This window comes from Microbacterium sp. BH-3-3-3, from assembly GCF_007679045.1.
In the GTDB taxonomy this organism is placed as follows: domain Bacteria; phylum Actinomycetota; class Actinomycetes; order Actinomycetales; family Microbacteriaceae; genus Microbacterium; species Microbacterium algihabitans.
Genome location: NZ_VEFS01000007.1, coordinates 1 through 115,343 on the forward strand (window position 1 = coordinate 1; position 115,343 = coordinate 115,343).

Here is a 115,343-nt window from a genome sequence, read left to right on the forward strand (position 1 = left end):
CTGTCGAAGCCACCGGGGCCACCGCGGGTACCGGGCCCTTCGACAAGCTCAGGGACCTGGGCTGCGCCAGGGACCTGCGGGTACCGGGCCCTTCGACAAGCTCAGGGACCTGGGCTGCGCGAGGTGGCTGAGCCTGTCGAAGCCACCGGGGCCACCGCGGGTACCGGGCCCTTCGACAAGCTCAGGGACCTGGGCTGCGCCAGGGACCTGGGGGTATCGGGCCCTTCGACAAGCTCAGGGACCTGGGCTGCGCCAGGGACCTGCGGGTACCGGGCCCTTCGACACGCTCAGGGACCTGTGTGGTGCCAGGTGTCCCAGCGCTGCATCAGCTCCGCGATCGCGGACTCGAAACGCTCCGTCGCAGCGCCCGGCGCCGTGTCGCCGAAGTAGTGCTGCACCCAGTGCTCGAGGCGGCCGACGGCGTCGGGGTCGCCCAGCACGCGGTCGGCCTCGGCGACGATGGTTCCGGATGCCGCGGCATCCAGCCACTCGCACGCCGAGAGGTATCCGCTGTCGTCGACGAGGGCCTCGGGGTCGGTCGGCCGCGTGATCATCAGCGGCTTGCCGACGGCGAGCCGGTCGTAGACCATCGCCGAGATGTCGACGATCGCGAGGTCGGCCGCGGCGAGCTGCCAGCCGAGCTCCGCGCCGGTGTCGTGCACGTGGTGGGCGGCCGGGTCGGCGGCGTTGGCCGCCTTCAGCGCGGCGACGATGCGGGCGTTGGCGGCTCCGTAGGCGGCATCCACCACTCCCGAACGCGGGTGCGGTCGGTAGATCACGCGGTGACGCCCGGTGGCGAGCAGCGCCGTCACGAGGGCCTCACCGTGCGAGGCGATCGAGCCGTAGTGGGCCGAGGGGCGGTCGCCCTCCCAGGTCGGCGCGTACAGCACGACCGTGCGGTCGTCGGGCGCGTACGGCAACTCGCCCGAGTAGTGGTCGGCCTGCGGGCGGCCGATCGAGAACGTGCGGCGGTCGAGGTCGTAATCCCACAGCACGCGCGAAAGGCGATTTCGAGCGGCGTCACCGGCGACGAAGGCGTAGTCGTACGCCTTGTATTGGTTCGTCGACATGTACATCTTGTCGGACTCGCCGTGATTGATGAACACGTGCCAGCGCTGCCCGTAACGGAACATCTGGAAGTTGCGCGTGTTCTGATTCACGTACAGAACAATGCGGATGTCTTGCTCGGCCAACACCTCTTCGACGGCATTGACGGTGGGCGCGTAGGCGATCGGCAGGGCACCGTCTTTGAGCAACGCGTCGGCTCCGCGAATGGCGCGGCTGATGACGACGACCGGCCATTTCTCGGCCAGCTTCTGCAGCGGCGCGTACCACTGGCGCATTTGGTACATGTTGACCGCGCCGTCGGCGAAATACACCGCGATCTGGAACGTGCCGGTCGGCAACGGGCCACGCGCCTCGAGCGCACGGCGCAGGTCGCGGCGCGCATTGCGGGTGGCGAGGGCCTTTCGCAGCAGCCCCATGGCGAGTCGGGTATCGCGGACGAGGGGCATCGTTCCAGGGTACCGGCCAGGTGCCCCGTGAAAGGATCGACGGATGCCCCTCCCGACCCCCGGCGGAAGAGACGCGCCCGTACCTGCCGATGACGCCGGCGTGAGCTTCATCATGCCCGTGCTGAATGAGGCCCGATATCTGCGGCGTTCGGTGGCATCCACCCTGTCGCAGGAGGTTCCCGGGCCGGTCGAGATCGTGCTCGCTCTCGGACCGTCGACGGATGCCACGAACGTCATCGCACGCGAGCTCGCGGCATCCGATGATCGCATCGTGCTGATCGAGAATGCGGCAGCCGACATTCCGGTGGGACTGAATCTCGCCATTCGTGCGAGCAGGTATCCGACGATCGTGCGCGTGGATGCGCATTCCGAACTCGCACCCGGATACACGCGCCGCGCCCTGGACACCCTGCGCCGCACGCGCGCCGCGAACGTGGGCGGGGTCATGAGCGCCGACGGGCGCTCGCCCTTCCAGCGCGCTGTCGCGCGCGCCTACAACTCCCGCGTGGGCCTCGGCGGCGGCGCGTATCACGGCGGGTCGCATGAAGGTCCGGCCGAGTCGGCGTACCTCGGCGTGATGCGCCGTGCCGTGCTCGATGAGGTCGGCCTGTTCGACGAGAGCATCCGCCGCGGGGAGGACTGGGAGCTCAACCTGCGCATTCGCCGCGCCGGCTACCGCGTCTGGTTCGACCCGACCCTGTCGGTCGTCTACTGGCCGCGCGAGAGCTGGACGCGGCTCGTGCGGCAGTTCCGTGCCACGGGCGCGTGGCGGGGCGAGCTCGTGCGCCGGTACGGCCGCGGCAATTCGTTGCGTTACTTCGCGCCGCCGGCGTTGCTCGCGGCATCCGGGATCTCGGCCGTCACCGCCGTGGCCCAGGTCGCGCGCCGCCGGGGCGGGCCCGCATCGCTGCTGCACCTGCCCGTCGCCGCGTACGCCGCGCTGATCGCCGTCGTCGCGCTCGGCCGGGGCGGAGGCCGCGGGTGGCGGGACAAGGCGTGGACCGCCGCCGTGCTGCCCTCGATGCACGTGTCGTGGGGCGCGGGCTTCGTGTGGGCGCTGTTCCGCGGCGCGCGCGACACGGTCGACACCTCGCGCTTGCGCGGGCGGAATACCCCGCTGCCGTAAACCCCGGTCCCTGAGCCTGTCGAAGGGACCGGGATTCGCGGTGGCAGAGGTCCCTGAGCCTGTCGAAGGGACCGGGACCCCGCGCAACGTAGGTCCCTGAGCTTGTCGAAGGGCCCGGGACCCGCGGGGGCCCCGGTGGCTTCGACAAGCTCAGCCACCTCACGCAGCACAGGTCCCTGAGCTTGTCGAAGGGCCCGGGAGCCGCAGAATGCCCGGTGGCTTCGACAAGCTCAGCCACCTCTCGTTGCGCAACCCGCAGTGACCCCGGTGGCCTCGACAAGCTCAGCCACCTCGCGTTGCGCAACCCGCGGTGACCCCGGTGGCTTCGACAGGCTCAGCCACCTCGCGTTGCGCAACCCGCTGTCCCGGTGGCTTCGACAGGCTCAGCCACCTTGCGTTATCCACAGGCTCCCCCGCGCGAGAGGGCAGCCGTGACAGCATCGGCGGATGCCTTGGACCTACATCCTCGAGTGCCGCGGAGGCGCGTTCTACGTCGGAAGCACGGGCCGCGAACTCGAGAGCCGCGTCTGGGAGCACAACCACGACGATCAAATGGCCGCGAACTTCACGCGAAAGCGCAGGCCTGTGCGACTCGTGTATGCCGAGTGGTTCGACGCGGTCGAGCTGGCATTCGAGCGAGAGAAGCAGCTGCAGGGCTGGCGGCGTGAGAAGAAGCTCGCGCTCATCGCCTCGCAGTGGGAAGACCTTCCGAGGCTCGCGCAATCTGGCGAGGGACCGGTGGCTTCGACAAGCTCAGCCACCTTACGTGACGAAGGTCCCTGAGCCTGTCGAAGGGACCGGGACCCCGCAGTGACCCCGGTGGCTTCGACAGGCTCAGCCACCTCGCCTTACGCACCCTCCCGGCGGCTTCGACGGCTCAGCCACCTCGCGTTGCGACGGGCTCAGCCGACGGGCACCACCGACACCGCGTAGATCGTCGGCGCTCCCTCCAGCGACAGCGAGACCTCGAGACCCGTCTGCGCGGTCTGCACGCCGAACGCGACGGTCGAGTTGTCGCACTCGAGAGGCCCTGCGGCGGGAGCGGCGTCGATCTCGCCGGCCGTCACGGTGATGGTTCCCTCACCGCGGCACGCGATCTGCGCCTGGTAGTCGCCCGGCGGCAGCGAGGTGAATGACGTGAGCATGTTCGGGGAGGTGTTCTGGCTCATCCAGCCCGAGAGCGTCCCAGCCCCCTCACCGGGCTCCGGCGCGGGCACGGCGGTGTTCGCCCAGTCGCTGATGCCCTCAGCGGGTATCGGCAGCGCCGCTTCGTCGCGCTCGATGTCGGCGTCGGCGGTCGAGGTCGGCGAGGCCGAGGGCAGGGCCGTCATCTCGACGGGAGTCGGAGTCGCGGCATCCGGCTCCCCCGCGGTGCATCCCGCGAGCGATACCGCCGCAACGACGATGACGGCGATGCGTGCTTTTCTCGTCGTATCCATCGCTCCAGCCAATCAGACAGGGCAGCGAGGTCTCGGAACACTGCGCGGATACCCAGGGCGGGAGGTGCGGCCCCGGCGTCCATGGTGGAGGGGCGGATGCCGTGCGGCAGAGGTCCCTGAGCTTGTCGGTGGCAAGGTCCCTGAGCCTGTCGAAGGGCCCGGGACCCGCAGTGACAGAGGTCCCTGAGCCTGTCGAAGGGCCCGGGACCCGCAGTGACAGAGGTCCCTGAGCCTGTCGAAGGGCCCGGGAGCCACGGTGACAGAGGTCCCTGAGCCTGTCGAAGGGCCCGGGACCCGCAGTGACAGAGGTCCCTGAGCCTGTCGAAGGGACCGGGAGCCGCTGTGGCCCCGGTGGCTTCGACAAGCTCAGCCACCTCACGTCCTGCACTCCCCCGGTGGCTTCGACAAGCTCAGCCACCTCGCGTCGCAGCCACCTCGCCTTGCGCAAACCCCCGGTGGCTTCGACAAGCTCAGCCACCTCACGTCCCGCACTCCCCCGGTGGCTTCGACAAGCTCAGCCACCTCGCGTCGCGGCCACCTCGCGTCACCCGCGCGACACGAACCCCTGGTCCAGCAACCGCGCAACCACCCGCTCCGCCGCCCGCCCGTCGTCCCGCGGAGCGAACAACGAGCGAAAACGCGAGTACCGCTCGGCGAAGATCGCCGGGTCGACCTCGGCGAGCGCGCGCTCGAGGTCGGCCTGCGAGCGCACGACCGGTCCGGGGGCGAGGTCGAGCAGGTCGAAGTAGAAGCCGCGCAGTTCTCCGCGGTAGTGCTCGAGGTCGGGCACGAGGAAGTACATCGGCTTGCCGGTGATGGCGAAGTCGAACATGACCGACGAGTAGTCGGTGACGAGCGCGTCGGCCGCGGCGAGCAGGGCCGAGGTGTCGGGGAACCCGGTGACGTCGATGACGCGGGGGCCGGCGGCGTCGGTTCCGGGTAGCAGCGTGCGGGTGTGTCCGCGCACGAGCACGACGGCGTCGGCGGAGCGGGCGAGGGCTGCGGCGTCGACGAAGTCGACCATGCGTTCGCGGTCGTCGCGCCAGGTGGGGGCGTACAGCAGCACGCGCTCCCCGTCACCGATGCCGAGCCGGCGCCGGGTCTCCCGGCCCAAGGCCGAAGACGAAACCGAATCATCGCGCGGATACCCCTCGACCCAGATCGGCCGCCGCACGAACGCGTATGCCTTCGACAGCACGCGCGCGGCGTAGGGGCTCTGCGCGAGCAGCACGTCCCACCGGCGGCTCTCGCGCACCACGGCGAGCGCGCGTCGCGGGTCGAAACCGGGGCGGTGCAGGGCGAGGCGCTTGAGCGGGGTGCCGTGCCAGGTCTGCAGCACGCGCTGTCCGCGGCGGCGCACGAACCGGCGGCGCAGCCAGTCGTTGACGACGAGCAGGCGCGAGACTCCGCGGGCGCGCCACCACTCGGGGCTGCCCTCGACGACGGCGATGGCGCCCTCGGGCACCTCGACCGAGAGGTCGACGACACTCCAGTACCGGGTGACGGCGGGGGCGATGCGGGCGAGCTCGCGGTCGATGGCGAGCGGGTTGCAGCCGGCGGTGCGGCCGTAGAAGCTCTCGAAGAACACGGCGTTCTCGAGCGGTTCGCGCTTTCCTCCGACGTAGCGGCGCTCGATGGCGGCGCGACCCTCCCCCGTCACGTAAACGGGATCGATCGGGGCGGCGATGCTCACGACACCGTGGCTCAGCGCGGCACGCAAGCCGGGCAGGGCGGTCTCGGCGAGCGTGAGGCCAGAGATGTCGGCATCCGGGACCTCCAGGCGGTACTCCCCCGACGGCAGGGGCAGCGGTGCGCCACCCCACCGCGCGGCCTGCAGCGGAACCACGGCGCGCCAGGTGCGACCGCGTCCGTGCAGGCGGGCGCTGACGCGGGCGCGGGCTCCGACGAGGTCGACGGATGCCGGGCGGGCACCCGTTCCGCTCAGCTCGAGGGCGGGTGTGCCGGCGTCGTCGAACAGGCGCGCGTCGGTCATCGGGAATCAGTCCTTCCGGGGGAAGCGAGCCGCGACCGGATCACCCGATACACGCGCTCGGCGTTCCGCCCATCTCGGTGGGCGTGCACGGCGGCACTGCGGCGTCCGGAGGCCTCGATGGCATCCGTGGGCTCGGTCAGCACCTCGGCGAGCAGCGACAGCGTCTCGTCCCACGTGCGCCCGAACCGCTCCCCCGCGACATCCGCGTAGGTGCCGTACAGGCCACGTCGGGCCTTGTAGGCCTCGAGGTCGGGGGCGAAGAACACGACCGGCAGCGGCACGAGCGCCGCATCGAACGCGAGCGAGGAGTAGTCGGTCACGAGCACGTCGAGTCCGGGCAGCAGCGGGGTGACGTCGGCGACCAGGTCGCTGCCGAGCAGGCGGATGCGGTCGCTCTCCCCCGGCGCGCGGTACTCCCCCGCCCCCAGCGGGTGCGAGCGCACGAGCAGCATCGCGTCGTGGGCGTCGAGAAGATCCCGGATGCCGTTCCACTCGGCGATCGTCGGCACGGCGGGGTCGGCTGCTCCGTCTCTCCAGGTGGGGGCGTACAGCACGATGCGGCGGTGGCCGAGCGGCATCCGGAGCACTGTCGACAAGGCGGTGCGCGCACGCTCGCGACGTTCGGCGGGCGTTCCGGTCGAGAGCACGTCGACGCGCGGCTCCCCCGTGACGGGAACGCTGGCGTCGCTCAGGCCGAAGGCGCTCTCGAGGCGTCCGCGCACGAGGTGCGAGGCGGCGGGCAGCACGGCAATGCGGCGGGTGGCCCGGCGGTACAGGTGCGCGAGCACGGGCTGCAGCAACCGCGGGAGCACGGGAGCGCGCGTGGTCTCGGGTGAGTCGAGGCCGATGCGCTTGAGGGGAATGCCGTGCCACAGCTGCACGAGCAGCGCTCCGTGCTCGGCGTAACGCTGGGCGTCGCCGAAGCCGTGGGTCACGACGATCACGCGGGCCCGTGCCGTGCGCCAGAACCCGCGCAGCGAGTCACGGAAGACGTACCGGATGCCGAGCCTCTCGGCCTCGCGCGCCTGAGCCTCATCGGCGACGAGCCAGGTCGTCTTCTCGCCGTGCGCGTCGGCGACACGGTGCAGGGCGAGGGCTCCGTCGGCGATGCCCACCGCGCAGCCGAACACCCATTCGTCGCGCGAGCGCGGCACGATCGCGGTCACGAGGCGACCGGCGAGGTAGAGCGGGATGCGGCGGAGTTTTCTCGCGTTTCCCGCACCGAACGAGAAAGACGCCACCCCGCGAGCCTATCGCGGGGTGGCGTCCGGCCCCGAAGGGGGTTGCCTGAAGAAGGGTCGGATCAGCTGGTGGGCATGGAGCCCAGGGTGACCTCGACGGTCTTCTCCTGACCGTTGCGGTTGTAGGTGACCTCGGCCTTGGAGCCCGCGGCCAGCGCGCGAACCTGGGCGGTGAGGTCGATCGAGTTGGTGATCGGCACACCGTTGAACTTGGTGATCACGTCGCCCTTAGCAAGACCGGCGGATGCCGCGGCTCCACCGCTCTGCGCCTCGGCGACGTAGGCACCGGTCGTGGTCGCGCCCTGGATCGACGCGGCATCCTGAACCGACGCGCCCAGCAGACCGTGGGTGGCGGAGCCGTTGTCGATGATCTCGGTCGAGATGCGCTTGGCGATGTCGGACGGGATCGAGAAGCCCACGCCGATGTTGCCCGACTGTCCGCCCGACGACGAGCCGCCGGCGCTGGCAATGGCGACGTTGATGCCGATGAGCTTGCCGTCGCTGTCGACGAGGGCGCCACCGGAGTTTCCGGGGTTGATGGCGGCGTCGGTCTGGATGACGGCGATCTTGATCGTCTGGCTCGCCGACTGCTGCTGCTGACCCTGACCGAAGTCGAAGCGGAACGGGCTCTCGCCCTCGCCCTGACCCTGATCCTGCTGCGAGTCGCTGCCATCGCTGGGAGCCGCCGACGAGGCGACCTGGATCGAGCGGTTGAGCGCGCTGACGATACCGGTGGTCACCGTGTTCGGCAGATCGAGCGGAGCGCCGACGGCGATGGTGTTGTCGCCGACGTTGAGCTTCGACGAATCGGCCCACTCGATCGGGGTGAGGCCCGAGGCGCCCTCGAGCTTGATCACGGCGAGGTCGTAGGTGGGGTCGGTGCCGACCACGGTGGCCTTGTAGACCTTGCCGTCGGAGGTCGTGACCGAGATGGTCGCGTTGCCGGTCTGACCGTCGAGGGTGACCACGTGCGTGTTCGTGAGCACGTAGCCGTCGCTGCTCAGCACGACACCCGAACCGGTGCCGCCCGACGAGCCGCCCGTCGCGCTGATCGTGACGACGCTCGGGACGACCTTGGCGGCGACCGCCGAGGTGTTGTTGACGTCGTCGGGGTTGTTGACGGTGATCGCCGAGGGGCCGGCGGCCGCCGTGGTGCTCGAGCCGCCCCAGAGGTTGAGGCCGGCGTAGGTTCCGCCGAGTCCGGCCGCTCCGCCGACGAGGGCGGCGGCGACGAGCAGGGCGGCGACGCGGGGGGCCGCGCTCTTCTTGCGGGGAGCCGCGGGGGCTCCGTCGTGCAGCGGCATGGTGGGGTGCGCGGCGGTCGCACCGGGGCCGAAGGCCTGACCGGTGGGGCTCGTCGCACCCGACGGGGCCGAGGCGTATGCGCCCTGCTGCTGCGGTGCGCCGGTGTTGGCGCCGTGCTGCGGGGCCGCGGTGTTGGGCGCCGGCGGGGGCCAGGCGGCGGCCGCGGCGGCGGGCGATCGGGTCGGCATCGGGGGGATGCCGGCGTTCTGGGCACCGGGCGTCTGCGCGCCGGTGTTCTGCGGGTCGGTGTAGCGGCTGTTGTCGTTACCCTCGGGACGGTTGTCCGTGGTGTCGCTCATGGTGATGCTCCTTCTTCCAGGCGCTTCTACGATGACCACCGATCCTGTGGGCCACCTATGACGGGTGTGAGCCGCCTCTATGGGTCTAGCAGGAAGGAGGTGGGTGGCATTCCCGGGTTGCGCTGGGGGGTTGCCCTGATCTTGCACCCGGCGCAACGACTCCCCACGTCACACCGCCTCCCCCTGTGTGCACCGTGCGGCATCCTTGAATCCATGCAGCACATTTCCGGCGCCTGGCAGCGCACCGCTCGCGGCGCGGGTCTTCTCTCGGCCGACGGCACGGCCGTCCCCACGATCTTCGCCGAGATGAGCGCACTGGCAGTCTCGACCGGCGCCATCAACCTGGGTCAAGGCTTCCCCGACGAAGACGGCCCGGCGCCGGTGCTCGACGCGGCGCGCAAAGCCATCGCCGACGGCGTCAATCAGTACGCCCCCGGGCGGGGGTTCCCCGACCTGCTCGCGGCGGTCGCCGAGCACCAGAAACGCTTCTACGGCATCGAGCTCGACCCCACCCGCGAGGTACTCATCACCGTCGGGGCGACCGAAGCGCTCGCCTCCACCCTCCTCGCGCTCATCGACGGCCCCGACGACGAAGTCGTCGTCTTCGAGCCGTACTACGACTCCTACGCGGCCTGCGTCGCACTCGCCGGAGCCACCCTCGTGCCGGTGCCGCTGCGCTGGCCAGACTTCCAGCCCGACCTCGAACAGCTGGCAGAGGCAGTCACCGACCGCACACGCGTGATCCTCGTCAACGACCCGCACAACCCCACGGGCACCGTGTTCTCTCGTGACGTGCTCGACGAGGTCGTTCGCCTCGCCCATCAGCACGACGCGATCATCGTCACCGACGAGGTCTACGAGCACCTCGTCTTCGACGGACCGCACGTGCCGATCGCGACGCTCCCGGGTGCCGCGGAGCGCACACTGACCATCTCGTCGGCAGGGAAGACGTTCTCGCTCACGGGCTGGAAGACCGGATGGGTCACCGGCCCCGCCGACCTCGTCACCGCCGTGCTCGCCGTCAAGCAGTACCTGACCTATGTCGGCGGCTCGCCGTTCCAGCCGGCCATCGCCACCGGCCTGCGACTGCCCGACGAGTTCTTCGCCTCAGTCGCGTCTGAGATGGCAGCGAAGGCGGCATTGCTCGGCACGGGGCTCCGAGCGGCCGGCTTCGACGTGTCGACTCCGGCCGGGTCGTACTTCACGGTGGTGGATGCCGCTCCCCTCGGCGCCACCGACGCTGACGCGTTCTGCCGCGAGCTGCCCGCGCGCGCCGAGGTGGTGGGCATCCCCCTCACCGCGTTCGTCACCCCCGCGCACCGCGACGACTACGCCACGCTCGTGCGCTTCGCCGCCTGCAAACGTGTCGAGGTGCTGGCGGAGGCCGCCGAGCGTCTCGCGGGAATGTCCCGCGCCTGAATTCCAGCGGGTGAACGGGCGGGTGAACGAAAAAACCCGCATACGTGTTCGCAACGTCACAGACACCTGGGGCGCAACATCCGAGTGGTACTTTCAGCGCAAAACCGCCGGAAACTCGCCGGGCGGTTCGCCGAATAGCCGACGAATGTAGAACATGCCTCGTAAACGAAACGATCTCGCCGCTCGTTCTGTCCGCATCACCGAGCTGTATGGCAAAGACCTTCGCTGGACCAACGCAGAGCGTGGGCTCCGGCTCACTCCTGAAGCCGTCGCGCGGCTCACCGCCGAGGGCTACACCATGGCCACCGTGCGCACCGGAATGTGGCGCACGCGCCGCATCTCGTTGTTGCGACTCGAGCAGAAGCAGCACTGACAGCAGCGGGCCACTCCCCCGTCCCGCGGCGCCGCTCAGCGCGGCGTGACGCGGTACCGACGCAGCTCGAGAGCGGGGTTCACGCGCCGCACACGCGCGATGACATCCGGATCCACGTGCGCGACCGCCACATCGGTGGCCGTGCCGACCTGAGCCAGCACGACACCCTGCGGGTCGATGACCATCGAGTGCCCCACGCCGAGGGGCGGCGGGTGGTCGGCTGCAGCAACGAAGAAGGTGTTCTCGATCGCGCGGGCCTGCAGCAGCGTTCGCCAGTGGTGTTCCTTCAGCGGCCCGCGCACCCACTCCGCTGGCACCAGCGCGACGTCAACGCCGGCATCGGCGAGCGTTCTCGCTACCTCGGGGAACCTCAGGTCGTAACAGGTCATGAGCCCGAATCGCAGTCCGTCGAGCTCGAACGTCTGCGGCGGCGAGATTTCACCCGGCTCCACCCAGTCCGACTCGCGTTGCCCGAACGCGTCGTAAAGGTGCAATTTGCGGTACACGCTCCGGAGTCCGTCAGCACTCACCGCCACGACCGCGTTGCGCACCCGCTTTCCGTCGTCGGCCTTCTCCAACAACCCGGCCACCACGACGACATCGAGCTCTGCCGCCAAGGCGGTGAGGTGACGAACGAAGGGCCCATCGAGGTCCTCGGCGTTGGCCGCGAGCGAGTCGTCGAAGGGGTCGACGAAGTAGCTCGAGTACTCGGGGAACACGATCACTCGAGCACCGCGTGCAGCGGCGGTGCGCGTCGCTTCGTCGATGTCGGCAAGATTCGCCTCGCGCGATGCGGCGGGGGCGAACTGCGCGACAGCGATGCCCACTGAGTCGCGACTCATCGGATGCTCTCCCTCCCCCGGCGACGGACGAAGACCGGCACCACGATCCACAGTACGAGGATCACCACTCCCAGCACGACTCCGGCGATCGCCCCCGCGACGAGACCGATCACCACATCGAAAACGAACGCCACGACGCCGACGAGCAGCAGAGACACCAGCGCCAACGCTGCGCGGAGCGCGTTATGCCCCACGCGGACGAGAGCGGGCTTCACCTGCAGGTGGAAGACCGCACGGTGCAAAGCGACCGGAGCGAGCGCCACGACGGCGCTCAGGGCTGCCAGGCACACCAGCACGAGGTAGAACGACCGCTGCGCGGCATCGAGCTCAGTGAAAGCGGCCTGGAACGCCAGCGCCAAGAGGAAGCCCGTGAGGATCTGCGTACCCGTCTGCAGCACTCGAAGTTCCTGCAGAATCTCGCTCCAGTTGCGATCGGCGCGCTGCGCAGGCGTTTCAGGCCGTCCGTCGTCGAGATCGTCGAAACTGTTGCTCACCTGCCTATTCTCTCGCGACACTCCCGGGCGGTGCGCCCGGATTTGCCATGCCGTTCATCGGTGGGTAATGTTTTCTCTTGTGCCGCGGGGTGGAGCAGCTCGGTAGCTCGCTGGGCTCATAACCCAGAGGTCGTAGGTTCAAATCCTGCCCCCGCAACAAGACGAAGGCCCCGGATCGAACGATCCGGGGCCTTCTGCATTAGACCGATCCGGGTCGGAGCTCTACCCGCGATTTCAAGGATGGGTTGCGGCCGCGTGAATAGACATCACCCAGCGACCGCGGCTTCGAAGCGGGCAGATTATTAACCCGGGCCAACTCGACTGCAGCCTCAGACGCCTCACCACGGGGCTGAACCGATGCGTGTTCACGAGCCAGACAGAAAGCGTCCTGCTTCACCTCAACGGACCTTGCCCTCGTCACTGCCAATGACGAGCACAGCCTGGTGAGGCCTCCAGCCGGGCGAACGCGTTATATGTGACCCAGCAAGAAGCCCTCCTCCCGCGCATTACGGATTTAGCGGACGGAACCTGTCCATGCGGTCATCGCGCGAGCATCTGGAGCCACTATTGGGTCAGACATAGGGTGAAGGAGCCTCTCCGCCCGACGAGCGAGTTAAAAGCAGCCGGACTACGATCCACACGAAGGACTACAGCCCTTCAGCTCAGCCCTCTTGTCGAGTAGCGGCTAGCTGATCTGAAGTTCTCCCGCTCGAGTGCTTCGGCATCGCGCACTGTAGCCACTCCGCTGCGTTCGAGTAAACCTGCGATCTGCAGTTGATGATCGTCAACGTGTTCACCGCGGCGCTTCAGCCTCGGGACCACAACAGGGTGGATTCCCGCTTCCAACAGCGTTATGACCGAACCAACTCCAGCGTGCGTCACCACGACATCCGAACTCTGCGCTGCTGCCATGAACTCACCGGCCGACATCTGGTCATGGACGACTCCGGGCAGATCCTTACGTCCGGTCACGCCGACCTGCCAAACGGTACTCGAATCAGCTAAGCCTGAGCGCAAGACGCCATCGATTATTGAATCGAACCGGTACGGCTTGATCGTTCCGAGGGTGACGAACAGCCGTGGACGGTCAACGAGCGTGTCTCGCTCAACCCTGAGGAATTGATCTAGAACACTGGGGTGCTCCACCCAGCGCCGAGACGACCAGTGTGAGTGCTGCGTATACGTTCGTATTCCCGGGACGCGTGCCAGGATACGACCGGAGAGAGACGGCCCGTGCACGCGAGAAACACTTTCGATGTAGAAAGAAGGCACCCCCGACTTGGCGGCGTCGGGCAGGCCGCTCACGGCTATAGCCGCCCCAGTGCTTATCGCCGCGTCGAATTTCTCGGTCCGCAGAATGTTCTTGATCGCTCGGCGAGCATCGAAAGCTTCCTTCAGTCCACGTGGGGGAACGTAAGGAACGTATTGAACCCTCTTTCCTGCGAGCAGCGACAAGCTTTGAGGCGACTCGAACGTTACCCACAAGGATTCGTCGCTGAGATTCCAGTTGGCAGAGAAACGAAACAGCTGGGCGAGATGCCCTCCGGTCGATGCTATAAGCAGCGCTTTGACCGGCTGGCCTCCGAGCAACTCTGCAATTCCGTTCATAGTGTTTGACATCCGTCCTTTGGATTGATCGTGCCACCTGTTCGAACAAGACGGCATCGGCGTATGTGCGTAGACCACCGCTTGGTCACTGTGCGCCGCACCACGACGTATGCGGACACGTCCTGCGAGAGCATCACAGGCTCCCAGCGCGGCGGGAAGCCAGAAAGTTTGTGAAGGCTCCTGCGGCGAAAGCCGTTGCCAGACCAAGTGCGAAAACCACGGACGATCCGGAAGCTGCAACAAAGGGCAAAACGCTCCCGAGAACAAGAAGACTGACTATTTGGCCGAGCACGGCGATGAAATATCGCCCCCGCACGATCAGGACGGCGCCCGTCAAATCGCGCGCGAGTTGCAATCCAAAGGCGATCATCAAGGCGACTAGCTCAGGTTCCGCGGCGGCGAAGGGAGAGCCAAAGAGAGTCGAGAGGATCCAAGAGCCCAGCAAGAGAGCGGTGAGGGCCGCTAAGACAAAGTACGCCGAAGCTGCTGCCGCAAACTTGCGGACCAGACGGCGTGGGTCTTCCGACCGCGCCATCCGCCCGATTAGAACAGGCACCACTGTGGACCACGGAAGCGACACAGCTTGAGCTAGCTTTTTTGCGGTCTGATACAGACCGACCTGCGATGGCCCCACAAAGAGCCCCAACACCAACACATCACCAGCGCCCATCGCGTAGGTGATGGCATTCGTCGCGAGCAGCGGGAGAGACTCTTTGCGCGCCGTTCCATACCCCGGCGCTGTCAAGGGATCAGCCCCCGGTCCGAGCTGGCGCAGGAGCCCGCCGAGGCCGACTGCGGCAGCGATCAGGTACCCGAGCGCACCCGCCCACAGATATAGAGATGCCGACGGAGCAAAAAACGCGGCGACCAGTACGCCACCGAGCGTGGCCACACTATTCACCACGATGACCGTCGAACGCAGCGATGTCTGCCCCGTGCCTTGCGATAGCGAAATTACGCCTTGAAATAAGGTAAAGGTGATCAGAAGCACCCACCACTGAGGGGCGTAGCGAAAAAGCGACGGGACGGAATTAACCGCCCCGTAGCTGAAAAGAAGCATAGAGACAACAACCCCACCGGCAATCCACGCAGGGAAACTCGCCCTGAGCAGGAAAACGCTGGCCGTGCGCGGAGAAACGACTGCGGAAGCCACATTCCGCGTTACCCACGTACCAAAACCACGGTCGGCGAAGACAGCTGAAAATAGCGCTGCGGCGGTTACGAGCGCGATCTCCCCGACCTCAGATAAGGAGAGAGTCCGCGCGTAGACCACATTTGTGAAGAAGCCGATCAGGGCGGCCATCGCCTGGGCACCAGCTGAGGAGAAGAACCAACCTCCGCCGCGCACACGACCCAGAATCATTGATTCACGTGAGTTGGTCCGAGACGCGAGCTTGGATGATTCCACGCTTGACCGTTTCGCTCGTCAACCTGAGCCCGTTGCCCATAGGCAACCCCATTAGCTGGCACATCGCGCGTAACGAGCGCACCCGGACCGATGACTGCGCCATCCCCAACGACGACCTTGCCGATGATCAGAGCGTTGGGCCCGATGAAGACATTGTCGCCGAGGACAGGAGCTCCGTGCGCGTCGCCGCCAATAGTCACGCCAGGATGAACCCGGCAACATGAACCCACACGAGAATGCCCGTTCACAATGAGCGTGCCTGGATGTGCAATCGATAGTCCTGGCCCAAAAACGAACAGAGGCACATCCATACCGATACGCCGACTCACCTGAGCATATCGGAAGCGGAGCAGTGCGTACCTCGCCTTACTGAGAGGACCTTTTCCTGAACGAGCGGCCTCTGCGCGACGAAGTGCGCGCACCGCTCCTAGCTGAGGGTGCATGAAGCGTTGGACTAGCGAAGGGCGACGCTGATATCCCATCGCTAGTAGGTCGGCCTCGTAGACATCACGCCAGTTCAAGTTCTGTTTCCAATCGCGTCCGTGTACAGCCTTGCCCACCGCTGACTGACAATTGCTGTTGAAAGATTCGCCGAAGCGAAACGATAGCCATCCACGCCCAACTTGTGGTCCAGGGAGCGCACGAGACCGTCCGCAATACTCTGCGCCTCTGGCCTGACCACAATTTGATTCGCTTCACGCAGAAGCTCTCCCATCGCGCCCACGTCAGTTCCGACGACGGCGCAGCCCCGGCCTAGGGCCTCACAGACCGCGACAGGAAAGGCTTCGGCGCGCGACGGCTGAACAAGCGTATGCGCAGACTCCATTAACAACAGAGCTTCCGAGTTGGAGATGGCGCCGATATAAGTTGCGTCAGGAAGTGCTTCAATCCGCTTGGGCAATACTCCGTGTGACGCATCGGGACCCGCCACTATCAGGCGAGCGTTCGGAAATTGCTGATGTGCGATTCTCCACGCCTCAACAAGTAGGTCGACGCCCTTACGGTCACCCACCGCGCCTACGAATGAGAAAACGGGCGCACCATCTTTCGGGACAATAAACCCCGGCACGAAAACGTCATTCGGCAACCTACGCCATTTTCCATTTGGCACGTTGAAGGCGACACGATAATTTTCACCAAATCCGTGCACTATATTAGCTCGCCGCAGAAGCCAAGAGTAGATTGCTTTTGAGGGACCCTTCAGGTGCAGTGATCGGCTTCCATGAATTGTGACGACGATTGGCACTTGGAAACACTTCGCCAGCAGCACAAACAGCCCCTCCCTCACGAGAGACATTCCTTGAGACATATGGACATGGACGACACTCACTTGGCGCTTTATGAGCAACTTCAGAGAACTGCGGAATGCGCCAATGAAAGACCGTGACCGGCCCACAAGCCCGGCGTGCGAGGGGTTGTGAGGAGATACCGCCTCGCTTCGGAATCCATCGATCTCGCGAACCAGGTGTCCGCGAATGACCGATGATATCCCTCCCTGGGCATTCGGTTCGTCACCGACATGGAGCACAAGTCTGCGCTTCGATCGAAGCTGCAAGTCAGGACTCATTGCTGGCCCTTCGCGCTCCACTGCGGCGCACGGGCCGTTCGACGAGCCTGAAATCGTCAAGCGATCCGAGCACCTCGTCGCCCGAGGACCGACGAGACCCAACAATCCCGGCTAATACGAAGAATGCCGCGTAGAGGGGCGGGGCGGTGAAAACCGCCGACCCGGTGGACTGGAAAACAGTCAGAATCAGCCAGGCGAGCCCCGTCACCCCCAGGAAAAGACTCACTGGTCGCTGTTGCTGGGCCGCGCCTCGGAAGGCGCGCCCGATGCAGATCAGTCCAATGACGAAGCACGCCGCGCCAATCCACCCAGCTTCCCCGATTACGGCCGGCCAGGAGGTGTCAGTCAAGAAGGCGCCCTGATTTGGACCCGGGCCTAACCCGTAGACCGTGTTCATCCCCAAGCGGAAGTACTCCGGGCTGTAGTCGACCGCGGCTGTGCGGGATGCAAAGCGACCAAACCCAGCCCCAAGAGGGAAGTACTCTGATGCGAGCCGGACGGCACCAGCCATAAGCACCGTCCGAGCTTCACGACTATCCGGCGCGAAGTAGGCGTCGATCAAGCTATGAAACTCTGCAGCGATCTCGTCGAAGGCCAAGATGATGACGACGGGAAGGAAGATCACGAAGAAGGACAACAGCAGCCAGCGTTTACGAACCATAGCGATGATCGCCAGCGCCACCACCAGCCCAAGAAGGTCCTTGCGACGGAACGAGAGGAATGTTCCCAGAGCCCCTCCAACAACCGCGGGCACTATCCACTTGGATGCCCCCCAGATGGTCAGCCAAGTAATACCTGCCACGGCCGCCATAGCCGAGAAGTAGGCGAGATCGAAAGGATGAATGAATGGACCGAGCGCGGAGGGGCGGCCATAACGATCTATAGTCCCACCGTTGACAGAAAAAACCTTGGCCCAAGCCGTTGGCACAGCAAAGCTCACGATAGCGAGCACAGAAACAAGAACTACCACCGGCGCCGCCTTGCTAACGAACTTGCGGATGGCAAAATCCGGCCAGCAGAACTGCGCTGTCGCCCAGCCTAGTGCCACGCCTTTCATTGCAAGGAATGTCCCTGCAGCAATCGTTGACTGCTGAGTTTCGGTCTGAATTACCCCGCCGAGCATTCCGAGGACGGCGAAAGCAACAAACCAGATCATTCCCGGAAATTTGCGGCGACCGCCGACCGGCGCTGGGTCGAAGAAGCGCGCCTGAACGGCCCGGACGATTACGCCGACAGTTAAAAAGTCGTCGACGTTGTCGATGGACTGTATGCCCGAAAGATGTTGCGCTGTCCGCACGAACAAGACCGTAGTTAGAGCCAAAACCACCATCACCCGCGGTCGAGACCACGTGACCACGATCGCAAAGAAAGTGGCGACTAACACCAAGATTGTCATCGGCCACCTCGACTGCTGAACGTTCGCGCCAACGCATTCAGCATCGATCGGAGCGAAATGACCCTTCCGGACCGTTTCGGTCTCGCGGCGAGAATGGCAGCGTAGGCCGCTCCCATCTCTGCCAGAGAGTCGCTTATCGATTCGTCGGGACGCTGCCAACCGGCCGTCAAAGCCTCGTGGATGCCCCGCTTCACCGAAGAAATGTCGTCTGCATCTACGACGAACTTGTCGCTCTCCTCCGCTAGTTCTCGAGACAAGACCACGGGGACCCCGACCCAGCGACTCTCAAGCAACACCAAGGGTTGAGCTTCCCATCTCGACAGGACCGCAATAGCAGCGCACTGCGAGTAAAACGGGTAGGGCTCCACGCCGCCGAGGAACGTCACGCGATCGGCCGCCCCTAGTTCCTCGACCAGTCGCGAAAGTGCGCCCTTGTCTGGCCCCTCGCCAGCCACAAGAAGATGAACGTCGTTCGTCGCTGCGACAGCTTGCAGAAGCCTGTCCAGCCCTTTGTGCTTGAGGCTCAATCGACCGATGTACCCCAGACGACCGGAGCCCATCGGTTCCGGCCTCACCGAGGGCACAGAAATCCCGTTAGACACAATGTGAGTCGGCGCTATACCCCAGTGCTCACGCACCTGCGCGGCATGTCGCGGCGTCAGCGCGATGACGTCATGGGCGAAGGTCAATGCGAGGAAAGGAAGAGGCGACAGCATGGGCGCAGCTGATGACACGGGGTTATGAACCGCGATCGACCAGCGTTTAGCCTTCTTGAGAACGAGGCACAGTAATGCAAACGCCACCTCAGTATTGGTGGTACCAGTTATTACCCAATCGGTCGGTCCGGGCTTTTCCCAACCGTCAACCAAAGGTACAGCCCTGTCTACAATGCTTTCAAGCCGCCCCCGCTTCTGAAGGAGCCGGAGCTCGACCGAGTGATCATTGCGCGAGAGCCAATTAGCCAAGTAGACACGCTGCCGCTCGGCCCCACCGGCCTCGAGTGTGTTTGACGTAATCACAATTTTAGCCAAGAGAGATCTCCCGGAGGGCGGCTTGCGCATACTCGCTCCAGTCGCGCAAACCCGAATGCTCGGCCGCGCGCGTGTTCTTAGATCTCTCCGCAAATGACAACTTGGGCACGCTAGCCAAACGAAGGCGAATTTCTGAAACGGAACCGGAACCGAGTGAGAGTCGCTCCTGCTTCGGGAGGATCTCCGTCGCGCCGTTATGAATGGTGCTATACACCGGGAGACCCGCCGCGGCGGCCTCAAGCGCGACCAGCGAGCATGCGTCCTCAGCTGTGGGAATCGCGAATGCGTCAGCCGAATTGTACAGTCGCGCTAAGTCCGCATGACCGAGAGGCTCGATAACGCGGATGTTCGACGGAGGCGAAATACTTCGCAGCGATGGGGTGAATGGATTCCCCACGAGCCAAAGCTCTACGGGTGAATCGGCCGCCGCCTCAATCAACGAGGCGACACCTTTCCTGCTACTGAACTGCCCCACGTAAAGGACCACCGGACGGTCCGCCACGTTGGGCAACTCCTGGGGACGGAAGAGACCTGTCTCAGCACCGTAAGGAAGCACCCGCACTCGGCTAGCATCTACGCCGTTCGCGATCATCTGGGTTGCGGTGCGCATCGATGGAACTAATATGACGTCTGCCAATTGCAGTTCTTTAGCGATCCTGCGCTCCAACCAGCGAGGATAGAACTCAGCCTTATCGGCGTTGGCTGCCGCGAGACTTGCGTTGTGCGCGGCCGGATGAGCGTCGACAGCATGAAATACCTTGAGCCCACCGGTTTTATCGAAGAGTTCGAGCGCGGCGCCTGGAAATGCGAACACAGAATCGCGCTCTCCTACATACCGGGCTGCTTCACGCGACCAAAGAACCTTCGAAGCATTCATACCGACGAGGCTGTGTCGGTGCGGTAGCGCACGCTCCAGAGTGCGTCTCAGAAACTGGGGATACTGTCCGAGTGGCACCGCGGACGACACACGCCCGTCGAGCCGACCAAGGACCTGTTTCGGAGCTATAACATCGAACCTTTGCGGGTCCGCCGATATGATGGCTCGCGCGGCTCGCTCTGGGTACGGCAGAAACAGCTTCATCTGCGCCCGCCGTCCGCGCGCAGGTCCCGAATGATCTTCGCAGGGACTCCGCCAACTATAACTCGCGGCGGCACGTCTTTCGTCACTACGCTGTTGGCGCCTACTACTGCAAACGCACCTATTGTCACTCCGGGGCTGATTACTGCATTCTGCCCGATCCAGACGCCCTCGTGTATCTCGACGGGTCGAATCTCCGAGATGCCTTGGTCCCGTATGGGCCGTTCAGCGGAGAACTCGTGCGAATGATCGCTGATGTGAACACCTCGACCGATTAAAACGTTGTCGCCGATCAACACCCTCCGCGCTCCCGAGATCGTGGTTTGTCCGGTGATCGAGACTCGGTCCCCTATCAATACGGTCGGCGCGTCTGCGACCGAACCAAGCTTCTCGCTCCCGCCCTGAAGCCAACACCCCGGACCGACGAACGTCCCCCTGCCAATTTTAATCGCGCCGGCGTCTACCAATCGAATTGGGGGCTGCAATACGGATTTTGGTCCAAAGTCCCGAAAGGATTTCTTCAGAATCAACGTGACTGCATGGGCATATATTTTCTGAGCAAGCTGATAAAGCTTTAGTCCACCCAAATCTAGAACCCCCCGTTTGCGCTCTTGTGGCAGATTGTGACGCTCACCACGAAATCTCTCCGGGAATCAGCTCGACTTTCTTGACGAGCAAGCGTCTACTCGTCCGCCGTCGTCTGGCACCGCCCCGTTCGTTCACCCGGCGCCAACGCGGCGGGGAGCCTGCGAACTGGCCTAAAGACGGTAGATGAGTCTGTCGCTCCGCGGGTGCGCCGGGTCGCGTCTTCGTCGATCCGACCTCTCGCTCCGGCGACACGGCGATCCCCTTCTCCAGCTTCCGATCCTGCATCAATCCCGAACCTGCCGACGCCTGCGGGCGACGCGGCGGCAAGTCAGCACGTGAGTGCCCGCCTACCCCAGATGTCAACGCTCCTGTAGCGAGCAGAGCAAGCGTTTGAGCAGCACACCACGAATCGCAGCCACCTTTTTACATATCGCATCGACTGAAGCGAAGCTTTTACCCATCCGTAACTTTTCGCGCAGCGACTCGCCGCCAGTGGCACCACGCTGCTTGCAGCAACGACGCTCGGTTCACGCGTCACCCCCACACGAGTCAGCGCCGCGCGAAAGGCTGTTCGCCGATGCGGAGCGCGCAGACGCTCATGCCATTAGGCAAGCAAGAACCCAACCGCTGCAAGCGCTACGTAGCTTACGTTGTAGAAAATGTGCGTGAGGACAGCACCCCAAATTCGCCCAGTCATCAAAACTAGGGACGAACAGGTCACGCTCAGTGTGAGAAGCATCACAGCATCGGCGGCGGGCAGCGGAGCAAAGGCACAGTGGAGCAACACGAAACATCCGGCGGAAGCGAACACCGCGGACAGGCCGGCGAGAAGCGGTCTGCCGAGGGGACGAAGCAGTCGGTAGACGACGACCGTCAGCACGGCCCGAAAGTAGATTTCCTCGACGACGGGACCGAGGAAACCCTGAGGGAGAACGACCATCGTCACCCAGTCGAGCATGCCTTCTAGGGGAATGGTTGGAAACGGAAGAGTATTCGCCCCCGCGAGCAATCCGCCTCCTAGCCGCAGTAATACCGCAAGTCCGACCCCCCAGAGAAGATCGGACGAGCGGAAGGCGAATAGCGAGCGCGCGGGCGCGCTCACAAGGGCGTAGATGGAAGCGGAGAGCAGGACGAACCAGAGTGCGCCGACCGACAGCTGAGGCGCCCATTCGACGCCGGTCTGGGCACCGAGCACTGAGACGACGACGCCAACGAACCCGGCCAGCAAGACGACTATCAACGCACGTCTCAGGCGCTGACTGCTGGCGCTGTTGCTTTGGCGCCAGTCAACTCGGCGCCGCGAACCGCTGCCCATGTGGGTGGAACCGCGCTTGTGGCCCGGGACAGGATCTACGACGTCTGCTTGTCCGCGCCTGCTGGCGGAAGACTCGTTTCGCACGCGCCAAACCTAGCCCCTAGGGCAATGTGAGGCATCTCGATCCGGCCGTCGTGGGGCTAGAGCGAGTGCGAATCAGTTGCCTACCCAAAACCGAACGGAAACATTACTTATGACAGACTGGGGACGATTTCCGCGCAGCAGTCTCGCGCCTGCGCACATTCGAGAGGTACCATGGAGCTCAACGATTACATCCGGATGCTTCGGAAAAACTGGCTCGTTGTAGTCGCGCTGACGCTCTTAGGACTCGCCGCCTCGGCCGCTTACACGGTGAGCCGGACGCCGATCTACGAGGCATCAAGCACTGTCTTCGTTTCAACGCAGGCTGGTGGCACCACCGCCGAGCTCCAGCAGGGCTCAAGTTTCGCGCAGGCACGCATCAACACCTACGTCGGACTGGTGAACACGCCCGTCGTGCTTGAGCCAGTAATCTCTGAACTCGGTCTAAACCGGGACAGCGACAGCCTGTCGAGCGATGTGAAGGCGTCCGCTGCGCTGAACTCGACTCTCATCACGATTGTTGTGTCGGACTCGAGCCCCGATACTGCTGCTGCCATAGCGAACGCGGTTGCTGAAAGCCTTGCAACCGTCGTCCCCAAGCTCGAACCGGAAGGAGAGGACGGGTCCAGCCCCGTTCGTCTCAGCCGAGTTCGGGATGCGCAAACGCCCGCCGCCCCGTCCAGCCCAAGTGTCCCTCTGAATCTTTTGCTCGGCACACTGATAGGCCTCGCAGCTGGCATTGGCACCGCAGCGCTGCGCACTGCACTGGACAACCGGGTTCGCACCCCTCGCGATGCTGAGAACGCCACTGGGGCTCCCAGCATCGGTGCGATCGCGTTCGACACGAAGGCCCGGGAGCGCCCGCTCATCGTTCACGCAGATCCTCTCAGCCCCCGAGCCGAGTCATTCAGGGCGCTGCGCACCAATCTGCAGTTCCTCGACATGGGCGGCCGCGCGAGCTTCGTCATCACAAGTTCGATCCCCAGTGAGGGCAAGTCGACCACAACGATCAACCTTGCGATAGCACTTGCCGATGCCGGCAAACGAGTAGCGTTGATCGACACGGATCTCCGCAAGCCAAAAGTTGCCGAGTATCTAGGAATCGAAGGCGGCGCAGGTCTGACAGATGTCCTGATCGGTCGAGCCCAGGTCAATGAGGTCATGCTCCCTTGGGGCAACCGAAGCCTCTATGTGTTGCCTGCCGGAAAGATCCCGCCCAACCCCAGCGAACTGCTCGGGTCGTCGCACATGAGTCTTCTTCTCGAGATGCTCGAGCGCGAGTTCGACGTGGTGCTCTGTGACGCTCCCCCGCTGCTTCCCGTCACGGACGCCGCCATCTTGGCGCGCGCGACCAGCGGCGCCCTGATGGTAGTCGCCGCGGGCAAGACTACGAAGCACCAGCTGACCGGTGCCACCGAGGCACTCAACACTGTCGGCGCGAAGCTCGCCGGCTTTGTCATGTCGATGGTTCCCACCAGAGGACCCGACTCGTATTACACGGGCTACGGCTACGGATACGGCTACGGCTACCGCGAAACTCCGGAAAAGGAAGGCCGCGGAGCTAAGCGGCCGGCCGGCCCGAAGAAGTCGGACTCGCGCCCCACTCGCGCCGACGGGTCGCTCGAGGAACTGGGATTCGGCCCCCGTCGCGCGTCGCGCGAGACCCTCCGTGACAACTGAGTCCAGCACGGCAGCGGGAACGGACCGCACTCATGCTGCGCGAGGGGGAGGGTAGAAGACGCATGACAGACGCCAACTGGGGTCGTCGCACACGCACCATCGGGCGCGTCGCTGTGTGGGCGCTCGGCGGCTTCCTGATCTTGTGCGTATTCGCCCTCGGATGGGTCGGAGTTCGCGGTGTTCTTGCCGCTGTTCATCTCGACCAAATCCGCACAAAAGCACCCGAGCTTGTCTCGTCGTTCACCGCCGATCCGAGCCAAGCCGTCGACGGCCTGCGTGCCCTCAGCGATCACACGCAGGCAGCGCACGACCTGACGTCTGACCCGATTTGGGCTGTCGTCGCTCACACGCCATGGATTGGACCTCAACTCCAGGCCGTGAGCACGGTCACCTCGTCCGCCGACGAGCTCCTACGGCTCGGTGTGCTGCCCCTGGCGGAGTCAACGCAGGCGGGCGTGCTCGACGCGCTCAAGCCCGTGAACGGTCGCATCGACACGAGTTCCCTCAGCTCGATGAAGGAGCCCGCTGGACAAGCCGCGGCCCATGCAGATAACGCGCTGACTGCGATCAAGCACGTCGACCGCACTCCGCTTGTCGGGAAGCTCGGCGACGCGGTCGACCAATCAGAAGGATTGTTCTCTCGCGCGGCGGGCGCTCTCGACGCGCTATCGACCGCCACGCAACTTCTTCCGGGCATGCTCGGCGAATCAGGTCCGCGGTCGTACCTCGTGCTCGTTCAGAACAACGCCGAGATGCGATCACTCGGAGGAATCGCGGGAACCTCGCTTCTGCTGCGCACAGACGCCGGCGGCATCACCCTGGTCGGCACGGAGTCGGGCACAGCACTCTCCGCCGGCATACGCGGGCCGGTGACCACTTTGCCCGAGGACGTGCAGGCTGTGTACGGCACGCGACCTGCGCGATACTTCCAGAACCTCACGCAGGTGCCCGACTTCACCTTCGACGGACCGCTCGCCCGTGACATGTATCAACAGCTGACGGGAAACGAGGTGGATGGTGTCCTCGCTATCGACCCGGTCGTGCTGTCGTACCTGTTGAAGGCGACCGGACCCATCGTGCTCCCCGACGGATCGACGATCAACGCAGACAATGCGGCCTCGCTGTTCTTGAGCGAGGTGTACAAACGCTATCCCGACCCGACCACACAGGATGCCTTCTTCGCGGCCTCATCCGCGTCCATCTTCACCGCGTTCATCGAAGGCCGCGGCTCGAGCACCGGGCTGCTGACCGCCCTGGCGCGAGGCGCCGACGAGCGACGCGTTCTGCTGTGGAGCGCGTACGAGGACGAGCAGGCGCTTCTCGACGGTTCGTCGATGGCCGGCAAGTTGCCGGTCACCGATGACGACACGGCGCGCTTCGGCGTGTACTTCAACGACGCCGCTGGCTCGAAGATGAGTTACTACCTCAAGCCTGATGTATCGCTCGCCTGGAGCGGTTGCGGCATCCCGGGCCAACCAGCCACCCGTCAACTCACGCTCACCGTCAATCTGATGAGCAGCGCCCCTGCCGACGCGGCGAGGTCGCTCCCGCTCTACGTCACAGCCAACGGCCTGTTCGGCGTCGCGCCCGGAATCGTGGCCCTCACGGGGAACGTCTACCTGCCGCAGGGCTACACGCTGGTGTCGGCGCAGGCCTCCAGCGGCGCCAGCTTTACTTCAGCCGGCCTCCAGGGGCGCGAGGTACTCAGCTACGGAGTGAACCTTCAACCCGGACAGACGGACTCCATCTCCGTAGTCGTAGAGACGACCTCGGCAGCCACCGACGCGGAAGCGATCGTGACGCCGACGGCCGACCAATCGATCAGTCCAGTGGTCGCCGCCATGTGCGAGTCCGTCGCGACGGCGACGCTCAAATGACGGCGACGACCCGCGAAATGCAGGCCTCATTCCATTTGCGAAATGTTTACATTGCCGAAACGCTCTCAGTTTGCTTCCAGTGGACGCCTAAGCAATACTCAGAATGATCTTTCACTCACTCGTCGCTTCATCGTTGTCCACCCCTTGCGCACTACAGGGGCAGCGCATACGGAGCGGTCCATCTCAGCACCGGCACGCCGGTAACGAAAGCAGGCACTCATGAAGCTCAACATCACGAAGGCGGGCGCGTCTCTGGCCCTCGCCGGCGCGCTGCTCTTCGCAGCCCCGGCTGTCGCTCAGGCATACGTGCCGACCGGCCCCGGCACGGTCACCCTGACCATCACGTCCGACGGGCCCGTTCCCGTTAGCGGCTTTGAGCCCGGCACCCCCGTTCAATTCACGCTCGTCGGCGTTGGAGTGACGGGCGCCAACATCGCCACCGCGAACCTGCCCGTCTCGGCAGCCTCGGTCACCAAGACTGCTGACGCCTCGGGTAGCGCGACCGCGGTTGTCACCCTGCCGGCCAACCCCGTGGGCACCTACACCCTCGCAGCCTCCGGCGCTCGCGCCGACGGCCAGCCCGGAACCGGCGCAGGCACCGGTGGCGGCTCGACCGGCGGCGGCACCAACGCGGGCGGCAGCAACGCCCTCCCCGCGACCGGCATGAACACCGACTCGATGCTCGGCATCTGGGTCGGCGGCGGAGCCCTCGTGCTCGCCGGTGCGGCCGTCACGGTCGTCGCCAAGACGCGTCGTCGCAACGAAAGCGCGTAAGACACACCTCTACGAAGGGGCCGTCATCGACTCAGGTCGGTGACGGCCCCTTCGTCGTTCCCATGGACACTCCACACGTCCGAGAACCGCCCCGACTTCACCCGCTCCCGGCACCCCCGCGGCAGCCAGACGCCCAAGCTAGCGTGATCCACGTGAACGACTGGATGTCATCTCCCAAGTGCGGCGAATGCCTCGTGTCACTCGAACCCTTCGGCTCCCTCATCGAGGCGTGCTGGCGGTGCCCCGAGTGCCTTGAGGTCACCGCACCGGAAGACATCGGCATCCGGTGGCAAGACGCCATCGATAACCGCGGACGAGAGACCGGCCTGCCCGAAGACCCCTTCGAGCCCGGCTGGGAGCCCATGTTCGAAGACGACTGACCCCACACCCACGAACTGCGTTGCGGCCCCCCGGCTCGCTCCCCCAGCACACAGCACCACCCACCCCACAGACTGCGTTGCGGCCCCCCGGCTTCCACCCCCTCCCCCCACCGCGCACCTCGCGCCCCACAGATTGCGTTGCGGCCCCCCGGCTCGCCACACGCGGCGTCACGCCTCGCGCGTCAACCCACCTCGGTGCGGCCCCCCGGCCCGCTTCACTGGGCACATGCTCTTCTCCCCCCGCCTCGATCGCGCGCGTCGCGACCGCCGCTCCCCCGCCCTCCCGGCGCCGTCCGCGGTGTGCGCGTGACCGACGTCGAGATGGCGCGCATCGCCGCCGGCAGCGTGCTGCGCGGCGACCTGCGCGGCGTCGAGCGGCGCGAGATCGTCGTCGAGGCCTTCGAGATCGGCGTCTACCCGGTGACCGAAGAGCAAGTGGCCGACCTCATCGGCATCCCGGCGCGCAATCCGCGGCATCCGGCGACCGAGATCAGCTGGCTACGCGCCATCCGCCTCTGCAACGCCCTGAGCGAGTGGGAGGGCCTCGACCCGGTCTACTCGTTCGACGGCGAGGTGGTGCGCCCCGACCCCGACTCCGACGGCTTCCGCCTGCCCACCGAAGACGAGTGGGAGTACGCCTGCCGCGCCGGCGCCACCGGGCCCGCCTACGGCCCCGTGCGCGACATCGCGTGGACGGCCGCAGACGGCCTGCGGGGCCCCGTCGACGTCGGGGGACGGATGCCGAACCTGCACGGCCTGTTCGACACGCTCGGCAACGTGTGGGAGTGGTGCAGCGACCTCTACGACCCCGAGGGCGAGAGCGACGCGCGCGTGTTCCGGGGCGGCGGCTGGTCGGATGCCCCGGCCGAGGTGCGGGCGGCAGCACGACGCGGAGGGCGGCCGCGCGATGCCTTCGACGACGTCGGCGTGCGGGTCGCGCGGGGGCCGATCCCCGGTCTCGGGTGAGGTTGCGCCTCAGCGCGGGCGAAACCGAGTGCCCGCGAACGGGGTGCGGAGAGGGCCTCAGTCGTCCGTCGAAATGGCGGTGGTGAGTTCGTCCATGAAGCGGGTGATGGTCTCGAGCTGCTCGTCGTCGAACGCCGCCGCGGTCTCGCTCATGGCCATCAGATGACCACCGAAGTGCCGGAAGAACTCGCGCCGCGACTTCTCGGTGAGCACCACCACGCGGGCACGGCCGTCGGAGGGGTGCGGCCGCCGCTCGAGATGACCCGCCGCAACGAGACGATCGATGAGCTTCGTGGTCGACGCGGTCGAAATGCGCAGATGCGTCGCCACGTCGTGGGGGCTGACCATCTGTCCGCGTCTTTCGCGAATGGTCAGCATGCGCAGCGTCGCGAGGTCGCTGGCATTCATATCCATATCGCCCTTCATCCCGCTGTGCATGCGGTCGAGAGCGTCACTGAGCGATTGCACTGCGGTGAGCGTGTGCATCACCGCAGGCCTTGTACCAGAGGTCGACACGGCATCCGTCACAGTGGACACCCCCTTTCACCCTAGGTATAGTCAGGCTCACATCGCTAGCTAAACTAGCAAACGGGAGACACGATGAGCGAGACCGAATATGTCGTCCTCCTGGACGACTTCGGCAACGAGATTGGCACGGCGCCCAAGGCTAGCGTGCACGGCACCGACACCCAGCTTCACCTCGCATTCTCATGTCACGTTGTGAATGCAGCCGGAGAGGTTCTCGTCACGCGTCGCGCATTGCACAAGAAGACCTGGCCGGGTGTCTGGACCAATTCATTCTGCGGCCACCCCGGTCCCGCCGAGCCCGTGCTGTCGGCGGTCCACCGTCGCGCCGAGTTCGAAGTGGGTCTCGCCGTGCGCGACCTCGAGCTCGCACTCCCCCTGTTCCGTTACCGCGCGGTCGACGCCAGCGGCATCGTCGAGCACGAGATCTGCCCCGTCTACGTCGCGCGCACCGACGCCGAGCCCCAGCCCAACCCCGACGAGGTCGCCGAGTACCGCTGGGTCGACCCGTTCGCGCTCGCCGCCTCGCTCGAGGCCACGCCCTGGGCGTTCAGCCCGTGGCTCGTTCTGCAGGCGCAGCAGCTTCACCTCTTCGAGACACCCCAAGCGGTGAGGCGCGCGTCATGATCGCCCTCGCCTCGACCTCCGTGGCCCGTCACGGCATCGACGCCGAGATCGACGCGGCGCTGTCTCGCCTCGAGGCGCGCTCGCAGCGACTCGGTGACGGCGCCCAGGCCCTGGCATCCGCCATCCGCCGCGCGACGGACGGTGGCAAGCGCTTCCGTCCGCTGCTGGTGGTGGCCGCGTTCGAGACACTCGACGGCCCCGACATCGCGCTGCCCGCGCTGTACCAGGTGGCCGCTGCGTTCGAACTGCTGCACACCGCCTTCGTCGTGCACGACGACGTGATCGACCACGACACCGAACGCCGTGGCGTGCCCAACGTCGGCGGGGAGTTCCGCCTACGCGCCAGCGACAAGGGAGCGGATGCCGCGGGCGCGGCGCTGCTCGGAGACGCCGCCGCGATCCTCGCCGGCGACCTTCTGCTGCACGAGGCCGGACGCCTGATCGCCCTGGCCGAGATCCCCTCGACGCTGCGCGCCGAGCTGCTGGCCCTGTTCGACGAGGCCGTGCTCGTGTCGGCGGCCGGAGAGCTCGCCGACGTCGAGAACGCCGTGTCGCCGGGCGAAGCCGACCCCGACACCGTGCTGCGCACCACGCACGACAAGACCGCCGTGTACTCGTTCTCGGCCCCGCTCGAAGCCGGTGCCGTCATGGCCGAGGCCGACGCCCCCACGCGCCACGCGCTGCAGCGCTTCGGCCAGCGCCTGGGTCTCGGCTACCAGCTGATCGACGACCTCATCGGTGCGTTCGGCACGGCCGCAGCATCCGGCAAGGACGAGGGCTGCGACCTGCGCGAAGCGAAGAAGACACACCTCATCTCGCTCGCGCGCGAGACCGAGAGCTGGCCCGAGGTCAGCGAAGCGCTCGCCCAGGCCCACACGGGTCCGGTGGCCATCCGGGCCGCACAGGTCGCCCTGTCGGCGTCAGGAGCCCGCGCACGCCTCGAAGACCTCGTGTGCGAGACGCTCGACGAAGCGCGGGCGATCGTCACGGCATCCACTCTTCCGGCCGCGTGCCGCGCGATGCTGCTCGAACTCGTCGACGCCGTGCAGGAGCGCGTTCCGTGAGCACCGCGCCCACGGGCCTCGAACTGTATTCGCAAACCGCCGACGCGGCCGCAGCCGCCGTCATCCAGCGCTACTCCACCTCGTTCGGCATCGCCGCACGCCTGCTCGGGCCCCGCCCGCGCCCGCACGTGCGCAACATCTACGCTCTCGTGCGGGTGGCCGACGAGATCGTCGACGGCCCCGCGCGCGACGCCGGCCTCTCGCCCGAGCGCGAGCGCCAGGTGCTCGACGGCCTCGAGCAGGAGGTGCGGGATGCCATCGCGACCGGGTTCAGCGCGAACCTCGTCGTGCACGCCTTCGCCCGCACCGCGCGAGAGTGCGGCATCGGCGACGACCTGATCGCGCCGTTCTTCACCTCGATGCGCACCGACATCGACACCGCCGAGCACGACGACCTCTCGCACGACGCCTACGTCTACGGCTCGGCCGAGGTCGTCGGACTCATGTGCCTGCAGGTGTTCCTGAACGCCGGCATGTCGGCCCCCGCGCAGCCCGCGGCCGACCTCGTCGACGGTGCGCGACGGCTGGGAGCGGCGTTCCAAGACGTCAACTTCCTGCGCGACCTCGCCGACGACGCCGACCGCCTCGGCCGCGACTACCTCGACGGCGCGGCCGACGACGAACGCCGTGTCGCCGTGCTCGACCGCATCGACGCCGACCTCGCCGCCGCGGCATCCGTCATCCCCCACCTGCCGCCCGACTGCCGCGCCGCGGTCACGACGGCCCACGACCTGTTCGCCGAGCTGTCTCGGCGGCTCCGCTCCTCCCCCGCCGGCGCACCCCGCGTCCGCGTTCCCGACGGTGTCAAAGCCACCCTCGCCGCCCGCGCCCTGCTTGGTCGCCCCCCGAAAGGTTCACGCTCATGAGCGCCCAGCGCATCGTCGTCGTCGGAGGCGGAATCGCCGGTCTCGGAACCGCCGCCCTGCTCGCCGACCGCGGATACGACGTCCAGCTCTTCGAGGGCCGTGACGCCCTCGGCGGGCGCGCCGGCTCGTGGGAGAGCGACGGCTTCCGCTTCGACACCGGCCCCAGCTGGTACCTCATGCCCGAGGTGTTCGACCACTACTTCCGCCTGCTCGGCACGAGCGCCGCGGAAGAGCTCGACCTCGTGCGCCTCGACCCCGCGTACCGCGTGTACGGGCCTCCCGGGCAGGGCGAGCCGATCGACATCGTGTCGGGCCGCGAAGCCGTGCGCGAACTGTTCGAGAAGCACGAGCCGGGCTCGGGTGACAACATCGACGCCTACCTCGACTCCGCGAAAGACGCCTACGAGCTGTCGACGTCGAAGTTCCTCTACGACCCGTACTCGTCGACCAAGGGCCTGCGCGACCCCGCGTTGGTGAAGCGCCTCCCCACGCTCATCCCCCTGCTCACCCGCACCCTGTGGAAGCGTGTCACCACCGACTTCAAGAACACCCGGTTGCAGCAGATCCTGGCCTACCCCGCGGTGTTCCTCGGCGGATCGCCCTTCGAGGTGCCGAGCCTGTACCACCTGATGAGTCACCTCGACCTGGGCGACGGCGTGCTGTACCCCAAGGGCGGCATGACCGAGATCATCAAGGCCATCGAGAAGCTCGCGCGCGAACGCGGAGTGCGCATCGAGACCTCGTCGCCGGTCGAAGCGATCATCACCGAGTCGGGCCTCGCTCGCGGCGTGCGCCTCGCCGACGGTCGAGTGATCGCCGCGGATGCCGTGGTCTCGGGCGCCGACCTGCACCACACCGAGAACGAGCTGCTCGAAGAGAAGGACCGCCAGTACCCCGAGCGCTGGTGGAAGGACAAGGTACCCAGCCCCGGCGCCCTGCTGCTGCTGCTCGGCGTGGTGGGCGAGCTGCCGCAGCTCACCCACCACACGCTGCTGTTCACGGACGACTGGCACACGAACTTCGACGCCATCTTCGGCGAGAACAAGATGATCCCCGACCCCGCGTCGATCTACATCTGCCGCCCCAGCGCCTCCGACGATTCCGTCGCGCCGGAAGGACACGAGAACCTGTTCGTGCTCGTCCCCGTGCCCGCCGACCCCGACAGCGGCCGCGGAGGCGTCTCGGGCGCCGGCGACGAGCGGATCGAGAAGGCCGCCGACCGCGTGATCGCGCAGATCGCCGAATGGACCGGCATCCCGGATCTCGCCGACCGCATCGTGGTGCGAAAGACCATCGCTCCCGAGGACTTCAAGGAAGACCTGCACGCCTGGCACGGCAACTCGCTGGGACTTGCGCATACGCTCAACCAGAGCGCGATCTTCCGCCCGAAGAACCGCTCGCGCAAGGTCGAGAACCTCTTCTACGCCGGCACCTCGGTGCTGCCGGGCATCGGCCTGCCGATGTGCCTCATCTCGGCCGAGCTCGTGGTCAAGCGCATGACCGGCGACACCACCGCCGGCCCCCTGGCGGAACCCGCGCACGCGGCGGTCTGAGGTGCCGGGGATCTACCTGGGCGCGATCCTCTTCTCGCTGATCGGCATGATGCTGATCGACTGGAAGTACTCGCTTGCGCTGCGGGTCGCTCCTCTCCGCACCGCGCTCGCGGTGCTGGGCGGCACGGTGTTCTTCCTCGCGTGGGACCTCGTCGGCATCGCCACCGGCGTGTTCGTCAAGGGTGAGAGCCCGCTGTTCGTCGGCGTGATGCTCGCCCCGCACCTGCCACTGGAGGAACTGTTCTTCCTGCTGTTCCTGAGCTACCTGGCGATCGTGATGTTCGCGGTGTTCGAGCGGCGGGCTGCTGCTCGTTCTGCTGCGTCGGCTTCGGACGTGCGGGGGGCGTCGTGACCTACCCGCTCATCGTCGTGCCGTTCGTGGTGATCACGCTGATCGTGACGCTGGCGACGGCGCGGCGTCCGCGGTTCCGCGAGCGCATGGCATCCGCCGCCCTCACCGCCCTCGTGCTGGTGGGCCTCACCCTCGTGTTCGACAACCTCATGATCGCCGTCGACCTGTTCTCGTACCCTCGAGAGCACCTCAGCGGACTCAAGCTCGGACTCGCGCCGATCGAGGACTTCGCCTACCCGCTGTGCGCGGCGTTCCTCGTGCCGTCGCTGTTCACCCTGCTCTCGCCTCGCCACGCCCCGAAGGACGCCGCATGACCACCCCCGCCCTCACCCCCGGACGCGTGGTGCGCGAACTCTTCGTGTCGTCACGGCCCGTCAGCTGGATCAACACGGCCTTCCCCTTCGCCGCGGCCTACCTGCTGACCACGCGACAGATCGACGTGCCGCTGATCGTCGGGATCATCTTCTTCCTCGTGCCGTACAACCTCGCGATGTACGGGGTGAACGACGTGTTCGACTACGAGTCGGACCTGCGCAATCCCCGCAAGGGCGGAACCCACGGCGCCGTGCTCGCCAAGCGCATGCACCCCATCACGCTGTGGGCCTCGGCGCTGTCGTGCCTGCCGTTCGTGGTGTACCTCGTGATCATCGGGTCGCCGCTGTCGTGGCTCGTGCTCGCACTGAGCCTGTTCTTCGTCGTGTTCTACTCCGCGCCGCCGCTGCGGTTGAAGGAACGCCCGTTCCTCGACTCGATGACCAGCAGCATCCACTTCTTCTCGCCCGCGATCTACGGCCTCGTGCTCGCCGGAGCGGTGTGGACCTGGCAGCTCGTGTTCGTCTTCATCGCGTTCGCGCTGTGGGGCATCGCCTCGCACGCCTTCGGCGCCGTGCAAGACGTCGAGGCCGACCGCGCCGCCGACATCTCGTCGATCGCCACCGCCCGCGGGGCGCGCTGGACCGTGCGCTTCGCGCTGGTCTGCTACGGGCTCGCGGGGGTGGCGATGCTGTTCACCGCGTGGCCGGGGCCGCTGGCCGCGCTGCTGGTGATTCCGTACCTCGTCGTGTGCTGGCCGTACCGGAACGTGACGGATGCCGAGAGCGACCGCGCCACCGCCGGCTGGAACCGCTTCTTGTGGCTCAATCAGATCGCCGGCTTCGGCACGACGATGCTGTTGATCTGGTGGTGGTTCATCAGCGCGTGACCCAGGTCCCTGAGCTTGTCGAAGGGACCGGGACCCGCTGTGGGCAGCCAGGTCCCTGAGCTTGTCGAAGGGACCGGGACCCGCGGTGGCCCAGGTCCCTGAGCTTGTCGAAGGGACCGGGACCCGCGGTGACCCAGGTCCCTGAGCTTGTCGAAGGGACCGGGACCCGCTGTGCACCGGCGCGCGACACAGGTCCCTGAGCTTGTCGAAGGGACCGGGACCCGTTGTCCACCGGCGCGCGACACAGGTCCCTGAGCTTGTCGAAGGGACCGGGACCCGCGGTGGCCCGGTGGCTTCGACAGGCTCAGCCACCTTGATTCGACAGGCTCAGCCACCTTGCTAGTCCCTGAGCTTGTCGAAGGGACCGGGACCCGCTGTCCACCGGGGGCTTCGACAGGCTCAGCCACCTTGATTCGACAGGCTCAGCCAACTTGCCAGGTCCCTGAGCTTGTCGAAGGGACCGGGACCCGCGGTGCCCCGGTGGCTTCGACAAGCTCAGCCACCTTGCTAGGTCCCTGAGCTTGTCGAAGGGACCGGGACCCGCGGTGCCCCGGTGGCTTCGACAGGCTCAGCCACCTTGCCGCCGCGCGACTTGGGGGCTTCGACAGGCTCAGCCACCTCTACCGCCGCGCGACTTGCTGGCTTCGACAAGCTCAGCCACCTTGATTCGACAGGCTCAGCCACCTTTGCCGCGGGAACGACGACGCCGGCGCCCCGCTGGAGCGGGACGCCGGCGATCGGTCGAGCGGGGGTCAGCCCGCGGGGGTCTCCGACGGAGCCGGGGTGGGCGACGTGGTCGCCGTGCCGCCCTGGCCGTTCGTCTCGAGGTCGAGCAGGCGCTGGACGGCCGCGGTCAGGCGGGCATCCTGTGTGGCGAACGCCGCGAGGTCACCGCTGGTCAGCGCCGCCTGGCGAGCGTTCAGCGCGTCACGCGCCTCCTGCAGGGCCGCGGCGTAGTCGCCCGTCGGAACGGTCGTGCCGCCACCCGTGCCACCCGTCGTGCCTGAACCCTGGTCGGTCGGGGTGACGGTCTCGTCGCCCGTATTCGCTCCGGAGTCACCGCCGAACAGCGAGTCGAGCGCTTCGCTCAGCGTGTTCTCGAACGCGATCTTGTTGCCGAACGCGACGAGCACGCGCCGCAGCTGCGGCAGCTTGGTGTCACCCGACGACTGGACGAAGACCGGCTGCACGTACAGCAGACCGCCACCCACCGGCAGGGTCAGCAGGTTGCCGTTGAGCACCTGCGACTGTCCCTGTTTCAGGATGTTGATCTGCGACGACACGTTGGTATCGGAGTCGAAGGTGTTCTGCACCTGGCCGGGTCCGGGCACCGTGGTCGACGAATCGATCACGAGCATTCGGAGCTTGCCGTAGTCGTCGCGTTTGGTGCCCTGCTGGTCGCCCGCGTTGGAGTCGACGGCCATGTAGCCCGTCAGCACGTTTCGCGCCTGACCGCCCTGCGACGCCGGGATGAAGCTGGTGAACATCGAGTACGACGGGTCGTCCTGGTTCGGCATCTTCATCGTCAGGTAGTACGGCGGCTGGAAGGTCGCCGGGTCCTGCGGGTCGTTCGGAGTGGTCCACCGGTTGTCCTGGCGGTAGAAGGAGAGCGCGTCGTCGACGTGGTAGACGCCGAGCATCGAGCGCTGCACCTTCATCAGGTCGGTCGGGTACCGCACGTGGCTCATCAGGTCGGCCGACATGTCGGTCCACGGCTTGAGGGTCGTGGGGTAGATGTTCTGCCACGCCTTGAGCAGCGGGTCTTGGTCGTCCCACGCGTACAGGCTCACCGAGCCGTCGTAGGCGTCGACCGTGGCCTTGACCGAGTTGCGGATGTAGTTGATGTCATCGAGCGCGTAAGTCGGAGCCGGGTTGTTCGAGTCGGCGATCGCCCGCGAGAGCGACACGCTCGACGAGTACGGGTAGTTCGCGCTCGTCGTGTAGCCGTCGATGACCCACTTGATGCGACCGTCGACGACCGTGGGGTACGGGTCGCTATCGAGCGTCAGGTAGGGCGCGAGCTTCTGCACGCGCTCCTTCGGGTTGCGGTCGTAGAGGATCTGCGAGTCGGGGTTCACGTTGTCGGAGAACAGGATCTGCTCCGACTGGAACTTCAGCGCGTAGATGAGGCGGTTGAAGACGTTGCCGACACTGGGTCCACCGTTGCCGGTGAAGGTCGTGCGCGTCTCGGTGCCGCCGTCGGCGCCCAGCGGGTAGTCGAGCTCGATCGGCTCGCCGCCCTCGGGGCCGCCCACGATCGAGTACGGCGGCGACTGCTCGCCGAAGTAGATGCGCGGCTCGTACTTGCGGTCGGTGAGGAAGCCGGTGCCCGGGATCGCCTGCTCGAGGAAGACGGGGTCGCCGTCGGCGGTGCGCTCGTTACCGGCGGCCGCGACCATGCCGTAGCCGTGCGTGTAGACGAGGGTCGTGTTCTGCCACGAGGCCGCGTCGCCGAGCTGACCGATGTTGAGCTCGCGCAGCGACACCACGGTGTCTTGCGTCTGTCCGTTGATCGTGTAGCGGTCGACGTCGAGCGGGGTGTTGAACTGGTAGTACGCGCGGTACTGCTCGAGCTGACGGACGGTCGGGCCGATGATGGCCGGGTCCATGATGCGCAGCTGCGCGGTGGAGTCGGCGTCGTTGCGCAGCTGGCCCGCCTGGGCCTGCGTCTCGGCTTGGAAGTTCTCTTTCTCGATGTTGTCGATGCCGTAGGCGGCCTTCGTGCCATCGAGGTTGCGCTGGTAGTACTGGCTTTCGAGCGTGAGCTCGTTGGGGCGCACCTGGAAGGTGGTGACGGCCCACGGGATGGCCGCACCCACGACGATCGCCGAGACGACGAGCAGCGCGGTACCGATCAGCGGGTAGCGCCAGCGGCCGATGAAGGCCGTGACGAAGAACGCCAGCGCCACGATGACGGCGGCGATCGCGAGGATCGTCTGGCCGGGGATCACGGCGTTGGTGCCGACGTAGCCGGGACCGGTGATGCGCTCGGACGGCTCGACGAGCGTGCGGAAGCGGTCGAGCCACAGGCTCGCACCCTGCAGCAGCAGGTAGACGCCGGCGAGGATCGCGAGCTGGATGCGCGCGGCCTTGGAGATGCGCAGCTCGCGTTGTCCGACGCGGACCGAGCCGTAGAGGTACGACACGACGGCCGTCAGCAGCAGGCACACCAGCACCACGGCCGAGGCGAAACCGAGCGCTGCCGCGTAGAACGGCATCCCGAACAGATAGAAGCCCGTGTCGAGCCCGAACTGGGGGTCGGTCACCGAGGTGCTGACGCCGTTGAACCACAGCCAGGTGGTCTCCCACTGCGCGGAGGCGGCGAAGCCGGCGAAGAAGCCGAAGAAGATCGGGATTCCCCACATCGCGAGGCGCCGCAGCGGCTCGACGACCTCTTGGTAGCGGTCGAGCTGCGAGCTCAGACGCGCGTACACGGGACGCAGGCGGTAGGCGAGCTGGATGACGCCCCAGACCGGCACGGCCATCGCGAGGAAGCCGACGACGAACATCACCGTGCGACCGATCCACTGGGTGGTCAGAACGGTGGTGAAGCCCAGCTGCGAGAACCACAGCCAGTCGGAATAGAGGTTCGCGAAGACGAAGAACGCGACGACGAGCGCTGCGATCACCGCCAAAGTGATCGAGATGATCCGTCGGGAGCGGTTCGGCGGCGTGGCCTGGTTCGGCGCTGAGGTCGTGGTCACCCCTTCATCCTAGGCGCGGGGTTCTCGGGGTTCGCCGTGAAAGCTACGATCCCGAACCACACGTCGCAAGCGCGTCGAGATCGCCGTTGTCGCGGATCGTCTCGAGCACCGTCATCGACTGGTCGAGCGTCGAGGTCGAGAAGACGCGGATGCCGTCGGGCACGTGCCCCACGACCTCGTTGCAGTTCGACTCCGGGGCCAGGAAGTAGGTGGCTCCGGCATCGAGCGCGCCGTAGAGCTTCTGACGGATGCCGCCGATCGGGCCCACGTTGCCGTCGGCGTCGATCGTGCCGGTGCCGGCGATGTGCTGGCCTCCGGTGAGGTCGCCGGGCGACATCTTGTCGATGATGCCGAGCGCGAACATCATGCCGGCGCTCGGACCGCCGACGTCGTTCAGCTGGATCTTGACGTCGACGGGGAGGTCGAACGACTGCATGAGTCCGACGCCCAGCAGGTACTGCTGCTGGCCGTTGACCGTCGTCTGCTGCGGCGTGATCTGCACCGTGGCGTCGGCGCCGTCGCGCTGGTAGGCCACGGTGACCGGTGCGCCCGCGGCCTTCTGGACGGCCGAGCGCACGGCATCCACGTTCGAAGCCGGAGCGCCGTCGACCGACAGCAGCACGTCGCCCTGCTGCAGCAGACCCGCCGCCGCGCCCTGGTCGTCGATCGTGCCGACAGCGATCTCGGCGGGCACGTCGTAGCCGAGCTGTCGCAGGGCGGCCGCGCTCGCCTCGAGCTGCGAGTCGCTCATGAGGGCGGCGTTCTCGCTGGTGCGCTGCTCGGTGGTCTGACCCGCGGGGAAGATGCGGTCGATCGGCACTACGGCGCGCGAGCGGTCGAACCACGCCATCGCGAGCTCGATCCACGACGGGGTGCGCTCGCGGTTGCCGCTGACCTGCACTGTGAGCAGGTCGAGCTGGCCGGTGGTGGTGTCGTCCTGCTCGTTCGGAACGGTGATGAGCGGCACCTGCTCGCCGTCGGCGTTCGGCGAGGTGCCGAGGGTGTTGTACACCGGGCCGGGCTGCTGGATGACGTAGGCCGAGGGCACGAAGGTGAGCACGAACAGCACGATCACGGCCACCGTCAGCGACCACACGCCGATGACGGTGCCGCGACGCCACGGCTGTCGGGGCGCGGGCTCGAGGCGGACGTTCTCGTCGAAAAGGGACACGAAGCTCAATCCTTGACCGGGGTCGTTCGCGCGGGGCGTAAGCGCCGCGGGGCCCGGCCGGTAGATGCGGGGAAACCTGCGACTAGCGTAGAGAACCATTCCCCAGACCTGGCTGAAAGGCGGCTGAAGTGGCAGACGACGACCGTGGCGGCGAGCAGAGCCCCGAGGAAGAGTTCCAGGAGCTCATGCGCCGCCTGATGTCGGGCGACACCAGCGGCATCGACCCCGAGATGCTCTCGCGCCTGTCGGGCATGCAGATCGACCCCGCCATGCTGCAGGCCGTCATGAACCAGCTGCAGGGCGCCTTCGCCGGCACGCAGGAAGGCGTCGACTGGGGCCTCACCGAGCGTCAGGCGCTGCACATCGCCAACCAGGACGGCCTGGGCGTCACGACCGGCCAGAAAACCGACCTCGACCAGGCGTTCACGCTCGCCGCCCTCTGGCTGGGCGCGGCGACCACCATCTCGGACCTGCCTCGCCCTCCCCGCGCCGTCACGCGCGGTGCGTGGGTCACCGCCACGCTGCCCGTCTGGCAGGAGCTCGCCGAGCCCGTCGCCACGAGCATCGCCGACGCGCTCACCGCAGCCCTCGGCCAGCAGGCCCCCGAAGACATGCAGGAGATGATCGCCGGCGCCGGACGCCTCATGCGCACCGTCGGCGGCTCGCTCTTCGCCACGCAGCTCGGCCACGTCGTCGGCCGCCTGTCGACCGAGGTCGTGGGTGGCGGAGACGTCGGCATCCCGATCATGCCCGAGGGCGACGCCGCGATCCTGCCGCAGAACTTCGCCGACTTCGGCCGCGACCTCGAGATCCCCGACGACCAGCTCGCGCTCTACCTCGCGACGCGCGAGCTCGCGCACGCACGCCTGTTCCGCCACGCGCGGTGGCTGCGCCTGCACGTCATCTCGCAGGTGCGCGACTTCGCCCACGGCATCCGCGTCGACACCGACGCCCTCGAGGAACTCGCCTCGCGCTTCGACCCCTCGCAGCCCGACGAACTGCGCGGGGCGCTCGAGAGCGGAGCTCTGCTGCCCGAGCGCAGCCCCGAGCAGACCGCGGCCCTGACGCGGCTGGAGAACCTGCTGGCCACGATCGAGGGCTGGGTCGACGTCGTCACCGAAGACGCCACCTCGCGGCTTCCGTTGGCGGGGCGCATCGCCGAGGCCGTGCGCCGACGCCGCGCCGTCGGTGGACCCGCCGAGCAGGCGCTGGGCGCGCTGGTCGGCCTCGAACTGCGCCCGCGCCGTATGCGCGAAGCCGCCGCGATGTGGCGCGCCGTCACCGACGCCGTGGGCGTCGAGGGCCGCGACGCACTGTGGGACTACCCCGACCTCATGCCGTCGTCGGAAGACATCGACGACCCCGCGGCGCTCATCGCGCGGGTGACGGCCGCGTCGCGCGGTGAAGCGGCGCCCTCGGACGAGATGGACGACGCGCTCGCGCAGCTGTTGGCGGAAGAGGCCGAAGGCGGGCGGGATTCGGGTGCGGATGCCGAGGAGTCGGGCGAGACGCCTGGTTCGGGCGATGCTTCGGGTGAGGGCCTCCTGCGGCGAGACCTGCGAGAAGGTCGCTCCGACGACGCGTCCGGCGACGGCGCAGGTGAGGGCGACGAGGACGGCGCTCCGGGAGACCAGCGGCCCGTGTGATCGCGGCGGCGGGGTCCGCGGCGCTGGGGTCGCGCGGCGGGGTGCTGTTCGCGCCGAGACTGCAACTCGCTGACAACGTCGTTGCAGCCTGACGCGGGTTTGTCAGCGAGGTGCAGTCTCGCGGACCTTTTGCCGTCGATCGACCCGAGCGCAGGCGTGGCGGCCCGCCGTTCACGCCGAGGCTGCAACTCGCTGACAACGTCGTTGCAGCCTGACGCGGATTTGTCAGCGAGGTGCAGTCTCGCGGGTCGCTCGCCGGTCGACGGGCGGTCGCACGCCCGTGTGAGGGTCGCGCGCGCGGCGGAGTGCACTTCTCCCCAGGGGCGTGATCGACGTCGGTTGCTGTGGACAACGGCATCCGGAGTCTTCCCGCCCGTCAGGATCGGGGCATGCTTCGACTCGACCCCGCCTCTCCCCCGCTCTGGCGTGACGACGGCAGCGTGCAGTTCGGCCCGCGCGCGATCGCGACCCTGCCGATCTCGGATCGGTGGACGGATGCCGCTGTCGCCGCCCTCGTGAACGGCACGACTCGCGAGGAGTTGCGGGCGCTCGCGCGGGTGCACGGGGTGTCGGATGCCGCGACCGATGCGGTGCTCGACGCTGTCACGCCGGCGCTCGTGCCGCACCGCGACGAGCCTCCGCTCGTGCTGCAGATCGCCGACGACCTTCACCCGCGCGTCGGCCGCGCCGTGCTCGCGGGACTGCCGCCGCTCACCCGCATCGTCGCGTGGGCGGGGGCATCCAGCGAGCGAGCGTCACCGGGGTCGTGCGTGATCCTGCTCGCGGCGCATCGCGTGGATCCGCGGCGGGCCGCGGCGTACACGCGTGACGGCGTGACCCACCTGCCGCTGGTGCTCGACGGAGCCTCGGCGACGGTCGGGCCAGTCGTCGCGCCCGGGCGCACGGCCTGCCTGTCGTGCCTCGATGCCGAGAGCCAGCGCGGCGATCCGCACTGGCCGGCGGTGTCGTCGCAACTGCTCGGCCGGCCGCGGCCCGCGATCGACCCGGCGCTGGCCGCCGAAGCGGCGCGAGCGGCGCGCTTCTTGCTCAGCGCGCCGATCGAGCAGACGACGAGGTCGCTGCACCTGCGCGTCGATTCGTTCCGGCGGGCCTGGGGGCTGCATCGGCCGAGCGCAGACTGCCGCTGCCGATCTCTCGAAGAAAGCGCGACGGCGAGCGTTCCATCCGGCCCCGACCGCGCGCCCAGCTCAGCGACAGCGTCCGCGCCGCACGTGTGACCCCGACGTACGCAAGACGCCGCTCTTCGTCGACCGCCTCGAAGGTGGTCGCGTACGAGATCGGCAGCAGACCCTCACTGACCCCGACGAGGTAGACGTGATCCCACTCCAGACCCTTCGCCGCGTGCAGCGTGGCCAGCGTCACCGTGCGCGTCGTCGGTTCGTGCTGGTCGCGCGCTCGCGCCTGCAGGTCGTCGGTGAACGAGCGCAGGTCGGTTCCGGCCGGAGCCTCTTCGGCCAGGCGCAGCAGGGCGGCGCGAGCCTCCCACGCTTCGCGCAGGGCTCCGCCCGCGGCGGGCGGGTCGTCGGTCAGACCGACGCTGCGCAGCACGTCGCGGACGGTGGCGAGAAAGCCGGTCTCCATCGGCGCGACCGAGGCGGCCCGCAGCGCCATCAGCGCCTGCCGCACCTCGGGCATGTCGAAGAACTTGCGCCCACCCAGCACGGATGCCGCGACCCCGACCGCCGACAGCGCGTTCAGCAGGGCGGCCGACTGGGCATGCGAGCGGTACAGCACCGCGACGTCGTGCGGATCGACGCCGCGCGACAGAGAGTCGGCGATCGATCGCGCGACCGCCGTTGCTTCGGCCTCGTCGTCGTCGAAGCCGCGCACCGTCGGCACCGGCGTGTCGGCGTCGGTCGCGGCCACGAGCTCGAGCGCGCCGGCCCGCCCGCGCATGAGGTCGTTGGCCACCGCCAGAACGGGTGCCGTCGAGCGGTAGTTGCGCTCGAGCCGCACGACGCGGGCGTCTTCGTGCGTGCGCTCGAAGTCGAGCAGGTAGCGCGCATCGGCGCCGGTGAACGAGTACACGGTCTGACTGGCGTCGCCGACCACGCACAGGTCGCGACGATCGCCCAGCCACAGCTCGAGCACGCGGTTCTGCAACGGCGAGACGTCCTGGTACTCGTCGACCGTGAAGTGCCGGTACTGCTCGCGCACGGCGGCGGCCACGCGCGGCTCGGCCTCGATCATGCCGGCGCAGGTGAGGAGCACGTCTTCGAAGTCCATCTGCCGACGCTCGTCTTTGAGCTTCTCGTACGCCCGCTGCAGGGCGACGACCTGGTCGACGTTGAGACGCCCCACGCCGTCGGGGCGGTCGGCGGCGTACTGCTCGATCGAGCGCAGCGTGACCTTGCGCCACTCGATCGACGACGCGATATCGCGCAGTGTCGCCGTGTCGGGACTCAGTCCGACGCCGTCGGCCGCGTGCGCGAGCATGCGCACCTTGTTGTCGATGATCGACGGCGCCTGATCGCCCGCGAGCGTGGGCCAGAAGAAGTTCACCTGGGCGAGGGCCGCGGCGTGAAACGTGCGCGCCGACACCCCCGACACGCCGAGCGCGCGCAGGCGTCCCCGCATCTCGCCCGCGGCCTTCGCGGTGAAGGTCACCGCCATCACGCGCTGCGGCGAGTACGCGCCCGTGTCGACGCCGTGGGCGATGCGCCGCGTGATCACGCGCGTCTTGCCGGTGCCGGCACCCGCGAGTACGCACACCGGACCCCGCAGCGCCCGCGCCGCCTCGAGCTGATGCTCGTCGAGTCCGTCGAGAGGTCCGGTCACGCGGTCTCTCCGTACCAGTCCTCGACCAACCGGCGGGCGATCGACGCGGCCCCCGGCAGGTGCACCGCGCTCTCACCCCGGAGCGCCGACCCGATCTCCTCCCGGGTGAACCAGCGCACCTCGACGATCTCCTCGCCGTCGGCCAGGGCCTCGACCTCGTCGACCACGACCGCGCGGAACCCGAGCATGAGCGACCGCGGATACGGCCACGCCTGCGACCCGCGGTACACGATCTCGCGCAGACGCACGCCCGACTCCTCGTTCACCTCGCGCGCGACGGCGTCTTCGAGCGACTCCCCCGCCTCGGCGAACCCGGCGAAGCACGAGTACCGGTCGCCGCCCCACGCGGCGTTGGCGCCCAGAAGCACGCGGTCGCCCTCGGCAGAGGTCAGCAGCACGATGACCGCGGGGTCGGTGCGCGGGAAGTGCTCGCGCCCGCACACCGGGCAGTGCCGCGACCAGCCGGCCTGGCGCAGTTCGGTGAGCGCGCCGCACGCGGGGCAGAACGCGGCATCGCGCAGCCACCCCGACAGGGCGACCGCGGTGGTCAGCAGTTCGGCCTCGCCGGCCGGCAGGTCGCCGCCCGCGGCGCGGAGGGGCGCCCAGTCGGCATCCGGAACCAGTTCATCACCCGCGCCGTCGGCCACGACCGCGAGCAGGACCGCGCGGTGGTCGGGCGTGCGGCCGAGGAACGCCCAGTGGGTGATGCCGGGGATGTCGTGGGGGGCTGCTGCGTCGGGTGCGGCGGGGCGCGCCGAGGGGGCGGGGGCGGATGCCGTGGGCTCGGCGGGGTGCGCTGACTCGGCGGATGCCGTGGACTCGGCGGGGCGCGCTGATTCGGCCGGGGCGGAGGAACCGGCGAGGGCGGATGCCATGGGCTCGGCGGGGCGCGCTAATTTGGCCGAAGCGGAGGGCTCGGCGAACTGCGGCGACGGCGCGGATGCCGCGTGCTCGGTGGGATGCTGCGGTCCGGCCGAGGCAGATGCCTCGGGCCCGGCAGTCTTCTGCGACCCGGCCGCCGACGAGGCGAGGTCGGCGAACGAGGCGAACGCGAGACGGCCGTCGATCAGTGGAGCAGCATCGCGGCGCACGGCGAGCACGAGCGTGCGGGGATCCGCGGCGAGGTTCCCGAGCAGGCCGGGCTGGTCACGCTCGGCGCCGGCGCGGTCGACGGCGAGGTCAGCGGCATCCGCGGACCTGTCCTGCGGCCCGCTGTCAGCCGCACTCGACGAGGGCGGGTTCTGCGACGACGAAGACGCGGGAAGCGACATCGAACACTTCTTTCCGGTGCGAGCACGAGCAGAAGCCCGAACGGTTGGGGCGAGCGGAGGGTCGAGGGCTCGACCTCCCCCCATCAAGGGCGTGGCGCGGGCCGGTGAGCACGGGCCCGACCTACCCTGGGGGCATGGCACGCTCGCCCCTCATTTTAGCCGCGTCGGCGACGGCGGCCCTTCCCGGCACCGCCTTCACGAGCGTCAGTGCGCTGACCGAGAACACGGCCGGTCGCTTCGACGCCGCGCTCGCTCGGACGGCCGACGGGCGCGAGCTCATCGTGCGCATGCCCACCGACGACGACACCGCCGGCGAGCTCGCCGCCGAGGCGCGAGCCCTGCACGCCCTGACCGCCGGAGTGCGCGCCCTGCTGCCGTTCGCCGTGCCCGAGGTCGTCGGCGAAAGCGGCTCGGGGGCCCAGCGCGTGCTGGTCGTCGACCGGATTCGCGGTTACCGCATCGACCCGGCTCACCTGCCCAAGGGACCGGGCTACGCGCCCGCGATCGGTGGCGCCCTCGCCGCCGTGCACGCGCTGCCCGTCTCGATCGTGCGGACCGACGGACTGCCGGTGCGCTCGCCGGAGCAGGTGCGCGACGACGTCAAGCGCCTGCTCGACCGTGCCGACTCGACCGGACGCGTCAGCGACGACCTCATGATGCGCTGGCGCCGTGCGCTCGACGTCGACGACCTGTGGCGCTTCGAATCCGCCGTCGTGCTCGGCGGCGCCACGAGCACCTCGATCGTGCTCGCCGACGACGCCGACGAGATTCCGCACGTGGTCGGCATTCTCGACTGGGCCGGCCTCAGCGTCGGCGACCCCGCCGTCGACCTGCGCTGGTTGGCATCCGCTCCGCTCGCCGCCGACGACGTGCACGCTGGATACGCCGCCGCGGGCGACCGCTCCCCCGACCCCCTGTTGCGCGAACGCGCCCGCCTCTACGCCGAGCTCGAGTTCGCACGCTGGCTCGTGCACGGACACGACGCCGGCGAGACCGACGTCATCGACGACGCCGTGGCACTGCTGACTGCGTTGGCCGACGGTGTACGCGGCGACCAGATCGTGCCCGACACCCGCAGCGACATCGACGACGCGATGGCCCTCGTCGAGAGTTCGCCCGCGGTCGCTCCCGCCGACGGCGTCGACACGTCGATGCAGACCGACGCCTACGACCCGGAGGCGCTGTCGCTGTACCTGTCTGCCGAGCGCGACCGCGCGGCCGCCGCAGACGCCCTGGCGAACGCCGAAGAATCGGATGACGATTCCGGCCCGATCCGCATCGACGACCTCCCCGCACGCGAGGACGACCCCGAAGCCACGGCCCCGCTCGAACTGAACGGGTGGGACGGCCGCTACGACCCCGTCCACGGACCGGCACTCCGCGGCGATACCGCCGCGACGTCGCTCTGGGGCAAGCCCGAAGAAGCTCGACCGGCCGTATCGGACGCCACCTCGTTCGCCGCGCGCGATGACGAGAACGCCGCCTCCGTCGATGCGCACGACGAGTCGTCGACCGACCGTCTCGACGGCCTGCCGCTCGATGGCGCCACCAACGGGCGGAACGAGCGGGCGGATGCCGCGCACGACGACTCCCACGTGGACGACGAGGCCGATGCCGCCCGCGCGAGCCGCGCCGCGCTGCGCCGCTGGGGTGTGTCGGGCGACAACGCCTGACAGCGGCGTGCTCGTCCGCACCACGAACGCACCGCTTCATCCGCTCCGCGGGGCCGAGGAGTGGTCGCGGCGACGTCACCCGGTGAGCGCTGAACCGTCGGGCGTCTCGTGCGCGCGCGTTTGAGCGTCGTGCCTCGTCGCCCTTCGCGCGACACCGTTCCAGGCTGATGATTCACCCGGTCACCGGGCACCACGGCCCGAAGCGACGTCGTGATAGTGCACCGACCATCGCCGGAGCACCTCAGCCGCGCAGCACCAACTCGTCGCCGACGTAGAACAGCGCGACGTCGATCAGGTCGATGTCGATCCCGTGCTTCGCGTGGTACGCGTCGCGGTACAGCTCGAGCTGCAGCATGCGCGACCGACGCTCAGCCTCGGACGACGGCGGTCGACCGGTCTTCCAGTCGACGATCTCGTAGCGATCGCCGCGTCGGTAGACGGCGTCGAGCTTGCAGATGACGACATGCTCGCGTCCGTCGAGACGCGTGGTGACGAAGTCGATCTCGGTCTCGACCTCGAGCGGCCGGAGGCCGGCCCATTCCGACCGTTCGAAGCACTCGCGCAGTCGCTGGAGTTCCACGGCATCCGCCGCCGATGCCTCCACGACGTCGTCGTCATCCCACAGGCCGTCGTCGTCGAGCCCGACGCCAGCCCCCACTAGGCCCGAGCGCTGCTCGACCCACGCGTGGAAGAGGGTGCCGAGGCGCGTCTGCCGGTAGGGGCGCTCGGGCATGGGGCGTCGCAGGTCTTCGACCGTGCCGCTGTAGTCGGCGACGAAGTCTTTGAACCGCGACGCCGGGATGCGCGTCGGGGCGGGCGCGTGCGTCGGACGCAGCCGATCGGCCCGCTCGGCGAGCAGCAGTTCGAGGTCATCATCGGGTGCCGCCGCCGGTTCGTCCCGCGCGGCGGCGACGGCGGACGCCGCGGCCGACACCGCGGTGCGTCGCGCCCCCAGCGGATCGAGCGGCCAGTGCAGCAGCCGACGTTCGCCGTCGTAGGGGTCGTCTCCGGGCTCGGACACCTCGAGATCGATCGCGAGCGCCTCGGCCGCTTCGTCGAGGAACACGCTGGGGCGTCGAGGCTTCTTGGTCCCCGACCAGCTGGACCCCGACAGCATCAGCAGATCGCGCGCGCGGGTGAAGGCGACGTAGGCGAGACGGCGGTCTTCGTCGAGCTGGCGGGCGCGGTTGTCGGCGACGAAGGCGTCGATCGCCGCCTTCAGGTCTTGCTGCGTCTCGGCTCCGCGCCAGCCGAAGACCGGCAGCCACGCGGAATCGCCGCGGAACTCCGAGGGCAGGATGCCGAAGCCCAACCACCCCTTGGTGTCACGCGGGAGCGACGGCAACTCGTCGGTGACGAGGCGGACCACGGCCACCGCGTCCCACTCGAGGCCCTTAGACCCGTGGATCGTCAGCAGCTGAACGACGTCGTCTTCGGGCGGCTCGGTGCGCGGGGCGAACTCGTCGGCCTGTTCGGCGTGGTCGAGCCAGGCGAGCAGGCTTGCGACCGACCCCGACTCATCGGCGGCGAGGAACCCGCGGATCTCGTCGACGAACGCGCGCAACTGGGCCGACGCGATGCGCGCGGGGCCGCGCGACTCGTTCGCCGCGAGCTCGATATCGAGACGCAGCTCAGCCTCGATCAGGCGGATCAACTCGGGGATCGGCGCCCCCACGCTGCGCCGCAGCGACGCGAACACCGCACCGGCCTCGCGCAACCGCGCGCGCCCCTCGGGGGTGAAGTCGGTGAGCCAGCCGTGGCCGTCGGTCTGCCGGGCGATGAAGTCGAGGGCGTCGACGAGCGAGGCACGGTCGGCCCCGGGTGTCGAGCGGAGGCGGTCGATGACCTCGGCCCCCAGCGGCTGCAGCGCCACGTCGTGGGTGGCGAGCCGACGGGCGAGCTGCGCGAGGGCCCGCAGGTCGGCGAGTCCGACGGCCCAGCGTGGCCCGGACAGCAGGCGGATCAGGGCTGACCCGGCCTCGGGATCGCTGATCACCCGCAGGGTCGACACCACGTCGACGACCTCGGGGGTGGTGAGCAGACCGCCGAGTCCGAGGATGCGGTGCGGGATGCCGCGGCGTCCGAGCGCATCGCCGAAGCGGACCATGTGCTTCTTGCTGCGGAACAGCACGGCTCCGGTGGTCGCCTTGCCCTGGGCGGCGCGCGCGGCGCGGACTCCGGCGAACCACGACGCCACGCGATCGGCCTCGGCATCGAGGTCGTTCTCGAACACGATCTCGACCACGCCCTGGGGCGCACCGGGACGAGAGCGCAGCTCCTCGACCGCGACGGCCGCCCGATCGGCGAGCGGGGCGAGCACCGCGTTGGCGGCGTCGAGCACCCGGTCGCTGTTGCGCCAGCTGGTCAGCAGGGCGAACTGGCGGCATCCGCCCTCGGGAGCGAACGCGGCGGGGAAGCCGCCGAGGTTGCCGGCGCTCGCCCCGCGCCAGGCGTAGATGGCCTGGTGGGGGTCGCCCACCGCCATGACGCCCGTGCCGCCGAACAGCGTGGAGAGCAGGTCGGTCTGCACGACCGAGGTGTCTTGGTATTCGTCGAGCAGCACCACGCGGTACCGCGCGCGCAGCTCGGCGACGACGGCCGGGTGCTCGGTCGCAATCTGCAGGGCTCCCGCGACCTGGTCGGCGAAGTCCATGACGCCCAAGCGCGCCTTCTCGCGGTTGTAGTCGGCCGCGAGGGCCGAGAGCAGCGACAGCGCCGAGACCTTCGCCGCGGCGTCGCCGACCTCTTTGTAGACGCTCACCCGCGCGGTGGTCGAGGGGCGTTCGGTGATGCGCGCGAACTCCTCGGGGAAGGCGGCGAGTCGATCGAGGTCGACGAGGTTGTCGACACCGTCGCGTGCGATCCGCAGCGCGGCGTCGATGAGCGTCCGCGGGGACTCCTGGCGTTCTTCGAGACGCGGGTCGTCGGAGGCAAACACCACGCGCCGCATCAACAGCCACGCTGCCGATTCGGACAGCACCGCCGATTCGGCGTCGCGCCCGATGCGCAGGCCGTGCTCGCGCACGATGGCGTCGGCGAAGCTGTTGTAAGTCGACACCGTCGGGCGGTGCAACAACTGGTCGCCGTCGTCGGGCGTGCTCTCTCCTGCGCCGACCTCGGCGGTCAGCATGTCGAGGGCTTCGCGACGCGCGGCGTCGGCGCTCGCGCCCTCGAGCTGCGCGAGCTCGGCGAACACCGCGAGGCGTCCCGCCTCGTGCAGGGCGGGAAGTGCGGGCAGGAGCCCCCGGGCTTCGAATTCCGACAGACGCTGCAGACGCCGATGGATGCGCTCGGCCAGTTCACCGGCGGCCTTGCGCGTGAAGGTCAGGCCCAGCACCTCGTCGCGGCGGACCAGCCCGTTGGCGACCAGCCACACCACGCGTCCGGCCATGGTCTCGGTCTTGCCGCTGCCGGCACCGGCGACGACGAGGGCAGGCTCCAGCGGCGCCTCGATGACGGCCGTCTGCTCGAGGGTCGGGGGGAACTGGCCGAGGGCGGCCGCGATCGTCGCGGCGGACAACGTGGTCACGACGCGCTCACCGCCGAGACCGTGTGGATGCGGCAGAGCCCGTACGAGAACTCGTCGCGGCAGTGCACCTCATACGGTGCCGCGAAGCTCGTGCCGCGCATGACGTCGACCGCGCGCTGCACGCGCCCGACGAACTCCTCGCGCTGGGTGTCGTCGAACGGCGGCTGCGTCGGCTCGGCGTAGTCCTTCTTCGCCGCGCTCGGGCGCAGCACGAGGAGCTTGGCCCCGCCGGAGGGAAGCCCCTCGACCTGCTCGATCGCCCCCGACGAGAACGCCAATTGGTAGGCGGCTAGCTGCGGATTGTCGGCGACCTTGAGGTCGGTCTGCGGCTCGTTCTTGCCCGTCTTGAGGTCGACGATCACGACCTCTCCGGCCGGGGTCACCTCGACGCGGTCGATGTCACCGCTGAGCACGGCGCCGTGCACGGTGGCGCCGTCGGGCACGGCCGCGCCGTCGTCGACGCCGTCGGCGTGCTGCCCGCCGGCATCCGGGATCGGGATCGGCACCTCGAAGTGCCGCTCGGCGCCCACGAGTCGACCGCCGGCGTCGTCGAAGCGCCGCAGGTAGGTCGCGAGGCGTCGCACGAGGTCGCGGGCACGCGTGCGCTCGGCCTTCTCGCGCCACGCGGCGTCGAACACCAGCTCGCCCCAGCGCTCGTCGACGACGGCCCACAGGTCTTCTTCGGACGACGAGGCCGCGGTCTCGAGTGCCGCGTGGATGATCGTGCCGATGCCGGCGGTCGTGCCACCGCGGTCGCCGCCGAGGTCGGCGATCACCCAGTCGAGCTGGCACTCTTCGAGCGCGTGGAGGCGCGAAGGCGAAACGCGGACGTCTTCGCGCGTGAGGTCGCGCAGCGGGGCCGACGAGCTCGGTGCCACGACGCCGTACCACTGCTCGGGGGCGGCACCGGCGACTCCGGCGGCGGCCAGCAGCGCCAGCTGACCGGCGGCGTGCGTGCGCTCGGGCGCGGGAACGCGCGCGGTAGTCAGCGAGCGGCGGTGGCGCGCGACGAGTCCGCGCAGCGACAGCGGGTGCTCGGGGATGGATGCCGCGGGCTCGGGCGCCGGCAACATCTCGAACAACACGCTGGGGCCGGTGTCGTCGTCGTCGACCGCGGTGACGATGAGCCGAGCGTCGGCGCGACTGATCGCGCGGACGAACAGCCGCAGCTCGTCGTGCATCGCGGCGCGGCGCCGATCGAGCATGCCGGCGGCCGGCAGATCGGGGTGCTGCACGGCGTCGGCCAGACGCCAGGTCTCGAGCAGCCCGCCGCGCAGGCGCGTGTTGGGCCACACACCCTCTTGGACACCGGCGACCACGACGGTGTCGAAGTCGGTTCCCGCGGCAGCGGCCGGCGTCAGCACGCGCACGGTGTCGACGACCGCGGGCTGTTCGATGCGGTCTTCGGCCACGTCGCTGTCGAGCACCCCGCGAAGGAACACCGACGCCTCGCCGTCGGGCTCGCGCTCGGTGAAGCGCTTGGCCGCCTGGAACAGCGCCACGATCGCATCGAGGTCGCGGTCGGCCTGCTCGGCCACGGGCCCGTGACCGCGGGCTGCCTCGCGCCAGGTGCGGGCGAGCGCGCTGCGCTCCCAGGCCGTCCAGAGCAGTTCGTGCGCCGTCGCGCGCTGCAGGGCCTGGGCCCGGAGCGCGGTCAGCGTCTCGCCCAGCCGCATCGCCCGCCGCGCCTCGCGCGAGTCGATGGTCTCGAGCTCGAGCGGGAATCGCACTCCCGAGACCAGCAGTTCGGTGGCGGAGCGGACTCCCCCGGCCCCGACCTCGTCGTGACGCAGCGCCGTGCGCAGGCGCCGGAGCTCGATGGGGTCGAGCCCGCCGAACGTGCCGAGGAGTGCGTCGACCACCTGCTCGGGAGCCCACTCGTCGGGGTCGCGCATGCCGAGCTCGACCAGAGCGACCAAATCGCGCACGGGACGCTGCACGCCGAGTGCGAGACCCGGACCGCTGGCCCGAGCCGGCACCTCGCGCGCCGAAAGCTCGGCCTCGAGCGTGGCGACCTGTCGCGAATCGTGGGCGATCACGGCGCAGCGACCCCACGGCACGCCGTCGAGCACGTGACGCTCGCGCAGCAGACGGGCGATGGCGTCGGCCTCTTCGGCGGGCGAACGCAACAGGTAGGTGCGCACCGAGCCCTCGACCGGCGCGCCGAGCGGCGCCCGGCGATGCGCGACGACCCCGGCCGCGCCGATCCGCGACGCGACCTGGCGCACGAGGTCGACCTGTTCGGCGGTACCGCGATGCGGAGTGCCGAGCGCCGCCGTGGTGCCGAGTTCGCGCGCCAGCCGGGCGAAGTTCTCGGGGGTCGCGCCCCGGAATGCCCCCGACCCCACGTCAGGGTCGCCGAAGGCCACGACTCCGATGCCGAGGGCCCGACAGGCCCGCAGCAGGTCGATTCCGCCCGAGGTGAGCTCTTGCGCGTCGTCGACCAGCACGCACTTCAGCGAGGCGAAACGGCCGAGCAGGTCGCGATCGACGAGCGCTTCGTCGAGCACCGCGACGGCCTCGCGCGCCAGGTCGGCCGCGTCGCGATGCGCACCGCGCATGGCCGCGCGCACCGCGCGGTACTCGTCGGCGAACGACGCGAGCGAGGCCCAGACGGGGAGCTCGTGCTGCCTGGCGAGCTCGGCGAGGTCGGCCGAGGTGACGCCGAGATCGGTGCACTCCGCGAGGAACGCGCGCAGGTCGCCGCGGAAGCCGCGAGTCGCGCGGATCGCCGACCAGAGCCAGGCGGGCCAGCGCGAGTGCCCCTCGGCCTCGTCGAGGGCGTCGCCGTCGAGCAGGTCGCGGATGATCTGGTCTTCGTCGCCGCCGGTGAGCAACTGCGGCGGCTCGCCCCCGCGGCGCACCTCGGCTCCGCGCACGAGCTGGAAGGCGAACGACGCCAGCGACCGCGCGAGCGCACCGGCGGTGGCCTGGCCGACCGCGAGCGCGAGCCGGTCGCGCAGGGCCGTCGCCGCCGGTCGCGTGGGCGTGAGCACGAGCAGGTGGTCGGGGTCGATTCCGGATGCCACGAGCTTGCGCGCCCGCGCCAGCAGAGCCGTCGTCTTGCCCGACCCCGGCGCCCCCACCACGACGCCGCTCGTCTCGGGGGCCCACCCCGCGACTGCCCGCTGATCGTCGTCGAGCGCGTGCCCGTCGACGGCGGAGGCGTCGAGCTCAGCGGCATCCGGGATCTGCATGTCTCCACGCTAAACGCGACCTCCGACATCGGGTCGCGCGACGCCCGGAGGCCGCCGGGAACGGCCCCGAGCATCCGCGCGTTCGCCGTCCGCGAAGCGGGGCCCGCTCCGGGACGCGGTGTCGGAACCCTGCCCTAGAGTCGAATCACGCGCCGGGCCGACCGCGGCCCGCGGGGAAAGGACGCATCGTGGAGATCCGCATCGGCATCACCAACACCGGCCGCGAGCTCAACTTCGAGACGAACGAGAGCTCCGATGCCGTCAAGTCGGCCGTGGCCGCCGCTCTCGACAACTCGGCCAGCCACGTCTCCTTCACCGACGTGAAGGGCAACTCCTACCTCGTCCCCACCGCCAACCTGGCCTTCGTCGAGCTCGGCACCGAAGAGTCGCGCCGCGTCGGCTTCGTCGCCTGATCCCACGACCGTGCAGATCCTGCTCGGTGTGATCCTCGGAGCGGTCGTCGGCCTCGCGGCGCACGTCGCGTTGCCGCACCGCTCCTTGCGTGGAGTTGCGCTCGCGCCCCTCGCCGGGGCCGCCGCCGCGGCCGTCGTCTGGACGGCGCTCACCTGGGCGGGTCTGGGCGTCGACTCCCCGATCTTGTGGATCGTTGCCGTGCTCGCGCCGGCGCTCACGAGCTTCGTGCTCGTCACCCTCGTCAGCCGCGCTCGCCTGACCCGCGACGAAGCCGACCGCGTGCGCCTGGGCGCCTGACCTGACGCAAGCCCCCGCCGCGGGGCCTGAGCGACCGGCTACGAGACCGGCGCCCGAACGGCGCCGAACCTGCTGCGGAGTTGGCGCCCTGCCGTCACGGGAAGTGTTCCCGAGCCGCTATACGGGTTCACACCCCCGCCCAACAGAGCCACCCAGATCTCAGGCCGCGAGCCCCATGGCATCCATTCGCCGTGCGTGTGCACCCATCAGTTCGCTGAAGACGGGCTCGACCTTGGCTTCTTCGGCGCTGTCGAGGTGGCCGTGGCGCAGCGCGGCGCGGGCGACGAGCAGCGTGTCTCCGACGAGTCGACGGCCCCACAGCGCGAGCAGCCAACGCCACTCCTCGTCGCTCTCGATCGTCTGGCCGAGGATGTCGACGATCGCCTGACGGTCGTCGTCGGCCTGCAGGATGCGCGCGACGCGACGGCCGGTGTCTCCGTAGCTCGACGACAGTGCGAGGTAGAAGTCGTCGAGCATGCCCGCCGTGATGTGCACGGTGAGCATGGTCTCCTGCGGGCGGATGCCGTGCGTGTTGCGGCGGAACGCGTCGAGCGACTCGCGGAAGGGCAGCATCAGCTGCGTCGGGTCGGCCCCGCGCTCGCGGATCACCGCGACGAGCTCCTGATGCTTGATCAGCGCCGCGCCGGCCGCGCGCGACAGCGACTCCTTCTCGGCGAGCTCGGGCGTCAGCGCGATCAGCTCGCTCAGCGTCTCGAAGAAACCGAGCTGCAGATAGGCCGCCTGTCCGAGGAAGGTCTCGACCTCGGGAGCGAGCTCCGCGAAGTCGACCCGCATGGCCTCGCCGAGGTCTCCGCGCGAGCGCAACTGCAGCGTGCGGCCCACCGGGCGCTGACGACGACGGAACCACTCGAACACAGACCACAGCCTAGGCGTCGGGGGCCCGCGAGACACGCCGGGTAGAGTGGAGGAGTCCCGGCGATGGATCGGGACCCCGCGCCTGTGGACGAGTGACGGCGTGGATACGACTCCCCCAGGCGGTCTCTCGCCGCCGGAACAGGCACGCACTATGACGACTTTCGCCGATCTCGGCGTCGACCAGGACATCGTCGACGCCCTCGCGACCAAGGGCATCATCGATGCCTTCCCCATCCAGGAGCAGACGATCCCCCTCGGCCTTCCCGGCCAGGACATCATCGGCCAGGCCAAGACGGGTACCGGAAAGACCTTCGGCTTCGGCATCCCCGTCGTGCAGCGCCTCGGACCGAACCCCGAGCCCGGCGTGAAGGCTCTCATCGTGGTCCCCACCCGCGAGCTCGCGGTGCAGGTGTACGAAGACATGGACATGCTGACCTCGAACCGCCCCACCAGCGTCGTCGCCATCTACGGCGGCAAGGCGTACGAGGGTCAGATCGACCAGCTCAAGGCCGGCGCGCAGATCGTCGTCGGAACCCCCGGTCGCCTCATCGACCTCGCCAACCAGCGCCTGCTCGACCTGTCGCACGCGACCGAGGTCGTGCTCGACGAGGCCGACAAGATGCTCGACCTCGGCTTCCTCGCCGACATCGAGAAGATCTTCTCCAAGGTCCCGCCGGTGCGTCACACGCAGCTTTTCTCGGCGACGATGCCCGGACCGATCGTCGCGCTCGCCCGCCGCTTCATGTCGAACCCCATCCACATGCGCGCCAACGACCCCGACGAGGGCCTCACCCAGGCGAACATCAAGCACCTCGTCTACCGCGCGCACTCGCTCGACAAAGACGAGGTCATCGCCCGCATCCTCCAGTCGGAGGGCCGCGAGAAGGCCGTCATCTTCACGCGCACCAAGCGCGCCGCCCAGAAGCTCGTGGATGAGCTCGGCGACCGCGGCTTCAACGCCGCCGCCGTGCACGGCGACATGAGCCAGGAAGCGCGCGAGCGCTCGATGGCCGCGTTCAAGGCCGGCAAGAAGGACGTGCTGATCGCGACCGACGTCGCCGCCCGCGGTATCGACGTGAACGACGTCACCCACGTGATCAACCACACGATCCCCGACGATGAGAAGACGTACCTGCACCGCGCGGGTCGCACCGGCCGTGCCGGCAAGACCGGTATCGCGGTCACGTTCGTCGACTGGGACGACCTGCACAAGTGGGCGCTCATCAACCGCGCCCTCGAGTTCGGCCAGCCCGAGCCCACCGAGACCTACTCGTCGAGCCCGCACCTCTACACCGACCTCGACATCCCCGAGGGCACCAAGGGTCGCCTCGTGACCGCGCCGAAGGCCGTCGCGCCCAAGCAGGTCGAGAGAAAGAACGAGACTCCGGATGCCGAGGGCTCCCGCGGTCCGCGTCGTCGCCGCCGTGGCGACTCGGCGACGGGCGGCGCGACCTCGACCGACGCCGGTGCAGCCGACCGCTCCGAGGGCGGCGGCGGCACGCACGACGGTGCGGGCAAGGAGCACCACGACGGCAACGCGGCTCCGCGTCGTCGCCGTCGCCGCCGCAGCGGCGGTTCGTCGGGCGCCCCGACGGCCCCCGTCTCCTGAGCGACGCACGCTGACACGGCGCCGATCCCCACCGCGGGGTCGGCGCCGTTTCGCGTGGCGCCGGGGTCCCGGCATCCGGGATCTCGATCACGCCGGGATCGCCGCCGCCTAGGGGAAGACCGGCGCCGTGCCGCGGCCGAGGGCGAAGATGCGCGCGACCATGTCGTCGGCCGTGGTGTTCTCGCCCGGCATGTTGGGCTTGCCGAGACCGTGGTAGTCGCTCGACCCCGTCACGATGAGGTCGCGCTCGGCGGCGAGGTCGGCGAGCAGCGCCGTGGGCTCGGAAAGGTTCTCGCGGTGGTGCAGCTCGAAGCCGGCGAGGCCCGCATCGAGCATCGCCGTCAGCACGCTGTCGGGGAGCAGGGCGCGGCCGGCCGGGTGGGCGATGATCGGCACCCCGCCCGCGCCGACGACGAGCTCCACTGCCGTGACGGGATCGGGTGCGTACAACGCAACGTAGTAGTCGCCCGACGGGTGGAGGATGCTCGCGAACGCCTCGGTCCGATCCACCACGATGCCCCGGGCGACGAGCGCGTCGGCGATGTGCGGGCGGCCGACCGTCGCGCCGTCTGTGGTCTGGGCGACGATGTCGTCCCACGCGATGTCGTAGTCGTGCGAGATGCGCTCGGCCATGATCTGCGCGCGGTCCAGGCGCGACGAACGGATGCGATCGGTCATCGCCCGCAGGTCGGCGTCGTCGGGATCGACGAGGTACGCGAGCAGGTGCACGCTGCGCCAGCGGTGTCGGGCCGACAGTTCCATGCCCGGCACGAACGTCATACCGAGAGAGGTGGCGGCCTCGGCCGCCTCGGCCCAGCCCGACGTCGTGTCGTGGTCGGTGAGCGCCGCGGTGTGAAGACCGTGCCGGTGCGCCGCGGCCATGACCTCGGCCGGGGGCTCGGTGCCGTCGGAGTGCGACGAGTGCAGGTGCAGGTCGGTCGGTCCTTCGAATCGACGATGCTGCGGCACCCGTCGAGCGTATCGCGCCGGCCCTCCGTGCGCGGGACAAGCGAGCGGCGCGGGACGGGCGAGCGGCGCGGTTCGGGGCAGGTTCTGCAGGTCGGGGCGGATATGTCGCGCCCCAACCCTGCGGAATTCGCCCCAAACCCCCCGGCGCACACCGCACGGCGCCCCGCGCGCAGGTGCCACCCGGGCGGCATCCGCCGATCTCTCAGACGGCTCACCTATGGTCGGGTGCGTGCGTCGATTGCTCGGTCTCCTGGTCGCGCTCGCCTTCGCGGCGGGCGCCGCTGTGCTGACGTGGCCCTCCGCGTTCGGGCTCGAGCGCACTTTCCCGCTCGCGCAGATCATCTCGTTCCGCGCCCCGATCGCCGCCGCACTGCTGGCCGCGACCCTGCTGATGCTGCTGTTCGCGCTCATCCGGCCGATCCGCGCCCTCGCGCTCGTGCTGGCGCTGATCTTCGGCATCTCGGGCGGCGTCAACGTCGCCCTGCTGAGTCAGCGCGGTCTCGGCACCGAGACGCTGCCGGCCAAGACCGACACGAGCCTGCGCGTCATGACCTGGAACACCGCGGGCTCGGCGACCTCGGCCGAGTCGATCGCGCAGTTCGCCGTCGGCATGCAGGCCGACGTGGTGACCCTGCCCGAGACGACCATCGACACCGGCGCCGAAGTCGCGAAGCTGATGCGCGACATGGGGCAGCCGATGTGGGCGCACCACGCCGAGTACGGCGAGTACGGCATCACCGGGTGGGATGCCACCTCCACCACCGTGCTCATCAAGCCCGAGCTGGGCGACTATTCGGTGATCCAGTCGTCGCTCGACGGCTCGAGCAACACCTCGACCGTGCCGAGCGCCGTCGCCATGCCCGTCTCGGGCGACGGACCGATCATCGTCGCCGCCCACGCCGTCGCTCCCCGCGAGGAGTACATGACGCAGTGGCGCAGCGACCTGCAGTGGCTGGCGGATCAGTGCGCGAGCGACAACGTCATCCTCGCCGGTGACTTCAACGCCACGCTCGACCACATGACCGGAATGGGCGTCGACGGCGGCACCCTCGGTCGCTGCCACGACACGGCATCCGACAGCGGAAACGGCGGCGTCGGCACCTGGCCCACGAACGCCCCGGCCCTGCTGGGCGCGCCCATCGACCACGTGATGGCCACCCCCGATTGGACCGTGTCGGGCTCCGTCGTCATGCGGACTCTCGACGGCTCGGGCAGCGATCACCGGCCGATCGTCGTGCAGCTCGAGCGCACCGGCGGCTGAAGCGACCCGCCCTCGCACGAGGCTCCGGATGCCACCCGCCCGGCGCCGCGTTCTCACCACGGCCGCGCATCCGTGCACAACGCGCGCGGCGGTGCGAGACTGGAACGATGGACGCCCCCTCCTCCACCGACACCGCCACGCAGACCGCCGACGCCACGACCGCCGAGCCCCAGGCCGAAGAGCAGAAGCTCGACGCCCCCAGCAATCGCAAGGCGCCGTTCCCCCGCGGCTTCCTCGACACGATCTCGACCGGCTGGGCCGAGCACCCCGCCGCCTTCCCGGAGCCGCGCGAGCAGGCGTCGTGGACGGCGCGCCGACGCGCGAAGGTCTCGGCGGCTTTCCCCGGCCAGCGTCTCGTGATCCCCGCGGGCGGCCTGAAGCAGCGCAGCAACGACTGCGACTACCCCTTCCGCGCCCACTCGGCCTTCTCGCACCTCACCGGCTGGGGCAGTGACGCCGAGCCCGACGCCCTGCTCGTCTTCGAGCCGCGCGACGAGGGACACGAGGCCGTGCTGTACTTCCGCGAGCGTGCCGACCGCACGACGTCGGAGTTCTACTCGGATGCCTCGATCGGCGAGTTCTGGATCGGTCCGCGCCCCGCGCTCGACGGCGTGGCCGCCGACCTGGGCCTGGCCACCGCACACCTGTCGGACTTCACCGCCGGCGACGACGACCGCACCGTCGGCGAAGACGACCAGCTGACGCGCTTCGTCTCGGAGCTGCGCCTGGTGAAGGACGAGTACGAGCTGGCTCAGATGGCCCTCGCCGTCGAGGTCACCGGCCGTGGATTCGACGACGTGATCGCCGAGCTCCCCCGCATCATCGAACACCCGCGCGGTGAGCGCATCGTCGAGGGCGTGTTCCACCAGCGCGCGCGCAGCGACGGCAACAGCGTCGGCTACGACACCATCGCCGCCTCGGGCCCGCACGCCTGCTACCTGCACTGGACGCGCAACGACGGACCCGTCAAGCCGGGCGATCTGATCCTGCTCGACGCGGGCGTCGAGGTCGACAGCCTCTACACCGCCGACATCACCCGCACGCTGCCGGTGTCGGGCACCTTCACCGACATCCAGCGCCGCATCTACGAGACCGTGCGCGAGGCGGCCGACGCCTCGTTCGCCGCGGCCAAGGTGGGCGTGCCGTTCCGCCGCCTGCACGAGGCCGCGATGGAGGTCATCGCCGCGCGCGTCGCCGAGTGGGGTCTGCTGCCCGTCACCGCCGAAGAGGCGCTCGATGCCGACAACGGCGGCCAGCACCGCCGCTACATGGTGCACGGCACGAGCCACCACCTCGGCATCGACGTGCACGACTGCGCACAGGCGCGGCGCGACATGTACTACGACGGGCTGCTCGAGCCCGGCATGGTCTTCACGATCGAGCCCGGCCTGTACTTCCAGATCGACGACCTCACGGTTCCCGAGGAGTACCGCGGTATCGGCGCGCGCATCGAGGACGACATCGTGATGACCGGCGACGGACCCGTCAACCTCTCGGCCGGCATTCCGCGCACGGCCGACGAGGTCGAGGAGTGGATCGCCCGGCTCAAGCGATGACGTTCGCGCCGGCGGCATCGTTCACCACCCGGCCGACCCTGCGGGGCACGTTCGGCATGTCGGCCTCGACGCACTGGACGGCGACCGCCACGGCGCAGTCCGTGCTCGAGCGCGGCGGCAACGCGTTCGACGCGGCGGTCGCCGCGGCCTTCGTGCTGCACGTCGTCGAGCCGCACCTGAACGGCCCCGGGGGCGACCTCGTCGCCCTCATCCGGCCCGCGGGCGCGGCGGAACCCGTCGTGCTCATGGGCCAGGGCCCGGCGCCGGCGCGCGCGACGATCGAGCACTTCCGCAGCCGTGGCCTCGACCTCGTGCCCGGAGCGGGAGGTCTCGCCGCCGCCGTGCCGGGAGCCGTCGACGCGTGGCTCCTGCTGCTGCGCGATCACGGCACCTGGGAGCTCGCCGACGTGCTCGCCTACGCGACCGGATACGCCCGCGACGGGCACCCGCTCGTAGCGGGGGCGGCGGCGACGATCGCCCGGGTCGCCGAGCTGTTCCGCGACCACTGGCCGACCTCGGCAGAGCGATGGATGCCGGAGGGTGAGCCTCCCGCTGCCGACTCGCTGGTGCGTAACCCGGCGTACGCCGACGTGCTCGACGGACTCGTCGCGGCGGGGGCGCGGGGCGAGTGGGCGCGGGCGGATCACGCGCAGGCGGATGATTCGCCGGCGGGCCGGGCACGGGGCGGCGACGCGCAGGCGGACTGGGCGCGGGGCGGCGACGCGCAGGCGGAACGAGCGCAATGGGACCGGGAGCAGGCGGAGCGAGCGCGGGGCGACGACCGAGCGCAGACGGATCACGCGCCGACGGACCGGGTGCTGGGCAGCGACGCGCAGGCGGACCGGGGGCAGGCGGACCGGGCGCTGGCGGATCGCGCGCAGACGGAACCCGCGCAGCGCGAGCGCGCGCTACGCGACGACCGTGCCGCGCGGATCGACGCGGCACGCGAGCACTGGATGACCACGGTGCTGCCCGAGGCCGCGGCCTTCATCGCGCAGCCCCACCGGCACGCCGACGGCGCCGATCATCCCGGCATCCTGGATGCCGACGATCTGACGACCTGGCGCGCGTCGTTCGAGCCCGCCGTGTCGACGAGTTTCCGCGGATGGGACGTCTTCAAGGCCGGAACCTGGACCCAGGGACCCGCTCTGCTGCACACTCTTCGGCTGATCGAGGACGCCGACGACCTCGACCCGTCGTCGGTCGAGGGAGCGCACCTGCTGCTCGAGGCGCAGAAGCTCGCCTACGCCGATCGCGACGCGTGGTTCGGCGACGCGGGCGGAGCCGTCGACATCGACGCGCTGCTCGCCGACGACTACATCGCCGCCCGGCGGACCTTGATCGGGCGCGAGGCTTCGGCCGAGTGGCATCCGGGATCCCCCGAAGGCCGCGACCCGGTGCTCCCGCCGCTGCGCACCGACCACGCCAGCACCGACGGCTCGACCGGAGAGCCCACGGTCGACCGATCAGGGCAGACCCGCGGCGACACGTGCCACCTCGACGTGATCGACCGCTGGGGCAACGTCGTGTCGGCGACCCCGTCGGGCGGCTGGCTGCAGTCGTCGCCGACCGTGCCGTCACTGGGCTTCTGCCTGGGAACGCGCCTGCAGGCCACGTGGCTCGTGCCGGGGCACCCGGCATCGCTCACTCCCGGGCGCCGCCCGCGCACCACGCTGACCCCGACGCTGGTGTCGCGCGGCGACGAGGTGATCGCGATCGGCTCCCCCGGCGGCGACCAGCAGGACCAGTGGCAGCTGACGGTGCTGCTGCGCATGCTCGTCGGCGAATACAGCGCGCAGCAGGCGATCGACGCGCCGAACCTCAACATCACCGCGCTCATCGACTCGTTCTGGCCGCGCACGTGGGTGCCCGCCGGGGTGGCCGTCGAGGACCGGCTGGGCGAGCAGGTCATCGAGGCTCTCGAGGAGCGCGGGCATCGCGTGCGCCGGGCGGGCGACTGGGCCCTCGGCCGTGTCACCGCCGTCGGGCGCGGAGCCGACGGCGCGCTGTGGGCCGCGGCGAACCCCCGCGGGGCGCAGGGCTACGCGGCCGGCCGCTGACGCGGAGGGGCGCTGACGCGGCGGGGGGACCCTGCGGCGGAGGGGCGCGACGCGACGCGGCGCCGGACGGGCGCGACGCGGCGCGGCGCCGGACGGCGTCAGGGGCAGAGCCGGGCGGACGGGGCGACGCGGCCCACAGGGGCGACGCTCCCCGGACACAACTCCGGAGATTCCGGCGCACCCGAGGCGTCCGCGCCTTCTCCGCCACGGAATTGCAGGAGTTGTGCACCGCGCCGGCGCCGAATCTCCTGCGTTGCGTTCACGCCGGCGAGACTTCCGCGGGGCGCTCGGCTACGCGGCGGGGCACTGACGCCTGCAGCTGCGATCCTCCCCGGCACCCGGCAGGGACGCCGCGACCCGGACACAACTCCGGAGATTTCGACGCACCAGCGGCCCCCGCAGCCGTCCCGGCGCGAAACTGCAGGAGCTGTGCACTGCGCCGACGCCGGAACTCCTGCGTTACGCCCGCCGCGGCGGATCCCCGACGCCCACAGCGTCAGAGCGAGCGCGCGAACTCCGCGACCACCGGAGCGAGCGCCGCGCCGATCTCGTCGGCGGGCCGCCGCGCGCCCTTCACCTCGAACGAGTGGTTGCCGCCGACGATCCAGTGCACCGTCGCGTTCTGGCACGAGGTCACGACCTCATCGAACTGCGCGCGCGGATCGATGAACGGGTCGTTCTCGCCCTCGACGAACAGCTGCGGAACGGCGATGGCGGGCAGATGCTCGCGGCGCGGCTTGTCGGGCCGCCCTGGCGGGTGAAGCGGGTACCCGAGGTAGGCGAGACCGGCGGGGGCGATCACGCCCTCCGCCGTGGCGACGGATGCCATGCGCCCGCCGTACGACTTGCCCACGGCCGCGTACGGCCCCGGGGCGGTCGAGGCGAGCCAGGCCTCGACGCCGGCCCACGTCGCCACCGCGTGCGGCGCGGGGCCGGGCATGCGTCTCCCCGCCTCGACATAGGGGAAGACGAAGCGCAGCACCGAGACTCCCGAGGCGGCCAGCGCATCGGCGAGACCCGCGAGGAACGGGTGGTTCATACCCGCACCGGCACCGTGGGCGAGGGCGACCACGGCATCGGTTCCGGATGCCACCGACCACAGGCCCGACACCTCCGTCGCCCCGGCGGGCAGGGCGACGGGGATGCGGACAGGCTCGGCGACCGGAGCGGCCTCGGAACTCACCGCTCGGTCGGGTGGGAGCCGCCGGGTGCGGCCTCACGGAGCTGCTCGCCGTGCGACTCATCGGCCCGCGGCTCGTCAGCCCCCGGCTCGTCAGCCCGGGGAGCATCGGCCCGCGGCTCATCAGCCCGCGGCTCGTTCGGGCGCGGCTGCGTCACCGGGGGCTTGGGCGAGATCCGCTCGCCGTAGCGCGGGGGCTCGTCGTCGTGCGTGGGAGTCGACGAGGGCACGGGCGGACGCGGAGGAGCCGACGGGGCATGCGAGCCGGGGGTTACGCGCTCGCCGTACTGGGGCGGAGCGGCATCCGTCGACGTCGGACGCGAGACCACGGTGCGCTGACCCGCGCCGGTCGGCCCGACGATCCCGCGGGCCTTCTGCGCGCTGCTGGACGCGACGCACACGTCGTAGTGGTCGGCGGCGACCTGCATGACCGAAGCGAAGTCGCGGCGGCGGCGCACGATCGAGTACGTACCGAGGCTCAGCAGCATGCCGAGCGCCATGCCGACGAGCAGCACGCCGATGAAGGCCGAGATCTGCACCGTGGGCGTGCCCAGCACGAAGATGAAGGCGAAGAGCAGACCGAGCATGAGGCCGTTGAGCGCACCCGAGCGGGCGGCGGTGGCGTAGCCGAGCTTGCCGGTGATGCGTTCGATCGAGCGCAGGCCCGATCCGACGATCACGATGTCGCGCGCGGGCACCTCGCCGGCGATCAGCGACGAGACCGCCTTCTGCGCCTGCTCGTAGGTGGGGAACGAGGCGATCTTGTCGCCGACCTCGTCGCGTCCGGCCCCCGGACGCTGCGCGAACATACTCATTTCACCATCCTGTCACGCGCGCCTGACCGTTCCCGAGGTGTTGCGGACGAGGCGCGGACTACGCTGTACCGGTGAGCACGCAGAGGGTTTTCGTCGCCCGCTTGGCGGGCTGCACGGTGTTCGACCCAGCGGGAGACCGTCTGGGCAAGGTGCGCGACGTCGTGGTGATCTACCGCGCGTCGGCGGCGCCGCGCGTCGTGGGCCTCGTCGTCGAGATCCCCGGCCGTCGACATGTGTTCGTGTCCATCGGACGCGTCACCTCGATCCAGTCGGGCCAGGTCATCACGACGGGCCTCATCAACGTGCGCCGCTTCCAGCAGCGCGGCGGTGAGGTGCGGGTGATGGCCGAGATGCTCGGTCGCCGCGTGCGCCTCGTCGACGGCTCGGGCACCGCGGTCATCGAAGACGTCGCGATCGAGCGCAACCGCCTCGGCGAGTGGGACGTGGGGCAGCTGTTCCTGCGCCGCCCCCGCACGAGCGCGTCGCCCTTCGCCAAGGGCGCGACGACCTTCGCCGCGTGGACCGAGGTGCGCGAGAACCAGGCCCCCGGTGAGGCCCAGTCGGCCGAGCAGCTGGTGGCGACCTACTCCGAGCTCAAGCCGGCCGACCTCGCGAACACCCTGCTCGACCTGCCCGAAGAGCGCCTCATCGAGGTCGCCGAAGAGCTCAGCGACGACCGCCTCGCCGACGCCCTCGAAGAGATGCCCGAAGACGAGCAGGTGCACATCCTCGAGCAGCTCGGCGACGAGCGCGCCGCCGACATCCTCGACGCCATGGAGCCCGACGACGCGGCCGACCTTCTCGGTCAGCTGCCCGAGTCGCGTTCCGAGCAACTGCTCGAGCTCATGGAGCCCGAAGAGGCCGACGACGTGCGCGCCCTGCTGCAGTACGGCCCCGACACCGCCGGTGGCCTCATGACGCCGGAGCCCATCGTGCTGTCGGCCGATGCCACGGTGGCCGAGGCCCTCGCGCTGATCCGCCGGCACGAGCTGCACCCCGCGCTCGCGGCATCCGTGTTCATCACCCTCCCGCCGTACGAGACGCCCACCGGGCGCCTGCTGGGCACCGTGCACTTCCAGCGGATGCTGCGCTATCCCCCGCACGAGCGCCTCGGCGCGATCATCGACGACACCCTCGAGCCGGTGCCCGCCGACGCCACGGCCGCCGAGGTCGCGCGCCTGCTCGCGAGCTACAACCTCGTGTCGCTCCCGGTCGTCGATCAGGCGCACCGCCTCGTCGGCTGCGTGAGCGTTGACGACGTGCTCGACTACCTGCTGCCCGATGACTGGCGCACGCACGACGGCGATGATCCGAAACCCAAGACGACGATCCGGCCCTCGCATACGCAGAGCATTCCGACCCAGATTCCCCAGACCCCGAGGAGGCGCTGATGGCACGCAACAACCGCACCCCCGCCCTCGATGCGCCCCGCGGCCGCACCGGCGTTCTCGCCCCGCGGGCGCCGCAGCCCTCTCGTGACCGCTTCGGCCGCTTCACCGAGTGGGTCGCCCGCGCGATGGGCACGCCCACCTTCCTGCTGTCGCTGACGCTGTTCTGCGTGGTGTGGATGGGGTGGAACTCACTGGCCCCCGACGAGTTGCGCTTCGACTCCGCCGCGATCGGCTTCACCGCCCTGACCCTCGTGCTCTCTCTGCAGGCGTCGTACGCCGCTCCCCTGATCCTGCTCGCGCAGAACCGTCAGGACGACCGCGACCGCGTGCAGATCGAGCAGGACCGTCAGCGCGCCGAGCGCAACCTCGCCGACACCGAGTATCTGGCCCGCGAGATCGTGGCGCTGCGCATGGCCGTGCGCGATCTGACCGACGAGGTCATCACGAAAGACTCGCTGCGCGCCGAACTCCGGGCGGCGCTCGAGCGTCTCGACGCCGACGACGACGCACCGCGGGCGGACTCCGGACGTGCGGATGCCGGGCGCGCAGACCTGCGCCGGGGCACGCACTCCGAGCCCGCGCGGCCCGGCTCGTGAGCGTCGATCTCTCCGAGCGGGTCCGTTCCGCCGTCGCCGCGGTCACCGATCCGGAGCTGCGGCGTCCGCTCGGCGAGCTCGATATGCTGCGCGAGATCACCGTCTCGGGCACCACGGCCGAGGTGGGCATCGCCCTGACGATCGTCGGATGCCCGGCCGCCGACCGCATCGAAAGAGACGTGGCGGATGCCGCGGCGTCGGTCGACGGCATCGACGCGGTCGACGTACGGGTCGGTGTGATGTCACCCGACGAGCGCAAGGCGCTGACCGAGAAGCTCCGCGGCGGACGGGCGAAGCGCGAGATGCCCTTCGGCCCCGACTCGCTCACCCGCGTGATCGCCGTGACCAGCGGCAAGGGCGGGGTCGGCAAGTCGACCGTCACCGCGAACCTCGCCGTCGCCCTCGCCGCCCGCGGGTTGCGCGTGGGTCTGATCGACGCCGACGTGCACGGGTTCTCGATCCCGGGTCTGCTCGGCCTCGTCGACGCCGACGGGCTGCCGCCCGCGCCGACCAAGCTCGACGACCTGATCCTCCCGCCGGTCGCCTACGGCGTGAAGGTCATCTCGATCGGGATGTTCCTGCGCCGACCCGGTGAAGAAGCGGCCGGAGCGGTCGCGTGGCGCGGACCCATGCTGCACCGCACCGTGCAGCAGTTCCTCACCGACGTGTTCTTCGGCGACCTCGACGTGCTGCTGCTCGACATGCCGCCCGGCACTGGCGACGTCGCGATCTCGGTGGGCCAGCTGCTCCCCCACGCCGACGTGCTCGTCGTCACCACGCCCCAGGCCGCGGCGGCCGAGGTCGCCGTGCGCTCGGGACTCGTCGCCCGTCAGACCGGGCAGCGCCCCATCGGCGTCATCGAGAACATGGCCGCGCTGACCCTCCCCGACGGCACCGTGCTCGACCTGTTCGGCTCCGGCGGCGGAGCAGAGGTGGCCCGCGCGCTCTCGAGCGAGGGCGTCGAGGTGCCGCTGCTGGCATCCGTTCCCCTCAGCACCGCGCTGCGCACCGGTGGCGACGACGGCCGCCCGGTCGTGCTCGCCGATCCCGACGACCCGGCCGCTCGCGCGATCGACGCTGCCGCGGCCGCGCTGGCCGTGCGTCCCCGCGGTCTTTCGGGCAAGCCGCTTCGTCTGAACGTCTGACGCGGCGCCCGAGGGGCTGGGGCGGCACGTGGCTGAGCCTGGCGAAGCCACCGGAGCTCCGCGCAGCCCCGGCATAAGGTGGCTGAGCCTGTCGAAGCCACCGCAACCCGCGCGCAGGCCCGGCACAAGGCGGCTGAGCTTGTCGAAGCCACCGCAACCCGCGCAGACCCGGCACAAGGTGGCTGAGCCTGTCGAAGCCACCGACGCCCCGCGCACGCCCGGTCCCTTCGACAAGCTCAGGGACCTCCGCAACCCAGGTGGCTGAGCCTGTCGAAGCCACCGCAACCCGCGCAGGCCCGGTCCCTTCGACAGGCTCAGGGACCTCCGCCACCGGAGCCCCACGCAGGCCCGGTCCCTTCGACAAGCTCAGGGACCTCCGCAACCCCCCGCGTCAGGTGGCTTCGTCGTCGAACGGGGGCCGCTCGCCGGCCACGAACGGCGTCGTGTCGGGCTTCTCGCGGGCCGCGAGGGCGGCGGCACCGGCCGCGCGCATGGTCGCGGTGGGGGTGTCGTCGAGCAGCGCCTCGCGGATGATGCGGCGCGGGTCGTACTGGCGCGGGTCGAGCTTCTTCCAGTCGACGTCGTCGAACTCGGGGCCCATCTCGTCGCGCATGCGCGTGCGGGCACCCTGCAGGGTCTCTTTCGCGCGCTTGGTGAACTTCGCGAGCGCCTCGGCGTACCGCGGAAGTCGCTCGGGGCCGACGAGCAGGGCGGCGATCACGCCGATCAGCATCAGCTTCTCGATCGTGAGGCCGAAGAACATGCGTCCAGATTACCGGCCGCGCCTGGAGGTCGAGGCACCCCCGGCCGTCTAGCCTGAGAGAAGGAGGTCCACGTGAGCGGTCATGAGGCGAACGAGCGGTTCGTGCAAGAGTCGACGGTCGAGCCCGAGCACATCGCTCGCGCCCGGGCCCACGCACTCGAGCTCGGCGCTGCGCCCATCAGCCCCGCGATCGGCGCGCAGACGGCCGTGCTGTCGGCGGCATCGCGTGCCCTCAACATCGTCGAGGTCGGCACCGGCGGCGGTGTCTCGGGCCTGTGGCTCATGCACGGCTCGCCGCGCGCCACGATCACGACGATCGACAGCGAGCCCGAGCACCTCGGCGCCGCCCGTCAGGCTTTCGCCGATGCGCGCATCGCCCCCGCTCGCGCACGATTCATCACCGGCCGGGCATCCGATGTCCTCCCTCGCATGAACGAGGCGTCGTACGACATCGTCTTCATCGACGCCGACCCCGAGGGCGTCATCGAGTACGTCGAGCACGGCCTGCGTCTCGTGCGCGCCGGCGGAACCGTGCTCATCCCGGGCGTCATGTCGCACGGCGCGGTCGCCGACCCGGTGCGTCGCGACGCGATCACCACGGCCTACCGCTCGCTCATCCAAGAGGTGCAGTCCTCCCCCGCGGTCATCGGCGCCCTGTCGACCACCGGCGAAGGCCTCTTGCAGCTCACCACGCGACCCAGCGAGGTGTGATGGGTCCGGATGCCATGGCATCCGGATTCTGAGTCTTCCGAGCCCCGGCCCGGCCGAGGCGTCCCGTCGGGTACCGGGCCCTTCGACAGGCTCAGGGACCTGGGTTGCGTCGGGTACCGGGCCCTTCGACAGGCTCAGGGACCTGGGTTGCGCCGGGCCCTTCGACAAGCTCAGGGACCTGGGTTGCGCCGGGCCCTTCGACAGGCTCAGGGACCTGGGTTGCGCCGGGCCCTTCGACAAGCTCAGGGATCTGGGTTGCGCCGGGAACGACGAAGGCCGGCCCCCGAGGGGACCGGCCTTCGCGAACGGATGATCGTCAGGCGGAGACGACACCACCGAGCACGTCGTAGAGCTCTTTCGCTTCGGCGTCATTCACCGAGACGACGAGTCGCCCACCGCCCTCGAGCGGCACGCGCACGATGATCAACCGGCCCTCCTTCACGGCCTCCATCGGTCCGTCGCCGGTACGCGGCTTCATGGCTGCCATCGCGGCCCCCTTTTCCTCGTTGGTCTTGCACTCAGTTTATCGGGTAACGCACAGGGCGATGCGCGTCAGGGGATCTGCCAGTACGTGTTGCCCAAGGCGTACATGTTGTAGATCCACCACCACTGCCCCAGCAGCGCCGCCGCGAGCACGCCGACGCGCCACGCGCGGGAGCGCGGAACGGCGAGGGCCCCGACCAGCGGAGACACCGGCAGCAGCAGGCGGAAGATGCTCGACTGCGGGAAGAACACCAGCAAGAGGTAGACGAGGTAGCTCGCCGACCACAGCCGCACCTCGATGCCGAGGGCCTTCACCTGCGGCAGCGTAACCAGGGCGAGAACGACCGCGGTCACCAGCAGCGCGAGGAAGACGCAGCCCGCCACGGGGCCGAGTCCCCACTGCGTGAACCAGAAGCCGGCCGCCTGCACCCAGCCCTCGACGGGGACGAAGGTGCCGCTGTCACCGGGGATCCAGTTGCGGCGCCACGCCAGCTCGGTCGAGAGGTACGCCCCCGGCTGTCCGGTAACGACCGCCGCGATCGTCTGCCACGCGAAACCGACGACCGTCGCGACGGCGCCCAGAGCCACGATGTGCGCGATCTCGCGCGTCGGCAGGACATCAGTACGGCGGCGGAGGAAGCGGTGGATGCCGTAGAGCCCGAGGAACAGCGCGAACGCGAGGATCCCGGGGCGGGTGAACCCCATCGCGGGAACGAGAAGGTACAGCCAGCCCCAGCGGCGCCGCTGGACGCACCACAGAGCCGCGAAGAGAAGGAAGAGGAACAGCGCCTCGGCGTAGCCCACCTGGAACATCGCCGCCAGCGGCCCGCAGGCGAAGAACACCACCGCCCACATCGCCGCCGCCCCGCCGATGCGATCACGCAGCAGCGCGTGCAGCACGACGCACGCGCCGTAGCCCGAGGCGAGCGAGATGGCGACGGCGCCCGCGCCCCACGACCCGAGCAGGGTTCCGAGGCCCGCCGCGAGGTAGGCGTACAGCGGCATGAACGCCCACGCGTTCTCGGCGACGTGGCCGGTCGTGGTGATCGGCAGGTCGGACGGATACCCCGACACCGCAGCCAGCCAGTACCACTGCGCGTCCCAGCCGAGCGAGAGCTCACCGAGAGAAGGCGCGATGCCGTACCGCGAGCCCGGACCCGACAGCGCCGAGGCGAGCAGGAAGAAGCCCGTGGTCACCAGGCGCGCGGCGATGTAGACGATCGCGATGCGCGCCGCCACGGGGAGTCGCTCCCATCGACGGACGGGAGCGGATGCCGTGGCCTCGGCGGTCACGACCCGCTCAGCCAGGCGCGGAGGCCGCTCTCGACGGCGTCGATCTGGGCGAGCGGAACGCGCTCCTCGTCGTGGTGGGCGAGGTGCGGGTCGCCGGGGCCGTAATTGACGGCCGGGATGCCGAGGGCTGAGAACCGGGCCACGTCCGTCCAGCCGTATTTCGGTTTGGGCGTGGCGCCCACGGCATCCACGAACTCCTTCGCCAGAGCCGCGTCGAGCCCTGGACGCGCGCCCTCGGCCACATCGACGATCTCGACCTCGAAGCCGGTGAACACATCGCGCACGACCCGTTCGGCGCCCGCGGCGTCGCGGCTGGGCGCGAAGCGGTAGTTGACCTCGACCTCGCACGCGTCGGGGATGACGTTGCCCGCGACCCCGCCCGAGATGCGCACGGCATTGAGTCCCTCGCGGTACACCAGGCCCTCGACCTCGATCTCGCGCGCGCGGTACTCGGCCAGGCGGGCGAGAATGGGCGCCGCCTTGTGGATGGCGTTCTCGCCGATCCACGAACGGGCGCTGTGCGCGCGCACGCCGTCGGTGCGCACGAGCGCGCGCAGGGTGCCGTTGCAGCCGCCCTCGACCTCGCCGTTGCTCGGCTCGCCGAGGATCGCGAAGTCTCCGACGAACAGGTCGGGACGGTTGCGCGAGAGGCGACCGAGGCCGTTGAGCGAGGAGTCGACCTCCTCGTGGTCGTACCACATCCACGTGATGTCGACCGGGGGCGCCGAAAGCTCGGCCGCCAGCTTGAGCTGCACGGCCACACCCGCCTTCATGTCGACCGTGCCGCGACCCCAGAGGAACGCCTCGCCGTCGATCTCGCGGTCTTGCACGGGCAGGTTGGCGTTGATCGGAACGGTGTCGATGTGCCCGGCGATCACGACGCGGCGCTCGCGCCCGAGGTTCGTGCGGGCGACGATCGTGTCGCCGTCGCGGATGACCTCGAGGTGGGGATACGCCGACACCGCGGCCTCGATCGCGTCGGCCAGGGTCGTCTCGTCGCCCGACTCGCTGTGGACGTCGCAGATGGCCCGCGTGAGGGCGACGGAGGAGGAGGTCAGATCGAGCGCGGCCATGCCCCGATCCTTTCACACGCGATGCCGCCGGTAGCCTGGAGCGGTGAGCAACGAACGACGCATCAGTGCTGCCGGACTCTCGACGCGGACCAACGCCGGAACAGTGCTCGACGCCTGGTTCCCGAGCCCCCGCCTGGGCGCCGCGGGCGACCTCGCCGCCGAGGCTGCGGCGCTGGAGTCGTCGGCCGGTCCGGACGAGCGTCGCGGCGTGGTGGTCGAGACCGTCACCCTCGAGATCGACGCGGATGCCGCGCCCACCTCGACCGTCGACGCCTACCTGCGCCTGCACGCGCTGTCGCACCTGCTCGTGCGTCCCAACGAGATCAACCTCGACGGCATCTTCGGTCACCTCCCCAACGTCGCGTGGACCAACGCCGGCCCCGTGCACCCCGACGACGCCGCGCGCCTGCTGCCGCAGCTGAAGCGCCACGGCATCCAGCTGCAAGGTCTCGACAAGTTCCCGCGCCTCACCGACTACGTGCTGCCCGCGGGCGTGCGCATCGCCGACGCCTCGCGCGTGCGCCTGGGCGCGCACCTCTCCCCCGGCACGACCGTCATGCACGAGGGCTTCGTCAACTTCAACGCCGGCACCCTCGGCTCGTCGATGATCGAGGGCCGCGTGTCGCAGGGCGTCGTGATCGGCGACGGCACCGACATCGGCGGTGGCGCCTCGATCATGGGCACGCTTTCGGGCGGTGGCACGCACCGCGTCTCGATCGGAGCCCGCACCCTGCTCGGCGCGAACGCCGGCATCGGCATCTCGCTCGGCGACGACTGCGTCGTCGAGGCCGGCCTCTACGTCACCGCCGGCACGAAGGTGCGCGTCGGCGACGAGACGGTCAAGGCGGGCGAGCTGTCGGGCCGCGACGGCATCCTGTTCCGTCGCAACTCGCTCACCGGCGCCGTCGAGGCCTCGGCTCGCGTCGGCGTCGGCGTGACGCTGAACGAGGCGCTGCACGCCTGAGGCCGGGCTCCGATTCACGCATAAACGCTTTTCGCGCGGATCGCGTTTATGCGCGCGGATCGCGCGTGGGGGTGGGCGGTCTCCGCGAGCCTCAGTCGCGCACCCGCACCGACAGGCAGGTCACGCAGCCCTCGAGCTTCTCGAACTCGCTGACGTCGACCGTCACCACGTCGAGGCCGCGGAACCGGTGCTCCTCGGCCGTCGCCGGGGCGTCCGCCGACATCAGCACCGTGTCGTCGTCGAGCACCACCACGGCGGTGCCGTGCTCTTCGGGGACGCCCGCGAACGCCGGGAACAGCGACGGATCGTCGACGAGCGGCTCGAATCCGACCACCGTGCCGTCGGGAAGCGCCGTCACCCCCGACTTCAGGTGCAGCACCTTGGTGACCGGGATCTCGCGCACCTCCCACCCGCGCGGCTCGAGCAGAGCCCGCAGCTGGGCGATGCCCTCGGCGTTCGTCCGCGACGACGCGCCCACGTAGACGGTCCGGCCCACCTTGAGCACGTCGCCCCCGTCGAGGGTTCCGGGCTCCGCGATCTCTTCGAGGGCGATCCCGGATGCCGAGACCCCGGCCCGCACGCTCTCCGCCTCGCCCCGCCGCGAGACCGCGCCGGCCCGACACAGCACGGCGAGGTCGCCGAACATCACCACCGCATCCTCGACGAACACGCCGTCGGGTTGATCGTCGGCCGGATCGATCTCGACGATCTCCCATCCGCGCGTGCGGAACGCCTCGACGTACCCGCGCCACTGCGCGAGGGCCAGATCGGCATCGACCGGCACGCGGTCGAGGTGGGTGAGCTCGCCCTCGGCGAGGCGGGGCGACGGACGACGGACCAACAGACGCGGCATGCCCCGACCCTACTGGTCGCGTCATCGGCGTCGGCGGGGCCACGTGGCATCCGTTCTCTTCGGCGCTCCCCCTGTCCCCATCTGCGCAGACCATGTCCCACAAACGGCTGCCTGGCAGCGCCCCGGGCAGCACGAAGTGGGACATGGGTGCAGGTCCAACCGCCCTCGCCCACCATGTCCCCATATGCGCAGACCATGTCCCACAAACGGCTACCTGGCAGCGCCCCAGGCAGCACAAAGTGGGACATGGATGCAGGGCGAACCGCCCTCGCCGACCATGTCCCGATGTGCGCAGACCATGTCCCAAAAACGGCTCCCTGGCGGCACCCCAGACAGCACAAAGTGGGACATGGGGAGAATCAGCGACACATCCCCGCCGCACACGGCGAAACGCCCCGCCCCTCGCAAGAGGGACGGGGCGTTTCCGGCCGGATCAGACTCCGGGGTAGTTGCGCTCGGCGGCACCCGTGTACAGCTGCTGCGGGCGGCCGATCTTCGTCTGGGGGTCGTTGATCGCCTCGCGCCACTGGGCGAGCCAGCCGGGCAGGCGGCCGATCGCGAACAGCACCGTGAACATGCGCGTGGGGAAGCCCATCGCCTTGTAGATCACGCCGGTGTAGAAGTCGACGTTCGGATAGAGGCGACGCTCCTTGAAGTAGTCGTCCTCGAGGGCGATCTGCTCGAGCTCCTTGGCGAGGTCGAGAAGCGGGTCGCTGACTCCGAGCGCGGTGAGCACCTCGTCGGCCGACTCCTTGACGAGCTTCGCGCGCGGGTCGTAGTTCTTGTAGACGCGGTGACCGAAGCCCATGAGCTTGACGCCCTGCTCCTTGTTCTTCACCCGCTCGACGAACCGTTCGACGCTCTCGCCCGAGTCGCGGATGCGCGCGAGCATCTGCAGCACGGCTTCGTTCGCGCCACCGTGCAGGGGGCCGGACAGCGCCTGGATGCCGGCGGAGATCGACGCGAACTGGTTCGCTCCGGTCGAGCCGACCAGGCGCACGGTCGAGGTCGAGGCGTTCTGCTCGTGGTCCTCGTGCAGCATCAGCAGCAGGTCGAGGGCCTTCGTCATGACCGGGTTGGCCTCGAAGGGCTCGCTGTGCACGCCGAAGTTGAGCTTGAGGAAGTTGTCGACGAACGACAGCGAGTTGTCGGGGTACAGGAACGCCTGACCGATGCTCTTCTTGTGCGCGTACGCCGCGATCACGGGGAGCTTGGCGAGCATGCGGACGGTGTTGAGCTCGACGTGCTCGGGGTTGTGCGGGTCGGACTCCGACTCGTAATACGTCGAGAGGGCGGCGGTCGCGGCCGAGAGCACCGACATGGGGTGAGCCGTCGGCGGCAGTGCCGAGAAGAGGCTCTTGAGGTCTTCGTGCAGCAGCGTGTGACGGCGGATGCGCTCGTCGAACGACGCCAGCTCGGATGCCGAGGGAAGCTCGCCGTAGATGAGCAGCCAGGCGACCTCGAGGTAGGTGCTGTTCTTCGCCAGCTGCTCGATGGGGTACCCGCGGTAGCGGAGGATGCCCTGGTCGCCGTCGATGTAGGTGATGTCGGACTTCGTCGACGCCGTGTTGACGAAGCCGTAGTCGAGCGTGGTGTGCCCGGTCTGCTTGGTCAGCGACGCGATGTCGATGCTCGGGACGCCGTCGGTGCCTCGCAGGACCGGGAATTCGGCGGTGGAGCCCCCTACCGTCAGAGTGGCCTTGTCCTGCTGCGTGCCCGCGTCGCTCACCGCGCCTCCTTGCGATTTCTGGTCGCCCGTGTGGTCGAACGCGGGGGGTTGCGGCACCCCGCGATCTTCTCGCCCTCTGGATGCCACGGGAATGGCATCCGGGTCGGCGGGGCGCGCGGAGGATGACCCCGAACGACCTGCCTTTACAGCCTAGTAGGCACTCCGGCGTACAGATGACACCGCCAAAGGTCGCCCCCATCGAATGGAGGGAACCTCCTGGTCAGGCCCGCAGACGCTCCGCCGCGGCGGCGATGCGCTCGTCGGTCGCGGTGAGCGAGAAGCGCACATGCTGCGGGAAGTGCGTGCCGTAGAAGTGCCCCGGCCCCACCAGGATGCCGAGATCGGCCAGACGGTCGAGGCTCTCCCAGGCGTCGCGCCCCTCGGTGGCCCAGAGGTACAGGCCGCCCTCGCTGCGGTCGATCGTGAAGCCGGCGGCCTCGATCGCGGGCTTGAGCACCGCACGACGGCGGGCGTAGCGCTCGCGCTGCGCAGCCACGTGCTCGTCATCGCCGAGCGCGACGGTCATCGCTCGCTGCACGGGGGCGGGAGGCATGAGGCCGAGGTGCTTGCGCCCGGTCAGCAGGCGCTCGACGATCGCGGGGTCGCCGGCCAGAAAAGCTGCGCGGTACCCGGCGAGGTTCGACTGCTTGCTGAGCGAGTACACCGACAGCACGCCGGTGAGGTCGTCGCCGACGACGGCGGGATCCAGCACGCTCGGCACGGGCTGCTGGTCCCACGGGGCGTCCCACCCGAGCTCCGCGTAGCACTCGTCGGAAGCCAGGACCGCGCCGATCTCGCGGGCTCGCGCCACGGCATCCGCCAACTCGTCCGTCGAGAGCACGCGTCCGTCGGGGTTGCCCGGGGAGTTGATCCAGATGAGCCGAGCGTGCGCGGGCCACGAGGAAGGGTCGTCGGATGCCACCGGCTCGGCGCCGACGAGACGCGCGCCGACCTCGTAGGTCGGGTACGCGGCCCGCGGGTGCACAACGGCGTCACCCGGTCCGAGGCCGAGCAGCAGCGGGAGCAGGGCCACCAGCTCTTTCGAGCCGACAGTCGGCAGCACGTTCGCCGCGCTCAGGCCGGGAACCCCGCGACGGCGGTGGTACCACTCGGCGATCGCCTCGCGGAGCGCCGGGGTGCCGGCGGTCTGCGGGTAGGCGTGCGCATCGGTCGCGTCGGCCAGAGCCTCGGCGATGACCTGCGGCGTGGGATCGACGGGCGATCCGATCGACAGGTCGACGATGCCGTCAGGGTGGCGTCGGGCGCGCTCCGCGTAGGGGGCGACCGCGTCCCACGGGTAGTCGGCGAGGTCGGCGACGCCCACGGGTCAGTGCGCCTGCGGAGGCAGAGCGGTGATGACCGGGTGGTCCTTGGCGATCACGCCGACCTTGGCGGCACCACCGGGCGAGCCGATGTCGTCGAAGAACTCGACGTTGGCCTTGTAGTAGTCGGACCACTCTTCGGGAAGGTCGTCTTCGTAGTAGATGGCCTCGACGGGGCAGACCGGCTCGCACGCACCGCAGTCGACGCACTCGTCGGGGTGGATGTAGAGCGATCGTTCACCCTCGTAGATGCAGTCGACAGGACACTCATCGATGCAGGCGCGGTCTTTGACATCGACACACGGGAGGGCGATCACGTAAGTCACCCGCTCAGTCTAATCGCGCCCGGGCACCCGGCCTCGCCGCCGAGCCGCTGACCTATGATCCGCGGCCCAGGTCCCTGAGCTTGTCGAAGGGACCGGAACCCCACAGACGCCCGCCCACCTAGGTCCCTGAGCCTGTCGAAGGGACCGGAACCCCGCGCACGCCCGCCCACCCAGGTCCCTGAGCCCGTCGAAGGGACCGGACCCCCGCGCACGCCCGCCCACCCAGGTCCCTGAGCCCGTCGAAGGGACCGGACCCCCACGCACGCCCGCCCACCCAGGTCCCTGAGCCCGTCGAAGGGACCGGACCCCCGCGCACGCCCGGGGGCTTCGACAGGCTCAGCCACCTCCCCGGCCGAAGGGACGCCCGCCCGCCCAGGTCCCTGAGCCTGTCGAAGGGACCGGAACCCCCGCGCACGCCCGGGGGCTTCGACAGGCTCAGCCACCTCCCCGACCGAAGGGACGCACGCCCGCCCAGGTCCCTGAGCCTGTCGAAGGGACCGGACCCCCGCGCACGCCCGGGGGCTTCGACTGGCTCAGCCACCTCCCCGGCCGGAACCCCACGCACACGCGCCCGGTGGCTTCGACAGGCTCAGCCACCTCCCCGGCCGGAACCCCACGCACACGCGCCCGGGGGCTTCGACAGGCTCAGCCACCTCCCCGACCGGAACCGCGCGCACGCCCGCCCGGTGGCTTCGACAAGCTCAGCCACCTCCCGGCCGTCAGGACTGGGCGGATGCCGCCGGCGCACGCAGGTGCGAGAGGTCGGGCCAGAACGCCACCAGCGCCATCAGCGCGGGGCCGACGATCGTCCACAGCAGCGGCACCCACTCGGTACCCGGGGTCGGTGCGGCCACGATCGCGGAGCCTCCGGGTCCCACCTGCGAGAACAGGAAGGTCGCCGCCGTGATGCCGAGGCCCCCGAACAGCGCGTTGACGCGGTCGCCCGTGAGCGTGCGCAGAGCGATCAGCAACGCGGCACTGCCGATCGTGGCGAGCACCAGGCCGACCGGCACGGGGCCGAGCATGAACGCCTGCCCGACGGTTCCGGCCGCGCCGTAGAAGGCGCCGACGAGGAGAGCGACCGCCCAGCCGACGATCCGAAGCACAGTGGAACCCATCGGATCAGTCTAGGAGCGCGGGCTATGCGCCACCCGAGGCTCAGGTCGCCCAGCCCCACAGGCGCAGCAGCGCCGCCGTCACCGCCGCACCGACGACGACCACGAGGAACGGGGCGCGCAGCCACAGCAGCAGCGCCGCGACGCCGACCGCGGGCAGCCGCGCGTCGACGACGATCGCTTGACCCGCGCCGAGGGTCTGCACCACGACGAGGGCCGAGAGGAGGGCCACGGTCAGCAGATCGGCGATGCGGGCGGGGCGGGGCTTGTCGAGCCAGTGCGCGGGCAGCAGATAGCCGGTGGCCTTGAGGGCGACGCAGATGACGGATGCCGCGAGCACGGCGGTCCAGAGGGTCATGGCATCCGCCCCTCTGACGACACCGCTGCGGGGCGCCGGTCGAACAGTCCGACCGCGATCGCGACGCCGGCTGCGGCGATGACCGGGATGCCGGGCATGAGCCACGGCGTGAGCAGCGCCGCCACGGCAGCGGCGCCCGCGGCGACGGCGAGGGGCTGACGTCCGCGCAGCCGAGGCCAGAGCAACGCGAGGAAGGCCGCGGCGGCTGCGGCGTCGAGGCCGTACGTGCGCGGATCGCCCAACACGTCCCCCAGTAGCGCGCCGAGGAGAGTCGAGAGGTTCCAGCCGACCCAGATCGCGATGCCGGTGACCCAGAACCCGGTCTGACGCGCACGCGGCTCGGTCTGGGCGAGCGCGACCGCCGTCGACTCGTCGATCGTGAACTGCGTCGCGGCGGCCTTGCGCCACCCTCCCCCACCGACGATCGGCGCCATGCGCATCGCGTACGCGGCGTTTCGCACACCGAGCAGCACCGACGACGCGATAGCCGCGGGGGCGGCTGCGAGTCCTCCCGCCGCGATCACCCCGACGAACGCGAACTGCGAGCCGCCGGTGAACATGAGCAGGCTGAGCACGCACGTCTGCCACACGTCGAGTCCGGATGCCACCGACACGGCGCCGAACGAGACACCGTAGGCGCTCGTGGCGAGGGCGACGGCGAGACCTTGCCGGGCGGCCACCCCCTCGGGTGTTCGGTGGATCGAACGCATGGACATCATCGTGAACGATCGGGCGGTCGTTCGTCAAGTCGAACGAACGGCGAGCATAATGAACGCATGACCGAGCTCGGCGACCGCATCGCGACGACCCTCCGGCGCGAGCGCGAGAGGCGCGACCTCAGCGTCAGCGAGCTCGCGCGGCGCGCGGGCGTGGCGAAGGCGACCGTGTCGCAGCTGGAGAACGGCGGCGGCAATCCCAGTGTCGAGACGCTGTGGGCTCTCGCGTCGACCCTTGAGATCCCGTTCGCCGACTTCGTCGACGAGGGGGTGCACTCCCCCACCCTGATCCGCGCGGGCGAAGCCGGAACGGCCGTGGCGTCGTCGGCATCCGACTACATCGCCGTCCTGCTCTCGGCAAGCCCGCCGCACGCCCGCCGCGACATCTACCTGCTGTCGGCCGAGCCCGGCACGCCGCGACGGTCCGACCCGCACCCGCGCGGCACGATCGAGCACCTCGTCATGGTGTCGGGGCGCGGAATGGTCGGCCCGGTCGACGACCCCTTCGAGCTCTCGCCCGGCGATTACCTGTCGTATCCGGGCGATGCCCCGCACGTGTTCGAGGCGCTCACGCCCGGCATGAGCGCGGTGTGCGTGGTCGAGTCGCGCTGACGCCCCGGGCTGGCGCCTCGCCCCCTCGTTGAGTGTCCAGAACACGCCGCACCCTTTTTGTGGTCAGCGGCGTGTCCTAGACGCTCAACAGGTCTGCGCCGCGCGACACCCGGTCGAGTGTCCACGACACGCCGCATCGGTCGACGGCCAGCGGAGTGTTGTGGACACTCGAGAGGTCTCGAACCCGCCGCCAGCGAGCGAGGGCGCGCGTCGACAGCTGCCGGCGGCGAAGCTATCGTGCAGGCATGTCCCGCGTCTTCGACATGCCCTTCTCGTCGGTCTACCCGTTGTACGTCGCGAAGGTCGAGCGCAAAGGGCGCACCGTCGACGAGCTCGACGCCGTGATCCGCTGGCTCACCGGGTTCAGTGAGGCGGAGCTCGCCCGCCATGCCCGGGGGACGACCACGTTCCGCGAGTTCTTCGACGACGCGCGACTCACCCCGCAGGCGTCGGAGATCACCGGCGTGGTGTGTGGAGTGCGGGTCGAGCAGATCGACGACCCGCTGATGTACCGGATCCGCCTGCTCGACAAGGTCGTCGACGAACTGGCGAAGGGCAAGGCGCTCGCGAAGGTCATGCGCACGTCTGCCCCTGCCGCCGCCCAGGGGTGAGGTCGCGGCGCGCGACCGGCGAAGGTCCCTGAGCCTGTCGAAGGGACCGGGGGCTGCGACAGGATCGGCCACCTACGCGGGGAACCGGAGGCTTCGACAGGCTCAGCCACCTGCGCCGAGACCGGGGGCTTCGACGGGCTCAGCCACCTGCGGCGAAACCGGGGGCTTCGACGGGCTCAGCCACCTGCGCCGGGACGGGCGGCTTCGACAGGCTCAGCCACCTCCGCGGCGAAACCGGGGGCTTCGACAGGCTCAGCCACCTGGCCACGCATCCCGGAACGCGAACGGCCCCGCCGAGCACGAGGCTGGGCGGGGCCGTTCAGGACGGGGATGCTTACGCGTTGGCGTCCTGACGCTTCAGGCGCGAAGCGGAGCGACCGCGCGCGGTCGCGTCGAGCTCGACCTTGCGGATGCGCACCTTCTCGGGCGTGACCTCGACGCATTCGTCGTCGCGAGCGAACTCCAGCGACTCCTCGAGCGTGAGGATGCGCGGGGGCGTCATCGACTCGAAGGAGTCGGAGGTCGACGAACGCATGTTCGTGAGCTTCTTCTCCTTGGTGATGTTGACGTCCATGTCGTCGGCGCGCGAGTTCTCGCCGATGACCATGCCCTCGTAGACCTCTTCGGTGGGCTGCACGAAGAAGCTCATGCGCTCCTGCAGGGCGATCATGGCGAACGGGGTGACGACACCCATGCGGTCGGCGACGATCGAGCCGTTCTGACGGGTCGTGATCGAGCCGGCCCAGTCGTCGTAGCCGTGCGAGATCGCGTTCGCGATGCCGGTGCCGCGCGTGATCGTGAGGAACTCGCTGCGGAAACCGATCAGACCGCGCGAGGGCACGACGAACTCCATGCGCACCCAGCCGGTGCCGTGGTTCGTCATGTTGTCCATGCGGCCCTTGCGGGCGGCCATCAGCTGCGTGATCGCACCGAGGTGCTCTTCGGGCGCGTCGATGGTGAGGTGCTCGAAGGGCTCCTTGAGCTTGCCGTCTTCGCCGCGCTTGGTGACCACCTGAGGCTTGCCGACGGTGAGCTCGAAGCCCTCGCGACGCATGTTCTCGACCAGGATGGCCAGCGCCAGCTCGCCGCGGCCCTGGACCTCCCACGCGTCGGGGCGTCCGATGTCGACGACCTTGAGCGAGACGTTACCGATGAGCTCGCGGTCGAGGCGGTCCTTCACCATGCGGGCGGTGAGCTTGTGACCCTTGACCTTGCCCATGAGGGGCGAGGTGTTGGTGCCGATGGTCATCGAGATGGCCGGGTCGTCGACGGTGATCGCCTTGAGCGGGCGCACGTCGTCGGGGTCGGCAATGGTCTCGCCGATGGTGATGTCGGGGAAACCGGCGATGGCGACGATGTCACCGGGGCCGGCGTCTTCGGCGGGGTAGCGCTCGAGGGCACGGGTCTTCAGCAGCTCGGTGATGCGGGCGTTGCTGGTGGTGCCGTCGGCGCGCACCCAGGCCACGGTCTGGCCCTTCTTCAGCGTGCCGTTGAACACGCGCAGCAGCGCGAGGCGACCGAGGAACGGCGAGGAGTCGAGGTTGGTGACCCAGGCCTGCAGCGGAGCCTCGTCGTCGTAGGCGGGAGCCGGGACGTGCTCGAGGATCGCACCGAAGAGCGGCTCGAGGTCTTCGTTGTCGGGCAGCGAGCCGTTGTCGGGACGGTTGAGCGACGCGGCACCCGCGCGGCCCGAGGCGTACACGACGGGGACGTCGAGCAGCGCGTCGACGTCGAGGTCGGGCACGTCGTCGACGAGGTCGGACGCGAGGCCCAGCAGCAGGTCGTGCGCCTCTTCTTCGACCTCGGCGATGCGCGCGTCGGGGCGGTCGGTCTTGTTGACCAGCAGGATGACGGGGAGCTTGGCCTCGAGGGCCTTGCGCAGCACGAAGCGCGTCTGGGGCAGCGGGCCCTCGGACGCGTCGACGAGCAGCACGACGCCGTCGACCATCGACAGGCCGCGCTCGACCTCTCCACCGAAGTCAGCGTGGCCGGGGGTGTCGATCACGTTGATCGTGACCGGAACCTCGGTGTGCACACCGTTGTAGGTGATCGCCGTGTTCTTGGCGAGGATCGTGATGCCCTTTTCGCGCTCGAGGTCGTTCGAGTCCATCGCGCGCTCTTCGACGTGCGCGTGGTCGCCGAACGAGCCGGTCTGGCGGAGCATGGCGTCGACGAGAGTCGTCTTGCCGTGGTCGACGTGCGCGACGATCGCGACGTTACGGAGGTCAGGACGAAGGGCGTGCGCCATGGAGGGTCTCCAGGAAAATTCGGGGTGGTGCCCGGAATCGGGCGTCTCTAGTCTACCGGCCCGCGCCGATACTCCCGGCAGCGGACGTTCAGGAACGGTCCGGACGCACGAAAGGGGCGGGATCCCGCAGGACCCCGCCCCCCTTTTCACGAGGTGCGTCAGCTGTTCTGGAAGCCCACGATCGTCCAGTCGACGGTCTCGAACTGGGTGGCGCCCCAGTTCACGAGACCCTGCTTGACGGCGTAGACGTTGGGCAGCGGCGCGATCGGGATGATCGGCACGTACGACCACAGCACCTTGTCGATCTCCTCGGCCGTCTTCAGGCGCGAGTCGGGGTCGAGGTCGGTGTTGGCCTTCTGCCACAGGTCCGCGAGCTGCGGGTCGGCGATGCCGGTGTAGTTCTGCGCCGAGTCGACGGGCGAGAACAGCGACTCGCTCGACGAGATCGGGTACGCGGTACCGCGCCACGAGAACGTCACCATCTCGAAGTCACCGGGGATGATGTAGTCGCTGAAGTAGCCGCCCACGGGCACGGTGTTCAGATCGACCGGGATGCCGAACTCGCTGAGGTCGGCCTGGATCTGCTCGGCACGCTGGATGTTCGTGGCGGTGTCGGCGGGGACGGTGACCGAGAACTTCAGCGGGGTGCCGTCCTTGACCCAGGAGTCGCCGTCCTTGGTGTAACCGGCGTCTTCGAGGTACTTGGCACCGGCGTCGGTGTCGTAGGGCAGCGCCTCGTCGGTGTAGCCGTCCTGACCGGGCATGAACACGTAGCTGCCCTGCGTGATGGCGGGGACGCCGACGGGCGAGTTCGCCGTGTTGGCGATCTGCTCGCGGTTGACGATGGATGCCACGGCCTTGCGGACGTTGACGTCGGCCAGCGGACCGTCGGAGGCGCGCATGGTGATGTGCGTCCAGGTCAGACCGTTGGAGGCCTGGATCTCGGCGCCCTGCACGTTCTGAGCGGTCTGGTAGAGGTCGGCGTTGGCGCTGATGTTCAGCGCGTCGATCTCACCGTTGCTGAACGAGGTGCCCTGCTGGTCCTGGCTCACCGCGCGGTAGACGATCGTCTCAAGCTTGGGCGCCTGGCCCCACCACTTGGGGTTGCGCTCGAGGGTCGCGATACCGGCCGTCGAGTCGAACGAACCCAGGAGGAAGGGACCCGAAGAGGGAAGGGCCGTGGTGAGGTAGCCCGTGTTGAAGGTGTTCGGGTCGCTCGCGGCCGAGGCGGGGAGGATCTGACCGAGCAGACCCTGCCAGTCGGCGTACACCGACGAGAACGTGATGATGACGTCGAACTCGTCCGTGCCCTGCTCGACCGATTCGATCTGGTCCCAGCCGGTGGTGGAGATGACGACGTACTCGGGGTTCGAGCCGTTGTTGGCCTTCCAGGTGGCCTGGTAGTCGGCGACGGTGATGGGCGTCCCGTCCTCCCACACGGCATCCGGGTTCAGCTTGATCTCGACCGTCTGGGGGCTCTCGTTGGTCAGCTCGACCGACGAGGCGTAGTCCTCGTTGACGACCGGCTTGCCCGACTCGTCGATCTTGATGGGGCCACCCTGCATCGCCGAGATGATGTCGTTGGTGTTGGCCTCATTGCCGTCGATCTGGAAGTTGTTCCAGTTGACGGGCATCGAGTCGACGGCCAGCGTGAGGGTTCCGCCGTCCTGCACGTCGGCGGCGTCGGCGCGGACCCACGCGGTCGAGGGCAGCGAGTTCTGGTCCTCGGGGTTGGCGGACGGAGCCGCCGTGTTGCCCGGCGCGCAGCCGGCGATCGCCAGGGCGGCGACGCTCAGCAGCGTGAGGGCGCCGAGCCCCTTCGCTTTGCGGATCTTCATGTGATCAGTCCTCTCGTTGGTGATCGGGGAGGGTCTCCGACGCCGTGGTGCCGTCGATCGAAGACGTTCGGGGGGACGCGACCGACGCCGTCTCGAGGACGAGGTCGGAGCGTTCGGCGTAGTGGCACGCCACCTCGGAGCGCGCCGAAGAGCGCAGACCGGGGTCGTCGGAGTCGCACCGGCGCCGGTCGGCGTCGGGCAGCAGGCGGTACAGCGGGCAGCGCGTGCGGAAGCGGCATCCGGAGATCTCCTGCGTCGGGCTCGGCAGGTCGCCGTCGAGCAGGATGCGGGTGCGCGCGCGCTCGATGCGCGGATCCGGGATGGGCGCGGCCGAGATGAGGGCCTTGGTGTAGGGATGCCGGGGGTCGTCGAACACCGCGTCGACGGGACCCTGCTCGACGATGCGCCCGAGGTACATGACCGAGACGTCGTCGGCGATCTGACGGACCACGGCGAGGTCGTGCGCGACGAAGAGGAACGACAGGCCGAGGCGTTCCTTGAGGTCTTCGAGCAGGTTGATGACACCGGCCTGGATCGAGACGTCGAGGGCCGAGACCGGCTCGTCGAGCACGACGACGGCGGGGTCGGTCGCGAGGGCGCGGGCGATGCCGATGCGCTGACGCTGACCGCCCGAGAACTCGTGCGGGTAGCGGTCCGACATGTTGGGGTCGAGGCCGACGAGCTCGAGCAGCTCGGTCATCTTGCGGTCGCGTTCGGCACGGGGCACGCCCTGCACCAGCAGCGGCTCGGTGATGACCTCGCCGACCGGCAGGCGCGGGTCGATCGCGCCCATCGGGTCTTGGAAGACGATCTGGATGCCCTTGCGCAGCGTCGCCTTGTCTGTGCGGCTCACGGTGGCCACGTCGGTGCCGTTGATGCGGATGCTGCCGCTCTGGGGCGCGACCATCTCCATGATCTCGAGGATCGTCGTCGTCTTCCCGCACCCCGACTCCCCCACCAGGCCCATGGTGCGACCGGGCTGGATCGAGAACGAGATGCCGTCGACGGCGCGCACCGTGCCGATGCGGCGCGGGAAGACCGAGCCCTTCATCAGCGGGAAGTGCTTGGTCAGATCGGTGACCTCGACGGCCGGGGTGACGTCGGGACGCAGCGGCGGGATCTCGCCCAGCGCCTCGGGGCGGGGGAAGATGTCGGGGCGGGCGAGGGCACCGGAGGCGATCTCGTCGGCGCGAATGCAGGCCGAGACGTGATCGGGGTCGGTGCCGTGCATCGCGAGCTCGGGCTCGATGTCGTGGCACGCGTCGATCGCGATCGGGCAGCGCGCCGCGAAGGGGCACCCCTTGGGCAGGCTCGCGAGGGACGGCGGGCGTCCCTCCAACGGCACCAGACGCTGCGAGCCGGCGGTCTGCATGTTCGGCACCGAGCGCAGCAGACCCACCGTGTAGGGCATGTGCGGGTCGTGGAAGATCTCGTCGACCGAGCCGCGCTCGACGAGCTTGCCCGCGTACATCACCGCGACGCGGTCGGCGTGACCGGCCACGACGCCGAGGTCGTGCGTGATGAGCACGACGGCGGCGCCCGTGACCTCGCGGGCCTTCTGCAGCACCTCGAGGATCTGCGCCTGGATCGTCACGTCGAGCGCCGTGGTGGGCTCGTCGGCGATGATGACCCGCGGGTCGTTGGCGATGGCCATGGCGATCATCGCGCGCTGACGCATGCCGCCCGAGAACTCGTGCGGGTACGCGCGGGCCCGACGCTCGGCATCCGGGATGCCGACGAGCTTGAGCAGCTCGACCGAGCGGGCGTGCGCGGCCTGGGCCGACAGTGCCTTGTCGTGCAGGCGCAGGCCCTCGGAGATCTGGTCGCCCACCGTGTAGACCGGGGTGAGCGCCGACAGCGGGTCTTGGAAGACCATCGCGAGCTCGGCGCCGCGGATCTTCGACAGCTGGGCATCGTTCATCGCCAGCAGCGACCGACCGTCGTAGACGATGTCGCCCTCGACGCGGGCGTTCGAGGGCAGCAGCCCCATCACCGCGAGCGACGACACGCTCTTACCGGAACCGGACTCTCCGACGATGCCGAGGAACTCGCCCTCGTGCACGTCGTAGGAGATGCCGCGGACGGCGCGGACGGCGTTGCCCTCGCGCTGGGGGAAGGTCACGCTGAGGTCGCGGACCGACAGCAGCGGCTGGCGTCCGGTCGATGACAGCAGGGTGGCGGAACGGGGGTCAGTCACGGTTCGCTCCCGAAGTGGGGTCGATGGCGTCGCGCAGCGCGTCGCCGATGAGGCTGATGGCCAGGAGCAGCACGATCAGCACGCCGGCGGGGTACACGAACAGCCACGGGCGGGTCACGGCGGCCGAGGTGCCCGCCGACAGCAGGGTGCCGAGCGAGACGTCGGGCGCCTGCACGCCGAAGCCGAAGTAGCTGAGCGAGGTCTCGGCCATGATGGCCGCGACGATGCCGAGGGTCGCGTCGATGATCAGCAGCGACGCGATGTTGGGGATGATGTGGCGGCCGAGGATCTGCCGGGTCGGCATGCCCATGTAGCGCGCCGCCCGCACGAAGTCGCGGTTGCGCAGCGACCGGGTCTGGTTGCGCACCACCTGGGCGAGGATCATCCAGCTGAACACCGCCAGGAAGAAGGTCAGCGCCAGCCACGACAGGCCGCGCGTCAGCGGGCTCAGCAGCACGAGGATGAAGAACGAGGGCACCACCAGCAGCAGGTGGATGATCCAGCCGATGACGGCGTCGATCTTGCCGCCGAGGTAGCCGGCGACCGAGCCCACCGCCGCGGCGATCAGGGTCGCGCCGACACCCGCGAGGGCGCCGATGATGAGCGACTTCTGCAGGCCGACGAGCGTCTGGGCGTAGATGTCCTGCCCGATGCCGTTGGTGCCGAACCAGTGCAACTGCGTCGGGCCGAGGCCGACGTTGAGAAAGTCGCGCTGAGTGGCGTCCCACGGCGAGAGCAGGGGTCCGATGAAGGCCCAGAGCACGATGAACACGAGCACGCTCGCGCCGACCCAGAACCGGGGCATCTTGCGCAGGCGTGCGCGCACCAGTGCACCGCGCGAGAGCGGCTTGCGGGCGCGGGTGACCGGGCTGGTGGCGACGAGGGTGCCGTCGAGGGCGTCTTCCTGCATTGTCATGTCAGCTCCTCACTCTCGGGTCGAGGGCTGCGTAGAGCACTTCGGACAGGGTCGAAGAAAGCAGGACGAGCACGGCGACGAAAAGCGTCGAGCCCGCCACCGCATTGATGTCCTGCTGCGTCACGGCGTTGAGCTGGAATTGCCCCATCCCGCGCCACGAAAAGACGATCTCGAGCATCGCCGAACCGGCGATCAAGGTGCCGAAGCTGTAGGCGAAGAACGTCGACATCGGAATGAGGGCGATGCGCACGCCGTGACGGAACAATGCCTGCGTGCGCGGCAGGCCCTTCGCGCGGGCGGTGCGGATGTAGTCCGCCCCCAGCACGTCGAGCATCATGCTGCGCTGGTAGCGCGAGAACGACGCGGCGCTGATGAGCACGAGCGCGATCGTCGGCAGCAGCAGGTGCACGGCACGGTCGGCCAGCATCGGGCCGAAGCCCTCGACCCCCGCGGTGTACTCGCCGGTGAAGCGGATCACCTGGTTGCCCAGGGCGTTGTTGAAGGCGGTGGCCGCGATCATCAGCAGCACGCCGATCACGAAGGTCGGGGTCGCGAACACGAGGTACGACGCGTAGGTCGTGACCTGGTCGCTCGCGCGGTACTGGCGCACCGCGCCCCACACGCCGATGAGTACGCCGACGATGGCGCCGAGGATCGAGCCGATGAGCAGCAGGCGCAGGCTCGTGCCGGCGCGCGTGGCGATCTCGGTCATGACGTCCTGGCCACCGATCGTGGTGCCGAGGGAGAAGTTGGTGAACAGGTTCACCAACCAGTTCCACAGGCGCACGATGATCGGCACGTCGGGGTTGGCACCGAGAGCGTCGAGGCTCGCGATGATCGACTCCTGGGGCGGCCGCGGGTTCATGCCGTAGAAGCGGTCCTGAGGCCGCAGCAGCGCACTTCCCAGCACGTACGCGAGGCACGTGGCGAGCAGGCTGAGAACGGCGTAGTTCAGGAACCGGCGCAGAACGTAGAACGTCATGACGCGCGAATGCCCGTCCGGAACGTCTCGGGGGTCTGCATCATGGGGGGTCCTCTCGCCTTCGAGATCCCCGCCGATTGTTTCGCCTGGCTAAGGATCTTCAGCGACCCTACGTCGGCTTTTCGCGGAATGTGCGCGGGGGGAACACACTTTTCACGAATGTAACAAAGCGCTTACATGGCGCTTTGTCACGAACGGTCAGCTCGAGCGCAGCACTGCGCTCAGCGGAGACCGCCGGAAATGAACAAAGCGATAATAACCCAGACGATCAGAACCAGGAGGGAAATCGCCGAGGGAATGTCCCAGAAACGACGGACGGAGCCGTTCTTCGGGGCCGTCGGTCGAGCCGACTCCCACGCGTCCTGGATGACCTGGAGGTCGCGGATGGCGGGCGGCTCGCGCCGCGCACGGTCGTCGTCGCCACGGCGCAGGGGCGGTCGACCGGGGCGGCCGGCGACGGGCCCGCCGAAGGCCTTGTAGACCCGCGGTTCGTCGGTCTTCACCTCTAGCTGCCAGCGCATGTCGATGTCGCTGACACGCGCCCAGGCGATGTCGCTGACGCGCAGCGGGTTGTGGATCCGGATGCCGTTCGCGTCGATCCGCACGTGCGGGGCGAACAGCAGGGCGTACACGCCCCAGAGCGCCAACAGCACCCACGGGGCGATGAGCAGCATCTCGCCGATCCCCGCCCGGATCGCGGCGTCGCCGAGGAGGACGACTGCCAGCGCGGCCCCGAGCACGAGCCCGACGACCGCGGACGGGGCACGGAACACCCGCGGGTGTTCCGTGCCCCGGAATCGATCGTCGCGCGTCACGCGCCACCCAGCGACAGCGAAGCGCCGGGGATCGCGTCGAGCAGACGCTGCGTGTACTCCTGCGAGGGCTGCGCGAAGATCTCGTCGACCGTGCCCTGTTCGACGAGCTTGCCGCGCTCCATGACGCACACCAGGTCGGCGGCGACACGGACGACGGCGAGGTCGTGCGTGATGAACAGGTAGGTCAGACCGAGCTCGGACTGCAGCTCCGCCAGCAGCTGGAGGACCTGCGCCTGCACCAGCACGTCGAGGGCCGACACGGCCTCGTCGAGCACGAGGATGTCGGGCTTGAGCGCCAGTGCGCGCGCGATGGCGACACGCTGACGCTGTCCGCCGGACAGCTCGTTGGGGTAGCGCGAGGCGAGCTCCTGCGGCAGGGCGACCTGCTCGAGCAGCTCCTCCACGCGGGCGCGCCGCGAGGCGTTGTCGCCCACCTTGTGGATGTTGAGCGGCTCGGCGATCAGGTTGCCGATGCTGCGCAGAGGGTCGAGCGAACCGTACGGGTCCTGGAACACCGGCTGCATGCGGCGGCGGAGGTTGAAGGTGTCCTTCGCGTTCAGCTTGCCGGTGTTGACCCCGTCGACCTCGATCGAGCCCGACGTGGGCTCCTCGAGCTTGAGCACCATCTTGGCGATCGTCGACTTGCCCGAGCCCGACTCCCCCACCAGCGCCAGCGTCTTGCCGCGCGGGATCTCGAACGAGACCCCGTCGACGGCGCGGAACTGCTCGCTGCGGAACCCGCCCTGGCGGATCTTGTACTCCTTGACCAGGTCGGTGACCTTGACGGTCGCCGGGGCGTCGATGTCGGATTCGCGCAGGATGCCGCGGTCTTCGACCTTCGCCTGGATGCGCTGCGAGGCGATGCTGGGCGCAGCGGCGACGAGGCGCTGGGTGTACGGGTGCTGCGGGTTCTCGAGGATCTCGCGGCTGGGACCCGACTCGACGATCTCGCCCTGGTTCATCACGACGATGGTGTCGGCGCGCTCGGCGGCGAGTCCCAGGTCGTGCGTGATGAGCAGCACCGAGGTGCCGCGCTCACGCGTCAACGAGGCCATGTGATCGAGGATCACGCGCTGCACGGTCACGTCGAGGGCCGAGGTCGGCTCGTCGGCGATCAGGAGCTTCGGGTCGGCCGCGAGGCCGATGCCGATGAGCGCGCGCTGGCGCATACCGCCCGAGAACTGGTGCGGGTACTGGTGCAGGCGACGCTCGGCGTCGGCGAGGCCGGCCTGCTTCAGCACCTCGATCGCGCGCTTCTCGACCTCCTTGCGACCGGTGGCGATGCCGTTCGCACGGATCGCCTCCTTCACCTGGAAGCCGATGCTCCACACCGGGTTGAGGTTCGACATCGGGTCCTGAGGAACGTAGCCGATGTCCTTGCCGCGCACCGACTCGAACTGCGTCGCGCTCAGGTCGGTCAGCTCGCGCCCGTCGAGCGTGATGCTGCCGCCGGTGACGTGACCGGTGCCGGGGAGCAAACCGATCACCGCGGAAGCGGTGGTCGACTTTCCCGAGCCCGACTCGCCGACGATGGCGACGGTCTGGCCGGGGAAGACGTCGAGGCTCACGCCGTGGAGCACCTGGCGGGATCCGCCCTCGCCCTCGAAGGCGACCTTGAGGTCGCGAATGGACAGCAGAGGCGTCATGGTGGCGTCGCTCATCGGCGGGCCCTCGCTCTCGGGTCGATGGCGTCTCGAATGAGCTCGCCCAGCAGGATGAACGCCAGCACCGTGACCGTCAGGGCGACCGAGGGCCAGATGAGCGCCGCGGGCGCGACGCGCAGCGACTGCTGCGCCTGGCTGATGTCATTGCCCCACGACATGGTGCTGCCGCCGAGGCCGACACCGAGGAACGACAGGGTCGCCTCGGCGACGATCGCCGCGGCGAGGCTGATCGTGGTGACCACGAGCAGCGGCGCGATGGCGTTCGGGATGACGTGGGTGAGCAGCGTCTTGAACTTCGTCTGCCCCAGCGCCTGCGAGGCCGCGACGTAGTCGGCCTGTCGCACGCGCAGCACCTCGGCGCGCACCACGCGAGCCGTGGAGGCCCACGCGAACCCGCCGATGGCGAAGGCGAGGGTCAGCACGTTGCGGTACTGCGAGAACACGCTCATCACGACGATGGCCGCGAGGATGTAGGGGATCGAGAAGAAGATGTCGCCGACGCGCGAGATCACCGCGTCGAGCCATCCGCCGTAGAAGCCCGACAGCGCGCCCATGATGAGGCCGATGATCGTGCCGATCGCGGTGGCCAGCAGACCCACCGACAGCGAGGTGCGGGCACCCCAGACGATGCGCGAGAACGTGTCGCAGCCCTGGAACGTGAAGCCCAGGATGTGGCCCGCCTGCGGTCCGCCGTTGCTGTTGGACAGCTGGCAGTCGTTGTTCGGGGGGACCTGGGTGAACAGCGTCGGAGCGATCGCCATGAGGATCACGACGAACATGACGGCGAGGGCGATCCAGAAGGTGGGACGACGACGGAGGTCGCGCCACGCGTCGAGCCACAGGTTGCTCTTGCGCGCCGCCACGCGGACGGCGTCGACGGAGATCGTTTCGGTCTTGATCGGCGCGACGTAGTGCGGCGCCGGGAACTGACTACTTGACATAGCGGATCCTCGGGTCGAGAAGGCCGTACAGGAGGTCGACGACCAGGTTGACCAGCACGTAGATGATGACGAAGACGGTCACGAACGACACGACCGTGGGGCCCTCTCCGCGGATGGTGGCCTGGTACAGCGTGTTACCGACACCGGGGATGTTGAAGATGCCCTCGGTGACGGTCGCGCCGACCAGCAGCACGCCGAAGTTGGTCGCGGAGTTGGTGATGACCGGGATGAGCGAGTTGCGCAGCACGTGCACGGGGATCACGCGGCGACGCGAGAGGCCCTTGCTGTAGGCGGTGCGCACCCAGTCCTGGTTGAGCGTGTCGATGACCGACCCGCGCATCAGGCGCATGCTCGTGGCGAAGAGGCTGAAGCCGAGCACGATGGCCGGCAGGATCAGATCGCCCCAGTTGTTCTGCGCACCGACTGTGGGGCGGAACCAGCCGAGTTGGACCGCGAGGAAGTACTGCGCGAGGAAGCAGGCCACGAAGATCGGCAGCGCCACGAACAGCAGCGCGATGATCAGCGCGACGTTGTCGAACAGCTTGCCCTTGCGGATGGCCGAGATCGTGCCGACCACGACGGCGAGCACGAACTCGATGGCCAGGGCCATGATCGCCAGACGCGCCGTCACGGGGAGCGTGCGCGCGAGGACCTCGTTGACGGACTGACCCGAGAACGTGGTTCCGAGATCACCCTGGAAGATGCCGCCGATGTAGAGGAAGTACTGGACGATGAAGGGCTGGTCCAGGTGGTATTGGGCCCGCAAGGCTTCGACGACCTGCGGGGCGGGGGTCTTGTCGCCGAAGAGCCCGAGGATCGGGTCTCCCGGCATGGCGAAGACCATGAAGTAGATCAGCAGGGTGGCCCCGAAGAACACGGGGAGCACCTGCAGCAGACGTCTGAGGATGTAGCCGAGCATCCGCTCTCTTTTCGAACGTGGGAAACGCCTCATCCGACGTTTTCGTGGGGGGGGACGGCCCCGAAAGGGCCCGTGCCGTTTTATCACACGTCGTGATGAGGCCTGGCTGGCAGACCGCGAGGCGGTGACGAATCCGTCACCGCCTCGCGGCCAGAGATCGGAAGGGTTACTTCGTGATCTCGTAGTACAGCGGAACCGAGTTCCAGCCGAACTTGACGTTGTTCACGCCTTCGGCGAAGCCACCGGTCACGTTGGAGTACCAGAGCGGGATGGCCGGGAGGTCCTGCAGGAGGATCTCCTGGGCCTTCTGGAAGTCCTGGTTCTGGGTGTCGACGTCGGTCTCGGCGATGCCGTCGCTCAGGAGCTGGTCGAACTGGGGGTTCGAGTAGTCACCGTCGTTGGACGAGGCGTCGGTCGCGTACAGCGGTCCGAGGAAGTTGTACAGACCGGGGTAGTCGGCCTGCCAACCGGTGCGGAACGCGGTCTGGATGCTGCGGTCGGTGATGGCCGAGCGGGCTTCCTTGAACGTCGGGTACGGCGCGCCGGACGCGTCGATGCCGAGGGTGTTCTTGATCGAGTTGGTCACCGCGTCGACCCAGGTCTGGTGTCCACCGTCGGCGTTGTACGCGATCTGGAAGGTGCCGGTCCACGGCGAGATGGCGTCGGCCTGAGCCCACAGGTCCTTCGCCTTGGCCTCGTCGTACTTGAGCACGTCGGAGCCGGCGAGCGAGTCGGACCAGCCGTTGATGACCGGCGAGGTGAAGTCGCTGGCGGGCGTACGGGTGCCCTGGAAGATCGTCTTGGTGATCTCGTCGCGGTTGATGGCCATCGACAGCGCCTGACGACGCAGCTTGCCCTCTTCACCGCTGAAGTGCGCGAGGCGCTCGGGGATCGTGAACGACTGGAACACAGCCGCCGGCTGGTTGACCGCGCGGTCGCCCAGGTCGGAGGTGAAGGTCGCCTGCGATGCCGGCGGGATTGCGTCGATCACGTCGACGTTGCCACCGAGGAGGTCGGCGTAGGCCGCGTCCTGCGAGGCGTAGAAGACGACGGTCAGACCACCGTTGGCGACGGTGCGGCCGCCCTGGTAGTCCTCGTTCTTGACGAGGTCGATCTGCACGTTGTGCTGCCATGCGCTGTCGCTGGCGAGCTTGTACGGGCCGTTGCCGATCGGGTTCTCACCGAACGCGGCCATGTCGGCGAAGGCCGAGTCGGGCAGCGGGAAGAACGCCGAGTAGCCGAGGCGCAGCGCGAAGTCGGCGGCGGGCTTGGAGAGCTCGATCGTGAAGGTGTAGTCGTCGACCTTCTTCAGACCCGTGAGCTCGGAGTCAGCGTCGTAGCTGAAACCGACGATGTCCTCGAAGAAGTAGCTGTTGAGCTGGTTGTTCGACAGCTGCGCGCCGTAGTTCCAGGCCTTGATGAAGTTGTCGGCCTTGACCTCGGTGCCGTCCGTGAACTTCTGGCCCTTCTTCAGGGTGACCGTGAGGTTCTGGGGGTCGTTGGTGACGATGGACTCGGCCATGTCGTTCACCGGGGCGCCGTCTGCGTCGTAGTAGACCAGGCCCGCGAAGATCGAGTCGAGGATCTTTCCGCCACCGACCTCGTTCGTGTTGGTGGGGATCAGCGGGTTCTGCGGCTCGGAGCCGTTGGTCCGGATGATCGCCGACGCGTCGCCGCTGCCGGATGCAGAGCCGCTGTCCGAGTCTCCGCCTGCGCAGCCGGCGAGCATAAGCCCGACGGCTCCCAGCAGGGCGAGACCGGAAAGGGCAATCTTGTTGCGCTTCACAGTTCCTCCAGGGAAGGGATGATCGTCGCCCGGGTAGGTTTTCACGCAGCACAAGATGCATGGAAGATCCGTCGGGCAGGATGAGAACACACTAGGCACGTTTACCCAGGTGCCCCAAACTCCTCTGAAAAACGTTACAGAGGATTTACTCGGAAGGGTTCAGATGTGGCAATCTGACAAGTCGGGCGCCCTTCGGGGTCCAGCCGACTGGACCTATCCTCCGACCCTCTCCCCCGCCGACCGGTACGCCCGTCGGCGTCTGGGCTGGGAGATCGCGATCGTGCTGCTCGTCAGCGTCGGTCAATCGGCCATCTACTCGGTCGTGTCGTTCGTGCGGGCCGCCACCCGCGCCCCGATCTCGCAGCAGCAGACGCAGCTGAACCCCTCGCGCAGCGCCGAGCCGCTGTGGGATGCGATCTACCAGTTCCTCGACATCTTCTTCTCGCTCGCCCTGGTCGCCCTCGCGGTCTACCTGCTGTGGGAGCCGGCGAACAACGCGCTGCGCCGGATCGGGCTCGACTTCCGCCGCTTCGGCGGCGACCTCCTCCGCGGCGTCCTGCTCGTCGTGCTCATCGGAGCGCCGGGCATCGGCGTCTACGCGATCGGCCGCTCCATCGGGCAGAGCATCACAGTGATCCCCGCCCCGCTCGACTCGTCGTGGTGGGTCATCGCGCTCCTCGTACTGGCTGCGCTGCGCGCCGGCCTCACCGAGGAGGTCATCTTCCTCGGCTTCCTCTTCGATCGCCTGCGCCGCCTCGGCTGGTCGTGGACCGGCATCATCGTCTCGACCGCGCTGCTGCGCGGCAGCTACCACCTCTACCAGGGGTGGCCGTCGGCGCTCGGCAACGTCGTGATGGGCCTCGTGTTCGGCTGGTGCTACAAGCGCTGGGGCAGGGTGATGCCCCTGGTGATCGCGCACACGATCATCGACATCGTCGCCTTCGTGGGCTACCCGCTCGCCGCGGCCTGGTGGCCCGCGATCTTCGCGCCGCCCGCGCCGGCGTCGACGCCGACCCCGACCCCCTGAGGCGCCGCGCGCAACGAGAGCGCCGGGGTCTCGGCATCCGGAAAATTCGTCCGCAGCGATGGCGAGGCGAAGTCAGGGCTCCCGGCATGCGGAACGTCGCTCAGCTCTGCGGCGGCGACCAGATCCAGAACGACGGGGGCACGCCGTTGGGCTCGGAGGTGTAGGTCACTCCTCCGACTCCGGCCGCGGCGACCACGGCGCCCGTGCGCTCGAGCAGGGGTACGCCCGCGTACGCGGTGAAGAGCGAGCGGTCGATCTCCTTGGCCTCCGACAGGACGTCGACCGGGTCGGTGTGCACGGTCAGCTCGTCGAAGAGCTCCTCGGTGTTCTCGCCATCGACCCCCTCCGCGATGCGGTCGCGCGCCGAGCGGTAGAGGCTCTCGTCTTCGCCCACCCAGGCCAGGGTGGCATCCGGAACGTCGTCGACCGTCGCCGCGCGCACCGCGATGCCCGCCTTGGCCGCCATCGTCACGAGACGCGCGAACACCGTCGACGACACCTCGTCGGTGCTGTCGTAGGCGACGCGCAGCACGGCCGCGCGATCGTCGAGGGCCGAGCGCGCTCCGTCGACGTCGCTCCCGGTTCCGGGGGCTCCGTTGCCCGACACGAGGTCGTTGTAGAGCTGACCGGTCGCCGGCGACGAGAGGAACGACTGCAGCGGCTGCGCGTCTGGGCGCACGTCGCCCAGCACGTCCTTCACCAGCGCGGAGCGATCGAGCGAAAGGGTCGTGGCCTGACGGAGGGCGGATGCCGTGCCGTCGGCGAACCGCAGCTGCAGGGTCTGGGTGGTCGGTCCGGTGCTGACCTGCAGCCCGGCATCGGTGAGCGTCTTCAGCTCGGTGGCGTCGATGTCGCCGACGTTCGCGACGTCGACCACCCCCGCCTCGACGGCGGACAGCTGCGCCGAACGGTCGGCGAAGAAGCGCACCTTCAGGCTCTCGAGACCCGGGAAGTGACCGCCCTGGTAGCTGTCGCGCCGCGCGAGCTCGAGGGTGTCGTCGGTGATGGCGCTGACCTTCCACGGTCCCGACGACACGACGCCGGCGGGATCGGGCGTCGTACCGGGGGCCACGTCGAAGCCGGTGTTCCAGACCTTCGCGGCCGCCGCGAGCACCGGATTCGGCTCGCGCGGCGCCGCCGGGTCGCCCGCGGGTGTCGTCATGATCGCCGTCACGAGGTCTTTCACGCTCACGCCCGCGCGTTGCGCGACCACGTGGATCGGCCGGTCGAGCAGCCACTGCCGGTTCCAGTCGGCGAAGGGCTGGGCGTAGGTGAGGGTCAGGGTGTCGTTGGCGCGGTCGAGGCTCGGTCGCGTCGTCGCGGCGTTGGGGTCGGCCGGTGCCGCGGTGTCGAAGTAGCGGGTGCCCGACACCAGCTGACCCGAGGCGTCGTAGGTGGCGTCGTCGAAGTAGTGCGACGACACGGCCCACCCGAACAGCAGGTCGTCGAGGCTGACCTCGGTGCCGTCCGACCAGACGCGGTCGCTGAAGAGTTCGTAGCTGACCTTCAACGGATCGCCCTGCACGCGGGTGATGCGGCCGAGGCCGTCGTTCGGAACGACCTGCAGGTTGCCATCGAGAGAGCCGAGCTTCTCGTCGAGCAGGGCCGCGACGGCCCGGTTCGCGTCGGTGTCGCCGGTGGCGCTGGCGGCGTTGAAGCTCGTGAGCGAGCCGACCACACCGAGGGTCAGGGTGGTGGGTTCTTCTTCGCGCGGCGCGGGGCTGGTCTCGGGCGCGGAGCACCCGGCGAGCACGACGGCGGCGGCTGCGGCCATCGCGAGCAGGCCGCCGACTCCGCGGCGTCGTCGATTCGGTCGAGGAACGTCGTTCAGCCCGTGGTGCACAGGGGCACTTTACTAAAGGCCTCCTGGGGATCACCCTGGGCCCGCCGGGGCCCGCCGGGCGGGGTTCGGCCCTGTTCGCGGGGCGCGTCCGGGTCTCGTTTGCCGCGAGACTGCAACTCGCTGACGAACCCGCGTCACGCTGCAACGGAGTTGTCAGCGAGATGCAGTCTCGGCGGGTCTTCGCGCGCGCGTGCCGCTGTCGCGGTCGCCGGGCGTGACCGCGACAGAATGGCCGATTTCCTCGCGAGACTGCAACTCGCTGACAAACCCGCGTCACGCTGCAATTGACTCGTCAGCGAGATGCAGTCTCGGCGGGTGTGGGGCGAGGGCGCGCGGGCCACACGCCCTCGGCGCGCGAGGCGACGACCGGCAGCGGGCGTCTCAGGCGTGCAGCCAGGGAAGTCGATCGTTTGCGCCTTCTGCACCGGATGCCGGTGCGCGGCGTTCTCCACGGATTGATCGTCGCGCGCCCCGGGGACGGCGTCGCTCGACCACGGTGGACCGCATGTCTTCTCTCGAGCTTCCCGCGACGTTGCTCCCTGCCGGCACTCTCGTGCACTCGACGCGGAGCCGACGAAGGGGCGAGGTGCTCCGTCTCAATCGGGGTGTGTACGCCCGGCGCGATGAATGGAACGCCCTCGCGCCGTGGCAGCGGTACGGGCTCCGAGTGCAGGCGCACGCGATGTGGCATCCGGATGATGTCTTGTGTCTCGAGTCGGCCGCCGTCCTTCTGGGGCTTCCGCTGGTGGGTGGCGATCATGACATCCATGTCCTTTCCGAGCACGGCGCCACCTCTCGGCGCTCGGGCGGAGTGCGTGTGCACACGACGGCAGCCTCAGATCGTACGTTCGCGGAGGTCGACGGCATCCGGGTGACATCGCTCGCCGACACCTGCATCGACATCGCGCGGTCTCGGCACCCCGCTCTGGCGCTCGCCGTCGCCGACGCCACGGTTCGTCGCGACCCCTCCCTGGGCGACCTCGCGCTCGTGGTGCTGAACGAGGAGCGTTCATCCGCCCGCGGAAGGAGACAGGCGAGGTGGGCGCTGCATCGCGCCGATCGGGCCGCCGAGTCCCCTCTCGAATCGATCAGCAGAGCCTCGCTCGAGTGGCTGGGGTTCCCGGCTCCCGAACTGCAGGAGCGCTTTCCGGGAACGGACGAGCGAGAGGACCGTGTGGATCTCTGGTGGCCCGCACAGAGGATCGCCGGAGAAGCCGACGGTCACCACAAGTACGACGGCCGTTTCGGCGACCCCCTCGAGGCGCTTCGCGCGCGGGAGAAACGCGATCGGCGACTTCTGGCCGCGGGTGTCCGCACCGTGGTGCACTGGGCATGGGACGACGTCGCCGAGGCCACTTCCCTGCGGGCGATGCTGCTGGGCGTCGGGATGCCGATCGTCCACACCCCCGATCCGGGCCGTTTGGCCTCGCTTCGGGGTGTCCTTCGGGGGTCATTGGCGCGCGAGACTGCATCTCGCTGACAAACCCGCGTCAGGCTGCAACGGAGTTGTCAGCGACATGCAGTCTCGACGTCCGGTGGGGCGCAAGCGTGGCCGGCAGCGCGGGGCGGTACCTCGCGGCGCGGTACCTCGCGGCCGACAGCCTCGCCGCCAGCACGCGCGAAACTGCAAGTCGCTGACAAACCCGCGTCAAGCTGCAACAGAGTTGTCAGCGAGATGCAGTCTCGCGAAATGAACGGGCCCGCCGAGCCCTGCCGACCCCGCGCGGCGCCGACCCCGGATGCCGGGAGCCGACGCCGCGCGCGGGTCAGGCGAACGCCTCCGGAGGCGGGCACGAGCAGACCAGGTTGCGGTCTCCGTAAGCCTGGTCGATGCGGCGCACCGGGGGCCAGTACTTGCCGCGGATCAGCGAGCGCACGGGGTACACCGCGGTCTCGCGCGAGTACGGGTGCTCCCACTCGCCCACCACGACCGTCTCGGCGGTGTGCGGCGCGTTGACCAGCGGGTTGTCGTCGGCGGGCCACTCCCCGGCCGCGACCGCGAGGGCCTCGTGCTTGATCGCGATCATGGCATCCACGAAGCGATCGAGCTCGGCGAGGTCTTCGCTCTCGGTCGGCTCGACCATCAGGGTGCCGGCGACCGGGAACGACATCGTCGGGGCGTGGAAGCCGTAGTCGATGAGGCGCTTCGCGGCGTCGTCGACGGTGACGCCGGTCTGCTCCTTGAGCGGACGCAGGTCGAGGATGCACTCGTGCGCGACGAGTCCGCCCTCACCGGCGTACAGCACCGGGTAGTGCTCGCGCAGGCGCGTGGCGATGTAGTTGGCCGAGAGCACCGCCGCGGCGGTGGCCTGCCGCAGCCCCTCGGCGCCCATCATGCGCACGTACGCCCACGAGATCGGCAGGATGCCGGCGGAGCCGTGCGGAGCGGCCGAGACCGGTCCCCCGTCGAACACGCCACCGGCGTGATCCGCGCGCTGCGAGAACGGGTGCGAGGGCAGGTACGGCGCGAGGTGCGCCTTCGCCGCGACCGGACCCACACCGGGTCCGCCGCCGCCGTGCGGGATCGCGAACGTCTTGTGCAGGTTGAGGTGCGAGACGTCGCCGCCCAGGTCGCCGAAGCGGGCGAAGCCGAGCAGCGCGTTGAGGTTGGCGCCGTCGACGTACACCTGTCCGCCGGCGTCGTGCACGGCCTGCGTGATCTCGAGCACGTCGTGCTCGTACACCCCGTGGGTCGAGGGGTACGTGATCATCAGGGCCGACAGCTCGGCCGCGTGCTGCGCGATCTTCGCGCGCAGGTCGCCGAGGTCGACGTTGCCGGCCTCGTCGCACGCGACGACGACGACCTTCATGCCCGCGAGGATCGCCGAGGCGGCGTTCGTGCCGTGCGCCGACGACGGAATGAGGCACACCGTGCGCTCGGTGTCGCCGTTGGCGAGGTGGTACCCGCGGATCGCGAGGAGCCCCGCGAGCTCGCCCTGTGAACCCGCGTTCGGCTGCAGCGAGACGGCGTCGTAGCCGGTCACCTCGGCCAGCCAGCGCTCGAGCTGCTCGATCATCTCGAGGTAGCCGTGCACGTCGGCCGCAGGGGCGAAGGGGTGCACGCGCGAGAACTCCGGCCACGACACCGCCGCCATCTCGGTGGCCGCGTTGAGCTTCATCGTGCACGAGCCCAGCGGGATCATGCCGCGGTCGAGCGCGTAGTCGCGGTCGGCGAGGGTCTTGAGGTACCGCATCATCGCCGTCTCGCTGCGGTGCGCGTGGAAGACGGGGTGCGTGAGGAACTCGTCGTCGCGGTGCAGGGCCGCATCGATCCCGCGCAGCGCCTCGCCTTCGGGGAGCGTCTCCGTTGCGAGGCCGAAGGCGTCGAGGATGGCCGAGACATCGGCATCCGTCGTCGTCTCATCGACCGAGACGCCCACCGTCGCGTCGTCGACCCAGAGCAGCTGGTAGCCGCGCTCGCGGGCGCGGTCGATCACGTCTTGCGCGCGCCCGGGCACGTGCACGCGCACGGTGTCGAAGAAGGCGTCGCTCGCGAGCGTCAGATCGGAGGAGCGCAGGGCGGATGCCAGGGCGTCGGCCTTGCGCGCGACCTGCGTCGCGATCGCGCGGAGCCCGTCGGGCCCGTGGTACACCGCGTACATCGCCGCCATCACGGCCAGCAGCACCTGGGCGGTGCAGATGTTCGAGGTCGCCTTCTCGCGACGGATGTGCTGCTCGCGCGTCTGCAACGACAGCCGGTACGCGGGGGCGCCGACGGCATCCTGCGACACGCCGACCAAGCGGCCGGGCAGCTGACGCTCGAGGCCCGCACGCACGGCCATGTAGCCGGCGTGGGGTCCTCCGAAGCCGAGGGGCACGCCGAAGCGCTGGGTCGTGCCCACCGCGACGTCGGCGCCGAGCGAGCCGGGCGAGCGCAGCAGGGTCAACGCGAGCAGGTCGGCGGCGGCCACGACGAGACCACCCGCGGCGTGCACCGCCTCGGCGACCGCCGAGAAGTCCCAGATGCGACCGGTCGCGCCGGGGTACTGCACGAACGCGCCGAACGCCTCGGGCACCTCCCCCTCGAACGAGGTCTCGAGAATGCGGATGCCGACGGCCGCGGCGCGGTGGTGCAGCAGCGCCTTGGTCTGCGGCAGCGCGTCGACATCGACCAGGAAGAGGTCGGTCTTCGCCTTCGACGCGCGGCGGGCGACGAGCATGCCCTCGACGACCGCGGTGGACTCGTCGAGCATCGACGCGTTCGCCGTGGCGAGGCCGGTCAGGTCGGTCACCATCGTCTGGAAGTTGATGAGCGCCTCGAGCCGGCCCTGCGAGATCTCGGGCTGGTACGGCGTGTACGCGGTGTACCACGACGGGTTCTCGAGGACGTTGCGCGCGATCACCGACGGCGTGAAGGTGTCGTAGTAGCCGAGACCGATCATCGGGCGGGCGGAGCGGTTGGCGGATGCCAGCTCGCGCAGTTCCGCCAGGGCCTCGGCCTCGGTGGCCGCGGTCGGGATCGCGCTGGTGGCGCGGGCCTGCACGTGGATCGAGGCCGGGACGGCCGTCTCGACGAGTGCCTCGACACTGTCGTAGCCGACGACCTCGAGCATGTGCGCCTGGGCGTCGGGGCCGATGCCGATGTGGCGGTCCGTGAAGGCGGCGGGGGTCCCGGCATCCGTGCGGGGAGGAAGGACGGAGGTCATGCGGTGAGGTCCTCGTAGGCGGCGCGGTCGAGCAGGTCGGAGGGAAGGTCGCCCTCGACGCGGATCTTGATGAGCCACCCGCCGGCGAACGGCTCGGCGTTCACCAGCGAGGGGTCGTCGACCACGGCGTCGTTGACCTCGACGACCGTGCCGTTCAGCGGCGCGTAGAGCTCGCCGACCGACTTGGTCGACTCGATCTCGCCGCAGACGTCGCCGGCCGAGACGGCCGAGTCGGCGCCGGGCAGCTCGACGAAGACGACGTCGCCGAGCTTGTCGGCGGCGAAGTCGGTGATGCCGACGGTGGCGATGTCGCCCTCGAGGGCGATCCACTCGTGCTCGGAGGTGTAGCTGAGGGCGGTGAGGTCGGTCATGCGTTTCTCCGATAGAAGGGAAGGGCGGTGACGGTCGCGGGGATGCGGGTTCCGCGCACGTCGATGGACAGTTCGGTTCCGATGGCGGATGCCGCGGGTGCGACGAACGCCATGGCCACGGGGTGGCCGAGAGTGGGGCTGAGGGCGCCGCTGGTGATCTCGCCGACGGTGTCGTCGCCATGCAGCACGGCATAGCCGGCGCGGCCGGCGCGGCGGCCCTCCGAGACGAGACCGACGAGCACGGGGGCGTCGGCGGGACCGGACGACAGGCCGTCCTTTCCGACGAACGCCTCTTTGTCGACGGCGACGACGCGGCCGAGACCCGCCTGCGCGGGGACGATGTCGCGCGAGAGCTCGTGGCCGTACAGCGGCATGCCGGCCTCGAGGCGCAGGGTGTCGCGCGCGGCGAGACCGCACGGAACGAGGCCGCGGTCGGCGCCGGCGGCGAGCGCGGCGTCCCACAGGTCCGCCGCCTGCGCGGTGGGGATCATGAGCTCGTAGCCGTCTTCGCCGGTGTACCCGGTGCGGGCGACGAACAGGGGCGCGCCGTCGAAAGTGCCGTCGGTCCAGGCGTAGTAGCCGAGCTCATCGAGAGCGGTTCCGGTGATCTCGACGCCCGGGGTGGAGCTCAGGATGCCGCGGGCTTCGGGGCCCTGCAGGGCGATGAGGGCGTAATCGTCGGTGACGTCGGCGACCGCGAGGGTTCCGCGAGCGCCGGTCGCTGAGCCTGTCGAAGCGTCCGACGCGGGGACAGCGGTCGCGAGGGTTCCGCCAGCGCCGGTCGCTGAGCCTGTCGAAGCGTCCGACGCGGGGACCCACGTGCGCTGCGCCAGGTCGAACGCCGCCGCCACGGCATCCCGATTGCCGGCATTGGAGATGACGAGGAAGCTCTGCTCCCCCAAGCGGTAGACGATGACGTCGTCGACGATGCCGCCGCTCTCGGCGAGCACGAGCGAGTACTTCGCCTTGCCGATCTTCATGGTCGACAGGCGCCCGGCGAGCACGTAGTCGAGGAACGCGGCCGCCGCGTCGCCCTCGACGCGGAACTCGGCCATGTGCGAGATGTCGAACAGGCCCGCGGCTTCGCGCACGGCGCGGTGCTCGGCGAGGTCGGAGGTGTAGCGCACGGGCATGTTCCAGCCGCCGAAGTCGGTGAACGAGGCGCCGAGGGCCTCGTGCCGATCGTCCAGCGGGGACGTGCGCGGTGGAGCGGGGGTTTCGGTCATGAGTTCTGCCGTTCGCGATGACGGACAGACGCCGGGCGGCGCCTGAAGAACTCCCCCTCTGTCATGGGCCTGAGAGTTTCACCGCGCGACTCGCGCGGCTTTCACCGTCGGCGGGCTCGGGGACGTGGCATCCCGAACCTCTTTCCAGAGTGGCCCGATCGACGCGGTACGCGTACCTGAGAGATTGGCGGGGAGGCTTGCTCCTTCGGTGCCCGGCTGCGTTCGCCGGAGCTCTCCCGCATCGATCATGGGGCCGGTGTGGACTTGTGGGGTCAGCCTAGCGGAGCACCGGCTCACCGCGGGAGACGCACAGAGGTTGCCCTGGTCGGCGGGCCGCCGGACTCGTGCGCGATCAGTCCCGCGTGCAGGTGCCGGATGCCACGGGCGTCGACAATGCGTCGATCTGGGCCATCACCGGCTCGAGCTCGGCGGGGGTCATGGCGTAGCCGACGTTGTCGTCGGTGTCGGAGCGGGCGAACACGATGCCCGCGACCTGGCCGTCGGTGGTGAGCAGCGGGCCGCCGGAGTTGCCGGGTCGCACGATGCCGGCGATCGCGTAGATGTCGCGGGGTGCGGAGCTGTCGTCGTAGATGTCGGGAACCGGCACGGTTCCCTCCGAGATCACCTGCGCGCTGCCCGAGGTGAACGGACCGCCACCGGGGTAGCCCTGCACGACGGCGGGAGAACCGACGGCGAGCGCCGATGAGATCGGCAGGGCCCGCGCATCGAGCTGGTCGACCGAGACCACGGCGATGTCGTCGATGGGGTCGAAGTAGACCACGCGGCCTTCGCGCGCCGGCTGGCCGGGCAGTTCGACCAGGGGCGCGTCGACGCCTGCGACCACGTGCGCGTTGGTGACCACGCGATCGTCGGCCACGACGAAACCGGAGCCGCTCGAGGTGACACCACAGGCGTAGGCCGTGCCCGAGACGCGGGCGACCGACTGCGCGGCCTGCGTGAGCGCGGGGTCGTCGAGCGCGATCGAGGGCGTGGTGGGGACGGGGCCGATCTGGATGAGGTCGGGGAAGCGCGGGATCCCCCCGGCGAACACCTGACCGCGCAGGTCGCCGAGAGCGGTGCGCACCGGCGGCGGGGTGAGGTCGTCGATCGTGCGGACGACGACAGAGGAGCCGAGGGCCGCCGACACGATCGGCAAGCCCACGGGGGTGAGCGCGCCGGCGACGAACGAGATGACCAGACTGGCCGCGGCGACGTTGACCACCCCGCCGAGCAGCCGCTCGGGAACGCGCAGCTTGATGCGATCCGCGCCCCGGCGGAAGAAGCTGCCGACGCTGCCGCCGAGGAAGGCTCCGAGGAACAGCAGGAGGGTGCCCGCGGCGATCATCGCCGGCCCACGCCACGAGGGATCGGTGACCCATTGCCCGACGAACGGCGTCGCCCAGTACGCGGCGAGCGCGCCGAGCGCAAGTCCGGCGAAGAAGCCGATGGTGGCGAGGAAGCCCCGCGAGAGGCCTGAAACGAGCGCGATCGCCAGAAGGACGATCAGGGCGATGTCGACGATCGGCATCCGGACCTCCTGAATCCCTTCGAGGCTAGGACGCGCATCTGAGAGAACCCTTTCGACGCGCGGGGCCGGCGCGGCCGGGCGGTGCGGCCAGGCGGAGCTGCTGTGTCCCCCTCTCGCCGTTCGGGGCGGATCCCGCCGTTCGGGGCGGCAATTTCGCGCCCCGAACGACGGGGTGCGCCCCAAACCGTATGCGTCCGCCGCGCGATTCGCCCTTCGAGTCGGAATGACACTAAGATCGTTCCCGGAGATATGGTCACCATGACACGAACCCCTCAGCCCGAGTCCCGCGACGCCGATGTGCGCGTCGCGGTGTCGACCGTGATCTTCAGCGTGCGCCGTGACGCCGACGACGAACCGGTCCTCTCACTCCCCCTGGTGCGCCGCACGCGCGACCCCTTCGACAGGCGGTGGGCGCTGCCCGGCGGCTGGCTCGACGCGACCGAAGAGCTCGATGCCGCGGCATCCCGAACCCTCGCCGAAACCACCGGCCTCACCCCCAGCTACCTCGAGCAGCTTTACGCGTTCGGGGCGGTCGACCGCTCCCCCACCCGAGTGGTGTCGATCGTGTACTGGGCGCTGCTGCGCTCCGACGAAGTCGACGCCCAGGTGGCCGCGCACGCCCGCGAGGGCGACGCCCCCGAGAACGTCGAGTGGTTCGACGCGACCGACCTGCCGACCCTCGCCTTCGACCACAACGACATCGTCGAGTACACGCTGTGGCGCCTGCGCAACAAGGTCGGCTACAGCCGCATCGCTCACGGCCTGCTGCCCGATGAGTTCACGCTCGCCGACCTGCGCGAAGTGACCGAGTCGATCCTCGGCAAGCGCCTCGACCCGGCGAACTTCCGCCGCCAGGTCGACACGTCCGACACCCTCATCCCGACCGAGCGCTTCCGCACCGGAAGCCACCGACCCGCCCGCCTCTACCGCTACAACCGCGACGTGGAGCTCGCCGACCGCGGCCCGCTCCCGTCCCGTCACTGATCGGAAACGCCCATGTCCGCCACGCCTCTCACCCTGCAGCCCCGCCCCGCGATCGACCCCAGCGTCGATCACGCGATCCAGGCGATCGTCTCGGGCGCCTCGACCGATGCGACCTGCACGACCGACCTCGCCGTCGGCCCCTGGGACTTCGACACGCGCCCCGGCTACGGCCCGGGCTCGTCGATGGGCGACGTCATCCCCACGGGGGCGCCGCGCCAGGGCGAGTTGCCGCAGGAGTATCGCGACGCGTCCGACGACGAGCTCGACGCCCGCGTCCGCGCAGCGAAGCAGACGCTCGGCGACCGGGTGGTCGTGCTCGGGCACTTCTACCAGCGCGAGGAGGTCGTGCGTCACGCCGACTACGTGGGCGATTCGTTCCAGCTCGCGAACGCCGCCAAAGAACGGCCCGAGGCCGAGGCGATCGTGTTCTGCGGCGTGCACTTCATGGCCGAGACCGCCGACCTGCTGTCGCGCCCCGACCAGGCCGTGATCCTGCCGAACCTGGCCGCGGGCTGCTCGATGGCCGACATGGCCGACATCGACCAGGTCGAGGAGTGCTGGGAGCAGCTCGAAGACGTGCTCGGAGACCTCGAGACCCCGGATGCCGAGGGCCTGGTCCCCGTGATCCCGGTGACGTATATGAACTCCTCCGCCGCCATCAAGGGTTTCGTCGGTCGTCACGGCGGCATCGTCTGCACCTCGTCGAACGCGCGGACGGTGCTGGAGTGGGCGTTCGCGCGCGGTCGTCGCGTGCTGTTCTTCCCCGACCAACACCTGGGCCGCAACACCGCGAAGGCGATGGGCGTGCCCCTCGAGCAGATGCCGATGTGGAACCCGCGCAAGCCGCTCGGCGGCTCGACGGCCGAGGTGATCGAAGACAGCCGCGTGATCCTCTGGCACGGATTCTGCTCGGTGCACCGCCGCTTCACCGTCGACCAGATCGACAAGGCCCGCGCCGAGCACCCCGGCGTGCGCGTGATCGTGCACCCCGAGTGCCCGATGGACGTGGTCGACGCCGCCGACGAAGCGGGCTCGACCGACATCATCCGCAAGGCCATCGCCGCGGCGACCGAGCCCACGACCTTCGCGATCGGCACCGAGATCAACCTCGTGCAGCGCCTGGCCGCCCAGTACCCGCAGCACGAGATCTTCTGCCTCGATCCCGTCGTCTGCCCCTGCTCGACGATGTATCGCATCCACCCCGGCTACCTCGCCTGGGTACTGGAGTCGCTCGTCGCGGGCGAGGTCGTCAACCGCATCACGGTCCCGGCCGACGTCGCAGCGCCTGCGACCGTCGCCCTCGAGCGCATGCTCGCGGCCAAGCCGAACGGCGCCGTGAAATGACGACCGTCGTCGTGGTGGGCAGCGGCATCGCCGGTCTCACGGCGGCGCTGCACGCGGCCGAGAGCGGATGCCGCGTCACGGTCGTGACCAAGGGCGCACTGCCCGACACCAACACGCGGTGGGCGCAGGGCGGGATCGCGGCGGTCACCTCCCCCGCTGACACCGTGGCCTCGCACGCCGCCGACACGCTGACCGCCGGCGCGGGACTGAATGATCCGGATGCCGTGGACGTGCTCGTCGGCGAAGGTCCGGCCCGCATCGCCGAGCTCGTCGAGCGGGGCGTGGAATTCGATCGCGCTACCGACGGCGACTTCTCACGCGGGCTCGAAGCGGCGCACGCTGTGGCGCGCGTGCTGCACGCCGGTGGCGATGCGACGGGAACGGCGATCCAGGCCGCTCTCGGCGACGCTGTCCGGGCCTCGGGCGTCGAGCTGCGCGAGCACGCGCTGCTGCGCGACCTGTTGGTCGCGAACGGCCGCGTCGTCGGTATCGAGCTCGACGGCGGCGAGCGCGTGACCGCCGACGCGGTCATCCTCGCCACCGGCGGCGCCGGGCAGCTCTACGCGCACACCACCAACCCGTCGGGGGCGACGGGGGATGGCATCGCCGCGGCGATCCGTGCGGGCGCCGCCGTGGCCGATCTCGAGTTCGTGCAGTTCCACCCGACCGCGCTCGCCGTGGGCGCTCCGTTCCTCGTGTCGGAGGCCGTGCGCGGAGAGGGCGCGACCCTCATCGACGACACCGGCCGCCGCTTCGCCTTCGACGCCCACCCCGACGGCGAGCTCGCCCCGCGCGATGTCGTGGCCCGCGCCAACGCGCGCGCGATGGCCGCGCAGGGCGGTCGCCCGGTGCGCCTGGACGCCACCGCGATCGGCGGCGAGCGCCTCGCCCAGCGCTTCCCCACGATCGATGCCGCCGTGCGCGAGCGCGGTCTCGACTGGGGCCGCGAGCCCATCCCGGTGACCCCCGCGGCGCACTACCTGATGGGCGGGGTCGTGACCGACCTCGACGGACGCACGACGGTTCCCGGGCTCTACGCGGTCGGCGAGACCGCCCGCACGGGCGTGCACGGTGCCAACCGCCTGGCCTCGAACTCCCTGCTCGAGGGAGCGGTGTTCGGTGCCCGCGCCGGAGAGGCGGTGGCCCGCGATACGGTCTGGCCCGTCGCCCCGGTGACGCCTGCGGCTCTCCAGCAGGTTCCGGATGCCGCGGCCCCACCCTTCACGCGCGCGGCGCTGCAGCAGCTCATGTGGACCGATGCGGGGCTCATGCGCGACGCCGCGGGTCTCACCCGGGCCGCCGGCATCCTCGCCGCGTGGCGAACGGCGGCGGAAGACCGGGGCGTCGAAGACGCCAACCTCCTGCTCGTCGCCTCGCACGTGGTCGACGCGGCGCTGAAGCGCACGGCATCCGTCGGTGCGCACTTCCGTTCCGACGCGGAGACCGCTTCGGTCGCTGACCGGGCCGAGGCCCCCGCGTCCGGCGCCGACCCGCGCCCCGCCGCCCCCGCCGTCGCCGCCCCCGCGGCAGACGCCGACCCCCGCCTCGCCGCCGTCGTCGCGAGCGAGGCCCCCGCGTCCGACGCCGACCCACGCGACGCCTCGCCCGCCCGCGTGCCCGCCGCCGCGGCATCCGCCCCCTCCTCCCCCTCGAAGGTGCTCGCATGCTGACCCGTTCCGCCATCGACCGCGTCGTCTCCGCGGCTCTCGAAGAAGACGCTCCGTGGGGCGACCTCACGAGCGAGACCCTCATCCCCGAGAACGCCGTCGCCCGCGCGGAGCTCGTCGCGCGCGTCGAGGGCGTCTGCAGCGGCGCCGCGGTGTTCGCCGCCGCCTTCACCCTCACCGATCCCTCGACCTCCGTCGAGCAGCTCGTCGTCGACGGCGAGCGCTTCGCCCCCGGTGACACACTCGCGGTGGTCACCGGTCCCGCCCGCGCGGTGCTGACCGCCGAGCGCATCGGGCTCAACTTCGTGCAGCGCATGTCGGGCATCGCGACCCTCACCGCCCGCTACGTCGCCGAGGTCGCGCACACCGGCGCGCGCATCGTCGACACGCGCAAGACCACGCCCGGCCTCCGCGCGATCGAGCGACAGGCCGTGCGCGACGGCGGCGGTCACAACCACCGTTTCTCACTGTCGGATGCCGTGATGGCCAAAGACAACCACCTCGCCGTGCTCACCGCTCAGGGACTGTCGGTGACGCAGGCCCTCGAGAGCGCGATCGCGCGGCTCCCCCACACCACTCACGTCGAGGTCGAGGTCGACCGCCTCGAGCAGATCGACGCGGTGCTCGCGGCCGGGGTCGGCACGATCATGCTCGACAACTTCTCGCTCGACGACCTGCGCACCGGGGTCGCCCGCATCGCCGGCGCCGCGCAGGTCGAGGCCTCCGGGGGCGTCACACTCGAGACCGTCCGCGCGATCGCCGAGACCGGCGTCGACGTCATCTCGGTCGGAGCGCTCACGCACTCGGCATCCGCCCTCGACCTCGGGCTCGACATCCGCATCGAGACGGCGTGAGCCTCTACCTCGACAACGCCGCCACCACCCCCGTGCGCCCCGAGGTGCTCGAGGCCATGACCCCGTACCTCACCCGCTACTTCGGCAACCCGTCGAGCCATCACGAGGTGGGTGAGGCCGCGGCATCCGCCCTCGACGACGCCCGCCGTCGCGTCGCCGCCGTGCTGGGCATGCGTCCCGGAGACGTGCTATTCACCTCGGGCGGCACCGAGTCGAACAACGCCGCGATCAAGGGGATCGTGCTCGGCTCGGGGCGCCGGCATCTCGTGACCACGGCGATCGAGCACGAATCGGTGCTCGCCTCGGCCGACTACCTGCAGCGCCTGCACGGCGTCGAGGTCACCCACGCTCCCGTCGACGAGACGGGGACGCTGACCCCCGACGCCCTCGCCGCAGCACTGCGCGACGACACGGCCCTCGTGTCGGTCGGCTACGCCAACAACGAGATCGGCACCGTGCAAGACGTCGCGGCGCTCGCCGCCGTCGCACACGCACGCGGAGTGCCCCTGCACCTCGACGCCGTGCAGGCCGCGGGGTGGCTGCCGCTGTCGGGGACGGGGGCGGATGCCGTGACCATCGCCGGACACAAGATCGGCGCCCCGAAGGGCACGGGGATCCTCGCCGTGCGCGGACGCCTCCCGTTCGAGCCCCTGCTGCACGGCGGAGGGCAGGAGCGCGGACGCCGCTCGGGCACCCCCGACGTCGCGGGAGCCGTGGGCATCACGGCCGCCCTCACCCTCGCCGAGGCCGAGAGGGCCGAAGAGGCCGCCCGGGTCGGCGCCCTGCGCGACGCCTTCATCGCCCGCGTGCTCGCCCTCGTGCCGACCGCCCGTGTGACGGGTCACCCCACGCATCGCCTCCCCGGCACGGCGAGCTTCGTGTTCCCCGGCACCAACGGCGAGACCGTGCTGCTCGAGTTGGAACGGCACGGCATCGTGTCATCGAGTGGATCCGCGTGCGCGGCGGGCAGCGACGAGGCCTCGCACGTGCTGCTCGCGATCGGCGTCGACCACGACGAGGCCCGCACCGCCGTGCGGTTCACGCTTCCGCACGGCCTCACCGCTTCTCTCGACGACGTGGCGGATGCCGTCGCCGCCGCCGTCACCGCCGTAGGATCGCGCGGGTGAGTTCCACCGCCGTCACCGTCATCGTCCCCGGGTTCGACGTCGCCGAGTACGCGGAGGAGGCCCTCGACTCCCTCCGCGCGCAGACGCACCCGCACTGGACGGCGGTGCTCGTCGACGACGGCTCGACCGACGACACCACCCGCCTGTTCGCCGACGCCGAGGCGGACGACCCGCGCTTCCGCTTCGTGCGGCACGACGAGCAGCGCGGACTCGGCGCCGCCCGCAACTCCGGCCTCGCGCTCGTCGAGACGCCCTACACCGCGTTCCTCGACGCCGACGACGTGATGCGCCCCGACGCCCTCTCGCGCCTGGTAGACACGCTCGACCGCTCCGGCAGCGCCTTCGTCGTGGGGGCGTACGTGCGTCTGCGTCCGGATGCCGAGGGCCCCGGCTACACCGCAGGCGACGTGCAACCGTGGGTGACGGCCGCCACCGACCCGGCGCGCGAGGGCGTCTCGCTGGAGCAGCACCCCGCGGCATCCGGGAACATCGTCGCGTGGTCGAAGCTCAGCCGCACCGACTTCTGGCGCGAGCACGACCTGCGCTTTCCCGAGGGCCGCTACTACGAAGACCAAGTGCTCGCGCAGCGCATGTACACCCTCGCCCCCGCCTTCGACACGATCCCCGACGTGGTGGTCGAGTGGCGCCAGCGGCGCGACGGCGGCTCGATCACGCAACGCCTCGGCGAGGTCGACGTGTTGCGCGACTACCTCGAAGCCCTCGGCGAGGGGATTGCCGTGCTTCGTGCCGCGGGAGCCGACGCGGCCGTGCGCGAACGCGGGAAACTGATCCGCACGCTGGACCTGCCGCCGCTCGAGCGCCTCGCCGAGACGCACCCCGACCCGGCGTACCGCATCGCGCTCGAGTCGTTCACAGCGATGCTGCCCGGCTGACGCGCGGGCGCAGCGCGGCGGGCGCCGCGCTGCGGGTGCCGCGGCGCTGGGGGTGCCGCGGCCGCCGGGGGTGCCACGGCCGCCGGGGTGCCGCGGCGCTGGGGGTGCGGCGGCCGCCGGGATCGCGAGACTGCATCTCGCTGACATATCCGTTGCAGCCTGACGTCGGGTTGTCAGCGAGATGCAGTCTCACGCGGTCCCCATGAGTGCAGGCACCCGCGGGGGCCCGGCCCCTTCGACAGGCTCAGGGTCCTCCGACGGAACTTCGCGTCAGGCCGGAGCCTCGTCGGCGCGACGCGAGGGAAGGGCCGCGCGGGCGAGACCCGCTGCGTCGAGCTGTTCCTCGGCGAGCACGAACGACGAGGCCAGCTGCTCGGCGGCGAGGCTCGCGTACAGGCCGCCTCGGGCCAGAAGTTCGCTGTGGGTTCCCGATTCGACGATGCGGCCGGCATCCACCACGTGGATCTGATCCGCGCCGATCACCGTCGACAGGCGGTGCGCGATCGACAGGGTCGTACGGCCGCGCGACGCCGTCTCGAGGGCCTCTTGCACGATGCGCTCGGACACGGTGTCGAGGGCGCTCGTGGCCTCGTCGAGCAGCAGCACCGGCGGGTCTTTCAGCAGCACGCGCGCGATGGCGATGCGCTGCTTCTCGCCGCCCGAGAGGCGATAGCCGCGCTCGCCCACGACCGTGTCGTACCCGGCCTCGAACGACGAGATGACGTGGTGGATGTTCGCCGCCCGGCACGCGGCCTCGATCTCGTCGTCGGTCGCGTCGGGGCGGGCGTAGCGGAGGTTTTCGCGAACAGTTGCGTGGAAGAGGTAGGTCTCCTGCGAGACGATGCCGATCTCGTCGATGATCGACGCGCGGTCGAGGGTGCGCACGTCGGCGCCCGAGAACATCACGGCCCCGCCGCTGGCCTCGTACATGCGCGGCGTGAGGTACAGGATCGTCGTCTTACCCGCGCCGGACGGTCCGACGAAGGCGACGTGCTGACCGGGCTCGACCGTGAACGAGACGCCGTCGAGCGTCGGACGCGCCTGTTCGGGGGCGTCGGGGTAGCGGAACTCGACGTCGCGGAACTCGATCCGCCCGACCGGCCCGGGCGCCGCCGACACCGGCTTCGCGTCGGGCACGTCGACGATCGCGGGACGTAGATCGAGGTACTCGAAGATGCGGGCGAACAGCGCCGACGAGGTCTGCACATCGAGGGCCACGCGCATGAGGCCCATGAGGGGCATGAGCAGGCGCGCCTGGACTGTGGTGAACGCCACGATCGTGCCGGCGGTGATCGCTCCGGCGCCTCCGCCGATGAGGTAGCCCGAGACGAGGTAGATGATCGCCGGGACGCTCGACATGATGACCTGGACGACGGCGAAGAAGCCCTGACCGCTCATGGCCCGCCGCACCTGCAGGTGCACCTGGTTGTCGTTCTCGGCGTCGAAGCGCGCCGATTCGGTGCGCTGGCGGTTGAACGACTTCGACAACAGGATGCCGCTGACACTCAGCGTCTCTTGCGTGATCGCCGACAGCTCCGACAGCGACTCCTGCGTCTCGCCGGCGATGCGCGCGCGCACCTGCCCGACGCGGCGCTGCACGAAGATGAGGAACGGCATGAGCGCGATGGCGATGAGGGTCAGGCGCCAATCGATCAGGATCATCGCCACCAGCGAGGCGATCACCGTCACCGCGTTGCCGAGGATGCTCGTGACCGTGTTGGTCAGCACGCCCGAGACCCCGCCGACGTCGTTCTGCAGACGCGACTGGATGACGCCGGTCTTGGTGCGGGTGAAGAAGCCGAGCTCCATCGACTGCAGGTGGTCGAACAGACGGGTGCGCAGGTCGCCGGTCACCCGGTTGCCGACCGTGGCGGTCAGCCACGTCTGGGCGACGTTGAGCCCCGCCGAGAAGAGGAACAGCACGATCATGATGCTGACCAGCGTCGCGAGCAGCCGCAGATCGGGACTCGAGCCGTCGACGGGGAAGAGCGCGTCGTCGAAGATGCGCTGCACGAGCAGCGGAGGGATCACGGCCACGGCGGCGCCGACGACCACCAGCACGGCGGTCCAGACGATGCGCCACCGGTAGGGACGGAAGAGCTCGACCACGCGCCGACCGAGGTTCGCGACCCGCGGCGCCTGCGCGTTGCGGCGCCGCTGCGACTCGGCGTCCACGCCGCGGAACATGCTCCCGCCCATCCCGCCCATGCTCATGCGGGCCAGCCTACGTCCGACCACCGACACCGTCTCGCGAGGCCTCGATGTCGGGGCCTCTCGATAGACTCGGCGCGCCCGCCGCGGCATCCGGAACGAGAAATGTCTCGATGCCGGAATATCCCGCCGGCGGCCGCCGTTGCGTTCCCTGCAGTCGCCCGCGTGGCGCCACGAAGCCCCCCGTCTCGAAAAGGACCTCGTCATGGCCACCACCGGCACCGTCCCCGTCTCCCGGCCGAACTCCGCGCCCGCCTCGGAGGCCTCGCCGCACCGCTCCGGCCCGGTGATCGCCCTGCTCGTCGTCGCCGCGTTCGTCGTCATCCTCAACGAGACGACGATGTCGGTGGCGCTCCCCGCGATCATGGCCGACTTCGGCGTGAGCGCCGCGACCGGTCAGTGGTTGACCTCGGCGTTCCTGCTGACGATGGCCGTCGTCATCCCCCTGACCGGCTTCCTCCTCGAGCGCTTCCCGATCCGCAACGTCTTCTTCGCCGCGATGGGGGTGTTCGCGGTGGGCACGCTCGTCGCCGCGATCGCACCGGCTTTCGGGGTGCTGCTCGTGGGTCGCATCATCCAGGCGATGGGCACGGGCGTGATGATGCCTCTGCTGTTCACCACCGTGTTGAACCTGGTCCCCGCGAACAAGCGCGGCCGCGTCATGGGCGTCGTCACGATCGTCATCGCCGTCGCCCCCGCGGTCGGTCCGACCGTCTCCGGCCTCATCCTGTCCGCGCTCACCTGGCACGCGATCTTCTGGCTCATCCTGCCCATCGCCCTCGTGGCCATCGCGCTCGGCGCTCGGTGGGTCCGCAACGTCACCCAGACCCGCCCCGACGCACGATTCGACGTGCTCTCCGTGGTCCTGTCGGCGATCGGCTTCGGCGGTCTGGTCTACGGCCTCAGCGCGATCGGAGAATCGGCATCCGGACATGCGTCCGTTCCGGTGTGGATCCCCCTCGCCGTCGGCGCGGTCTTCGTCACCGTCTTCGTGATCCGTCAGCTGCGCCTGCAGCGCTCGGATGCCGCCCTGCTCGACCTCCGCGTGTTCCAGAGCCCGTCGTTCCGGCTCGCGGTCCCGCTGGTCGCGATCGTCGTGGCCGCGCTGTTCGGCTCGCTCATCCTGCTGCCCATCTTCCTGCAGCAGGCGCTCGGCCTCTCCAGCCTCACCGTCGGCCTCATGCTGCTTCCGGGCGGCGTGCTCATGGGTGTCATGGCGCCGATCGTCGGCCGCCTCTTCGACCGT

General features: G+C 69.4%; 93 protein-coding genes, 1 tRNA gene, 1 pseudogene and 1 riboswitch (1 of these 96 running past the window's edge). Of the genes and pseudogenes, 41 read left to right on the top strand and 54 right to left on the bottom strand.

All coding sequences use genetic code 11. The features are described 5' to 3' along the window. Window positions 1-287: 287 nt before the first annotated feature. The gene (locus FS769_RS15680) at window positions 288-1,514 is read right to left on the bottom strand and encodes a CDP-glycerol glycerophosphotransferase family protein (protein WP_144835063.1); all 1,227 of its coding nucleotides are present in this window, start codon (window positions 1,512-1,514) and stop codon (window positions 288-290) included. Between the two features lie 43 nt (window positions 1,515-1,557). On the opposite strand from FS769_RS15680, the gene FS769_RS15685 reads away from it, so the two are divergent. Beyond that, window positions 1,558-2,640, top strand: a complete 1,083-nt coding sequence (locus FS769_RS15685) for a glycosyltransferase family 2 protein (RefSeq protein ID WP_144835065.1) — start codon at window positions 1,558-1,560, stop codon at window positions 2,638-2,640. Window positions 2,641-3,087: 447 nt separating this feature from the next. Continuing rightward, on the top strand, window positions 3,088-3,423 hold the full coding sequence (locus FS769_RS15690; RefSeq protein WP_144835067.1) for a GIY-YIG nuclease family protein: 336 nt from the start codon (window positions 3,088-3,090) through the stop codon (window positions 3,421-3,423). A 119-nt stretch (window positions 3,424-3,542) separates the two neighbouring features. On the opposite strand, the gene FS769_RS15695 is transcribed toward FS769_RS15690, so the two are convergent. The 4 genes from FS769_RS15695 to FS769_RS15710 all read right to left on the bottom strand — a co-directional run bounded on the left by FS769_RS15695 (window position 3,543) and on the right by FS769_RS15710 (window position 8,917). Beyond that, on the bottom strand, window positions 3,543-4,079 hold the full coding sequence (locus FS769_RS15695; protein ID WP_144835069.1) for a hypothetical protein: 537 nt from the start codon (window positions 4,077-4,079) through the stop codon (window positions 3,543-3,545). A 544-nt stretch (window positions 4,080-4,623) separates the two neighbouring features. Next, window positions 4,624-6,072 (bottom strand): CDP-glycerol glycerophosphotransferase family protein, encoded by a 1,449-nt coding sequence (locus FS769_RS15700; protein ID WP_144835071.1) that lies wholly within the window; start codon window positions 6,070-6,072, stop codon window positions 4,624-4,626. Further along, window positions 6,069-7,313, bottom strand: coding sequence for a CDP-glycerol glycerophosphotransferase family protein (locus FS769_RS15705; RefSeq protein WP_144835073.1), 1,245 nt, complete (start codon window positions 7,311-7,313; stop codon window positions 6,069-6,071). The genes FS769_RS15700 and FS769_RS15705 overlap by 4 nt, the downstream gene beginning before the upstream one ends. Window positions 7,314-7,375: 62 nt before the next feature. After that, complete coding sequence (locus FS769_RS15710) at window positions 7,376-8,917, bottom strand: S1C family serine protease (protein ID WP_144835075.1); 1,542 nt, start codon at window positions 8,915-8,917, stop codon at window positions 7,376-7,378. Between the two features lie 213 nt (window positions 8,918-9,130). On the opposite strand from FS769_RS15710, the gene FS769_RS15715 reads away from it, so the two are divergent. Both FS769_RS15715 and FS769_RS15720 read left to right on the top strand, forming a co-directional pair. Continuing rightward, window positions 9,131-10,336, top strand: a complete 1,206-nt coding sequence (locus FS769_RS15715; RefSeq protein ID WP_144835076.1) for an aminotransferase class I/II-fold pyridoxal phosphate-dependent enzyme — start codon at window positions 9,131-9,133, stop codon at window positions 10,334-10,336. A gap of 154 nt (window positions 10,337-10,490) precedes the next feature. Continuing rightward, a complete protein-coding gene (locus tag FS769_RS15720) occupies window positions 10,491-10,709 on the top strand; it encodes a hypothetical protein (RefSeq protein WP_144835078.1) in 219 nt (72 codons plus the stop codon). 35 nt (window positions 10,710-10,744) lie between these two features. Here FS769_RS15720 and FS769_RS15725 read toward each other — a convergent pair whose 3' ends face one another. Together FS769_RS15725 and FS769_RS15730 are read right to left on the bottom strand one after the other, a co-directional pair. Next, window positions 10,745-11,551, bottom strand: a complete 807-nt coding sequence (locus FS769_RS15725; protein ID WP_144835080.1) for a carbon-nitrogen hydrolase family protein — start codon at window positions 11,549-11,551, stop codon at window positions 10,745-10,747. Further along, window positions 11,548-12,045 carry a DUF6328 family protein gene (locus FS769_RS15730; protein ID WP_144835082.1) on the bottom strand — a complete coding sequence of 166 codons (498 nt, stop codon included), beginning with the start codon at window positions 12,043-12,045 and terminating at the stop codon, window positions 11,548-11,550. Before FS769_RS15730 ends, FS769_RS15725 begins: the two co-directional genes overlap by 4 nt. Window positions 12,046-12,128: 83 nt before the next feature. Between FS769_RS15730 and FS769_RS15735 the strand changes: the two genes are divergently transcribed. After that, window positions 12,129-12,202: transfer RNA gene (locus tag FS769_RS15735), tRNA-Met, on the top strand. Window positions 12,203-12,702: 500 nt separating this feature from the next. Here FS769_RS15735 and FS769_RS15740 read toward each other — a convergent pair. The 9 genes and pseudogenes from FS769_RS15740 to FS769_RS15780 all read right to left on the bottom strand — a co-directional run bounded on the left by FS769_RS15740 (window position 12,703) and on the right by FS769_RS15780 (window position 22,120). Then, a complete protein-coding gene (locus FS769_RS15740; protein ID WP_186325590.1) occupies window positions 12,703-13,665 on the bottom strand; it encodes a glycosyltransferase in 963 nt (320 codons plus the stop codon). Between the two features lie 121 nt (window positions 13,666-13,786). Further along, the gene (locus tag FS769_RS15745; RefSeq protein WP_186325591.1) at window positions 13,787-15,061 is read right to left on the bottom strand and encodes a lipopolysaccharide biosynthesis protein; all 1,275 of its coding nucleotides are present in this window, start codon (window positions 15,059-15,061) and stop codon (window positions 13,787-13,789) included. After that, window positions 15,013-15,543 (bottom strand): hypothetical protein, encoded by a 531-nt coding sequence (locus FS769_RS17255; RefSeq protein ID WP_396652428.1) that lies wholly within the window; start codon window positions 15,541-15,543, stop codon window positions 15,013-15,015. Before FS769_RS17255 ends, FS769_RS15745 begins: the two co-directional genes overlap by 49 nt. Window positions 15,544-15,578: 35 nt before the next feature. Further along, window positions 15,579-16,307 carry a glycosyltransferase family 4 protein gene (locus FS769_RS15755; protein WP_186325593.1) on the bottom strand — a complete coding sequence of 243 codons (729 nt, stop codon included), beginning with the start codon at window positions 16,305-16,307 and terminating at the stop codon, window positions 15,579-15,581. Window positions 16,308-16,617: 310 nt separating this feature from the next. Then, window positions 16,618-18,024, bottom strand: coding sequence for a hypothetical protein (locus tag FS769_RS15760; RefSeq protein WP_144835093.1), 1,407 nt, complete (start codon window positions 18,022-18,024; stop codon window positions 16,618-16,620). Further along, window positions 18,021-19,055 (bottom strand): glycosyltransferase, encoded by a 1,035-nt coding sequence (locus tag FS769_RS15765; RefSeq protein ID WP_186325594.1) that lies wholly within the window; start codon window positions 19,053-19,055, stop codon window positions 18,021-18,023. Before FS769_RS15765 ends, FS769_RS15760 begins: the two co-directional genes overlap by 4 nt. After that, window positions 19,048-19,932, bottom strand: coding sequence for a glycosyltransferase family 4 protein (locus tag FS769_RS15770; RefSeq protein WP_186325595.1), 885 nt, complete (start codon window positions 19,930-19,932; stop codon window positions 19,048-19,050). Before FS769_RS15770 ends, FS769_RS15765 begins: the two co-directional genes overlap by 8 nt. A gap of 230 nt (window positions 19,933-20,162) precedes the next feature. Next, a pseudogene (locus FS769_RS17260) lies at window positions 20,163-20,351 on the bottom strand (DapH/DapD/GlmU-related protein); the annotation flags it as partial. Window positions 20,352-21,325: 974 nt separating this feature from the next. Further along, a complete protein-coding gene (locus tag FS769_RS15780) occupies window positions 21,326-22,120 on the bottom strand; it encodes a CPBP family intramembrane glutamic endopeptidase (protein WP_144835098.1) in 795 nt (264 codons plus the stop codon). 171 nt (window positions 22,121-22,291) lie between these two features. Here FS769_RS15780 and FS769_RS15785 point away from each other — a divergent pair, with 171 nt between their 5' ends. The 5 genes from FS769_RS15785 to FS769_RS15805 all read left to right on the top strand — a co-directional run bounded on the left by FS769_RS15785 (window position 22,292) and on the right by FS769_RS15805 (window position 27,794). Beyond that, window positions 22,292-23,797: a polysaccharide biosynthesis tyrosine autokinase gene (locus FS769_RS15785; RefSeq protein ID WP_144835100.1), complete on the top strand. Its 1,506-nt coding sequence runs from the start codon at window positions 22,292-22,294 to the stop codon at window positions 23,795-23,797. A gap of 62 nt (window positions 23,798-23,859) precedes the next feature. Further along, the gene (locus FS769_RS15790; protein WP_144835102.1) at window positions 23,860-25,674 is read left to right on the top strand and encodes a DUF4012 domain-containing protein; all 1,815 of its coding nucleotides are present in this window, start codon (window positions 23,860-23,862) and stop codon (window positions 25,672-25,674) included. A 219-nt stretch (window positions 25,675-25,893) separates the two neighbouring features. Further along, window positions 25,894-26,448 carry an LPXTG cell wall anchor domain-containing protein gene (locus FS769_RS15795; RefSeq protein WP_144835104.1) on the top strand — a complete coding sequence of 185 codons (555 nt, stop codon included), beginning with the start codon at window positions 25,894-25,896 and terminating at the stop codon, window positions 26,446-26,448. Window positions 26,449-26,642: 194 nt separating this feature from the next. Next, window positions 26,643-26,828 (top strand): hypothetical protein, encoded by a 186-nt coding sequence (locus tag FS769_RS15800; protein WP_144835106.1) that lies wholly within the window; start codon window positions 26,643-26,645, stop codon window positions 26,826-26,828. A gap of 306 nt (window positions 26,829-27,134) precedes the next feature. Beyond that, a complete protein-coding gene (locus tag FS769_RS15805) occupies window positions 27,135-27,794 on the top strand; it encodes an SUMF1/EgtB/PvdO family nonheme iron enzyme (protein ID WP_144835108.1) in 660 nt (219 codons plus the stop codon). 57 nt (window positions 27,795-27,851) lie between these two features. Here FS769_RS15805 and FS769_RS15810 read toward each other — a convergent pair whose 3' ends face one another. After that, on the bottom strand, window positions 27,852-28,331 hold the full coding sequence (locus tag FS769_RS15810) for a MarR family transcriptional regulator (protein WP_313959277.1): 480 nt from the start codon (window positions 28,329-28,331) through the stop codon (window positions 27,852-27,854). A 63-nt stretch (window positions 28,332-28,394) separates the two neighbouring features. On the opposite strand from FS769_RS15810, the gene idi reads away from it, so the two are divergent. Genes idi through FS769_RS15845 form a run of 7 tightly spaced genes read left to right on the top strand, consistent with a single transcriptional unit; the run spans window position 28,395 to window position 33,982 of the window. After that, on the top strand, window positions 28,395-28,946 hold the full coding sequence (gene idi / locus FS769_RS15815) for an isopentenyl-diphosphate Delta-isomerase (protein WP_144835110.1): 552 nt from the start codon (window positions 28,395-28,397) through the stop codon (window positions 28,944-28,946). Further along, on the top strand, window positions 28,943-30,010 hold the full coding sequence (locus FS769_RS15820; RefSeq protein ID WP_144835112.1) for a polyprenyl synthetase family protein: 1,068 nt from the start codon (window positions 28,943-28,945) through the stop codon (window positions 30,008-30,010). Before idi ends, FS769_RS15820 begins: the two co-directional genes overlap by 4 nt. Next, window positions 30,007-30,876, top strand: coding sequence for a squalene/phytoene synthase family protein (locus FS769_RS15825; protein WP_144835114.1), 870 nt, complete (start codon window positions 30,007-30,009; stop codon window positions 30,874-30,876). The genes FS769_RS15820 and FS769_RS15825 overlap by 4 nt, the downstream gene beginning before the upstream one ends. Continuing rightward, window positions 30,873-32,429, top strand: coding sequence for a phytoene desaturase family protein (gene crtI / locus FS769_RS15830; protein ID WP_144835116.1), 1,557 nt, complete (start codon window positions 30,873-30,875; stop codon window positions 32,427-32,429). The genes FS769_RS15825 and crtI overlap by 4 nt, the downstream gene beginning before the upstream one ends. Before the next feature lies 1 nt (window position 32,430). Next, complete coding sequence (locus tag FS769_RS15835) at window positions 32,431-32,781, top strand: lycopene cyclase domain-containing protein (protein ID WP_144835118.1); 351 nt, start codon at window positions 32,431-32,433, stop codon at window positions 32,779-32,781. Beyond that, window positions 32,778-33,095, top strand: coding sequence for a lycopene cyclase domain-containing protein (locus FS769_RS15840; protein WP_144835119.1), 318 nt, complete (start codon window positions 32,778-32,780; stop codon window positions 33,093-33,095). The genes FS769_RS15835 and FS769_RS15840 overlap by 4 nt, the downstream gene beginning before the upstream one ends. After that, window positions 33,092-33,982, top strand: coding sequence for a prenyltransferase (locus FS769_RS15845; protein WP_144835121.1), 891 nt, complete (start codon window positions 33,092-33,094; stop codon window positions 33,980-33,982). The genes FS769_RS15840 and FS769_RS15845 overlap by 4 nt, the downstream gene beginning before the upstream one ends. Window positions 33,983-34,734: 752 nt before the next feature. On the opposite strand, the gene FS769_RS15850 is transcribed toward FS769_RS15845, so the two are convergent. Together FS769_RS15850 and FS769_RS15855 are read right to left on the bottom strand one after the other, a co-directional pair. Beyond that, on the bottom strand, window positions 34,735-37,686 hold the full coding sequence (locus FS769_RS15850; protein ID WP_144835122.1) for a UPF0182 family protein: 2,952 nt from the start codon (window positions 37,684-37,686) through the stop codon (window positions 34,735-34,737). Window positions 37,687-37,729: 43 nt separating this feature from the next. Further along, complete coding sequence (locus FS769_RS15855; protein WP_144835124.1) at window positions 37,730-38,857, bottom strand: PDZ domain-containing protein; 1,128 nt, start codon at window positions 38,855-38,857, stop codon at window positions 37,730-37,732. 185 nt (window positions 38,858-39,042) lie between these two features. Between FS769_RS15855 and FS769_RS15860 the strand changes: the two genes are divergently transcribed. Further along, on the top strand, window positions 39,043-40,503 hold the full coding sequence (locus tag FS769_RS15860) for a zinc-dependent metalloprotease (protein ID WP_144835332.1): 1,461 nt from the start codon (window positions 39,043-39,045) through the stop codon (window positions 40,501-40,503). Window positions 40,504-41,550: 1,047 nt separating this feature from the next. Here FS769_RS15860 and FS769_RS15865 read toward each other — a convergent pair. Next, window positions 41,551-43,302 carry an ATP-dependent helicase gene (locus tag FS769_RS15865; protein WP_144835125.1) on the bottom strand — a complete coding sequence of 584 codons (1,752 nt, stop codon included), beginning with the start codon at window positions 43,300-43,302 and terminating at the stop codon, window positions 41,551-41,553. Then, complete coding sequence (gene nudC, locus FS769_RS15870; RefSeq protein WP_313959278.1) at window positions 43,299-44,573, bottom strand: NAD(+) diphosphatase; 1,275 nt, start codon at window positions 44,571-44,573, stop codon at window positions 43,299-43,301. The genes FS769_RS15865 and nudC overlap by 4 nt, the downstream gene beginning before the upstream one ends. 134 nt (window positions 44,574-44,707) lie before the next feature. Between nudC and FS769_RS15875 the strand changes: the two genes are divergently transcribed. Next, window positions 44,708-46,246, top strand: a complete 1,539-nt coding sequence (locus FS769_RS15875; RefSeq protein ID WP_186325596.1) for a phosphotransferase — start codon at window positions 44,708-44,710, stop codon at window positions 46,244-46,246. A 241-nt stretch (window positions 46,247-46,487) separates the two neighbouring features. On the opposite strand, the gene FS769_RS15880 is transcribed toward FS769_RS15875, so the two are convergent. Further along, window positions 46,488-49,775, bottom strand: coding sequence for an ATP-dependent DNA helicase (locus FS769_RS15880; protein WP_144835127.1), 3,288 nt, complete (start codon window positions 49,773-49,775; stop codon window positions 46,488-46,490). Continuing rightward, window positions 49,772-52,972 (bottom strand): ATP-dependent DNA helicase, encoded by a 3,201-nt coding sequence (locus FS769_RS15885; RefSeq protein ID WP_144835129.1) that lies wholly within the window; start codon window positions 52,970-52,972, stop codon window positions 49,772-49,774. Before FS769_RS15885 ends, FS769_RS15880 begins: the two co-directional genes overlap by 4 nt. Window positions 52,973-53,160: 188 nt before the next feature. Here FS769_RS15885 and FS769_RS15890 point away from each other — a divergent pair, with 188 nt between their 5' ends. Together FS769_RS15890 and FS769_RS15895 are read left to right on the top strand one after the other, a co-directional pair. Next, window positions 53,161-53,385 (top strand): DUF3107 domain-containing protein, encoded by a 225-nt coding sequence (locus FS769_RS15890; RefSeq protein ID WP_144835131.1) that lies wholly within the window; start codon window positions 53,161-53,163, stop codon window positions 53,383-53,385. Window positions 53,386-53,395: 10 nt separating this feature from the next. Beyond that, a complete protein-coding gene (locus tag FS769_RS15895; RefSeq protein WP_144835132.1) occupies window positions 53,396-53,683 on the top strand; it encodes a hypothetical protein in 288 nt (95 codons plus the stop codon). A 159-nt stretch (window positions 53,684-53,842) separates the two neighbouring features. Here FS769_RS15895 and FS769_RS15900 read toward each other — a convergent pair whose 3' ends face one another. Then, window positions 53,843-54,559, bottom strand: a complete 717-nt coding sequence (locus FS769_RS15900) for a ferritin-like fold-containing protein (RefSeq protein WP_144835134.1) — start codon at window positions 54,557-54,559, stop codon at window positions 53,843-53,845. Between the two features lie 151 nt (window positions 54,560-54,710). On the opposite strand from FS769_RS15900, the gene FS769_RS15905 reads away from it, so the two are divergent. Then, window positions 54,711-56,168, top strand: a complete 1,458-nt coding sequence (locus FS769_RS15905; RefSeq protein ID WP_144835136.1) for a DEAD/DEAH box helicase — start codon at window positions 54,711-54,713, stop codon at window positions 56,166-56,168. Window positions 56,169-56,276: 108 nt separating this feature from the next. On the opposite strand, the gene FS769_RS15910 is transcribed toward FS769_RS15905, so the two are convergent. Further along, window positions 56,277-57,137, bottom strand: coding sequence for a PHP domain-containing protein (locus FS769_RS15910; protein WP_144835138.1), 861 nt, complete (start codon window positions 57,135-57,137; stop codon window positions 56,277-56,279). 229 nt (window positions 57,138-57,366) lie between these two features. Here FS769_RS15910 and FS769_RS15915 point away from each other — a divergent pair, with 229 nt between their 5' ends. The 3 genes from FS769_RS15915 (at window position 57,367) to FS769_RS17145 (ending at window position 62,014) form a co-directional block, all read left to right on the top strand. Then, complete coding sequence (locus tag FS769_RS15915) at window positions 57,367-58,398, top strand: endonuclease/exonuclease/phosphatase family protein (protein ID WP_144835139.1); 1,032 nt, start codon at window positions 57,367-57,369, stop codon at window positions 58,396-58,398. A gap of 107 nt (window positions 58,399-58,505) precedes the next feature. Beyond that, window positions 58,506-59,954: an aminopeptidase P family protein gene (locus tag FS769_RS15920; protein WP_144835141.1), complete on the top strand. Its 1,449-nt coding sequence runs from the start codon at window positions 58,506-58,508 to the stop codon at window positions 59,952-59,954. Beyond that, complete coding sequence (locus FS769_RS17145) at window positions 59,951-62,014, top strand: gamma-glutamyltransferase (RefSeq protein ID WP_260979791.1); 2,064 nt, start codon at window positions 59,951-59,953, stop codon at window positions 62,012-62,014. Before FS769_RS15920 ends, FS769_RS17145 begins: the two co-directional genes overlap by 4 nt. 496 nt (window positions 62,015-62,510) lie before the next feature. Here FS769_RS17145 and FS769_RS15935 read toward each other — a convergent pair whose 3' ends face one another. Both FS769_RS15935 and FS769_RS15940 read right to left on the bottom strand, forming a co-directional pair. Continuing rightward, entirely contained in the window at window positions 62,511-63,197 is a 687-nt protein-coding gene (locus tag FS769_RS15935; protein WP_260979792.1) for an alpha/beta family hydrolase, read from the bottom strand. Next, entirely contained in the window at window positions 63,194-64,009 is an 816-nt protein-coding gene (locus tag FS769_RS15940) for a general stress protein (RefSeq protein ID WP_186325597.1), read from the bottom strand. The genes FS769_RS15935 and FS769_RS15940 overlap by 4 nt, the downstream gene beginning before the upstream one ends. Window positions 64,010-64,080: 71 nt before the next feature. Here FS769_RS15940 and FS769_RS15945 point away from each other — a divergent pair, with 71 nt between their 5' ends. Genes FS769_RS15945 through FS769_RS15955 form a run of 3 tightly spaced genes read left to right on the top strand, consistent with a single transcriptional unit; the run spans window position 64,081 to window position 67,141 of the window. Further along, a complete protein-coding gene (locus tag FS769_RS15945) occupies window positions 64,081-65,400 on the top strand; it encodes a magnesium transporter (protein WP_144835142.1) in 1,320 nt (439 codons plus the stop codon). Next, a complete protein-coding gene (locus tag FS769_RS15950; RefSeq protein WP_144835144.1) occupies window positions 65,400-65,996 on the top strand; it encodes a DUF1003 domain-containing protein in 597 nt (198 codons plus the stop codon). Before FS769_RS15945 ends, FS769_RS15950 begins: the two co-directional genes overlap by 1 nt. After that, window positions 65,993-67,141, top strand: a complete 1,149-nt coding sequence (locus tag FS769_RS15955; protein WP_144835146.1) for an Mrp/NBP35 family ATP-binding protein — start codon at window positions 65,993-65,995, stop codon at window positions 67,139-67,141. Before FS769_RS15950 ends, FS769_RS15955 begins: the two co-directional genes overlap by 4 nt. Before the next feature lie 391 nt (window positions 67,142-67,532). Here the strand turns inward: FS769_RS15955 and FS769_RS15960 are convergent, their stop codons facing one another. Further along, window positions 67,533-67,904 carry a Sec-independent protein translocase TatB gene (locus FS769_RS15960; protein ID WP_144835148.1) on the bottom strand — a complete coding sequence of 124 codons (372 nt, stop codon included), beginning with the start codon at window positions 67,902-67,904 and terminating at the stop codon, window positions 67,533-67,535. Between the two features lie 72 nt (window positions 67,905-67,976). Here FS769_RS15960 and FS769_RS15965 point away from each other — a divergent pair, with 72 nt between their 5' ends. Continuing rightward, a complete protein-coding gene (locus FS769_RS15965; RefSeq protein ID WP_144835150.1) occupies window positions 67,977-68,615 on the top strand; it encodes an O-methyltransferase in 639 nt (212 codons plus the stop codon). 316 nt (window positions 68,616-68,931) lie between these two features. On the opposite strand, the gene FS769_RS15975 is transcribed toward FS769_RS15965, so the two are convergent. The 3 genes from FS769_RS15975 to dapE form a co-directional block, all read right to left on the bottom strand. Next, the gene (locus FS769_RS15975; protein ID WP_144835152.1) at window positions 68,932-69,102 is read right to left on the bottom strand and encodes a DUF3117 domain-containing protein; all 171 of its coding nucleotides are present in this window, start codon (window positions 69,100-69,102) and stop codon (window positions 68,932-68,934) included. A 65-nt stretch (window positions 69,103-69,167) separates the two neighbouring features. Next, window positions 69,168-70,391 (bottom strand): hypothetical protein, encoded by a 1,224-nt coding sequence (locus tag FS769_RS15980; protein WP_144835154.1) that lies wholly within the window; start codon window positions 70,389-70,391, stop codon window positions 69,168-69,170. Continuing rightward, on the bottom strand, window positions 70,388-71,464 hold the full coding sequence (gene dapE / locus FS769_RS15985; RefSeq protein WP_144835156.1) for a succinyl-diaminopimelate desuccinylase: 1,077 nt from the start codon (window positions 71,462-71,464) through the stop codon (window positions 70,388-70,390). Before dapE ends, FS769_RS15980 begins: the two co-directional genes overlap by 4 nt. A 43-nt stretch (window positions 71,465-71,507) precedes the next feature. Between dapE and dapD the strand changes: the two genes are divergently transcribed. Beyond that, window positions 71,508-72,428 carry a 2,3,4,5-tetrahydropyridine-2,6-dicarboxylate N-succinyltransferase gene (gene dapD, locus FS769_RS15990; RefSeq protein WP_144835158.1) on the top strand — a complete coding sequence of 307 codons (921 nt, stop codon included), beginning with the start codon at window positions 71,508-71,510 and terminating at the stop codon, window positions 72,426-72,428. Between the two features lie 91 nt (window positions 72,429-72,519). On the opposite strand, the gene ddaH is transcribed toward dapD, so the two are convergent. The 7 genes from ddaH to FS769_RS16025 all read right to left on the bottom strand — a co-directional run bounded on the left by ddaH (window position 72,520) and on the right by FS769_RS16025 (window position 78,841). Beyond that, on the bottom strand, window positions 72,520-73,281 hold the full coding sequence (gene ddaH, locus FS769_RS15995; protein WP_144835161.1) for a dimethylargininase: 762 nt from the start codon (window positions 73,279-73,281) through the stop codon (window positions 72,520-72,522). A 433-nt stretch (window positions 73,282-73,714) separates the two neighbouring features. Further along, window positions 73,715-75,010, bottom strand: coding sequence for a citrate synthase (locus FS769_RS16000; protein ID WP_144835339.1), 1,296 nt, complete (start codon window positions 75,008-75,010; stop codon window positions 73,715-73,717). Window positions 75,011-75,230: 220 nt separating this feature from the next. Beyond that, window positions 75,231-76,334, bottom strand: coding sequence for a succinyldiaminopimelate transaminase (gene dapC, locus FS769_RS16005; RefSeq protein WP_144835163.1), 1,104 nt, complete (start codon window positions 76,332-76,334; stop codon window positions 75,231-75,233). Between the two features lie 3 nt (window positions 76,335-76,337). Further along, entirely contained in the window at window positions 76,338-76,658 is a 321-nt protein-coding gene (gene fdxA / locus FS769_RS16010; protein ID WP_055836218.1) for a ferredoxin, read from the bottom strand. Window positions 76,659-77,377: 719 nt separating this feature from the next. Beyond that, entirely contained in the window at window positions 77,378-77,776 is a 399-nt protein-coding gene (locus tag FS769_RS16015; protein WP_144835164.1) for a histidinol dehydrogenase, read from the bottom strand. Between the two features lie 40 nt (window positions 77,777-77,816). After that, entirely contained in the window at window positions 77,817-78,131 is a 315-nt protein-coding gene (locus tag FS769_RS16020) for an AzlD domain-containing protein (RefSeq protein WP_144835166.1), read from the bottom strand. Further along, window positions 78,128-78,841, bottom strand: a complete 714-nt coding sequence (locus FS769_RS16025) for an AzlC family ABC transporter permease (RefSeq protein ID WP_144835168.1) — start codon at window positions 78,839-78,841, stop codon at window positions 78,128-78,130. The genes FS769_RS16020 and FS769_RS16025 overlap by 4 nt, the downstream gene beginning before the upstream one ends. Before the next feature lie 66 nt (window positions 78,842-78,907). On the opposite strand from FS769_RS16025, the gene FS769_RS16030 reads away from it, so the two are divergent. After that, on the top strand, window positions 78,908-79,459 hold the full coding sequence (locus FS769_RS16030; RefSeq protein WP_144835169.1) for a helix-turn-helix domain-containing protein: 552 nt from the start codon (window positions 78,908-78,910) through the stop codon (window positions 79,457-79,459). Between the two features lie 245 nt (window positions 79,460-79,704). Next, complete coding sequence (locus FS769_RS16035; protein ID WP_144835171.1) at window positions 79,705-80,070, top strand: DUF2200 domain-containing protein; 366 nt, start codon at window positions 79,705-79,707, stop codon at window positions 80,068-80,070. 334 nt (window positions 80,071-80,404) lie between these two features. Here the strand turns inward: FS769_RS16035 and typA are convergent, their stop codons facing one another. The 10 genes from typA to FS769_RS16085 all read right to left on the bottom strand — a co-directional run bounded on the left by typA (window position 80,405) and on the right by FS769_RS16085 (window position 94,376). Continuing rightward, on the bottom strand, window positions 80,405-82,318 hold the full coding sequence (gene typA / locus FS769_RS16040) for a translational GTPase TypA (protein ID WP_144835173.1): 1,914 nt from the start codon (window positions 82,316-82,318) through the stop codon (window positions 80,405-80,407). A 158-nt stretch (window positions 82,319-82,476) separates the two neighbouring features. After that, window positions 82,477-84,156, bottom strand: a complete 1,680-nt coding sequence (locus FS769_RS16045; protein WP_144835175.1) for an ABC transporter family substrate-binding protein — start codon at window positions 84,154-84,156, stop codon at window positions 82,477-82,479. Window positions 84,157-84,160: 4 nt separating this feature from the next. Further along, entirely contained in the window at window positions 84,161-86,353 is a 2,193-nt protein-coding gene (locus tag FS769_RS16050; protein WP_186325598.1) for an ABC transporter ATP-binding protein, read from the bottom strand. Next, window positions 86,346-87,269, bottom strand: a complete 924-nt coding sequence (locus FS769_RS16055; protein WP_144835177.1) for an ABC transporter permease — start codon at window positions 87,267-87,269, stop codon at window positions 86,346-86,348. The genes FS769_RS16050 and FS769_RS16055 overlap by 8 nt, the downstream gene beginning before the upstream one ends. A gap of 1 nt (window position 87,270) precedes the next feature. After that, window positions 87,271-88,251, bottom strand: a complete 981-nt coding sequence (locus FS769_RS16060) for an ABC transporter permease (RefSeq protein ID WP_144835179.1) — start codon at window positions 88,249-88,251, stop codon at window positions 87,271-87,273. 221 nt (window positions 88,252-88,472) lie between these two features. Beyond that, window positions 88,473-89,024 (bottom strand): hypothetical protein, encoded by a 552-nt coding sequence (locus FS769_RS16065; RefSeq protein WP_260979793.1) that lies wholly within the window; start codon window positions 89,022-89,024, stop codon window positions 88,473-88,475. A 38-nt stretch (window positions 89,025-89,062) separates the two neighbouring features. Then, window positions 89,063-90,727, bottom strand: a complete 1,665-nt coding sequence (locus tag FS769_RS16070) for an ABC transporter ATP-binding protein (protein ID WP_144835183.1) — start codon at window positions 90,725-90,727, stop codon at window positions 89,063-89,065. Beyond that, the gene (locus FS769_RS16075) at window positions 90,724-91,671 is read right to left on the bottom strand and encodes an ABC transporter permease (protein ID WP_144835185.1); all 948 of its coding nucleotides are present in this window, start codon (window positions 91,669-91,671) and stop codon (window positions 90,724-90,726) included. The genes FS769_RS16070 and FS769_RS16075 overlap by 4 nt, the downstream gene beginning before the upstream one ends. Continuing rightward, window positions 91,661-92,590: an ABC transporter permease gene (locus FS769_RS16080; RefSeq protein WP_144835187.1), complete on the bottom strand. Its 930-nt coding sequence runs from the start codon at window positions 92,588-92,590 to the stop codon at window positions 91,661-91,663. Before FS769_RS16080 ends, FS769_RS16075 begins: the two co-directional genes overlap by 11 nt. Window positions 92,591-92,756: 166 nt before the next feature. Then, on the bottom strand, window positions 92,757-94,376 hold the full coding sequence (locus FS769_RS16085; RefSeq protein WP_222123942.1) for an ABC transporter substrate-binding protein: 1,620 nt from the start codon (window positions 94,374-94,376) through the stop codon (window positions 92,757-92,759). Between the two features lie 163 nt (window positions 94,377-94,539). Between FS769_RS16085 and FS769_RS16090 the strand changes: the two genes are divergently transcribed. Then, on the top strand, window positions 94,540-95,403 hold the full coding sequence (locus FS769_RS16090) for a CPBP family intramembrane glutamic endopeptidase (protein ID WP_144835189.1): 864 nt from the start codon (window positions 94,540-94,542) through the stop codon (window positions 95,401-95,403). A 100-nt stretch (window positions 95,404-95,503) separates the two neighbouring features. On the opposite strand, the gene FS769_RS16095 is transcribed toward FS769_RS16090, so the two are convergent. Beyond that, window positions 95,504-97,246, bottom strand: a complete 1,743-nt coding sequence (locus FS769_RS16095) for an ABC transporter substrate-binding protein (protein ID WP_144835191.1) — start codon at window positions 97,244-97,246, stop codon at window positions 95,504-95,506. A gap of 607 nt (window positions 97,247-97,853) precedes the next feature. Between FS769_RS16095 and FS769_RS16100 the strand changes: the two genes are divergently transcribed. After that, the gene (locus FS769_RS16100) at window positions 97,854-98,726 is read left to right on the top strand and encodes a hypothetical protein (RefSeq protein ID WP_144835193.1); all 873 of its coding nucleotides are present in this window, start codon (window positions 97,854-97,856) and stop codon (window positions 98,724-98,726) included. Window positions 98,727-99,012: 286 nt separating this feature from the next. Here FS769_RS16100 and gcvP read toward each other — a convergent pair whose 3' ends face one another. The 4 genes from gcvP to FS769_RS16120 all read right to left on the bottom strand — a co-directional run bounded on the left by gcvP (window position 99,013) and on the right by FS769_RS16120 (window position 105,017). Continuing rightward, window positions 99,013-101,892: an aminomethyl-transferring glycine dehydrogenase gene (gene gcvP, locus FS769_RS16105; protein WP_144835195.1), complete on the bottom strand. Its 2,880-nt coding sequence runs from the start codon at window positions 101,890-101,892 to the stop codon at window positions 99,013-99,015. Beyond that, window positions 101,889-102,263: a glycine cleavage system protein GcvH gene (gene gcvH, locus FS769_RS16110; protein ID WP_056230424.1), complete on the bottom strand. Its 375-nt coding sequence runs from the start codon at window positions 102,261-102,263 to the stop codon at window positions 101,889-101,891. The genes gcvP and gcvH overlap by 4 nt, the downstream gene beginning before the upstream one ends. Beyond that, window positions 102,260-103,489: an aminomethyltransferase family protein gene (locus FS769_RS16115; RefSeq protein WP_144835197.1), complete on the bottom strand. Its 1,230-nt coding sequence runs from the start codon at window positions 103,487-103,489 to the stop codon at window positions 102,260-102,262. Before FS769_RS16115 ends, gcvH begins: the two co-directional genes overlap by 4 nt. Window positions 103,490-103,643: 154 nt before the next feature. Further along, window positions 103,644-103,738, bottom strand: a riboswitch (glycine riboswitch). Window positions 103,739-103,841: 103 nt separating this feature from the next. Beyond that, window positions 103,842-105,017 (bottom strand): MarP family serine protease, encoded by a 1,176-nt coding sequence (locus tag FS769_RS16120; protein ID WP_144835200.1) that lies wholly within the window; start codon window positions 105,015-105,017, stop codon window positions 103,842-103,844. Between the two features lie 258 nt (window positions 105,018-105,275). Between FS769_RS16120 and FS769_RS16125 the strand changes: the two genes are divergently transcribed. The 6 genes from FS769_RS16125 to FS769_RS16150 are packed head-to-tail and all read left to right on the top strand — an operon-like array spanning window position 105,276 to window position 111,886. Further along, the gene (locus FS769_RS16125; RefSeq protein ID WP_396652426.1) at window positions 105,276-106,001 is read left to right on the top strand and encodes an NUDIX hydrolase; all 726 of its coding nucleotides are present in this window, start codon (window positions 105,276-105,278) and stop codon (window positions 105,999-106,001) included. A 12-nt stretch (window positions 106,002-106,013) separates the two neighbouring features. After that, a complete protein-coding gene (gene nadA / locus FS769_RS16130; RefSeq protein ID WP_144835202.1) occupies window positions 106,014-107,345 on the top strand; it encodes a quinolinate synthase NadA in 1,332 nt (443 codons plus the stop codon). Then, window positions 107,342-109,015, top strand: a complete 1,674-nt coding sequence (gene nadB, locus FS769_RS16135) for an L-aspartate oxidase (RefSeq protein ID WP_144835204.1) — start codon at window positions 107,342-107,344, stop codon at window positions 109,013-109,015. The genes nadA and nadB overlap by 4 nt, the downstream gene beginning before the upstream one ends. Further along, window positions 109,009-109,866, top strand: coding sequence for a carboxylating nicotinate-nucleotide diphosphorylase (gene nadC, locus FS769_RS16140; RefSeq protein WP_144835206.1), 858 nt, complete (start codon window positions 109,009-109,011; stop codon window positions 109,864-109,866). Before nadB ends, nadC begins: the two co-directional genes overlap by 7 nt. Continuing rightward, window positions 109,863-110,993, top strand: a complete 1,131-nt coding sequence (locus tag FS769_RS16145) for a cysteine desulfurase family protein (protein ID WP_144835208.1) — start codon at window positions 109,863-109,865, stop codon at window positions 110,991-110,993. Before nadC ends, FS769_RS16145 begins: the two co-directional genes overlap by 4 nt. Further along, the gene (locus FS769_RS16150) at window positions 110,990-111,886 is read left to right on the top strand and encodes a glycosyltransferase family 2 protein (protein WP_144835210.1); all 897 of its coding nucleotides are present in this window, start codon (window positions 110,990-110,992) and stop codon (window positions 111,884-111,886) included. The genes FS769_RS16145 and FS769_RS16150 overlap by 4 nt, the downstream gene beginning before the upstream one ends. 270 nt (window positions 111,887-112,156) lie before the next feature. Here the strand turns inward: FS769_RS16150 and FS769_RS16155 are convergent, their stop codons facing one another. Beyond that, on the bottom strand, window positions 112,157-114,094 hold the full coding sequence (locus tag FS769_RS16155; RefSeq protein ID WP_230704945.1) for an ABC transporter ATP-binding protein: 1,938 nt from the start codon (window positions 114,092-114,094) through the stop codon (window positions 112,157-112,159). Window positions 114,095-114,302: 208 nt separating this feature from the next. On the opposite strand from FS769_RS16155, the gene FS769_RS16160 reads away from it, so the two are divergent. Further along, window positions 114,303-115,343: the 5' portion of an MDR family MFS transporter gene (locus tag FS769_RS16160; RefSeq protein WP_144835215.1), read on the top strand. It continues 453 nt past the right edge of the window; only the first 1,041 of its 1,494 coding nucleotides appear in the window; it begins with the start codon at window positions 114,303-114,305; its stop codon lies off the right edge, out of view.

Bases quoted from the DNA above. Each gene is read 5' to 3' on its own strand.
- FS769_RS15680 (WP_144835063.1), bottom strand. From the start codon at position 1,514: ATGCCCCTCGTCCGCGATACCCGACTCGCCATGGGGCTGCTGCGAAAG.
- FS769_RS15685 (WP_144835065.1), top strand. From the start codon at position 1,558: ATGCCCCTCCCGACCCCCGGCGGAAGAGACGCGCCCGTACCTGCCGAT.
- FS769_RS15690 (WP_144835067.1), top strand. From the start codon at position 3,088: ATGCCTTGGACCTACATCCTCGAGTGCCGCGGAGGCGCGTTCTACGTC.
- FS769_RS15695 (WP_144835069.1), bottom strand. From the start codon at position 4,079: ATGGATACGACGAGAAAAGCACGCATCGCCGTCATCGTCGTTGCGGCG.
- FS769_RS15700 (WP_144835071.1), bottom strand. From the start codon at position 6,072: ATGACCGACGCGCGCCTGTTCGACGACGCCGGCACACCCGCCCTCGAG.
- FS769_RS15710 (WP_144835075.1), bottom strand. From the start codon at position 8,917: ATGAGCGACACCACGGACAACCGTCCCGAGGGTAACGACAACAGCCGC.
- FS769_RS15715 (WP_144835076.1), top strand. From the start codon at position 9,131: ATGCAGCACATTTCCGGCGCCTGGCAGCGCACCGCTCGCGGCGCGGGT.
- FS769_RS15720 (WP_144835078.1), top strand. From the start codon at position 10,491: ATGCCTCGTAAACGAAACGATCTCGCCGCTCGTTCTGTCCGCATCACC.
- FS769_RS15725 (WP_144835080.1), bottom strand. From the start codon at position 11,551: ATGAGTCGCGACTCAGTGGGCATCGCTGTCGCGCAGTTCGCCCCCGCC.
- FS769_RS15740 (WP_186325590.1), bottom strand. From the start codon at position 13,665: ATGTCAAACACTATGAACGGAATTGCAGAGTTGCTCGGAGGCCAGCCG.
- FS769_RS17255 (WP_396652428.1), bottom strand. From the start codon at position 15,543: ATGGGATATCAGCGTCGCCCTTCGCTAGTCCAACGCTTCATGCACCCT.
- FS769_RS15760 (WP_144835093.1), bottom strand. From the start codon at position 18,024: ATGACAATCTTGGTGTTAGTCGCCACTTTCTTTGCGATCGTGGTCACG.
- FS769_RS15770 (WP_186325595.1), bottom strand. From the start codon at position 19,932: ATGAATGCTTCGAAGGTTCTTTGGTCGCGTGAAGCAGCCCGGTATGTA.
- FS769_RS15785 (WP_144835100.1), top strand. From the start codon at position 22,292: ATGGAGCTCAACGATTACATCCGGATGCTTCGGAAAAACTGGCTCGTT.
- FS769_RS15790 (WP_144835102.1), top strand. From the start codon at position 23,860: ATGACAGACGCCAACTGGGGTCGTCGCACACGCACCATCGGGCGCGTC.
- FS769_RS15795 (WP_144835104.1), top strand. From the start codon at position 25,894: ATGAAGCTCAACATCACGAAGGCGGGCGCGTCTCTGGCCCTCGCCGGC.
- idi (WP_144835110.1), top strand. From the start codon at position 28,395: ATGAGCGAGACCGAATATGTCGTCCTCCTGGACGACTTCGGCAACGAG.
- FS769_RS15820 (WP_144835112.1), top strand. From the start codon at position 28,943: ATGATCGCCCTCGCCTCGACCTCCGTGGCCCGTCACGGCATCGACGCC.
- crtI (WP_144835116.1), top strand. From the start codon at position 30,873: ATGAGCGCCCAGCGCATCGTCGTCGTCGGAGGCGGAATCGCCGGTCTC.
- FS769_RS15845 (WP_144835121.1), top strand. From the start codon at position 33,092: ATGACCACCCCCGCCCTCACCCCCGGACGCGTGGTGCGCGAACTCTTC.
- FS769_RS15860 (WP_144835332.1), top strand. From the start codon at position 39,043: ATGCGCCGCCTGATGTCGGGCGACACCAGCGGCATCGACCCCGAGATG.
- nudC (WP_313959278.1), bottom strand. From the start codon at position 44,573: ATGTCGCTTCCCGCGTCTTCGTCGTCGCAGAACCCGCCCTCGTCGAGT.
- FS769_RS15875 (WP_186325596.1), top strand. From the start codon at position 44,708: ATGGCACGCTCGCCCCTCATTTTAGCCGCGTCGGCGACGGCGGCCCTT.
- FS769_RS15885 (WP_144835129.1), bottom strand. From the start codon at position 52,972: ATGCAGATCCCGGATGCCGCTGAGCTCGACGCCTCCGCCGTCGACGGG.
- FS769_RS15905 (WP_144835136.1), top strand. From the start codon at position 54,711: ATGACGACTTTCGCCGATCTCGGCGTCGACCAGGACATCGTCGACGCC.
- FS769_RS15920 (WP_144835141.1), top strand. From the start codon at position 58,506: ATGGACGCCCCCTCCTCCACCGACACCGCCACGCAGACCGCCGACGCC.
- FS769_RS17145 (WP_260979791.1), top strand. From the start codon at position 59,951: ATGACGTTCGCGCCGGCGGCATCGTTCACCACCCGGCCGACCCTGCGG.
- FS769_RS15940 (WP_186325597.1), bottom strand. From the start codon at position 64,009: ATGAGTATGTTCGCGCAGCGTCCGGGGGCCGGACGCGACGAGGTCGGC.
- FS769_RS15950 (WP_144835144.1), top strand. From the start codon at position 65,400: ATGGCACGCAACAACCGCACCCCCGCCCTCGATGCGCCCCGCGGCCGC.
- FS769_RS15960 (WP_144835148.1), bottom strand. From the start codon at position 67,904: ATGTTCTTCGGCCTCACGATCGAGAAGCTGATGCTGATCGGCGTGATC.
- FS769_RS15975 (WP_144835152.1), bottom strand. From the start codon at position 69,102: ATGGCAGCCATGAAGCCGCGTACCGGCGACGGACCGATGGAGGCCGTG.
- dapE (WP_144835156.1), bottom strand. From the start codon at position 71,464: ATGGCCGCGCTCGATCTGACCTCCTCCTCCGTCGCCCTCACGCGGGCC.
- ddaH (WP_144835161.1), bottom strand. From the start codon at position 73,281: ATGCCGCGTCTGTTGGTCCGTCGTCCGTCGCCCCGCCTCGCCGAGGGC.
- FS769_RS16015 (WP_144835164.1), bottom strand. From the start codon at position 77,776: ATGGGTTCCACTGTGCTTCGGATCGTCGGCTGGGCGGTCGCTCTCCTC.
- FS769_RS16020 (WP_144835166.1), bottom strand. From the start codon at position 78,131: ATGACCCTCTGGACCGCCGTGCTCGCGGCATCCGTCATCTGCGTCGCC.
- FS769_RS16025 (WP_144835168.1), bottom strand. From the start codon at position 78,841: ATGCGTTCGATCCACCGAACACCCGAGGGGGTGGCCGCCCGGCAAGGT.
- FS769_RS16030 (WP_144835169.1), top strand. From the start codon at position 78,908: ATGACCGAGCTCGGCGACCGCATCGCGACGACCCTCCGGCGCGAGCGC.
- FS769_RS16035 (WP_144835171.1), top strand. From the start codon at position 79,705: ATGTCCCGCGTCTTCGACATGCCCTTCTCGTCGGTCTACCCGTTGTAC.
- typA (WP_144835173.1), bottom strand. From the start codon at position 82,318: ATGGCGCACGCCCTTCGTCCTGACCTCCGTAACGTCGCGATCGTCGCG.
- FS769_RS16045 (WP_144835175.1), bottom strand. From the start codon at position 84,156: ATGAAGATCCGCAAAGCGAAGGGGCTCGGCGCCCTCACGCTGCTGAGC.
- FS769_RS16055 (WP_144835177.1), bottom strand. From the start codon at position 87,269: ATGACAATGCAGGAAGACGCCCTCGACGGCACCCTCGTCGCCACCAGC.
- FS769_RS16060 (WP_144835179.1), bottom strand. From the start codon at position 88,251: ATGACGTTCTACGTTCTGCGCCGGTTCCTGAACTACGCCGTTCTCAGC.
- FS769_RS16070 (WP_144835183.1), bottom strand. From the start codon at position 90,727: ATGAGCGACGCCACCATGACGCCTCTGCTGTCCATTCGCGACCTCAAG.
- FS769_RS16075 (WP_144835185.1), bottom strand. From the start codon at position 91,671: ATGTCAAGTAGTCAGTTCCCGGCGCCGCACTACGTCGCGCCGATCAAG.
- FS769_RS16080 (WP_144835187.1), bottom strand. From the start codon at position 92,590: ATGCTCGGCTACATCCTCAGACGTCTGCTGCAGGTGCTCCCCGTGTTC.
- FS769_RS16090 (WP_144835189.1), top strand. From the start codon at position 94,540: ATGTGGCAATCTGACAAGTCGGGCGCCCTTCGGGGTCCAGCCGACTGG.
- gcvP (WP_144835195.1), bottom strand. From the start codon at position 101,892: ATGACCTCCGTCCTTCCTCCCCGCACGGATGCCGGGACCCCCGCCGCC.
- gcvH (WP_056230424.1), bottom strand. From the start codon at position 102,263: ATGACCGACCTCACCGCCCTCAGCTACACCTCCGAGCACGAGTGGATC.
- FS769_RS16115 (WP_144835197.1), bottom strand. From the start codon at position 103,489: ATGACCGAAACCCCCGCTCCACCGCGCACGTCCCCGCTGGACGATCGG.
- FS769_RS16120 (WP_144835200.1), bottom strand. From the start codon at position 105,017: ATGCCGATCGTCGACATCGCCCTGATCGTCCTTCTGGCGATCGCGCTC.
- FS769_RS16125 (WP_396652426.1), top strand. From the start codon at position 105,276: ATGACACGAACCCCTCAGCCCGAGTCCCGCGACGCCGATGTGCGCGTC.
- nadA (WP_144835202.1), top strand. From the start codon at position 106,014: ATGTCCGCCACGCCTCTCACCCTGCAGCCCCGCCCCGCGATCGACCCC.
- nadB (WP_144835204.1), top strand. From the start codon at position 107,342: ATGACGACCGTCGTCGTGGTGGGCAGCGGCATCGCCGGTCTCACGGCG.
- nadC (WP_144835206.1), top strand. From the start codon at position 109,009: ATGCTGACCCGTTCCGCCATCGACCGCGTCGTCTCCGCGGCTCTCGAA.
- FS769_RS16155 (WP_230704945.1), bottom strand. From the start codon at position 114,094: ATGGGCGGGATGGGCGGGAGCATGTTCCGCGGCGTGGACGCCGAGTCG.